This is a genomic window from Streptomyces sp. NPDC058086, assembly GCF_042885015.1.
Lineage (GTDB): Bacteria > Actinomycetota > Actinomycetes > Streptomycetales > Streptomycetaceae > Streptomyces.
Map to the genome: position 1 here is coordinate 1 of NZ_JBHVST010000022.1, position 109,524 is coordinate 109,524.

General features: G+C 71.3%; 107 protein-coding genes, 6 pseudogenes and 2 riboswitches. Of the genes and pseudogenes, 44 read left to right on the forward strand and 69 right to left on the reverse strand.

Annotation, left to right across the window (positions count from 1 at the left end; all coding sequences use genetic code 11):
- Positions 1-339: 339 nt before the first annotated feature.
- From ACFVWD_RS19095 to ACFVWD_RS19105, 3 genes are all read left to right on the forward strand, one after another.
- Complete coding sequence (locus ACFVWD_RS19095; RefSeq protein ID WP_389597462.1) at positions 340-966, forward strand: YigZ family protein; 627 nt, start codon at positions 340-342, stop codon at positions 964-966.
- Positions 967-1,035: 69 nt separating this feature from the next.
- On the forward strand, positions 1,036-2,199 hold the full coding sequence (locus tag ACFVWD_RS19100) for an exonuclease SbcCD subunit D (RefSeq protein WP_389597463.1): 1,164 nt from the start codon (positions 1,036-1,038) through the stop codon (positions 2,197-2,199).
- 67 nt (positions 2,200-2,266) lie between these two features.
- Positions 2,267-5,269, forward strand: coding sequence for an AAA family ATPase (locus tag ACFVWD_RS19105; protein ID WP_389597465.1), 3,003 nt, complete (start codon positions 2,267-2,269; stop codon positions 5,267-5,269).
- Positions 5,270-5,289: 20 nt separating this feature from the next.
- On the opposite strand, the gene ACFVWD_RS19110 is transcribed toward ACFVWD_RS19105, so the two are convergent.
- Complete coding sequence (locus tag ACFVWD_RS19110) at positions 5,290-5,736, reverse strand: Lrp/AsnC family transcriptional regulator (RefSeq protein ID WP_389597467.1); 447 nt, start codon at positions 5,734-5,736, stop codon at positions 5,290-5,292.
- A gap of 162 nt (positions 5,737-5,898) precedes the next feature.
- Here ACFVWD_RS19110 and ACFVWD_RS19115 point away from each other — a divergent pair, with 162 nt between their 5' ends.
- Positions 5,899-6,414 carry a rhodanese-like domain-containing protein gene (locus tag ACFVWD_RS19115; protein ID WP_389597469.1) on the forward strand — a complete coding sequence of 172 codons (516 nt, stop codon included), beginning with the start codon at positions 5,899-5,901 and terminating at the stop codon, positions 6,412-6,414.
- Positions 6,415-6,420: 6 nt separating this feature from the next.
- Here ACFVWD_RS19115 and ACFVWD_RS19120 read toward each other — a convergent pair whose 3' ends face one another.
- A complete protein-coding gene (locus tag ACFVWD_RS19120; protein ID WP_389597470.1) occupies positions 6,421-7,290 on the reverse strand; it encodes a LysR substrate-binding domain-containing protein in 870 nt (289 codons plus the stop codon).
- A gap of 148 nt (positions 7,291-7,438) precedes the next feature.
- On the opposite strand from ACFVWD_RS19120, the gene ACFVWD_RS19125 reads away from it, so the two are divergent.
- Positions 7,439-8,344, forward strand: coding sequence for an MBL fold metallo-hydrolase (locus ACFVWD_RS19125; protein ID WP_389597472.1), 906 nt, complete (start codon positions 7,439-7,441; stop codon positions 8,342-8,344).
- 138 nt (positions 8,345-8,482) lie between these two features.
- On the opposite strand, the gene ACFVWD_RS19130 is transcribed toward ACFVWD_RS19125, so the two are convergent.
- Positions 8,483-10,174, reverse strand: a complete 1,692-nt coding sequence (locus ACFVWD_RS19130) for a DUF885 domain-containing protein (protein ID WP_389597473.1) — start codon at positions 10,172-10,174, stop codon at positions 8,483-8,485.
- Positions 10,175-10,237: 63 nt separating this feature from the next.
- Positions 10,238-10,768: an Lrp/AsnC family transcriptional regulator gene (locus tag ACFVWD_RS19135; RefSeq protein WP_389597475.1), complete on the reverse strand. Its 531-nt coding sequence runs from the start codon at positions 10,766-10,768 to the stop codon at positions 10,238-10,240.
- Positions 10,769-10,828: 60 nt separating this feature from the next.
- On the opposite strand from ACFVWD_RS19135, the gene ACFVWD_RS19140 reads away from it, so the two are divergent.
- On the forward strand, positions 10,829-12,061 hold the full coding sequence (locus ACFVWD_RS19140; protein WP_389597477.1) for a trans-sulfuration enzyme family protein: 1,233 nt from the start codon (positions 10,829-10,831) through the stop codon (positions 12,059-12,061).
- Between the two features lie 48 nt (positions 12,062-12,109).
- On the opposite strand, the gene ACFVWD_RS19145 is transcribed toward ACFVWD_RS19140, so the two are convergent.
- The 3 genes from ACFVWD_RS19145 to ACFVWD_RS19155 all read right to left on the reverse strand — a co-directional run bounded on the left by ACFVWD_RS19145 (position 12,110) and on the right by ACFVWD_RS19155 (position 16,952).
- The gene (locus ACFVWD_RS19145) at positions 12,110-13,534 is read right to left on the reverse strand and encodes a GNAT family N-acetyltransferase (protein WP_389597478.1); all 1,425 of its coding nucleotides are present in this window, start codon (positions 13,532-13,534) and stop codon (positions 12,110-12,112) included.
- A 224-nt stretch (positions 13,535-13,758) separates the two neighbouring features.
- Positions 13,759-15,357: an alkaline phosphatase D family protein gene (locus tag ACFVWD_RS19150; protein ID WP_389597480.1), complete on the reverse strand. Its 1,599-nt coding sequence runs from the start codon at positions 15,355-15,357 to the stop codon at positions 13,759-13,761.
- 194 nt (positions 15,358-15,551) lie between these two features.
- Positions 15,552-16,952 (reverse strand): PLP-dependent aminotransferase family protein, encoded by a 1,401-nt coding sequence (locus ACFVWD_RS19155; protein WP_389597482.1) that lies wholly within the window; start codon positions 16,950-16,952, stop codon positions 15,552-15,554.
- A gap of 67 nt (positions 16,953-17,019) precedes the next feature.
- Between ACFVWD_RS19155 and ACFVWD_RS19160 the strand changes: the two are divergent.
- Positions 17,020-17,817, forward strand: a pseudogene (locus ACFVWD_RS19160) (DMT family transporter); the annotation flags it as partial.
- Between the two features lie 93 nt (positions 17,818-17,910).
- Here ACFVWD_RS19160 and ACFVWD_RS19165 read toward each other — a convergent pair.
- Positions 17,911-18,741 carry an alpha/beta fold hydrolase gene (locus ACFVWD_RS19165; RefSeq protein WP_389597484.1) on the reverse strand — a complete coding sequence of 277 codons (831 nt, stop codon included), beginning with the start codon at positions 18,739-18,741 and terminating at the stop codon, positions 17,911-17,913.
- Between the two features lie 230 nt (positions 18,742-18,971).
- Between ACFVWD_RS19165 and ACFVWD_RS19170 the strand changes: the two genes are divergently transcribed.
- Together ACFVWD_RS19170 and ACFVWD_RS19175 are read left to right on the forward strand one after the other, a co-directional pair.
- Positions 18,972-19,856 carry an RNA polymerase sigma-70 factor gene (locus ACFVWD_RS19170; protein ID WP_389597486.1) on the forward strand — a complete coding sequence of 295 codons (885 nt, stop codon included), beginning with the start codon at positions 18,972-18,974 and terminating at the stop codon, positions 19,854-19,856.
- A 255-nt stretch (positions 19,857-20,111) separates the two neighbouring features.
- Positions 20,112-20,873, forward strand: coding sequence for a GntR family transcriptional regulator (locus tag ACFVWD_RS19175; protein ID WP_389597488.1), 762 nt, complete (start codon positions 20,112-20,114; stop codon positions 20,871-20,873).
- A 133-nt stretch (positions 20,874-21,006) separates the two neighbouring features.
- On the opposite strand, the gene ACFVWD_RS19180 is transcribed toward ACFVWD_RS19175, so the two are convergent.
- The 3 genes from ACFVWD_RS19180 to ACFVWD_RS19190 form a co-directional block, all read right to left on the reverse strand.
- Positions 21,007-22,164, reverse strand: coding sequence for an ROK family transcriptional regulator (locus tag ACFVWD_RS19180; protein ID WP_101407882.1), 1,158 nt, complete (start codon positions 22,162-22,164; stop codon positions 21,007-21,009).
- Between the two features lie 122 nt (positions 22,165-22,286).
- Positions 22,287-22,949 carry a response regulator transcription factor gene (locus ACFVWD_RS19185; RefSeq protein WP_168506757.1) on the reverse strand — a complete coding sequence of 221 codons (663 nt, stop codon included), beginning with the start codon at positions 22,947-22,949 and terminating at the stop codon, positions 22,287-22,289.
- 14 nt (positions 22,950-22,963) lie between these two features.
- Positions 22,964-24,133, reverse strand: a complete 1,170-nt coding sequence (locus tag ACFVWD_RS19190) for a sensor histidine kinase (RefSeq protein ID WP_389597489.1) — start codon at positions 24,131-24,133, stop codon at positions 22,964-22,966.
- A gap of 107 nt (positions 24,134-24,240) precedes the next feature.
- Here ACFVWD_RS19190 and ACFVWD_RS19195 point away from each other — a divergent pair, with 107 nt between their 5' ends.
- From ACFVWD_RS19195 to ACFVWD_RS19205, 3 genes are read left to right on the forward strand one after another with little or no spacing between them, the layout of a single operon-like run.
- Entirely contained in the window at positions 24,241-25,182 is a 942-nt protein-coding gene (locus ACFVWD_RS19195; protein ID WP_389597491.1) for an ABC transporter ATP-binding protein, read from the forward strand.
- A complete protein-coding gene (locus ACFVWD_RS19200) occupies positions 25,179-25,904 on the forward strand; it encodes an ABC transporter permease subunit (protein WP_389597493.1) in 726 nt (241 codons plus the stop codon). The genes ACFVWD_RS19195 and ACFVWD_RS19200 overlap by 4 nt, the downstream gene beginning before the upstream one ends.
- A 41-nt stretch (positions 25,905-25,945) precedes the next feature.
- On the forward strand, positions 25,946-26,389 hold the full coding sequence (locus tag ACFVWD_RS19205) for a hypothetical protein (RefSeq protein ID WP_389597495.1): 444 nt from the start codon (positions 25,946-25,948) through the stop codon (positions 26,387-26,389).
- A gap of 9 nt (positions 26,390-26,398) precedes the next feature.
- Here ACFVWD_RS19205 and mug read toward each other — a convergent pair whose 3' ends face one another.
- The 9 genes and pseudogenes from mug to ACFVWD_RS19250 all read right to left on the reverse strand — a co-directional run bounded on the left by mug (position 26,399) and on the right by ACFVWD_RS19250 (position 34,011).
- Positions 26,399-26,947, reverse strand: coding sequence for a G/U mismatch-specific DNA glycosylase (gene mug / locus ACFVWD_RS19210; protein ID WP_168500896.1), 549 nt, complete (start codon positions 26,945-26,947; stop codon positions 26,399-26,401).
- Positions 26,944-28,386: an adenylosuccinate lyase gene (purB, locus tag ACFVWD_RS19215; protein ID WP_101407875.1), complete on the reverse strand. Its 1,443-nt coding sequence runs from the start codon at positions 28,384-28,386 to the stop codon at positions 26,944-26,946. Before purB ends, mug begins: the two co-directional genes overlap by 4 nt.
- A gap of 140 nt (positions 28,387-28,526) precedes the next feature.
- The gene (locus tag ACFVWD_RS19220; RefSeq protein ID WP_389597496.1) at positions 28,527-29,765 is read right to left on the reverse strand and encodes a cytochrome P450; all 1,239 of its coding nucleotides are present in this window, start codon (positions 29,763-29,765) and stop codon (positions 28,527-28,529) included.
- A 24-nt stretch (positions 29,766-29,789) separates the two neighbouring features.
- Positions 29,790-31,184 (reverse strand): NAD(P)/FAD-dependent oxidoreductase, encoded by a 1,395-nt coding sequence (locus ACFVWD_RS19225; RefSeq protein ID WP_389597498.1) that lies wholly within the window; start codon positions 31,182-31,184, stop codon positions 29,790-29,792.
- Positions 31,181-31,414, reverse strand: coding sequence for a ferredoxin (locus tag ACFVWD_RS19230; RefSeq protein ID WP_389597500.1), 234 nt, complete (start codon positions 31,412-31,414; stop codon positions 31,181-31,183). Before ACFVWD_RS19230 ends, ACFVWD_RS19225 begins: the two co-directional genes overlap by 4 nt.
- 64 nt (positions 31,415-31,478) lie before the next feature.
- The gene (locus ACFVWD_RS19235) at positions 31,479-32,093 is read right to left on the reverse strand and encodes a hypothetical protein (protein WP_389597501.1); all 615 of its coding nucleotides are present in this window, start codon (positions 32,091-32,093) and stop codon (positions 31,479-31,481) included.
- Between the two features lie 135 nt (positions 32,094-32,228).
- On the reverse strand, positions 32,229-32,567 hold the full coding sequence (locus ACFVWD_RS19240; protein ID WP_054229004.1) for a DUF4326 domain-containing protein: 339 nt from the start codon (positions 32,565-32,567) through the stop codon (positions 32,229-32,231).
- Between the two features lie 327 nt (positions 32,568-32,894).
- A pseudogene (locus ACFVWD_RS19245) lies at positions 32,895-33,238 on the reverse strand (hypothetical protein); the annotation flags it as partial.
- 83 nt (positions 33,239-33,321) lie between these two features.
- Positions 33,322-34,011 carry a hypothetical protein gene (locus ACFVWD_RS19250; RefSeq protein ID WP_389597503.1) on the reverse strand — a complete coding sequence of 230 codons (690 nt, stop codon included), beginning with the start codon at positions 34,009-34,011 and terminating at the stop codon, positions 33,322-33,324.
- 165 nt (positions 34,012-34,176) lie between these two features.
- Between ACFVWD_RS19250 and ACFVWD_RS19255 the strand changes: the two are divergent.
- Positions 34,177-34,482, forward strand: a pseudogene (locus ACFVWD_RS19255) (IS630 family transposase); the annotation flags it as partial.
- Here the strand turns inward: ACFVWD_RS19255 and ACFVWD_RS19260 are convergent.
- The gene (locus ACFVWD_RS19260) at positions 34,479-34,616 is read right to left on the reverse strand and encodes a hypothetical protein (protein ID WP_389597505.1); all 138 of its coding nucleotides are present in this window, start codon (positions 34,614-34,616) and stop codon (positions 34,479-34,481) included. The pseudogene ACFVWD_RS19255 and the gene ACFVWD_RS19260 overlap by 4 nt on opposite strands.
- 90 nt (positions 34,617-34,706) lie before the next feature.
- Between ACFVWD_RS19260 and ACFVWD_RS19265 the strand changes: the two genes are divergently transcribed.
- A complete protein-coding gene (locus ACFVWD_RS19265) occupies positions 34,707-35,315 on the forward strand; it encodes a hypothetical protein (RefSeq protein WP_389597507.1) in 609 nt (202 codons plus the stop codon).
- Positions 35,316-35,338: 23 nt separating this feature from the next.
- Complete coding sequence (locus ACFVWD_RS19270; protein WP_389597508.1) at positions 35,339-36,007, forward strand: hypothetical protein; 669 nt, start codon at positions 35,339-35,341, stop codon at positions 36,005-36,007.
- Here ACFVWD_RS19270 and ACFVWD_RS19275 read toward each other — a convergent pair whose 3' ends face one another.
- The 7 genes from ACFVWD_RS19275 to ACFVWD_RS19305 all read right to left on the reverse strand — a co-directional run bounded on the left by ACFVWD_RS19275 (position 36,008) and on the right by ACFVWD_RS19305 (position 44,367).
- The gene (locus ACFVWD_RS19275; RefSeq protein WP_389597510.1) at positions 36,008-36,847 is read right to left on the reverse strand and encodes an SGNH/GDSL hydrolase family protein; all 840 of its coding nucleotides are present in this window, start codon (positions 36,845-36,847) and stop codon (positions 36,008-36,010) included.
- An 82-nt stretch (positions 36,848-36,929) separates the two neighbouring features.
- Positions 36,930-37,943 carry a hemolysin family protein gene (locus tag ACFVWD_RS19280; RefSeq protein WP_389597512.1) on the reverse strand — a complete coding sequence of 338 codons (1,014 nt, stop codon included), beginning with the start codon at positions 37,941-37,943 and terminating at the stop codon, positions 36,930-36,932.
- Positions 37,940-39,283, reverse strand: coding sequence for a hemolysin family protein (locus ACFVWD_RS19285; RefSeq protein ID WP_389597514.1), 1,344 nt, complete (start codon positions 39,281-39,283; stop codon positions 37,940-37,942). Before ACFVWD_RS19285 ends, ACFVWD_RS19280 begins: the two co-directional genes overlap by 4 nt.
- A gap of 160 nt (positions 39,284-39,443) precedes the next feature.
- Entirely contained in the window at positions 39,444-39,869 is a 426-nt protein-coding gene (locus tag ACFVWD_RS19290; RefSeq protein ID WP_389597515.1) for a GNAT family N-acetyltransferase, read from the reverse strand.
- A 57-nt stretch (positions 39,870-39,926) separates the two neighbouring features.
- The gene (locus ACFVWD_RS19295) at positions 39,927-40,835 is read right to left on the reverse strand and encodes an LLM class F420-dependent oxidoreductase (RefSeq protein WP_389597516.1); all 909 of its coding nucleotides are present in this window, start codon (positions 40,833-40,835) and stop codon (positions 39,927-39,929) included.
- A gap of 66 nt (positions 40,836-40,901) precedes the next feature.
- On the reverse strand, positions 40,902-43,466 hold the full coding sequence (locus tag ACFVWD_RS19300) for an FtsX-like permease family protein (RefSeq protein WP_389597517.1): 2,565 nt from the start codon (positions 43,464-43,466) through the stop codon (positions 40,902-40,904).
- 10 nt (positions 43,467-43,476) lie between these two features.
- Positions 43,477-44,367 (reverse strand): ABC transporter ATP-binding protein, encoded by an 891-nt coding sequence (locus ACFVWD_RS19305; RefSeq protein ID WP_389597518.1) that lies wholly within the window; start codon positions 44,365-44,367, stop codon positions 43,477-43,479.
- A gap of 146 nt (positions 44,368-44,513) precedes the next feature.
- On the opposite strand from ACFVWD_RS19305, the gene ACFVWD_RS19310 reads away from it, so the two are divergent.
- Both ACFVWD_RS19310 and ACFVWD_RS19315 read left to right on the forward strand, forming a co-directional pair.
- Entirely contained in the window at positions 44,514-44,777 is a 264-nt protein-coding gene (locus ACFVWD_RS19310) for a toxin-antitoxin system HicB family antitoxin (protein WP_101407860.1), read from the forward strand.
- 4 nt (positions 44,778-44,781) lie between these two features.
- Positions 44,782-45,156 (forward strand): hypothetical protein, encoded by a 375-nt coding sequence (locus tag ACFVWD_RS19315; RefSeq protein ID WP_054228993.1) that lies wholly within the window; start codon positions 44,782-44,784, stop codon positions 45,154-45,156.
- On the opposite strand, the gene ACFVWD_RS19320 is transcribed toward ACFVWD_RS19315, so the two are convergent.
- The 5 genes from ACFVWD_RS19320 to bioB all read right to left on the reverse strand — a co-directional run bounded on the left by ACFVWD_RS19320 (position 45,157) and on the right by bioB (position 49,994).
- Positions 45,157-45,843 carry a class I SAM-dependent methyltransferase gene (locus tag ACFVWD_RS19320; RefSeq protein WP_168489810.1) on the reverse strand — a complete coding sequence of 229 codons (687 nt, stop codon included), beginning with the start codon at positions 45,841-45,843 and terminating at the stop codon, positions 45,157-45,159.
- A 107-nt stretch (positions 45,844-45,950) separates the two neighbouring features.
- Complete coding sequence (locus ACFVWD_RS19325) at positions 45,951-46,637, reverse strand: esterase/lipase family protein (RefSeq protein ID WP_389597519.1); 687 nt, start codon at positions 46,635-46,637, stop codon at positions 45,951-45,953.
- A gap of 133 nt (positions 46,638-46,770) precedes the next feature.
- Complete coding sequence (gene bioD, locus ACFVWD_RS19330; RefSeq protein WP_389597520.1) at positions 46,771-47,496, reverse strand: dethiobiotin synthase; 726 nt, start codon at positions 47,494-47,496, stop codon at positions 46,771-46,773.
- 1 nt (position 47,497) lies between these two features.
- Positions 47,498-48,796 carry an adenosylmethionine--8-amino-7-oxononanoate transaminase gene (locus ACFVWD_RS19335; RefSeq protein ID WP_389597521.1) on the reverse strand — a complete coding sequence of 433 codons (1,299 nt, stop codon included), beginning with the start codon at positions 48,794-48,796 and terminating at the stop codon, positions 47,498-47,500.
- Complete coding sequence (bioB, locus tag ACFVWD_RS19340; protein ID WP_389597522.1) at positions 48,789-49,994, reverse strand: biotin synthase BioB; 1,206 nt, start codon at positions 49,992-49,994, stop codon at positions 48,789-48,791. Before bioB ends, ACFVWD_RS19335 begins: the two co-directional genes overlap by 8 nt.
- A 186-nt stretch (positions 49,995-50,180) precedes the next feature.
- Here bioB and ACFVWD_RS19345 point away from each other — a divergent pair, with 186 nt between their 5' ends.
- Positions 50,181-51,341, forward strand: a complete 1,161-nt coding sequence (locus tag ACFVWD_RS19345; RefSeq protein WP_389597524.1) for an 8-amino-7-oxononanoate synthase — start codon at positions 50,181-50,183, stop codon at positions 51,339-51,341.
- Here ACFVWD_RS19345 and ACFVWD_RS19350 read toward each other — a convergent pair.
- Both ACFVWD_RS19350 and ACFVWD_RS19355 read right to left on the reverse strand, forming a co-directional pair.
- Positions 51,298-51,522 carry a DUF397 domain-containing protein gene (locus tag ACFVWD_RS19350; protein WP_389597526.1) on the reverse strand — a complete coding sequence of 75 codons (225 nt, stop codon included), beginning with the start codon at positions 51,520-51,522 and terminating at the stop codon, positions 51,298-51,300. The genes ACFVWD_RS19345 and ACFVWD_RS19350 overlap by 44 nt on opposite strands.
- Positions 51,523-51,534: 12 nt before the next feature.
- Positions 51,535-52,392: a helix-turn-helix domain-containing protein gene (locus ACFVWD_RS19355; RefSeq protein ID WP_389597527.1), complete on the reverse strand. Its 858-nt coding sequence runs from the start codon at positions 52,390-52,392 to the stop codon at positions 51,535-51,537.
- Between the two features lie 212 nt (positions 52,393-52,604).
- On the opposite strand from ACFVWD_RS19355, the gene ACFVWD_RS19360 reads away from it, so the two are divergent.
- Entirely contained in the window at positions 52,605-53,063 is a 459-nt protein-coding gene (locus tag ACFVWD_RS19360) for an ATP-binding protein (RefSeq protein WP_054228985.1), read from the forward strand.
- A 350-nt stretch (positions 53,064-53,413) separates the two neighbouring features.
- Here the strand turns inward: ACFVWD_RS19360 and ACFVWD_RS19365 are convergent, their stop codons facing one another.
- From ACFVWD_RS19365 to ACFVWD_RS19380, 4 genes are all read right to left on the reverse strand, one after another.
- Complete coding sequence (locus ACFVWD_RS19365; protein ID WP_389597528.1) at positions 53,414-53,935, reverse strand: DUF6328 family protein; 522 nt, start codon at positions 53,933-53,935, stop codon at positions 53,414-53,416.
- Between the two features lie 88 nt (positions 53,936-54,023).
- Entirely contained in the window at positions 54,024-54,497 is a 474-nt protein-coding gene (locus ACFVWD_RS19370; protein WP_054228982.1) for a C40 family peptidase, read from the reverse strand.
- A gap of 3 nt (positions 54,498-54,500) precedes the next feature.
- Positions 54,501-54,686: riboswitch (cyclic di-AMP (ydaO/yuaA leader) on the reverse strand.
- A 346-nt stretch (positions 54,687-55,032) separates the two neighbouring features.
- Complete coding sequence (locus tag ACFVWD_RS19375; protein ID WP_101407848.1) at positions 55,033-55,338, reverse strand: hypothetical protein; 306 nt, start codon at positions 55,336-55,338, stop codon at positions 55,033-55,035.
- A 7-nt stretch (positions 55,339-55,345) separates the two neighbouring features.
- A complete protein-coding gene (locus ACFVWD_RS19380) occupies positions 55,346-56,002 on the reverse strand; it encodes an ATP-dependent Clp protease proteolytic subunit (RefSeq protein WP_389597530.1) in 657 nt (218 codons plus the stop codon).
- 202 nt (positions 56,003-56,204) lie between these two features.
- On the opposite strand from ACFVWD_RS19380, the gene ACFVWD_RS19385 reads away from it, so the two are divergent.
- The 8 genes from ACFVWD_RS19385 to ACFVWD_RS19420 all read left to right on the forward strand — a co-directional run bounded on the left by ACFVWD_RS19385 (position 56,205) and on the right by ACFVWD_RS19420 (position 63,077).
- Positions 56,205-56,483, forward strand: a complete 279-nt coding sequence (locus tag ACFVWD_RS19385; RefSeq protein WP_389597532.1) for a type II toxin-antitoxin system Phd/YefM family antitoxin — start codon at positions 56,205-56,207, stop codon at positions 56,481-56,483.
- 258 nt (positions 56,484-56,741) lie between these two features.
- Positions 56,742-57,044: an urease subunit gamma gene (locus ACFVWD_RS19390; RefSeq protein WP_168506700.1), complete on the forward strand. Its 303-nt coding sequence runs from the start codon at positions 56,742-56,744 to the stop codon at positions 57,042-57,044.
- A 16-nt stretch (positions 57,045-57,060) separates the two neighbouring features.
- Positions 57,061-57,372, forward strand: coding sequence for an urease subunit beta (locus ACFVWD_RS19395; RefSeq protein WP_389597533.1), 312 nt, complete (start codon positions 57,061-57,063; stop codon positions 57,370-57,372).
- A complete protein-coding gene (locus ACFVWD_RS19400) occupies positions 57,365-59,086 on the forward strand; it encodes an urease subunit alpha (RefSeq protein WP_389597535.1) in 1,722 nt (573 codons plus the stop codon). Before ACFVWD_RS19395 ends, ACFVWD_RS19400 begins: the two co-directional genes overlap by 8 nt.
- Positions 59,086-59,760, forward strand: a complete 675-nt coding sequence (locus tag ACFVWD_RS19405; protein WP_385371070.1) for an urease accessory protein UreF — start codon at positions 59,086-59,088, stop codon at positions 59,758-59,760. The genes ACFVWD_RS19400 and ACFVWD_RS19405 overlap by 1 nt, the downstream gene beginning before the upstream one ends.
- 135 nt (positions 59,761-59,895) lie before the next feature.
- Entirely contained in the window at positions 59,896-60,579 is a 684-nt protein-coding gene (gene ureG / locus ACFVWD_RS19410) for an urease accessory protein UreG (protein WP_389597536.1), read from the forward strand.
- Positions 60,576-61,337 (forward strand): urease accessory protein UreD, encoded by a 762-nt coding sequence (locus ACFVWD_RS19415; RefSeq protein WP_389597537.1) that lies wholly within the window; start codon positions 60,576-60,578, stop codon positions 61,335-61,337. The genes ureG and ACFVWD_RS19415 overlap by 4 nt, the downstream gene beginning before the upstream one ends.
- A 141-nt stretch (positions 61,338-61,478) precedes the next feature.
- The gene (locus ACFVWD_RS19420; RefSeq protein WP_389597539.1) at positions 61,479-63,077 is read left to right on the forward strand and encodes an alpha/beta hydrolase; all 1,599 of its coding nucleotides are present in this window, start codon (positions 61,479-61,481) and stop codon (positions 63,075-63,077) included.
- A 62-nt stretch (positions 63,078-63,139) separates the two neighbouring features.
- On the opposite strand, the gene ACFVWD_RS19425 is transcribed toward ACFVWD_RS19420, so the two are convergent.
- Entirely contained in the window at positions 63,140-63,865 is a 726-nt protein-coding gene (locus ACFVWD_RS19425) for a lysophospholipid acyltransferase family protein (protein ID WP_389597541.1), read from the reverse strand.
- Between the two features lie 112 nt (positions 63,866-63,977).
- Positions 63,978-64,496 (reverse strand): CGNR zinc finger domain-containing protein, encoded by a 519-nt coding sequence (locus ACFVWD_RS19430; RefSeq protein ID WP_389597543.1) that lies wholly within the window; start codon positions 64,494-64,496, stop codon positions 63,978-63,980.
- A gap of 26 nt (positions 64,497-64,522) precedes the next feature.
- Between ACFVWD_RS19430 and ACFVWD_RS19435 the strand changes: the two genes are divergently transcribed.
- Positions 64,523-65,038: a GNAT family N-acetyltransferase gene (locus ACFVWD_RS19435; protein WP_389597545.1), complete on the forward strand. Its 516-nt coding sequence runs from the start codon at positions 64,523-64,525 to the stop codon at positions 65,036-65,038.
- 171 nt (positions 65,039-65,209) lie between these two features.
- Here ACFVWD_RS19435 and metE read toward each other — a convergent pair whose 3' ends face one another.
- The 3 genes and pseudogenes from metE to ACFVWD_RS19450 all read right to left on the reverse strand — a co-directional run.
- Positions 65,210-67,528 carry a 5-methyltetrahydropteroyltriglutamate--homocysteine S-methyltransferase gene (gene metE / locus ACFVWD_RS19440; RefSeq protein WP_389597547.1) on the reverse strand — a complete coding sequence of 773 codons (2,319 nt, stop codon included), beginning with the start codon at positions 67,526-67,528 and terminating at the stop codon, positions 65,210-65,212.
- 163 nt (positions 67,529-67,691) lie between these two features.
- A riboswitch (cobalamin riboswitch) is annotated at positions 67,692-67,915 on the reverse strand.
- Positions 67,916-68,015: 100 nt separating this feature from the next.
- Positions 68,016-68,241 (reverse strand): annotated as a pseudogene (locus tag ACFVWD_RS19445) (3-hydroxyacyl-CoA dehydrogenase NAD-binding domain-containing protein); the annotation flags it as partial.
- A 229-nt stretch (positions 68,242-68,470) separates the two neighbouring features.
- A pseudogene (locus ACFVWD_RS19450) lies at positions 68,471-69,170 on the reverse strand (isocitrate lyase); the annotation flags it as partial.
- Between the two features lies 1 nt (position 69,171).
- Here ACFVWD_RS19450 and ACFVWD_RS19455 point away from each other — a divergent pair.
- Together ACFVWD_RS19455 and ACFVWD_RS19460 are read left to right on the forward strand one after the other, a co-directional pair.
- Positions 69,172-69,309: pseudogene (locus tag ACFVWD_RS19455) on the forward strand (RidA family protein); the annotation flags it as partial.
- A gap of 135 nt (positions 69,310-69,444) precedes the next feature.
- Positions 69,445-69,807 (forward strand): hypothetical protein, encoded by a 363-nt coding sequence (locus ACFVWD_RS19460; protein ID WP_389597548.1) that lies wholly within the window; start codon positions 69,445-69,447, stop codon positions 69,805-69,807.
- A gap of 146 nt (positions 69,808-69,953) precedes the next feature.
- On the opposite strand, the gene rocD is transcribed toward ACFVWD_RS19460, so the two are convergent.
- From rocD to ACFVWD_RS19475, 3 genes are all read right to left on the reverse strand, one after another.
- The gene (rocD, locus tag ACFVWD_RS19465; RefSeq protein ID WP_389597549.1) at positions 69,954-71,204 is read right to left on the reverse strand and encodes an ornithine--oxo-acid transaminase; all 1,251 of its coding nucleotides are present in this window, start codon (positions 71,202-71,204) and stop codon (positions 69,954-69,956) included.
- On the reverse strand, positions 71,201-72,022 hold the full coding sequence (gene ddaH, locus ACFVWD_RS19470; protein ID WP_389597551.1) for a dimethylargininase: 822 nt from the start codon (positions 72,020-72,022) through the stop codon (positions 71,201-71,203). Before ddaH ends, rocD begins: the two co-directional genes overlap by 4 nt.
- Positions 72,023-72,145: 123 nt before the next feature.
- Positions 72,146-72,658, reverse strand: a complete 513-nt coding sequence (locus ACFVWD_RS19475; protein ID WP_266580697.1) for an Lrp/AsnC family transcriptional regulator — start codon at positions 72,656-72,658, stop codon at positions 72,146-72,148.
- Between the two features lie 119 nt (positions 72,659-72,777).
- Between ACFVWD_RS19475 and ACFVWD_RS19480 the strand changes: the two genes are divergently transcribed.
- The 4 genes from ACFVWD_RS19480 to ACFVWD_RS19495 all read left to right on the forward strand — a co-directional run bounded on the left by ACFVWD_RS19480 (position 72,778) and on the right by ACFVWD_RS19495 (position 76,984).
- Complete coding sequence (locus ACFVWD_RS19480) at positions 72,778-73,533, forward strand: LytR/AlgR family response regulator transcription factor (RefSeq protein ID WP_389597553.1); 756 nt, start codon at positions 72,778-72,780, stop codon at positions 73,531-73,533.
- 13 nt (positions 73,534-73,546) lie between these two features.
- On the forward strand, positions 73,547-73,906 hold the full coding sequence (locus ACFVWD_RS19485; RefSeq protein WP_389597555.1) for a hypothetical protein: 360 nt from the start codon (positions 73,547-73,549) through the stop codon (positions 73,904-73,906).
- Between the two features lie 66 nt (positions 73,907-73,972).
- Complete coding sequence (locus ACFVWD_RS19490; protein WP_389597557.1) at positions 73,973-75,718, forward strand: cation acetate symporter; 1,746 nt, start codon at positions 73,973-73,975, stop codon at positions 75,716-75,718.
- A 60-nt stretch (positions 75,719-75,778) separates the two neighbouring features.
- On the forward strand, positions 75,779-76,984 hold the full coding sequence (locus tag ACFVWD_RS19495) for a sensor histidine kinase (protein ID WP_168506672.1): 1,206 nt from the start codon (positions 75,779-75,781) through the stop codon (positions 76,982-76,984).
- 16 nt (positions 76,985-77,000) lie between these two features.
- Here ACFVWD_RS19495 and ACFVWD_RS19500 read toward each other — a convergent pair whose 3' ends face one another.
- The 7 genes from ACFVWD_RS19500 to ACFVWD_RS19530 all read right to left on the reverse strand — a co-directional run bounded on the left by ACFVWD_RS19500 (position 77,001) and on the right by ACFVWD_RS19530 (position 85,554).
- The gene (locus ACFVWD_RS19500) at positions 77,001-77,159 is read right to left on the reverse strand and encodes a hypothetical protein (protein WP_167552139.1); all 159 of its coding nucleotides are present in this window, start codon (positions 77,157-77,159) and stop codon (positions 77,001-77,003) included.
- A gap of 95 nt (positions 77,160-77,254) precedes the next feature.
- Entirely contained in the window at positions 77,255-79,480 is a 2,226-nt protein-coding gene (locus ACFVWD_RS19505) for a protein kinase (RefSeq protein ID WP_389597559.1), read from the reverse strand.
- 36 nt (positions 79,481-79,516) lie between these two features.
- The gene (locus ACFVWD_RS19510; protein WP_389597625.1) at positions 79,517-81,019 is read right to left on the reverse strand and encodes a DUF6777 domain-containing protein; all 1,503 of its coding nucleotides are present in this window, start codon (positions 81,017-81,019) and stop codon (positions 79,517-79,519) included.
- Positions 81,020-81,222: 203 nt separating this feature from the next.
- The gene (locus tag ACFVWD_RS19515) at positions 81,223-82,176 is read right to left on the reverse strand and encodes a cytochrome c oxidase assembly protein (protein WP_389597561.1); all 954 of its coding nucleotides are present in this window, start codon (positions 82,174-82,176) and stop codon (positions 81,223-81,225) included.
- A 103-nt stretch (positions 82,177-82,279) separates the two neighbouring features.
- Entirely contained in the window at positions 82,280-83,305 is a 1,026-nt protein-coding gene (locus tag ACFVWD_RS19520) for a 6-phosphofructokinase (protein WP_389597563.1), read from the reverse strand.
- Positions 83,306-83,564: 259 nt separating this feature from the next.
- Complete coding sequence (locus tag ACFVWD_RS19525; protein WP_054228955.1) at positions 83,565-84,293, reverse strand: type 1 glutamine amidotransferase; 729 nt, start codon at positions 84,291-84,293, stop codon at positions 83,565-83,567.
- Positions 84,294-84,315: 22 nt separating this feature from the next.
- Positions 84,316-85,554, reverse strand: a complete 1,239-nt coding sequence (locus tag ACFVWD_RS19530) for a MurT ligase domain-containing protein (protein WP_054228954.1) — start codon at positions 85,552-85,554, stop codon at positions 84,316-84,318.
- Positions 85,555-85,708: 154 nt separating this feature from the next.
- On the opposite strand from ACFVWD_RS19530, the gene def reads away from it, so the two are divergent.
- Complete coding sequence (def, locus tag ACFVWD_RS19535) at positions 85,709-86,248, forward strand: peptide deformylase (protein WP_389597564.1); 540 nt, start codon at positions 85,709-85,711, stop codon at positions 86,246-86,248.
- 56 nt (positions 86,249-86,304) lie between these two features.
- Here def and ACFVWD_RS19540 read toward each other — a convergent pair whose 3' ends face one another.
- Positions 86,305-86,949 carry a TetR family transcriptional regulator gene (locus ACFVWD_RS19540; RefSeq protein ID WP_054228952.1) on the reverse strand — a complete coding sequence of 215 codons (645 nt, stop codon included), beginning with the start codon at positions 86,947-86,949 and terminating at the stop codon, positions 86,305-86,307.
- A 169-nt stretch (positions 86,950-87,118) separates the two neighbouring features.
- Here ACFVWD_RS19540 and ACFVWD_RS19545 point away from each other — a divergent pair, with 169 nt between their 5' ends.
- Positions 87,119-88,348: an acyl-CoA dehydrogenase family protein gene (locus tag ACFVWD_RS19545; protein ID WP_389597567.1), complete on the forward strand. Its 1,230-nt coding sequence runs from the start codon at positions 87,119-87,121 to the stop codon at positions 88,346-88,348.
- A 46-nt stretch (positions 88,349-88,394) separates the two neighbouring features.
- Here the strand turns inward: ACFVWD_RS19545 and ACFVWD_RS19550 are convergent, their stop codons facing one another.
- The 3 genes from ACFVWD_RS19550 to ACFVWD_RS19560 are packed head-to-tail and all read right to left on the reverse strand — an operon-like array spanning position 88,395 to position 91,271.
- Complete coding sequence (locus ACFVWD_RS19550) at positions 88,395-88,916, reverse strand: cupin domain-containing protein (RefSeq protein WP_389597569.1); 522 nt, start codon at positions 88,914-88,916, stop codon at positions 88,395-88,397.
- A gap of 7 nt (positions 88,917-88,923) precedes the next feature.
- Positions 88,924-90,138 carry a cytochrome P450 gene (locus ACFVWD_RS19555; protein ID WP_389597571.1) on the reverse strand — a complete coding sequence of 405 codons (1,215 nt, stop codon included), beginning with the start codon at positions 90,136-90,138 and terminating at the stop codon, positions 88,924-88,926.
- A gap of 5 nt (positions 90,139-90,143) precedes the next feature.
- Positions 90,144-91,271 carry a type III polyketide synthase gene (locus tag ACFVWD_RS19560; protein ID WP_389597573.1) on the reverse strand — a complete coding sequence of 376 codons (1,128 nt, stop codon included), beginning with the start codon at positions 91,269-91,271 and terminating at the stop codon, positions 90,144-90,146.
- A gap of 149 nt (positions 91,272-91,420) precedes the next feature.
- Between ACFVWD_RS19560 and ACFVWD_RS19565 the strand changes: the two genes are divergently transcribed.
- Positions 91,421-91,822, forward strand: coding sequence for a hypothetical protein (locus ACFVWD_RS19565; RefSeq protein WP_389597575.1), 402 nt, complete (start codon positions 91,421-91,423; stop codon positions 91,820-91,822).
- A gap of 282 nt (positions 91,823-92,104) precedes the next feature.
- Here the strand turns inward: ACFVWD_RS19565 and ACFVWD_RS19570 are convergent, their stop codons facing one another.
- From ACFVWD_RS19570 to ACFVWD_RS19590, 5 genes are read right to left on the reverse strand one after another with little or no spacing between them, the layout of a single operon-like run.
- Complete coding sequence (locus ACFVWD_RS19570; protein ID WP_168489781.1) at positions 92,105-92,344, reverse strand: DUF6213 family protein; 240 nt, start codon at positions 92,342-92,344, stop codon at positions 92,105-92,107.
- A gap of 24 nt (positions 92,345-92,368) precedes the next feature.
- Positions 92,369-93,763: an NADP-dependent succinic semialdehyde dehydrogenase gene (locus ACFVWD_RS19575; RefSeq protein WP_389597577.1), complete on the reverse strand. Its 1,395-nt coding sequence runs from the start codon at positions 93,761-93,763 to the stop codon at positions 92,369-92,371.
- Positions 93,764-93,816: 53 nt separating this feature from the next.
- Positions 93,817-94,284, reverse strand: coding sequence for an NUDIX domain-containing protein (locus ACFVWD_RS19580; RefSeq protein WP_389597578.1), 468 nt, complete (start codon positions 94,282-94,284; stop codon positions 93,817-93,819).
- Positions 94,281-95,819 (reverse strand): ATP-dependent DNA ligase, encoded by a 1,539-nt coding sequence (locus tag ACFVWD_RS19585; RefSeq protein ID WP_389597580.1) that lies wholly within the window; start codon positions 95,817-95,819, stop codon positions 94,281-94,283. The genes ACFVWD_RS19580 and ACFVWD_RS19585 overlap by 4 nt, the downstream gene beginning before the upstream one ends.
- 44 nt (positions 95,820-95,863) lie before the next feature.
- Positions 95,864-96,814 carry an NAD(P)/FAD-dependent oxidoreductase gene (locus tag ACFVWD_RS19590; RefSeq protein ID WP_389597626.1) on the reverse strand — a complete coding sequence of 317 codons (951 nt, stop codon included), beginning with the start codon at positions 96,812-96,814 and terminating at the stop codon, positions 95,864-95,866.
- A gap of 87 nt (positions 96,815-96,901) precedes the next feature.
- On the opposite strand from ACFVWD_RS19590, the gene ACFVWD_RS19595 reads away from it, so the two are divergent.
- The 6 genes from ACFVWD_RS19595 to ACFVWD_RS19620 all read left to right on the forward strand — a co-directional run bounded on the left by ACFVWD_RS19595 (position 96,902) and on the right by ACFVWD_RS19620 (position 102,274).
- Positions 96,902-97,510, forward strand: coding sequence for a helix-turn-helix domain-containing protein (locus ACFVWD_RS19595; RefSeq protein ID WP_389597581.1), 609 nt, complete (start codon positions 96,902-96,904; stop codon positions 97,508-97,510).
- 94 nt (positions 97,511-97,604) lie between these two features.
- On the forward strand, positions 97,605-98,582 hold the full coding sequence (locus ACFVWD_RS19600; protein WP_389597583.1) for an NADPH:quinone oxidoreductase family protein: 978 nt from the start codon (positions 97,605-97,607) through the stop codon (positions 98,580-98,582).
- Positions 98,579-99,760, forward strand: coding sequence for an acyl-CoA dehydrogenase family protein (locus ACFVWD_RS19605; protein ID WP_389597585.1), 1,182 nt, complete (start codon positions 98,579-98,581; stop codon positions 99,758-99,760). The genes ACFVWD_RS19600 and ACFVWD_RS19605 overlap by 4 nt, the downstream gene beginning before the upstream one ends.
- Positions 99,757-100,869, forward strand: a complete 1,113-nt coding sequence (locus tag ACFVWD_RS19610; protein WP_389597587.1) for an acyl-CoA dehydrogenase family protein — start codon at positions 99,757-99,759, stop codon at positions 100,867-100,869. Before ACFVWD_RS19605 ends, ACFVWD_RS19610 begins: the two co-directional genes overlap by 4 nt.
- Positions 100,870-101,045: 176 nt before the next feature.
- Positions 101,046-101,903 (forward strand): phosphatidylinositol-specific phospholipase C/glycerophosphodiester phosphodiesterase family protein, encoded by an 858-nt coding sequence (locus ACFVWD_RS19615; protein ID WP_389597588.1) that lies wholly within the window; start codon positions 101,046-101,048, stop codon positions 101,901-101,903.
- A gap of 176 nt (positions 101,904-102,079) precedes the next feature.
- Positions 102,080-102,274, forward strand: a complete 195-nt coding sequence (locus ACFVWD_RS19620; RefSeq protein ID WP_389597590.1) for a hypothetical protein — start codon at positions 102,080-102,082, stop codon at positions 102,272-102,274.
- A gap of 31 nt (positions 102,275-102,305) precedes the next feature.
- On the opposite strand, the gene ACFVWD_RS19625 is transcribed toward ACFVWD_RS19620, so the two are convergent.
- The 6 genes from ACFVWD_RS19625 to ACFVWD_RS19650 all read right to left on the reverse strand — a co-directional run bounded on the left by ACFVWD_RS19625 (position 102,306) and on the right by ACFVWD_RS19650 (position 108,702).
- Positions 102,306-103,580 (reverse strand): phosphodiester glycosidase family protein, encoded by a 1,275-nt coding sequence (locus ACFVWD_RS19625; protein WP_389597591.1) that lies wholly within the window; start codon positions 103,578-103,580, stop codon positions 102,306-102,308.
- Between the two features lie 75 nt (positions 103,581-103,655).
- Positions 103,656-104,030, reverse strand: a complete 375-nt coding sequence (locus ACFVWD_RS19630) for a DUF779 domain-containing protein (RefSeq protein ID WP_389597593.1) — start codon at positions 104,028-104,030, stop codon at positions 103,656-103,658.
- Between the two features lie 178 nt (positions 104,031-104,208).
- The gene (locus ACFVWD_RS19635) at positions 104,209-105,762 is read right to left on the reverse strand and encodes a protein kinase (protein ID WP_389597595.1); all 1,554 of its coding nucleotides are present in this window, start codon (positions 105,760-105,762) and stop codon (positions 104,209-104,211) included.
- A 120-nt stretch (positions 105,763-105,882) separates the two neighbouring features.
- Positions 105,883-107,355 (reverse strand): DHA2 family efflux MFS transporter permease subunit, encoded by a 1,473-nt coding sequence (locus tag ACFVWD_RS19640; RefSeq protein ID WP_389597598.1) that lies wholly within the window; start codon positions 107,353-107,355, stop codon positions 105,883-105,885.
- 20 nt (positions 107,356-107,375) lie between these two features.
- Positions 107,376-108,185, reverse strand: a complete 810-nt coding sequence (locus ACFVWD_RS19645; RefSeq protein ID WP_389597600.1) for an alpha/beta fold hydrolase — start codon at positions 108,183-108,185, stop codon at positions 107,376-107,378.
- A gap of 58 nt (positions 108,186-108,243) precedes the next feature.
- Positions 108,244-108,702: a cupin domain-containing protein gene (locus tag ACFVWD_RS19650; RefSeq protein WP_067378616.1), complete on the reverse strand. Its 459-nt coding sequence runs from the start codon at positions 108,700-108,702 to the stop codon at positions 108,244-108,246.
- A 124-nt stretch (positions 108,703-108,826) separates the two neighbouring features.
- Between ACFVWD_RS19650 and ACFVWD_RS19655 the strand changes: the two genes are divergently transcribed.
- Positions 108,827-109,432 (forward strand): TetR/AcrR family transcriptional regulator, encoded by a 606-nt coding sequence (locus ACFVWD_RS19655; RefSeq protein WP_389597602.1) that lies wholly within the window; start codon positions 108,827-108,829, stop codon positions 109,430-109,432.
- Positions 109,433-109,524 lie beyond the last annotated feature (92 nt).

Below are 109,524 nucleotides of genomic sequence, written 5' to 3' on the forward strand. Positions count from 1 at the left end.
ATCAGTGGCGGGCCCGCGGCCGCGTTCGCGCGCGGAGCGGGGCGGAGTCGGTGGCCGTGAGATCGGTCCGCCGCAGCCGGGGGCGCCCATCGGGCGATCTCGTGGCCGCCTGGTGCGCGACCACCGAGGCCGTCCGTGCTGGAAATCGTCCGCGGCGGAAGCCGTCCGCGCTGGAAAACGGCCGCGCCGCGTGCGGTTGCGGTTCGCCGCGACCGCCGCGCGGCGAACCCCGCTTCCCCGCCGGGCCGCCGAACTCCCCGGAGCGCGCCGCACGCGCGTGTGCGCCGTGCTCCGGGTCCGCCGTGCCGGACCCGCGCGGGAAGCGCATACGCTGGCGTGATGCAGGACGAGTACCGCACAGTGGCCCGCGCGGGCGTGCACGAGACCGAGGTCAACCGCTCCCGCTTCCTGTGCGCCCTCGCCCCGGCGGCCACCGAGCAGGAGGCCCAGGCGTTCATCGCGGGCGTCCGCAAGGAGCACGCCGCCGCCACGCACAACTGCTACGCGTACGTCATCGGAGCCGACGCCGCCGTCCAGAAGGCGAGCGACGACGGCGAACCCGGCGGCACCGCGGGCGTGCCCATGCTCCAGATGCTGCTGCGCCGCGACATGCGGTACGTCGTCGCCGTCGTCACCCGCTACTACGGCGGGGTCAAGCTCGGCGCGGGCGGACTGATCAGGGCGTACGGCGGCTCGGTGGGCGAGGCACTGGACACCCTCGGCACACTCACGCGCAAACGCTTCCGGCTGGCCACGGTCACGGTCGACCACCAGCGCGCCGGCAAGATACAGAACGACCTGCGGTCCACCGGGCGCGAGGTCCGTGACGTCCGGTACGGCGAGGCCGTCACGATCGAGATCGGGCTGCCGGACACCGACGTCGAGCCCTTCCGGGCGTGGCTCGCCGACGCGACGGCAGGGACGGCCGGGTTCGAACTGGGTGGAGAGGCGTACGGGGACGCATAGGCGGGCAGCACGGACCGATACGGGAGTAGCCGCCCGTGATGTCCGACCCGCCCGTTAGTCTCGGGGATCATGAGGATTCTGCACACGTCCGACTGGCATCTCGGCCGGGCCTTCCACCGGGTGAACATGCTCGATGCCCAGTCCGGGTTCATCGGTCACCTCGTCGCGACCGTGCGTGAGCGCGACGTGGACGCGGTGGTCGTGTCGGGGGACGTGTACGACCGGGCGGTGCCGCCGCTGGCCGCAGTCGAGCTCTTCGACGACGCGCTGCACCGGCTCGCCGGCCTCGGGGTGCCCACGGTGATGATCTCCGGGAACCACGACTCGGCGCGTCGGCTCGGTGTCGGCGCCGGGCTCATCGGCCGCGCGGGCATCCATCTGCGGACCGAGCCCTCCGCGTGCGGCACGCCCGTCCTCCTCCCCGACGTCCACGGCGACGTGGCCTTCTACGGACTTCCATATCTCGAACCGGCCCTGGTCAAGGCCGAGTTCGGGGTCGAGAAGGCGGGGCACGAGGCCGTCCTCGCCGCCGCCATGGACCGGGTCCGCGCCGACCTCGCCACGCGCGCGGAGGGCACCCGTTCCGTCGTCCTCGCCCACGCCTTCGTCACCGGCGGGGCGGCCAGCGACAGCGAGCGGGACATCACCGTCGGCGGGGTGGCCGCCGTACCCGCCGGGGTCTTCGACGGCGTCGACTACACCGCACTGGGCCATCTGCACGGAAGCCAGACCATCACCGAGCGCGTGCGCTACTCCGGCTCCCCGCTGCCGTACTCCTTCTCGGAGGTCGACCACCGCAAGAGCATGTGGCTGGTGGACCTGGGGCCGGAGGGTTTCGTTGGTGCGGAGCGGGTCGACTGTCCCGTGCCCCGGAAGCTCGCCCGTGTCCGGGGGCACCTGGAAGACCTGCTCGCCGATCCGCGGCTGGCGCGCCACGAGGAGGCGTGGGTCGAGGCGACCCTCACCGACCCGGTGCGCCCCACCGAGCCCATGGCCCGGATGACCGAACGCTTCCCGCACACGCTCAGCCTCGTCTTCGAACCGGAGCGGGCCCCCGAGGACCCGGACGTCTCCTACGCCCGGCGGCTCGAGGGCCGCAGCGAGCAGGAGATCGCGGAGGACTTCGTGGCCCATGTGCGCGGCGCGGGCCCCGACGCCGACGAACAGGCCGTATTGAGGGACGCGTTCGACGCCGTCCGCGCCGACGAGGCCGTCCGGGAGGTCGCCCGGTGACCCCACGTACGCACGACACGCACGACACGCACGACCCGCACGACGCTCAGGACCCGAAGGAGGCCCGATGAGGCTGCACCGCCTGGACATCACGGCCTTCGGGCCGTTCGGCGGCACCCAGAGCGTCGACTTCGACGAGCTGTCGGCCGCCGGGCTCTTCCTGCTGCACGGGCCGACGGGCGCGGGCAAGACGTCCGTCCTCGACGCCGTCTGCTACGCGCTGTACGGGGCGGTCCCGGGCGCCCGCCAGAGCGGCCAGGGCCTGACCCTGCGCAGCGATCACGCGGCACCCGCGACGCGCACCGAGATCACCCTCGAACTCACCGCCGCCGGACGCCGGTTGGAGGTCACCCGGCAGCCGCCCTGGGCCCGCCCCAAGAAGCGCGGCACGGGCACGACCACCGAAAAGGCGCAGAGCTGGCTGCGCGAGTACGAGGCGTCGGCGGACACCTGGAAGGACCTCAGCCGCTCCCACCAGGAGATCGGCGAGGAGATCACCCAACTGCTCGGCATGAGCCGTGAGCAGTTCTGCCAGGTCGTGCTGCTGCCCCAGGGCGACTTCGCCCGCTTCCTGCGGGCCGACGCCGAGGCCCGCGGCAAGCTGCTCGGCCGGCTCTTCGACACCCACCGCTTCGCCGAGGTCGAGAAGCGGCTCGCCGAGCGGCGCCGGGCCGCGGAGGCCGAAGTGCGGGAGGGCGACGCCGCGTTGCTCGCCGACGCGCACCGCATGCAGCAGGCCGCCGGCGACATCGTCGAGGTGTCGCCGCCCGATCTCGCGCCCGGTGAGCCCGGCCTCGCCGAGGCCGTACTCACCTGGGCCGCCGTGGCCCGCAGTACGGCCCGCGAGCGGCTCACCCTCGCGCACACCGCGCGTACGGCGGCCGAGTCCGCGCAGGCCGCCGCCGACCGCGTACTCGACGACGTACGCGAAGTGGCCCGGCTGCAGCGCAGGTTCACCGAGGCGCGGGAGCGCGCCGCGCGGCTGGAGGAGCGTGCCGACGCCCATCAGGAGGCGCAGGCGAGGATGGAGCGGGGGCGCAAGGCGGAGAAGGTGGCCCCCGCGCTCGATCTGCGCGACGACGCCGAGGCCGAGCACCGCAGCGCGTCCACGGACGAGGCACGCGCGCGTCTCGCCCTGCCGGACACCTACACCGGAGCGGGTGCGCCCGGGCTCGCGGCGGCGGCGCGCAAGGCGGCCGAGGAGCTCGGCGGACTGGAGTCGGCCCGCAGGGCGGAGCGCCGGCTCGGCGAGCTCACCCAGGAGCGCGTCTCCCTTGACCGCCAGGAGCGCGAGGACGAGGACGTCCAGCAGGACGCCGAGAGCTGGCTCGCCACCTGGGAGGCGACCCGTGCGGAGCTCCAGGCGCGCATCGAGTCCGCGCAGGAGGCCACCACGCGTGCGGAGCAGCTCGCCGAGCGGCGCGATCCCGCCCAGGCGCGGCTCAGGGCGGCCCGGCAGCGCGACCAGTTCGCCCGGGACACGGACGCCGCCCACGCCAGGGCCCTCGGCGCCCGTGAACGCGCGACGGACGCCCGGGTCCACTGGCTCGATCTGAAGGAACAGCGTCTTCAGGGCATCGCCGCGGAACTCGCCGCCGGTCTCGTCGACGGCGAGCCCTGCGCCGTGTGCGGCAGCTCCGCACACCCCGCACCCGCGCGCAAGGACGCCGGACACGTCGACCGGGAGGCCGAGGAGCGGGCCCTCGCGGTGTACCAGCGCGCCGACGAACAGGCCACCGAGGACGAACGCCGGCTCGGCGTCGTACGCGAGGCGCTGGCGGCCGCCAGCGCCGAGGCGGGCGACGCACCGACCGCCCAACTCGCCGAGCAGGCCGAGGGGTTGGAGCTGCACTACGCCGAGACGCGGGCTGCGGGATCCGGGCTGCACGCCGCGCGGGAGCGGCTCGCGCAGGCCGGACTCGAGCACGAGCGGCGGGTCGCGGCCCAGCAGCAGGCCGCACTGCGCGCCGCCGCCCGGGTCTCCCACCGCGACCGGAACGACCGCGAAAGGGCCTCCCTGGAGAAGGAGTTGGCGCAGGCCCGGGGCGCCGCCGACAGCGTCGCCGCGCGCGCCGCGCAGCTGGAGCGGCAGGCCGCCCTGCTCACGGAGGCCGCGGAGGCCGTGCGCGCGGCCGAGGACACCGCGCAGCGTCTCAAGGACGCCGACGCGCGCCTGTCCGACGCGGCCTTCCGCGCCGGTTTCGACACCCCCCAGGCCGCGGCCGTCGCGCTCCTCGACGACGCGGCCCACCGGGACCTCCAACGACGCCTCGACGCCTGGCAGTTGGAGGACAGCGCGGTGCGTGCCGTGCTCGCCGAGGCCGACACGGCCGCCGCCGCCGAGCGACCGGCCGCCGACCTGGCCGTCGCCGAACGGGCCGCCGAGTCCGCCGCCCGGCGGCTGCGGGAGACCGCCTCCGCCCAGGACGAGGCCGCCCGACGCTGCACGGAACTGGACCGGCTGTCCACGCGCGCGGGCACGTCCGTGCGCCGGCTCGCGCCACTGCGTGAGGAGTTCGACCGGGTGGCACGCCTGGCCGGGCTGGCCGCGGGCACCTCGGCGGAGAACGAACGCAAGATGCGCCTGGAGTCGTACGTCCTCGCCGCCCGCCTGGAACAGGTGGCCGCCGCCGCGACCGTACGACTTCAGCGCATGTCCTCCGGGCGCTACACCCTCGTCCACTCCGACGACCGCGCGGGCCGTGGCCGCAGCGGGCTCGGACTGCACGTCGTGGACGCCTGGACCGGCCGGGAGCGCGACACGGCGACGCTCTCCGGGGGCGAGACGTTCTTCGCCTCGCTCGCGCTGGCCCTCGGCCTCGCGGACGTCGTCACGGACGAGGCCGGCGGGGTGCGGCTGGACACGCTCTTCATCGACGAGGGCTTCGGCAGCCTCGACGACCAGACCCTGGACGAGGTCCTCGACGTGCTCGACTCCCTGCGGGAGCGCGACCGCAGCGTGGGCATCGTCAGCCATGTCGCCGACCTGCGGCGCCGCATCCACGCCCAGCTTGAGGTCGTGAAGGGCAGAACGGGATCGGTCGTACGGCAGCGGGGCGTCCAGGACTGAGCCGAAGGTTCGCCGGGGGATCAGTGGCCCAGGGGGCGCCGGGGGAGCGGTGAGGAATACACGACACTCGTGGTCACCGAACCCAGGGTGCCGATCCGGCCGGAGATCTTCTCCAGGTGGCTCATCGAGCGCGCCGCGACCTTGATGACGAAGCAGTCGTCGCCCGTGACGTGGTGCGCCTCCAGGATCTCGGGCGTCGCCTCGACGAGGTCGTGGAACGGCTTGTAGTTGCCGTTCGGATAGCGCAGCCGGACGAAGGCCAGGATCGGCAGACCGAGTCTCTCCGGGTCGACGACGGCCGCGTACCCCTGGATGACGCCCGCCTCCTCCAGGCGGCGCACCCGCTCGGTGACCGCGCTCGCGGACATCGAGACGGCACGGGCCAGCTCCGCGAAGCTGGCCCTGCCCTCGCGCTGGAGGACATCGAGGATGTGCCAGTCGGTGGCGTCCGGGGAATACGCGGTCATGAGCGATGGATAGCAGGGAAAACCCCGGCCGATCAAGAGCGATGCCGTGGATCGCCACTTCAGGAAGAGGATCACCGGCCGTAGATTTCTGGCCAGGAAGTCCCCGTGGGGCCGGTGCGGCGAAGGCGCCGGTCCGGCGGGGCAGGGAGGGAAGACCAGACCATGACTGCGACCGCCGACACCACTGTCACCACTGCGACCAGCACCGCGACCAGGACGAACCCCGTACTGCGCGTCGCCCCGGCGTCCCCGGCCGCGGCCGTCGCCCACTTCGGCGCGAGCCTCGCCTTCCACGCCGATGTCTCCGATGTCGCCTCCGCGCTCGCGGCGGGCGGCGACCCCGGCTTCGTGGTCCTCGACTCCCGCTCCACCGCGTCCTGGGACCAGGGGCACGTGCCCGGTGCGATCCATCTGCCCACCGCGCTGATCCCCGAGCAGGCCGAGCAGCTCCTCGACAGGTCGGTGCCCGTCGTCACCTACTGCTGGGGACCCGGCTGCAACGGCGCGACCCGTGCCGCTCTCGCTCTCGCCGAACTCGGCTTCCAGGTCAAGGAGATGCTCGGCGGCTTCGAGTACTGGGTGCGCGAAGGCTTCGCGTACGAGACCTGGGAGGGAGGCGAGCGCCGCGCGGCGGACCCGCTGACGGCTCCGGTGGACGCGGCGGACTGTGGCTGCTGACCGCTCCTAGGAGCGCGTGAGGGCCGTCGCGAGGCTCACGAACGAGCGGATGAGCGGGGTGGCGTGGGCGCTGTTCCATGCGATGACCAGGTCGCTGGGCGGCGCATCCGCCAAGGGGATCACCGTGAGCCCCTCGGGCAGGGACTGGGAGTGGGCGAGGGGCATCAGTCCGACGGTGTCGTTCCACAGGACGGACTGGAGGCATTCGTGGGCGGTGCGGATGACGGGACCGTCACGGCGCCCGTCGGCGCCGGGCGGCCCCGTCCAGAAGGCCTGCCACACCGGGTCCGTGCCCTCCGGAAACCGGAACCAGCGGCGGTCGGCGAGTTCGTCCAGGCGCAGCCGGTCGCGGTCGGCCAGCGGGTCGTCGGCACGCAGGACCACACCGACCGGGTCCGACCGCAGCACGCGGGTGCTGATGCCGGTGTCGTCGAACGGCGCCCGCGTCAGGGCCACGTCGACGAGGCCGGCCCGCAGTCCGATGGTCGGGTCGGTCAGGTCGGCCTCGCGGATGCGGATGCGCACGGCGGGGTGTTGGTGCCGGTAGGCGACGGCCAGCCGGGTGCCGACCTGCTCGGCGCTGTCGGCGAGGGTGCCGATGGTCAGGGTGGCCGTGCCGGCCGCGCCGGCCACCCGCGCCCGGGCCTGGTCGGCCCGCGCCAGCAGGGTGCGCGCCTCGTCGTGGAGGAGGGCCCCGGCCGGGGTGAGGGTGACGCCTGTGGGTGAGCGGCGCAGCAGTTCGCAGCCGAGGTCGGTCTCCAGCTGCTTGACGGCCCGGCTCAGCGGGGGCTGGGTCATGTGCAGTCGGGCGGCGGCGCGGCCGAAGTGGAGTTCTTCGGCGACCGCCACGAAGTAGCGCAGGGTCCGCAGCTCCATCACCGCTCCATCGCTCTCCCGAGACGCTCTTGCGAACTCTCTCAACTGCGACGATACCCGTGCGGTATCGGGGCTGCGAGATCGGTGTTGGACGCCCCCGGACGTCCCGCGCTGGACTGGTGGCTCAGCGCAACACCGAGGAGTCGCAGTGTCTGAGGAAGCGGTGACGACGGATCCCGTCGTTCACGTCGACGGTGTTCAGGAGCTGGCCCGTGACCTGGTGGTCATCCCCGACCGGCGCGTGCAGCTCGTGCCCAACATCGGCGTCATCGGCGGCCACGGTGCCGTGCTCGTCGTCGACACAGGCATGGGCCCGCGCAACGCCGAAAAGGTGCTGGAGTTCGCGGCCGGCTACGCCGAGGGACGTCGGATCTACCTGACGACGACGCATTTTCACCCCGAGCACGCCTTCGGGGCGCAGGTCTTCGCCGGGGAGGCGACGTACCTGCTCAACCGGGACCAGGCCGAGGACCTGAAGGTGAAGGGGCCGGGTTACCTGGAGATGTTCAAGGGGCTCGGCAAGCCGGTCGAGCGCCGGCTCCAGGGCGTCGAACTGGCGCGGCCCGATGTCGTCTACGACCGGGCGTACGACCTGGACCTGGGCGGGCGGGTGGTGCAGCTGCGGGCCACCGGCCGGGCCCACAGCAAGGGCGACCAGGTGGTCAGGGTGCCGGACGCGGACGTCCTGTTCACGGGGGACCTCGTGGAAGCCGGGCAGTTCGCCATCTTCCCCTGGTTCCCGCCGCACGACACCGACGTGTCCGCAGCCCGCTGGATCGCGGTGATGGAGAAGCTGGCGGCGGAGGCTCCCCGGATCGTGGTGCCCGGCCACGGCGAGGTCGGCGGTGCGCGGCTGCTGGCCGACGTGCGCGACTACCTCCGTCTGCTGCGGGACGAGACATGGGCCCGCCGCGACTCCGCCGTGGACGAGCGGACGATCGTCGAGGAGATCTCGGCGCTCATGATCGAACGGCACCCGGAGTGGGTCGGCCAGGAGTGGATCGAGAAGGGCGTCGGCTGCCTGTGCTCCGAACATGCCGAGCACGCCCGGTGATCCCGGCACTCCCGTACTTGATACCCCCGTACTTGATACCCCCGTACTTGATACTCCGCGTGCTTGATACGCGGAGTACTCGATACGCGGCGGCCGGGCCCGTTTGTCGCGGTGAGCCCGGCCGCAGTCCGGTGTCCGTCAGAGCCGGGACAGTTCGTCCACCAGGTCGTCCAGGCCCAGCGAACCCTGCGACAGGGCCGCCATGTGCCAGGCCTTGGCGTCGAAGGCGGCGCCGTGCCGCTTCTTCGCGTTCTCGCGGCCCAGCAGCCAGGCCCGCTCACCGAGCTTGTAGCCGATGGCCTGTCCCGGGATGGAGAGGTAGCGGGTGAGCTCGCTCTCCACGAAGTCCGCCGGACGGCTGCTGTGCGCGCCGAAGAACTCCTGCGCCAGCTCCGGGGTCCAGTGCTCGCCCGGGTGGAAGGGGGAGTCCGCCGGAATCTCCAGTTCCAGGTGCATGCCGATGTCGACGATGACCCGGGCCGCGCGCATCATCTGCGCGTCCAGGTAGCCGAGCCGCTGCTCCGCGTCCTCCAGGAAGCCCAGCTCGTCCATCAGCCGCTCCGCGTACAGCGCCCAGCCCTCGGCGTTGGCGCTGACGAGACCGACGGTGGCCTGGTAGCGCGAGAGGTCGTCGACCACGTACACCCACTGGGCGAGCTGGAGGTGATGGCCGGGGACGCCCTCGTGGTACCAGGTCGAGACGAGGTCGTACACGGGAAAGCGGGTCTGCCCCATGGTGGGCAGCCAGGTGCGGCCGGGCCGCGAGAAGTCCGCGGACGGCGCGGTGTAGTACGGGGCCGCCGCGCCGCCGGGCGGCGCGATGCGCGACTCCACCTTCCGTACCGGCTCGGCGAGTTCGAAGTGGGTGCCGTCCAGCGCGTCGATCGCCCGGTCCATCACTCCCTGGAGCCACGTCTGGACCTCGTCGACGCCCTCGATGTGCCTGCCGTGCTCGTCGAGGTGCGCGAGCGCCACCCAGGGGGTCTTGGCGCCGGGCAGGATCTTCTCGGCCTCGGACTTCATCTCCGCGAGGAGCCGGTGGTACTCGGACCAGCCGTACGCGTACGCCTCGTCGAGATCGAGATCCGTACCGTTGAAGTAGCGTGCCCAGCGCGCGTACCGCTCGCGGCCCACCGTGTTCGGCGCGCCCTCGATCGTGGGCGCGTAGACGTCACGCATCCAGTCGCGCAGCTCCACCAGGGCCTGAGTGGCCGTCCGGGCGGCCGTGTCCAGCTCGTCCCGCAGGGCGTCGGGACCCGCGGACACGAAGTCCTCGAACCAGCCACGGCCCTGCCCGTCCGGGTCCGACCACTCGGTGAGCTGCTCGATGAAGGTCGCGGTGGGGCGCGGGCCCGCGTAGAGCTTGCGCTCCAGGCCGAGAGCGAGGGACTCGCGGTACCCCGTCAGCGCGGTCGGCACCGCGCGCAGCCGCTCGGCGATCGCGGTCCAGTCCTCGTCCGTCTCGGTCGGCGCGATGGTGAATACCTGGCGCACGGAGTGCGCGGCCGTCTGCATGTTGCCGACGGCCCGCAGGCCCTCGTCGGCGTCGTGGACGGCCAGTTCGGCGGTGAGCCGCTCGCGCAGCAGCCGGGCGCAGCGGCGCTCGATGTCGCTGTCCGCGCCCGGCTGCCGTTCCGCCTCGTCGAGCCGGGCGAGCGTCGTCCGCGCCAGCTCCGCGACGGCCTCCTGCCCCGCGGGCGAGGTGTCGGGGAGCTTGTCGGCACTCTCCTTCACACCGAGGTAGGTACCGAGGACCGGATCGAGGGCGATGAGATCGTCGACGTACGCGTCGGCGACCTCGCGGGGCAGCGGGCTCTTCGTCTCTGACATGCCGACATCCTCATACGAGGACGGGTGCCGCGTCAGCCCGGTCGACCGGGCACGGGGCCTGCATCAGCCTGATTTTGCCGAGGCCGAGGCCGGCGCCGAGGCTGAGGTCGAGGTCGAGGTCGGGGCGGGCGGGAGCAGTGGGCCGCAGTCCCACTGCTGGAAGATCAACCGGGTCTCCACCCGGGCCACCTCGCGCCGGGACGTGAACTCGTCGAGGACCAGCCGTTGCAGGTCGGCCATGTCCGCGACGGCGACCAGGACGAGGTAGTCGTCGGGCCCGGTGAGGTGGAAGACGGTCCGGGACTCCGGCAGCGCCCTGATCCGCTCCACGAACGGCCCGACCAACTCGCGGCTGTGCGGTCTGACCTGCACGGACAGCAAGGCTTCCAGGCCCCGCCCGAGCTTCGCCGGATCGAGGCGCAGCTGATGGCCGAGAATCACCCCCGCACGGCGCAGCCGCGTCACCCGGTCCAGGCAGGTCGAGGGCGCGACTCCGACCTGCGCGGCGAGATCGCGGTACGTCGTCCGTGCGTCGTTCTGGAGCAGTCGCAGCAGATGAAGATCCACCGGATCGAGTACGACAGATTCGGCCATGGCCCGAACGTAACACGGAGTGTGCGTCCGGGGCCCCGGCCGGTGTTCAGTCTGCTGTGCATGGAATCCGTGGTGCACGACGCATACGAAGCTCAGGACGACTCCTGCGACGCTCAGGGCGACTCCTACGACGGTCGGGACGACTTCTACGGCGTTCGGGACACCCGTGCCCTCGCGCCGCGTGCCCTCGCCACCGAGGCCGTGCACGCCGGGCGGGAGGACCTCGCCCGGCTGGGGCTGCACGCCGCGCCGATCGACCTGTCCACGACCTACCCCTCCTACGACAGCCGCGGCGAGGCCGCCCGCATCGACGCGTTCGCGGCCGACGGCGCCGAACCGGAGGGCCCGCCCGTCTACGGGCGTCTCGGCAACCCGACCGTCGCCCGTTTCGAGACCGCCCTCGCCCGCCTCGAAGGAACCGAGAGCGCGGTCGCCTTCGCGAGCGGCATGGCCGCGCTGAGCGCCGTACTGCTCGTGCGGAACGCGCTGGGCCTGCGCCATGTCGTCGCCGTACGGCCCCTGTACGGCTGCAGTGACCACCTGCTCACCGCCGGGCTGCTGGGCTCCGAGGTCACCTGGGTCGACCCGGCGGGCATCGCGGACGCCCTGCGCCCCGACACCGGTCTTGTCATGGTCGAGTCCCCGGCCAATCCGACGCTCGCCGAACTCGATCTGCGCGCCGTCGCGCACGCCTGCGGGTCCGTTCCGCTGCTCGCCGACAACACCTTCGCCACACCCGTGCTGCAACGCCCCGCCGGACAAGGGGCCCGCCTGGTCCTGCACAGCGCCACCAAGTACCTGGGCGGACACGGGGACGTCATGGCCGGAGTGGTGGCCTGCGACGAGGAATTCGCCCGGGGGCTGCGCCAAGTGCGGTTCGCCACCGGGGGCGTACTGCATCCGCTGGCCGGATATCTGCTGCTGCGCGGCCTGTCGACCCTGCCCGTACGGGTCCGGGCCGCGTCCGCCAACGCCGCCGAACTCGCCCGCCGGCTCGCCGCCGATCCGCGCGTCGACCGCGTCCACTATCCGCGGATCGGCGGTGCCATGATCGCCTTCGAGGTCCACGCAGACCCGCACGAGGTCATCGCCGGGGTCCGTCTGATCACCCCGGCGGTGAGCCTCGGCAGTGTCGACAGCCTGATCCAGCATCCGGCGTCCATCAGCCACCGCATCGTGGCCGCCGACGACCGCCGCGACGCGGGGGTCAGTGACCGGCTGTTGCGCCTGTCGGTGGGGCTGGAGGACGTGGAGGACCTGTGGGCCGACCTGGACCGTGCGCTGGGGCGGTGACCAGAGAGAGGCCCCGGGTAAGGTGCCCGGGGCCTTTTGGTGTCCGTCCTACTTGTTCTGCGCCTGCTTCTGCTCCTGGTCGTACGGCAGCCGGGAGGTCACCGGTGTGGCGTCCAGGCGGGCCGTGATGACGAGGGTGCCCTCCTCGATCTGGTAATCGAGGGGGAGGTCCAGCCCGCGCATGGCGGCGACCATGCCGGTGTTGGAGGCCTGTGTGACGGCGTACACGCTCTCGCAGCCCGCTTCGACGGCCATCGTCACGAGACGGCCGAGCAGTTCGGCGCCGATCCCGCGCCGCTGCCAGTCGTCCTCGACGAGCAGCGCGATCTCCGTCTCGTCGCCGTCCCACAGGAGATGGCCGAGCCCGACCACGCGCCCCGACGCCGTCTGCACGGCGAGGGTGCGTCCGAAGCGCGGGCTGAGCAGGTGGTTCAGATAACGGTCCGCGTCACCGACCGGCCCGTGGTAGCGCATGTTCAACGTGCGCGGGGAGCAGCGCTCGTGCATCGCCTTCGCCGCGTCGAGGTCGGAGACGTCGGCGCGGCGCACGGTGATCGCGGGGCCCTCCGGCAGTGTCAGCATGTCCTGGTTGAGCGGAATGCGCGGACCCAGCCGCGCGTCCAGCTCCACCAACGCCCGCGCCCGAGCGAACTCGGTCGGCGTGAACGGCAGATACGGCCGTTCCACCGTGATCACCCCACCCTCCGGTGCGCGCAACCGCATCACCGTGTCTTCCAGCACTCCTTCGACCGGCGCACCCTCTTCCGCGCGACCCGACCCGGGGGAGCGGGCGGGCAGCGAACGAATGGTGCACCGACCGAGCAACTGCCGGAGGGCGAGCGGAAGTTCCGCGGCGTCCAAAGCCGTGCGCGTGGCCAGCCCCAGGACGCGCGTCGGAGCGTCCACCAGGTCGTGGGCGTCGGCCCGCTCGATCCAGGTGCCGGTGCCGCCCGCCAGCGAGACGGCGCGGGTGATCTCGGACGCGGCCAGCTCGGCGGGCGCGCGCAGCAGGAACTCGTCGACCGTGCCCTCGGCGAGCGGGTGTGTCTGCAGGCTCAGGATGTCGACCCGCTGGTGGGCCAGCGCCACGCACAGCGCGGCCAGCGAACCCGGCTCGTCCTTCACCGTCGTCCGCATCCGCCACAGGACGGTCGCTCCCGTGACGGCCTCCGGCCCCGCCGTGGCCTGGTCGGCCTGCCCGGCCTCTCGCCCTCCGGCGAGTGTCCGGGCACCGGTATCGCCCGCGGGCGGCGCGTGACCGTGGTGGCGTGCCCACCATGTGTGGAATCCGGCCGTGGCCACCAGGACCACGGACGAGATCACGAGCAGGGCCGGACCGTCGGGGCCGTGTCCGATCAGGTTGGCGACGGCGTCGGCGACCGCGACGGCCGTGAACAGCGCGGCGAGCTCGACCACGTCGCGTCGCCAGTGGTGGACGGGGCGTCCGTGCTTCGCCCGGGTCACATCAGACATGTCTGGAGTCATGCAGCCACTGTGAAGGAGTGGTGTTGCGTGATCACGAACGGTCTGTGACTGATCGGTAAAGTGTCGTTCTATCCTTTTTGCGGTTCTTTTTGCGCTAGTTTTGCCTGTCTCGGATCACCTGGCTTACGTGCCTGGTCACGAGAGCGGGCGCGCACCGGGGGATGACTCCGGTGCGCGGCCCAGCCCTTCGAGGGTACGGGAGTTGGGCGCGGTTACTGACCCACACGCCCCGGCTGCAACACCTGTGTGAACAGCACCGTGCCGTCCAGGTCACGCAGCCGCACCGTCAGCTCCCCGCTGTCGCCGTCGATGTCGACCTCGCCGAAGAACTGGTATCCGTCCGCCGGCGAGACATTGGCGGTGGCGGGAGCCTTGACGAAGACCCGGTCGGGGCCGAAGGTGCCGTCCAGGGCGTTCGCCTGGAAGGCGCCCGCGTTGAGCGGTCCGGAGACGAACTCCCAGAACGGCTCGAAGTCCTTGAAAGCGGCCCGCGCGGGGTCGTAGTGCTGTGCCGAGGTGTGGTGGACGTCAGCCGTCAGCCACACGGTCCCGGTGATCCGCCGGTGCTTGATGAACCGCAGCAGCTCGGCGATCTGCAGCTCGCGGCCGAGCGGCGCGCCCGGGTCGCCCTGGGCGACGGCCTCGATGTTCGGCTTGCCCTCGACCGGGTCGGGCACCACCAGGCCGAGCGGCATGTCGGCGGCGATGACCTTCCACACCGCGCGCGACGCGGCCAGCTCGCGCTTGAGCCACTCCAGCTGCTCGCGGCCGAGGATGCCCTGCGGGTCGGTGGTCTGGTCGTCGGGCGAGTTGGCGTTCCGGTAGGTCCGCATGTCCAGGACGAACACGTCCAGGAGCGGTCCATGGTGGACGGTCCGGTAGATCCGTCCGTCCGGGCGTCCGCTGATGGTGGAGATCGGGAAGTACTCCGAGAACGCCCGCCGGGCACGGGCGGCCAGGTCGTCGAGTTCCGTGCCGGCCGGGTAGGGGGTGCCGGATCCGATGACCTCGCCCGGGTACCAGTTGTTGCGGACCTCGTGGTCGTCCCACTGGATGATGTTCGGAACCCGGGCGTTGAACCGGCGCAGCGCCGAGTCCAGCAGGTTGTAGCGGAAGTTGCCCCGGTAGTCGGCCAGGGTGACCGCGACGTGCGACTTCTCCTCGGTGGTGATGCTCCGGTACAGGCTGCCGTCCGGAAGCGGCGCCGTGGCGGAGATCGGGCCGTCGGCGTAGATGTTGTCGCCGCTGCACAGGAAGAAGTCCGGGTCCACCTTCGCCATGGCGTCGAAGATCCGGTAACCGCCGATGGACTCGTTGATGCCCCAGCCCTGTCCGGCCAGGTCACCGGACCAGACGAACCGGACGTCGTGGCGCCGCTTCGCGGGCGCGGTGCGGAAGGTGCCGGTCACCGGCTCGCCCGTACGCCGCGGGTCGTCGGGGTCGGCCAGCAGCACGCGGTAGTGGATCTGCTCGCCGGAGGGCAGTCCGCGCAGCCGCGTCGTACCGGTGAAGTCCGAGTCCGCGCCGAGCAGCGGACCGCGCCATCTGCGGGGGTTGCGGAACGACTCGGTCGCGGACGTCTCGACGATCATCCGGGCGGGGCGGTCCGAGCGGACCCACACCAGGCCGGAGTGCGCGCTCACGTCTCCGGCCTGGACGCCCCACCCCGCCTCGGGCCGCCCGGACAGCGCGAACGCCGGGGCCGAGCCGAGTGCGGTGGGCAGGGCCAGGGCCGCGGAAGCGGCGAGGGAGCCGCGCAGGACGCCGCGGCGACCGGGGAGCGGGAGAGGGCTGTGCGGACGGTGTGACATGAATGCGCCTCCAGGGACGGAGTCGACGGAGTCGGGCAATGTGCCCAGCCACAACTACTGGTGCGCCGCAGCGCACACGGAAACCACGAGTGAACAACTGGCCCCGCCGACAAGGGCACCGACGTCCGCCTCCGACCCCGCACGTCCCACGGATGCCCCGGCCTGCCCACTCACACGGCCGCCCCCCCCAGCGGTCAGGCGCGCACCGCCTGTGCCATCAGGCGTACGCCGTCGCGGATCCGCGCAGGGGACTGGTGGGCGTAGCCCAGCACCAGCCGTACGCCGGCACGCTCGACCGCCCGCCCGTAGTCCGCCAGCGGACGCACGGCCACCCCCGCCGCCGCGGTTCGCTCCAGGAAGTACTCCGGCGGCCCGTACCGCTCGGGCAGCGCGGCGATGACGTGCAGACCCGCCGCGATCCCGGACACCTCGGTTCCGGGAAAGTGCTCCTCCAGGGCGGATACGAGAGTGTCGCGCCGTTCCCGGTAGGCGCGCTGGCAGCGGCGCAGCTGCCGGTCGTAGTCGCCCCGTTCCACGAAGCGGGCCAGGAGCGCCTGGTCCACGACGGGGTTCCCCAGATCCATGGTGCGCTTGCGCTCGACGACCTCCTGGGCGAGCGCCGCCGGTACGAGCAGCCAGCCGAGCCGCAGCCCGGGCGCGAGCGACTTGCTGACCGACCCCGTGTAGGCGACGCGCTCGGGATCGAGCCCTTGAAGCGCCCCCACAGGAGCGCGGTCGTAGCGGAAGTCCCCGTCGTAGTCGTCCTCGACCACCAGACCGTCCACCGAGCGCGCCCAGTCGAGGAGTTCCGTGCGCCGCCGCGCCGAGTAGGCGATCCCCGAGGGGAACTGGTGGGCGGGCGTCGTCACCACCGCCCGTACGCCCGACTCCTGCAGCGGCCCGGTGGCCAGCCCTTCGCCGTCGAGCGGCAGCGGTACGGCGTCGATGCCGGCCGAGGCGTAGAGAGTGCCGTGCTCCGGGCTTCCCGGGTCCTCGACGCCGATCGCGCGCACCCCGCGCGCGTGGAGCACGAATCCGAGCAGGGTCGTCGCCTGCGCGACCCCGGAGACCACGATGACGCGCTCGGGGTCCGCGACCACGCCGCGGCGCCGTGCGAGCAGTTCGGCGAGGGCGGTGCGCAGCCGGGGCAGACCGCGCGGATCCGGGTAGCCGAGCGCGTGGTGGGGCAGTTCGGCGAGGACCCCGCGCTGGGCGGCCGCCCAGGCGGCGCGTGGGAACAGGGACAGGTCCGGCGTCCCGGGAAGGAAGTCGGCGCGGGCCCCGGCGGGGCGCGGGGCGAGGTCACGCGCGCGTGGGTGGGCCGCCCGGACGGCGCCGCCGACCCAGGTCCCCGCGCCCCGGTCGCTGCGCAGATACCCCTCCGCGGTCAACTGCTCGTACGCCTCGGTGACCAGCCCCCGCGACACCCCGAGGTCGGCGGCGAGCTCGCGGCTGGACGGCAGCCGGGTGCCCGGCGCGAGCCGCCCCGTGCGGACCGCCTCGCGCAGCGCGGCCTGCAAAGCGCGCCCACGCGCGCGTGCCGGTGCCGAAGCGGCCGGCACAAGCAGCTCCCAGGCGGACCCCGACGGTGTCATGTGGTCCCCGATGGCGTCATGAAAGTGGACCTTAAACCGGACCGCGGACCTTCGTAGCGTCACCGTCATGAACACCACCCCCCTGCGCGGGTCGCTGCTCGCCGCCCTCGCCTGCGTCCTCGTCGGAGGCTCCTTCACCGCCAACAGCGTCCTGGGCCACTACCCGTACGCGGGCGGTCAGTTCCTGCGCTACGGCCTCGCCTGCGTGCTGCTCCTGCCGCTGGTCGGGCGGGGCGGCACGGCACCGCTGCGGCGGCTGGCGGTACGCCGGTGGGGGCGCCTCGCGCTGCTCGCGGCCGTCGGCATGGTCGGCTTCAACCTCGCCGTGATCGCCGCCGAACGCACCGCGGAACCAGCCGTTCCGGGCGTCTTCGTGGGCTGTGCCCCGGTGGCCGTGGCCGTTGTCGTCCCTCTTCTCGAGGGCCGTCGGCCGCAACGGCAGGTCCTGTACGGGGCGTCGCTCGTCGCGGTGGGTGCCTTCACCGTGCAGGGCTGGGGCCGCACCGACGGCACGGGGATCGCGTACTCCGTGTGCGCGCTTGCGGGCGAGGTGGGCTTCGCGGTGCTCGCCGTACCGGTGCTGCGCCCGCTCGGGCCCCGGCTGCTGTCGGCCACCGTCTGCGGGATCGCCGCGGTCGAGTCGGCAGTGGCCGGGATCGTCACCGCGCGCCTCACCGGCGGCGCGTGGCTGCGGACGCCGGACACCACCGAGGCCGCCGCGCTGCTGTGGCAGGCGGCGGTCGTCACGGTCGTCGGCTTCGTGTGCTGGTACATGGGTATGCAGCGCATCGGCGCGGAGCGCGCCACGCTCTTCTCCGGGCTCATCCCCGTCGCGGCGGCCTGCACGGCGCCGCTGGTCGGCACCGGCGCGTACGGCACCGCGCAGGCCGCGGGCAGCGCCCTGGTCGGCGCGGGCGTCGCCCTGGGCTCCGGCGCGTGGCGCCTCACCCGGCGTCGCTCAGCGGCTGCCGTCGAGGATCACGCGGGCGACGAGCGCCGGGTCGTCGTTCATCGGGACGTGACCGCAGCCCGGCAGCCGCACCAGCCGGGCCCTGGGAATGATGTGCTTGGCCCGGATCCCCTGGCGGCGCACCAGCAGCCGGTCCCGGGTGCCCCAGGCCACGGTGACGGGCAGCCCCGGGAGGTCGTCCGTGAACTGGACGGTGGTGCCGGCCCGGAGGGTGTCGGCAAAGCCCTCGGCGTGGGCCAGCGCGAGGGTCTCGGCGACGACGGCCTCGGGTGAACGGCGGCCGGGCCGGGCGTAGATGGTGCTGGTCAGGGCGGCCCGCCCGGCCGCCGAGCGGGAGAGCCGCTCGATCACCGGGAGCGGCAGGCGCCGCGCGCCCTGCCGCATCGCGAGCAGCACACCGAAGGCGTAACGCCGTTCGACCGGCGACCAGAACCCGGCGGGCGAGATCGCGGTGACGGACCGTACGAGCTTCTCGCGGCCCAACTCCAGGGCCAGCAGGCCGCCCAGGGAGTTGCCGGCCACGTGCGGACGCTCGATCTCCAGCGCCTCGCACAGCCCGCCGAGCGTGGGCACCACCGTCCCGAGGTCGTGCGTGAGCCCGTCGGGCAGCGCCGGGGACTCGCCGAACCCGGGCAGGTCGACGGCTATCACCTCGCGCTCGGCGGCCAGGATGTGCACGACCGGGTCCCAGGCCTGCCGGTGGTGGCCGATGCCGTGCAGCAGGAGCAGCGGTTCGCCGGTGCCCACGCGCGCGTAGGACATGGTCACGGTCCGCGGACCGTGCGCGGAGGGAAGGCTGAAGGAGACCGTGGCGGACATGATGCTGCTCCTCGTCTGGTGGCACGCTGACGAACCGTCTTCGTAGACAGCTTGTCAGCAACCGCTACCGACGGGTAGCCCCCGGGGGCCATCACCTGGATCCGCTCGCCCACGCTTTCCGACTGGACGGGTGACAGCCGGCCAACCGCCCGCCGACCGCCGGTCATTGCGCTCCGGAAGGCGGCGGTGCCGCCTGGACACGGCGGGGCGTGCCGGGATGGGATGGGGCCGTGACCATCGACACCGCGACCGAGGCCTTCGAAGAGCACCGCCCCGTCCTGATGGGCGTCGCCTACCGCATGCTGGGACGGGTGGCCGACGCCGAGGACGTCGTCCAGGAAGCCTGGCTGCGCTGGTCCGGCGCCGACCGGACGGAGGTACGCGAACCCCGCGCCTACCTGGTGCGCATCGTCACCCGGCTCGCCGTCGACCGGCTGCGCCAGGTGCGGTCGCGCAACGAGGCGTACGTGGGACCGTGGCTTCCCGAGCCGTACGCCACCGACTTCGGGGACACCGCCCCCGACACCGCCGAGCGTGCCGTGCTCGCCGACTCCGTCTCGCTCGCCGTCCTCGTCGTCCTGGAGTCCCTTTCGCCCCTGGAGCGCGCGGTGTTCGTCCTCAGGGAGGCGTTCGGCTACCCGTACGCGGACATCGCCGCCGTCCTCGACCGGGGCGAGCCCGCCGTGCGCCAACTCGCCGGACGGGCGCGTAAACACGTCGAGGAACGACGGCCGCGCTACGAGGTCGATCCGGCCGAACGCCGCGACCTGACCGAGCGGTTCCTCGCGGCGGCGGGTGGAGGGGACCTGGAGGGGCTCATGTCCCTGCTGGCCCCGGACGTCCGCCTGATCGGCGACAGCGGCGGACTGTCCAAGGCGCCGCTGCGGGTCATCGAAACCGCCGACAAGGTGGGCCGCTTCCTGTACGCCGTCGCCCAGCAGGGCATCCCCGATCCCTCGTACCGCCTCCTGGAGCTCAACGGCGGCGCCGCGCTCCTCGTCCTCTCCGGCGACAAGCCCGACAGCGCCGTCCAGCTCGATGTCGTGGACGGCCGGATCCGGTGTGTCTACATCGTGCGCAACCCCGAGAAGCTGGTGTCCCTGGGCAACCAGTAGCCACTGTGGTCCCCTTGTGCCCCTCGAAAGCCCCCGTCTTCTGGACGGGGGCTTTCGACGTTGTGTCACGAACATCACCCCGCGCGAACGCCCTGTGAACGCTGTGCGGCAAGGCGCCTCCGCAATCCGTAAGGGATCGAGGATTGGTCTTGACCAAGGGTGGGGGCGGCCCTATGGTCGCAGGGATAGTGCAAGAACCTTTAATAAACAAGGGCGCTAAAACGCCGCCGGGCCACGGCGATTGCGGAGGACAGGGTGGGGACCACGCAGCTGGAAACGGTGCCGGAGCCGAAGTACTGGCATCTCAAGACGGTGCTCACCGAGGCATTGGACTCTGAGTTCTCCGTGGGCGAGATCCTGCCCAACGAACGCGACCTCGCGGCCAGGTTCGGCGTCGCCCGAGCCACGCTGCGCCAGGCGCTGGAGCAGCTGGAGCTCGAAGGGCGACTGCAGCGCCGCCGCGGGGTGGGCACGACCGTCGCGCCGCCGCGCGTGGGCGTGGCCGTCGGAACCGAGCAGCATGTGTGGCCGGGCGCGGTCGGCGACGCCTGGCAGCCCGTGGCCTGCGAGGTGGCGGTCCCGCCCGCCGCGGTGGCCGACGTCCTGGAGACGGGCCCCGACGACCAGGTGCACACGATCCGCCGCTCCCGTGTGACGCACGGCCAGCCGGTCGCCGCCGAGCTGCTCTACATCCCGGCGTCCTCGGTGCCCGGCCTCTCCGCGATCGACGCCCCGTCGGGGTCGACCCTCGCCCGTTCCGTGCTGCGCGAACTGCAGCACCTCGACCTGGAGGGCCAGGACCGCGCCGTGGAGCTCGGCTCGGCCCGCGCGGACGACGCCAAGGAGCTCGACCGTCTGCCCGGGGCGCCCGTCCTCGTCGTCACGACCCGTTACTTCGCCGAGGGGCGCACCGCCGCGGTCTCCGTGGCCACATACCGCGCCGACACCTGCCGGCTGACCTTCGGCGACTCCGGCGGCGTCGAGATCCACCACGACCCCGAGCGCCGGGCCTCCTGAGCCGCGGCCCAGGCCTGATCCGCGCGACAGGGCCCAGGCCTCAGCCGTCACGCCCCGGAACACTCCGGGGCGTGACGGCTCTTTCGTGTCCGTGAGGCCAGTGGCCGGCTTCCCGCGTCCGTGAGACCGCTGGTCAGCGGCGTGCGGTCACGGTCCCCTCCACCGCGAACAGCTGCTCCTCCACATGATCGAGGGCCAGCCGCAGGGCGCCCGTCGCGACGGCCGCCTCGCCCAGCAGGGAGAGCGCCACCTTGGGCGGGCGCAGACAGTAGCGCGCCAGTTCGCGCCGCAGCGGTTCCAGTACGCCGTCCAGACCGGCCGCCCAGCCGCCGACGACGACCAGTTCCGGGTCCAGGGCGAGGACCAGGGCCGCCACGTCGTGCACGAGGCGCTGGATGAAGCGGTCGACCGCCGCGCGGGCCCGCTGGTCACCGCCCTTGGCCAGCGCGAAGACCTCGGCGACGGCCTGCTCGTCGAGCGGGTGCAGGGGCTCGTCCGTGGTCGACAGCAGTGTCTCGGGAGTGGCTCCGCGGCCGAGCAGATGGAGCGCCCCGATCTCCCCGGCGGCGCCCCCGTATCCCCGGTGCAGCCGCCCGCCGATCAGCGAACCGGCCCCCGGACTCAGCCCGGCCAGCACGAACACCACGTCGTCCGACTCCGTCGCCGAGCCCTTCCAGTGCTCGGCGACCGCCGCCGCGTTGGCGTCGTTCTCGACGAGCACCGGGCATTTGAAGGAACGGTTCAGTCGGTCGCCCAGGCGCAGCCCCGTCCACTCCGGCAGCGCCGTGCCCAGACGTACGGTGCCGTCCGCCTCGACGATCCCCGGGCTGCCCACGCCGACCGCCCGCAGGGAGCTGCGCGCGACACCCGCGCGGCGCAGCAGATCGGCGACCGCCGTGCGCAGCCGTTCCAGCCGCTCGTCCGCCGACGCGGTCTCGTCCACGTCCTTCGACATGGCGCCCAGCACCCGGCCGTCCAGATCGGCGAGGAGCCCGGCGACGCGATGGGGACCGATCTCCAGGCCCAGCAGATGGCCCGCCTCGGCCCGGAACCGAAACCGCCGCGCGGGACGGCCCTGACGCCGTGCGGCGCCCTCCTCGGCCGCCTTCTCGACCACGAGCCCGGCCTCGATCAGCCCTTCCACGACACCCTCGACCGTGGGCCGCGACAACCCGGTCACCCGGGTGATCTCGGTCAGCGTCGCGCAGTCCGTGGCACGCAGCGCGTGCAGCACCACCGCGGAATTGATCCTTCGCAGCAGAGAGGGGTCCCCGCCGGTCAACCGCCCCAACGTCCGTCCTCCCAGCTCGTGCGCGTGTTGGCCGGATCGTACTCGGCGCGGCGCGCCCCGGCGAGAGCCGGGGACCTCCTTTGCTACCGACCGGTCGCTTCCGCCACCGGCGGACCGCCGTTTCAGCCCGGGGCCACGAACCCCGACTCGTACGCCGCGATGACCGCCTGCGTACGGTCCCGGGCCCCCAGCTTCGCCAGTACGGCGCTGACGTGCGACTTGACCGTCTCGGTCCCGACGATCAGCCGTCCGGCGATCTCCGCGTTCGACAGCCCCCGGGCCATCAGCCGCAGCACCTCCGCCTCCCGCTCGGTCAGCGCGGCCCGCTCCATGGCCGTCCGCGCCGCCGGATTCCCGCTGCCGCCCCCGTACTCGGCCGCCAACTGCCGTACGGACGCCGGGAACAGCAGCGACTCGCCCTCCGCGACGAGCCGCACGGCGTGCACGATCTCGGCGGGCCTGGCCCGCTTCAGCAGAAAGCCGTCGGCACCCGCGCGCAGCGCCTCGTAGACGTACTCGTCGTTCTCGAACGTGGTCACGACGAGGATCTTCGGAGGATCGCTCACGGTCCGCAGGACCGCGCGCGTGGCCTCGATGCCGTCCATGAGCGGCATGCGCACGTCCATGGCCACGACGTCCGGCCGCAGCTGCCGCACGAGCGGGATCACCGCGGCGCCGTCGGCCGCCTCTCCGACGACCTCGATGTCGGGCTGCGCCGCCAGGACGGCCCGCAGACCCGCGCGGACGAGCGGTTCGTCGTCGACGAGGAGAACGGTGACCGGCATCCGGCCAGCGTAGATCAGCGCAACGGCAGCTCGACCCGTACCTGCCAGTCTCCCCCGTCCGGCCCGGTCCGTGCCCGCCCGCCGAGCAGCGCCGCCCGCTCCCGTATGCCCCGCAGGCCACTGCCACGGCCCGGCCCCGCTGTCCCGGCCGTCAGCGGATTGCGGACCTCCAGGCCCAGAGTGCCGTCGTCGACCGCGATACGGACCCGCACCGGCACGCTCCCCGCGTGGCGCAGCACGTTGGTCAGGGACTCCTGGAGGATGCGATAGCCCTCGCGGGAGACCGGTCCCGGCACGGTCTCCAACGCACCCGTCACCTCGGCGTCGACCTTCGCACCCGAGCCGCGCGCCGACTCCAGGAGCCGGTCGGCCTCGCTCAGCGTGGGTCGGCCGCTCGCGGGGCGCCCGGCCTCGCGCAGCACGCCGAGCACGCGCTCCAGGTCCTCCAGGGCGGCCCGGCCGGTGTCCTCGATGGCGAGCAGCGCCCGGTCGGTGAACGCGGGGTCGCCGGCCGCCCGTGCCGCGCCCGCCTGCACCACCGCCACGGTCAGCGCGTGCCCGATCGAGTCGTGCAGCTCACGGGCGATGCGCGTGCGTTCCAGGAGCTGTTCGGTGCGTTCTTCCAGGGCGGCGAGGCGCTCGGCGGGAGAGGGGCCCAGCAGCCGGCGCGCGATGGCTGTGACCAGCTCGCCGAGGCCGACGACCGCGCCGTACAGAGCGAGCAGCGGCACGGGTACGAGCAGGGCACAGGCCCACGGCGGGGGCGACACCGGCAGCAGTGTGACGTCGACGGGGCGACCGGAGGCGGCCCCGGCCAGTTCGACGGCGGTCGCCGGCAGCCAGACGGTGACCCCCATCGCCACCGCCCCGAGGCCCATCCGTACTTCGAGCCACAGCACGGTCCGCAACCGGTCCCGCCAGGTCGCCGACGGCGCGACCGAGATCGCCGCGCCCCGGTCGCCCCGCTCCTGCGGCTCGTCCGGCGCCAGCATGTACCGCGCCTGCACGCCCTCGCCCCGCCGCACGGCCGGGACCAGCCCCAGCGGGATCAACAGCACCGCGGGCACCCACGGCCTCGACATGTCGATGAACAGCCACACGCTGACGAACAACATCGGCACCCACAGATGCAGCAGGCGTGTGTAGGTGGTCCCCAGGAGCAACGGGCGCAGAAGGCGGGCCATCGCGCCATCGTCCCAGCCGGCCCCGGCAACCGGCTTCCCCCGAGCGGGGGAGACGATCTCCACCGGCGGGGGAGTACCGACCGCGCAAAGGCCGCCAGGCTGGGGCCATGAACAGCATCGACGTCCAGAACCTGACCAAGGAGTACGGCAGTCGGCGCGCCGTGGACGACCTCACCTTCAGCGTGCTTCCCGGCCGCGTCACCGGCTTCCTCGGACCCAACGGCGCCGGAAAGTCCACCACCATGCGGCTCGTCCTGGGCCTGGACCGGCCCACGTCCGGCACCGCCACCGTCGGCGGGCGGCCCTACGCCACGTTCGACGAGCCCCTGCGCCAGGTCGGAGCACTGCTCGACGCAGGGGCCGCGCACGGATCGCGCACCGCGCGCGACCATCTGCGGGCGCTCGCCGTGAGCAACCGCATCTCCGAACGCCGGGTGGACGCCGTGCTGGAGGAGGCGGGGCTCGCGTCCGTGGCGCGGCGCAGGATGAACACGTACTCCCTGGGCATGCGACAGCGCCTGGGCATCGCGGCCGCACTCCTCGGTGACCCGCCCGTGGTGCTGCTCGACGAGCCGTCGAACGGGCTCGACCCCGAAGGGATCATCTGGATCCGAGAGGTGCTGCGCCGACTGGCCCGTGAAGGCCGCACGGTGCTCGTCTCCAGCCATCTGATGAACGAGACCGCGTCCTTCGCCGACCACCTCGTCGTCCTCGGCCGGGGCAGACTCCTCGCCGACACACCCCTGCGCGAGTTCATCCACGCGCGCGTGCGGCCCCGGGTACGGGTGCGCACCACGGACGGCGCCGCTCTCGGCGCGCTGCTCGCACGCCACGGTCACGAGGCCGTCGAGGGTGCGGACGGACGGTGGACCGTCCCGCACGCACGTGTGGAGGACATCGGGCTCCTCGCCTCGGGCGCGGGCCTGCCGATCCTCGAACTCGCGGCGGAGGAGGGCACGTTGGAGCAGGCCTACCTGGATCTGACGGCCGCCGACGCCGAGTTCACCGCCGTACCGTCGCCCACACGGCCCCAGGAGGCCCGGTCATGACCTTCGCACCCGTACTCCACGCGGAGTGGATCAAAATCCGTACGCTGCGGTCCCTCGTCGCGGGACTGCTCGCCGTGCTCCTCGCGACGGCGGCGTTCTCCGCGCTCGCCGGTCTCGACGACTCCGGGGGCCAGGACTTCGACCCGCTGTTCTCGGTGTTCTTCGGCGTGAGCTTCGGGCAGATCGCGGCGATCACGTTCGGCGCGCAGGCCGTCGCGGCCGAGTTCCGGGGCGGCGCGCTGCGGGTGTCGCTGGCCGCGGTGCCCCGGCGGGGGCGGTGGTTCGCGGCCAAGGCGGTGGCGATCGGGGTTCCCGCGCTGGCCGTCGGCCTGGTGACCGGGCTCGTGAGCCTGGTCGTGGGCAAGGCGGTCCTCGGATCCAGGGCGAGCGGGCTGACGTGGGGCGAAGGGGTACGCGGGGCCGTGGGCTGCGGCCTCTACCTGGCGCTGATGGCCCTGTTCGCCGCCGGGCTCACGGCCGTACTGCGCAGCGCGGTCGCCACGCTGGGCATCCTGGTCCCGTTCCTCCTGATCGTCTCCTTCGTGATCGGCGGAATGTCGGGCGGCGTGGCCGACTTCCTGCCGGACCGGGCGGGCCAAGTGGTGCTCCACGAGACGTGGGACGGCGCACTCGGCCCCTGGACCGGGCTCACGGTGACCGCGGCCTGGACGGCGGCGGCCCTCGCGGCGGGTGCGTGGTGCCTACGGCGCAGGGACGCCTGACGGCACGGCAATTGTCAGTGGCAGCCGCTTTACTGGACCTCATGACCAGCGCGCAGCACCTCGCCACGATCCTGCGGCTGTGCTCCGAGGACTTCCCCCGTGAGCACGGCCGTTCGGACGTCGGCGACGCGGGACCCGGCTACCACATCGCCGAGTTAGCGACGAGCGAGGAATTCTGGGAGGACGACGGCACGGCACGGGAGGAGACGGCGGAGCAGTACGAGGCCGACCGGGACGGTCTTTCGGTGCTGCTCACCCACCGCTGGGGGCCTCCGCAGGTCTTCAGCCTGTCGAGCGTGCTCGACCGGACGATGGACGGGGAGGACATACCCGAGCCCTGGGGCATCGTGAGCGGGCATGTGCCCGATGTGCACCTCTGGAAGGCGACCGGGCACGACCGCTGGGTCGCCCTCGGTGTCTCGCAGTGGGACAAGGAGTGGCCGTTGCAGCTCCTGGCCGTGATCACCGAGATCGACCCGCCGTGACCTGATCCGCTACCCCTCGGCCGCGGCCACCCGCAACCGTCCGAACTCCTCCGCCATCGTCGCCGCCGTCCAGTGCGCGTTGAGCCCACTCGGGTTGGGCAGCACCCAGACCCGGGTGTCCCCGATCGTCCGCTCCTGCGGGCCGATCACGGCCTTCCGGTCTTCGAAGGCCGCCCTGTAGGCGGTCACCCCCACCACCGCCAGCCACCCAGGCCGCAGTCGCTCCACCTTGGCGCTCAGCAGCCGTCCGCCCTCGCGGTACTCCTCCGCGGACAGCTCGTCGGCCCGGGCCGTCGCGCGCGCCACCACGTTCGTGATGCCGAGCCCGTGCGACGGCAACTCGCCCTGCTCCGACGGCTTCATCAGCCGGGGCGTGAACCCCGACAGATGCAGCACGGGCCAGAACCGGTTGCCGGGACGGGCGAAGTGATGGCCCGTGGCGGCGGTCATCAACCCTGGATTGATGCCGCAGAAAAGCACCTTGAGGCCGTCCCCGACGACATCCGGCACCAGCCGGTCGCGGGCGGCCTCAAGGTCCGCGGGAGTGAGCCGCGTCAGAGGATCGCCCCCGGCGTGTAGCCCGCGGCCTCCGGGTGCTGCTTCACGATCTCCTCGATGCGGCCGACGACGGCGGCGACCTGGTCGGCCGCGGCACCGGTGAACGACAGCTTGTCGGCCATCAGCTCGTCCAGCTGCGCGCGGTCGAGCGGAATGCGCTCGTCGGCGGCGAGCTTGTCGAGGAGCTCGTTGCGCTCGGCGCCCTGTTCGCGCATGGCGAGCGCGGAGGCGACGGCGTTCTCCTTGATCGCCTCGTGCGCGACCTCACGGCCGACGCCCGCGCGCACCGCGCCCATCAGGACCTTGGTCGTCGCGAGGAACGGCAGGTAGCGGTCCAGCTCGCGCGCGACGACGGCCGGGAAGGCGCCGAACTCGTCGAGGACGGTGAGGAAGGTCTCCAGCAGACCGTCCAGCGCGAAGAACGCGTCGGGCAGCGCGACCCGGCGGACCACCGAGCAGGACACGTCGCCCTCGTTCCACTGGTCGCCCGCCAGCTCGCCGGTCATCGAGGCGTAGCCGCGCAGGATGACCATGAGGCCGTTGACACGCTCGCAGGAGCGGGTGTTCATCTTGTGCGGCATCGCCGAGGAGCCGACCTGGCCCGGCTTGAAGCCCTCGGTCACCAGCTCGTGCCCGGCCATCAGCCGGATCGTCTTGGCCGTCGAGGACGGCGCGGCCGCCAGCTGCACCAGCGCGGTCACGACCTCGTAGTCCAGCGAGCGCGGGTAGACCTGGCCGACGGAGGTGAAGGCCTGCGCGAAGCCGAGGTGCCCGGCGATCCGCTGCTCCAGCTCGGCGAGCTTCGCCGCGTCCCCGCCCAGCAGGTCGAGCATGTCCTGCGCGGTGCCGACCGGGCCCTTGATGCCGCGCAGCGGGTAGCGGCCGAGCAGCTCATCGACGCGGCCGTACGCGACGAGCAGCTCGTCCGCCGCGGTCGCGAAGCGCTTGCCGAGAGTGGTTGCCTGGGCGGCCACGTTGTGCGAGCGGCCGGCCATGACCAGCTCGGCGTACTCGCCCGCCAGCTTGCCGAGCCGCGCCAGGACGGCCACCGTGCGGTCGCGCATCAGCTCCAGCGAGAGCCGGATCTGCAGCTGCTCGACGTTCTCGGTGAGGTCCCGGGACGTCATGCCCTTGTGCACGTGCTCATGCCCGGCGAGGTCGTTGAACTCCTCGATCCGCGCTTTCACGTCGTGCCGGGTGACCTTCTCGCGCTCGGCGATCGAGGCCAGGTCGACCTGGTCGAGGACGCGCTCGTAGTCGGCGATCGCGGCGTCCGGGACCTCGATGCCGAGGTCCTTCTGCGCCCGCAGCACGGCGAGCCAGAGCTGACGCTCCAGCTTCACCTTCTGCTCGGGGGACCAGAGCGTGGCGAGCTCGGCGGAGGCGTAGCGTCCGGCGAGGACGTTGGGGATACGGGGCTTTGCAGGCGCGGCAGTCACGTGGACGGAGTTTACCCGCCGTCCGGAGGGGCTCCGGAACGTCCGTACGCTCCGGAGCCCAGGTCAGCGGCGGTGGCCCTGGTCAGGTGTCCCTGGGTCCTGTCGTCACATTCCCGACGACGGGTATGTGACGACAGGACCTAGGGGCGGATGCCGTCGCAGGCGATCGGCAGATGGCGCGGGCCGCGCAGGACCGCGTTCTGCCGGTAGGGCGGCGGGTCCTCCAGCAGCCGGGGGTTGTCCAGTCTGCGGGCCAGTTCGCTCAGCGCGAGCTGTGCCTCCAGGCGGGCGAGCGGGGCGCCGAAGCAGCTGTGGATGCCGCTGCCGAAGCCGAGGTGCTGGATGTCCCCGCGGTCCGGGTTGAACCGGTCCGGATCCTCGAAGCGGTCGGGGTCGCGGTTCCCCGCCGCCAGCACCAGCCACAGCGAGGCGCCCTTGGGGATGGTGACCCCGCGGACCTCGATGTCGGCGATGGTGGTGCGCTGCGGGACCAGCTGCACCGGCGGCTCGAACCGCAGCAGCTCCTCGACGATGGGGACGGCGAGGTTCGGGTCCTCGCGCAGCCGCTCGAGCACGTCGGGGTTGCGCAGCAGGGTCAGCATGCCGTTGGTGATGAGGTTGACCGTCGTCTCGTGGCCGGCGATCAGCAGGAGCGCCGCGGTGCTCAGGACCTCCATCGTCGTCATGACACCGTCCGGCCCTCCCGCCGTGGACAGCTGGGACAGCATGTCGTCACCGGGCTTCTTGCGGCGTTCCTCGATGAGCCCGGCCAGATACATGCCCAGCTCGGTGCGGGCGTTGTGGGAGACCTTGGCGCGCTCGTCGGCGTCGGCGCCCGGGTCGGGGTCGAGGCTGGCGGCGATGATGTCCGCCCAGGAGTGGAAGCGCGCCTCGTCCTCGCGCGGTACCCCCAGCAGCCGGCAGATCACGGTCACGGGGAAGGGATAGGAGAACTGGTCGACCAGATCGATCCGGTCCGGGCTGTCGATGCCGTCGATGAGCCCGGAGACGATGTCCTTCAGCTCGCCGTGCATCTCGTGGACACGCCGTGGGGTGTGCGGCGGCCCGAACGGCCGGTTCGTCATGCGGCGCAGCCGGTCGTGCTCCGGCGGGTCGAGCCGCAGGAAGCTCGGCGGAAGGGCCGTCTCCTCGTCCCCCTCGGCGGCCAGCGGGTTCGCGGTCGCCGGCGTCTTCAGATTGCGGGCGTCGGAGCTGATGCGCGGATCGTGGAGCAGGCTCTGGATGTCGTAGTACCTGCTGACGACGTACGGTCCGTCCGCGTCGTGGTACACCGGCGTCTTGCGCAGCTCCGCGTACAGCGGATACGGATTGGCGCGGTGGGCGTAGTCGATGATCTGCCGCAGGATGGCTTCGGTCATGGGTGCGTCCTAGGGAACGTCGGATCAGTGCCGAGCGGGGGTGAACGTCAGCCGTCGGTCGTCCGGCGCGTATCCGCTGAGGGTGACGGTCGGGCCGTGGGTGGGCACGGAAGGGTCGGGGAAGTCCGCGGGCATGGGCTCCTGCCCCTCGGGGCGGCGGTCCACGGTGGGGAAGGCCGGTGGGAACGGCGCCGTGGTCTCGATGAGCTGCTGGTAGAACTGCAGCCACCTCGTCTGGTCGAAGGTGACGGCGCCGATGACGCGCCCCTGGTACCCGTAGACGCCGGTGAACCTGTGCTCGCTGCGGGAGCCCTGGGCGATGAGGATCTCCGTCCCCATCGACGGCACCCCGACGGACTTGATGTTCACGCCGAACTGGGAGGACCAGAAGGCGGGCACCCAGATGTGGGGGCGGCGGTCCGTACTGTCGCTCAGCATGTTGTGCGCGGCGGTCTCGGCCTGGGAGACGGCGTTGCCCCAGTGCTCCAGGGACAGGAACTGGTAGCCGAACAGCGGGTGCGGGGACCGTGCGACGTCGCCGGCCACGTAGATGTCGTCGGTGACGATGCCCCGGATGTCGAAGGCCCGGCACCCGGCGTCACAGGCGATCCCGCGGGGACCCGCGCCGAGTCCGGACCCGGCGAGCCATTCGGTGTTGCGCTGCGCGCCGAGGGAGACGATCACCACGTCGGCCTGGACGGTGTTCCCGTCGGAGAAGTGCGCGGCGCGGACGTGTCCCGCGGAGTCGCCCTCCAGGCGGGTCACCATGACACCGCAGCGCAGGTCGACGCCGTGTTTGCGATGCAGCTCGGCGGCGACGTCGCCGACGACTCCGCCGAGCGCTCCGACCAGGGGCGCGTCGGACCGCTCGGCCACGGTGACCGCGATCCCGCGTTCCCGGCAGGCGGAGGCGATCTCGGAGCCGGTGAACCCGGCGCCGATGACGAGCACGCGGCGGGGGCCCTGCGCGAGTGCGCGCTCCAGCGCGTCGGCGTCGTCGCGGGTCCGCAGCACGAACACCCCGTCGAGCTCGGCCTCGTCCTCCCGGGGCCAGGGTCTGGCCCGTACACCGGTGGCGATGAGCAGCCGGTCGTACTCCACCTCGTCGCCGTCGGCCAGCCGCACCCGCCGGGCCGCCATGTCGAGGCCGGTGGCCGGAACCCCGAGGCGCCACTGCGCGTCGACGGCGCGGTGCCGGGGAAGGCCGGTGCGGTCCGCGGTCGCCCTGCCCAGCAGGACCTGCTTGGACAACGGCGGTCGGTCGTACGGCTCGTAGGGCTCGTCCCCGATCATCGTGAGGGAACCGGCGAACCCCTCCTCACGCAAGGTCTCCGCGGCCCGAAGCCCCGCCAGCGAGGCGCCGACGACCACGATGCGGCCTTCACGCTTGAGCCGGTCCAGCGACCCGTCGGCGCTCACCGGACCGCCTCCCGCTCGGTTCCGGGATTCCCGTCCAGGGAGTTCGCCTCCACCATGATGGCCTGGACGGGGCACGCGGCCACGGCTCGCGCCATGTCCTCGCGCCGGTCCTCCTCGGCCTCGGGGTTGTAGAGCAGGGACTCGTCCCCGTGCATGGCGAAAACATCGGGAGCCAGGAATGCGCACTGCGCGTATCCCTGGCAGCGGTTGAGATCGACGACAAGCCTCACCGAGGATCAGCCTTTCCGTGGCCCGTTCTCGTCCCCCTCCTCCACAGCATGCGCGAGAGGGTGCTCAGCCGCTCGCCGGGGTGCGCAGGCCGGCACGGAGGATGTGGAGGCTGACGACCAGCGCCCAGGCCGGGAAGACCAGCTCCGACCAGGGCAGAGAGGATCCCGCGACGAGCAGGACGAGCCCCGCGAGATAGCCGAGGACGGCGAGCGGGCGGGGGAGGACGCCGAGACGGTGACCGATGGTCGAGGTCGTGAAGACGAACACGGCGGCCATGCGGAGCGCGTACGTCGTCATCAGCGTGTAGGCGAAGTCGCGGCCGAAGCCGGAGGGCTGGCTCAGCACACTGCCCGCCGCGGCGCCGGCCCCGAACATGGTGGCCACGAAGACCAGTCCGCTGCCCATGAAGACGGTGGCGATGAATCTGTCCTCGGCATCGCCGACCCGTGCGCGCACGGCGCCCATGAACCACAGGAAGAAGATCCCCGCGAACGGGATGATCTCCAAAGCCGTACGGACCGCCCACCGTTCGTTCGGCGCGACGGTCGCGTCGGCGGCGTTCCCCGCCGGGATCGAGATCCGCACCAGCACGATCGCCGCCCCCAGCAGGAGGGCGAACACCGTCCCCGCCAACCCGGCGGCGCGCGGTGTCCGCAGCCGTTCTTCCTTCGGCTTCATCGGCGCTCGCTCTCGTCCCGAAGCCCCCGTTCCCTCTCGGTCCAGCAAGCAGGCACCAGTGCGCTCACGCCACCGGGGGAGCCCGTGGGGGTGATGCCCCCGCTCGGCCGGGGCCGGTCACGGAAGTCGGCGGCGCTACGAGGCGTCGGCCAGCTCCGCCAGGATGTCGCCGTGGCACAGCTCGGGTGCGCACCAGCAGGCCAGCGTCTTGCCGCGCAGGGCGGGCACCTGGTCGAGGAGGTCGGGGCGTTCGAGGAGATACGCCCGGTACTTCTCCATGATCTCGGCGCGGGTTCCGTCGCGCTTCTTCGTGGGGGTGTCGTAGGCGAAGGGGTTGTAGAGCGGGTGCTGCGGGAGGTCCCAGTGGCCCATGGTCCAGCGGCGGCCGATGTAGACGAGGTCCGCGGGAGCGTGTTCGAGCCGGGGACCGAACTCGTGGATATGACCCTTGAGGTTGATCACGGTGGTGGGCATGGGATTCCCTTCGGCCGTCCGCCTACCCACCGTGTCTACCTCACGGACCCCTCGTACGGCAGCAGCTCCGGCCGCTTGGCCGGGCGTCCGTCACCGGACCGCAGCGTGACCAAGCCGAAGCCCCCGAAGGCAAAGGGTTGTGGAGCGGAGCGGGACGTAGAGCGGAGAAGTTGCAGCAGGTTACTGTGCGATCTGTGCGAGATGAGACCTGGGAGCCCACAGTCATAGTCGACGAAGGCCTCAGCCGCAGAGCGAAGGCGGTGGCATGCACCGCCCCGTTGTACGAGCTCGATGCAGCAGCAGCCCAGGCAGCATGACGCGGAGTCAGGCGAACGCGGGCCCCACGCGGCCGCCGAGGCCAAGCCCGACCACCAGACACGCCGCGCCGATGGCTGCACCTATGCCGATGCGGTACCCGTCGACCGGGTCACCGCCCCGCGCCAGGACGCGTCCGACACGCCGCTGAAGCGCACCACGAGCGGATCGGTGGCCAGCCCGCGGGAGACGTTGAGCACCACGCCGCACGTCACCCAGGCGAGGCTGAACACGCCGAACGCGGTCACCCCCAGCGAGCGGGCCACGTAGATGCCCACCACGAAGTTGGACATGCTGGAGGCCGCCTGGTCGGCCAGTCCCCAGGACAGCCGGCCGTCCCCGGACCGCAGCCCAATCGATCGCCCATGCTGGGCACATCACGAAGGAAAACCCCGCCAGGGATTACCTGGCGGGGTTCGACCTCAGCGATCTGTCGAGATCACTCTTCGTTCAAGGCAGCTCGCAGGTAGGCGATCAGATCACCGGTCGGCACCCCGACCCAGTCCGCCGCGGGCACCCCGGGGCGAATGACCTCATAACGCTCTTCGTCCGGCTCGTACACCAGGACCTGACGCTTCGTTCCGTCCAGCAACGGAAACGGATCCACACACAGGCGGACGGCACCGTGCGTGATCGATGGGAACATGTTCCTCAGTACCTCGTCCGCACGGAGGCGACGCAGAAGGTTCCACTGTCTCCGGTGGAAGTCGGACGACAGAAGGCCGGACCACTGCAAAGAGATAGGCTCTCCGCTTTCGATTGCTCTGGCGAATTCATCGAGCTCCAGGAACTCGAATCTCGCCTTCAACCCGTCGAGTGGCATTCCTTCCCGCCATGCAGCGACCGCCTCCACGAGCGATCCGAGGTCGTCCGTCGAGCCGATCTCCCAGGCGAACCCAGGGACTCCTTCGGCGAACCCGATAATGTCGACACGCACCCGGAACAGACGCTTCTCGGTCGCAGTATGGACCGACACGAAGCCCCTTGCCGTCTCGATACTGATGACGTCGGACTGCCAAGGCGGTAGCCCGATGTCGCATCCGTGCAGCGTCGCCGCCTCTTTCATGGCCGGTCCAAGGCCACCCGAAGCGGTCACGTCCGGGTATAGGTCCTTCTGATAGGTACCCATATTCGACTCCTCAGCAGTGACAGTGACCGATGACCGAACCCTTCACGGGGCGAAGGTCTCCCTTCAGCACCGACAGATCCGGCATAGATGTCGGGGCATCCAGCACCATGGCTCCATCTGGACCCGACGGGGAGTAGAACTTGATCGATTCCCACGGGCGTTGACCATTGGCGAGGCGCCAAGATCCGCCGGTGGGCGTGGAAGAACAACGTCGAGCTGTGCCTCACCCCGACAAACGCCTCCTGGGCCAATCCGATCGAGGCGCACTTCGGACCGCTGCGGCCGTTCACCCTGGCCAACTCGAACCACCCCAACCACACCGTTCAGACCCGCGAGCTGCACCGCCACCTGCGCTGGCGCAACGCCAATGCCCGCCACTCCGACGTCCTGGCCGCCCAGCGCCGCGAACGAGCCCGCGTCCGCAGTGAGAAGGGCCTCCGCTGGGGCGGCCGACCGTTGGCAGCGGCCTAAGGTTTTTCCGCCACGACGGTCTTCTGCTCACCGCAGGAGCAGAAGTAGACCGTCGCACGCTCGCCGGTCCAGAACATCTCCTCATGCCAGGGCCGGTGCCCGGTGCGCCAGGCATGCCACGTCGCTCGGAGCACAGGTGCTCATCGAGAGCGCGACTGTAGTACGCGACTGTAGTAACGGACCCCGCTCTCCCGCCTGGCGCCCCCGTTCGTCACACTGACGCCGTGCCTCGAATAGCCACCGCGACCTCGTCCCGGCAGGTCCGCCGCCTCACCACGATGGCGTTTTTCGGTCCGCCGGTGATCGTCGGGCTGTCGTTGCTGGCCGCCAATCCGGACTGGAGCGGGCTCGGACTGGTGCTCGGGACCATCACGCTGATCGCGACTCTCTCGCTGCTGATCACCGCCGCGCCGAACGGGTGGTTGATCGTCGGCGGGGTGATCGTGGGGATCGCCGCGCTGTCCGGGCCGGGGCCGGTGCTGCAAGCGGAGGTGATGGCGCACCAAGGGCAGCGGGTGGAGGTGCGGGTCACCTCGGTGAAGACGTACCAGGGCAAGCACGGGCCGGAGTACACCTGCCTTCTGGGGCGGGTGGACGGCAAGCCGCTCAAGCACGCCGAGCTGGGCAACGACTCCTGCGACGGGCCGATGGAAGTCGGGCAGACCGAGGACGTGCTCGTCGACCCGCACGGCTGGACGGCGCCGGAACTGGCCGAGACGGACTACAGCGGGATCGACATCGCCGCGTGGGCCCTGCCGGTGGTACTGGTGCTCTTCGAGCTGCTGGTCTGGCTGTCCCTGCGGGTCGGGCTGCGCCGGTTCGAGGGCCGCTGATGGCGCCCGGGTCCCGGAGGAACGTGGCCTGGCCCCCGCACGTGGTGCGGCGGCTCGCCCGCATAGTCGCGCTCGTCCCCCTGCTGATGGTGGGCATCGGCGTGCTCGGCACCAGCCCGGACTGGTTTCCGGCGGCGCTGATCCTCGGCGTGCTGACCGTGGCCCTCGCGATCGCGGTGCTGATGGCGACCGCGACCCAGGGGTGGGTGTTCTTCGCCGGGCTGATCACTGGACTAGCCGTCGCGCTCGGCTCCGGGCTGGTCTTCCAGGCCGCGCTGATGCAGAGCCAGGGGCGGCGCACCGAGGTGCGGATCACCTCGGTGTACACCACCAAGGGCAAGACCGGCCCGATCTACCACTGCAGGCTGAAGCGGACCGACGGCAGGCCGATGGACCACGCCAACATCGTCGGCATGGGCTGCAACGGCACGGAGGACGCGGGCACCACCGAGGACCTGCTGGTGGACCCGAGCGGCTGGCTGGCCCCGCAGCCCGCCGATGCCGACTTCAGCTCCCTCCCCGTCGGCGTCGTGGGAGTCGGCGTCGCGATCGGGTTGTGGGAGCTGACTGTCTGGCAGACTCGCCGGATCGGCCTGCGCGAGGCCGCGGCGAACCCGACGGCGCCCGGCCGGCCGAGCGGTGCCAAGCCGAGCGCCGACAACCGGAACAAGAAGAAGCGCAAGCGGCGCTAGCTAGTGCCCCACCCGTCGCCAGTCCGTCACAGGGCCGGGGTTTGTGTGGTCCGCAGGGGTGACCCAGAAGGCTTTGCCCAGCTCAGCGCTGAACTGGGCGCCTGTCCGGCCGTCCCCCGATGAGCGTCCCGTCAGCCGTCGTCCTATCCACGGCAGCAGGTGCTGCCTGGCGAAGCTGGCGTCGGCGGCGCGGCGGGCGGCCCAGCCGGGCGGCGCCGTCGGCGGCATCGGCGTACGCCACTCCTTGTCCTCGGGCTCGTACCCGAGCGTCTGCCAGACGGCCTCCGCGACCCGGCGGTGCCCCTCGGCCGTCAGGTGCAGCCGGTCCACGTCCCACATCCGGGGGTCGGCGAGCGAGGGCGCCCCGTAGAGGTCGACGACCAGTGCGCCGTGCCGGTCCGCGAGCTTGTCGACGACGGAGAAGAGCTCCTCCATACGCGGCCGGAAACGTTCGAGCACCGGACCGTTGCGGCCCGGGCTGCGCATCAGGACGAGCCGCTCGCAGGCAGGGGCGAGCCGCTCCACGGCCTCCTCCAGGAGAGCGCGGACACGTCCCATGTCGACCTTGGGGCGCAGTGTGTCGTTGAGTCCGCCGACGAGGGTGATCACGTCGGGCCGCATCGCGACCGCCACGTCCACCTGCTCCTCGACGATCTGCCCGATCAGCTTGCCGCGCACCGCGAGGTTGGCGTACCGGAAACCGGGCGTCCGCGTGGCCATCCGGCCGGCGAGGAGATCGGCCCAGCCGCGGTAGGAGCCGTCGGGCAGCCGGTCCGACATGCCCTCGGTGAAGGAGTCGCCGACCGCGACAAGGCTGGTGTAGGTGGCATTCGTCTGCATGGCGGACAAGATGCTAACCCGCACGCATACTCGCCGGTCGGTCGGGTCGCCACCGGGGACGGCCGGGACGGCCCGGCCGCGCTCACGCCGTCTGCCCGAACAGCTCCCTCAGCACGTCCTCCATCGTGACCAGCCCCGTCATCCGTCCGTCGCTGCCCATGACTCCCGCGAGGTGCGTACGACTGCGGCGCATCGCCGTGAGCACGTCGTCCAGCGGGGTGCTCTCCCGTACCCGCGCGATGGGCCGCATGTCCTCCACCCGGAACGGCACCTCGCGCGGCATCGCGTCCAGCGCGTCCTTGACGTGCAGATAGCCCACGATGCGGCGCCCCTCGTCCACGACCGGGAAGCGCGAGAAGCCGGACTCGGCGGACAGCCGCTCCAGCTCCTCCGGAGTGACGCCCACGCGCGCGTAGACGACACGTTCCAGCGGCAGCACCACGTCCCGTACGGGCCGGCGGCCGAGCTCCAGTGCGTCGTGCAGCCGCTCCAGAGCGCGGTCGTCGATGAGCCCCGCCTCGCCGGAGTCCTTGACCAGCCTGGCCAGCTCGTCGTCGGAGAAGGTGGCGACGACCTCGTCCTTCGTCTCGACCCGCAGCAGCTTCAGCAGGCCGTTCGCGAAGGCGTTCACCGTGAAGATCACCGGGCGCAGCGCCCGGGAGAGCGCCACCAGCGGCGGTCCGAGCAGCAGCGCGGTGCGCACCGGCTCCGCGAGCGCGATGTTCTTCGGCACCATTTCACCGAGCAGCATGTGCAGATAGGTCGCCAGGGCGAGCGCGATCACGAACGAGATCGCGTGGCCCGCGCTCTGCGAGACGCCCATCGCGTGGAACGCCGGTTCCAGCAGGTGCGCGATCGCGGGCTCGGCCACGATGCCGAGGACCAGCGTGCACAGGGTGATGCCCAGTTGCGCGGCCGCCAGCAGCGCGGACACGTGCTCCAGGCCCCACAGGACGCTGCGTGCCCGCCGGTCGCCCTCCTCGGCATGCGGTTCGATCTGGCTGCGGCGCACCGAGATCAGCGCGAACTCGCCGCCCACGAAGAAGGCGTTCACGACCAGCGTCGCCAGCCCGATCAGAAGTTGTACGACGGTCATCGCGGCCCCCTCTCCTCGTCGTGGCGCTGCTCCCCGTCGCGCGGCGCGTGCAGCAGCACCCGCGCGGCCCGCCGCCCGGAGGCGTCCACCACGTCGAGCCGCCACCCGGCGACCTCGACGGCGTCCCCGACGGCGGGTATGCGGCCGAGCCCGGTCGCGAGGAAGCCGGCCAGGGTCTCGTAGGGCCCCTCGGGCACCCGCAGCCCGACGCGGGCCAGCTGGTCGGTGCGGGCGGACCCGTCGGCCGAGTACAGCGCCCGCCCCTCCTCGTCCGTGCCGGCCGGGGCCAGGTCGGGCGTCTCGTGCGGATCGTGCTCGTCGCGGACCTCGCCGACGACCTCTTCGACGATGTCCTCCAGGGTGGCGACGCCCGCCGTGCCGCCGTACTCGTCGATGACGACGGCCATCGTGCGTCCGCCGGACAGCCGGTCGAGCAGCCGGTCGACGGTGAGTGACTCCGGTACGAACAGGGGTTCGCGCATGATCCGGGAGACGGGGGTGCGAGGCCGCGGCTCGGCGGGCACCGCCACCACGTCCTTGATGTGTGCCACGCCCACGACCGAGTCGAGGTTGCCGCGGTAGACGGGGAAGCGGGACAGACCCGTCGCCCGTGTCGCGTTCGCCACGTCCTCGCAGGTCGCCTGGACGTCCAGCGCGATGACCTGGACGCGCGGGGTCATCACGTTCTCCGCGGTCAGGTCGGCGAGGTTCAGGGTGCGCACGAACAGCTCGGCGGTGTCCGCCTCCAGGGCGCCCTCCTTGGCGGAGTGCCGGGCCAGGGCGACCAGTTCCTGGGGTCCGCGCGCGGAGGCCAGCTCCTCGGCCGGTTCGAGGCCGAAGACACGTACGACACGGTTGGCCGTGTTGTTGAGATGCGTGATGAACGGGCGGAACGCGGCGCTGAACCAGCGCTGCGGCGTCGCCACCCGCTTGGCCACGGCGAGCGGTGAGGAGATCGCCCAGTTCTTGGGGACCAGCTCGCCGACGACCATCAGGAAGACCGTCGACAGGGCCGTACCGATGACCAGCGCCACCGAACGGGACGCGGAGGGCGAGACACCGAGCGACTCCAGCGGACCCGCGATCAGCTTGGCGATCGACGACTCGGAGAGCATGCCGACGACCAGGTTGGTGACGGTGATGCCGAGCTGGGCGCCGGACAGCTGGAACGTCAGATTCCGTGCGGCCTTGAGGGCGCCCGACGCGCCGCGCTCGCCGCGCTCGACGGCGCGCTCCAGCTCGCTGCGCTCGACCGTGGTCAGTGAGAACTCCGCCGCGACGAAGACGCCACAGGCCAGCGAGAGCAGCACCGCCACCAGGAGGAGGAGCACCTCGGTCATCGCGTCACCTCCGTCCCATGATCGGCCAGGGGCGGGGGGATCGCGCGATGTCGGGTACGGGGAGGCTCGCCCATCGGCGGACGCTCACACCTTTCATGGGAGGACCGGGTGATCCTCCCATGGTAAAGGATCGGCAAAGTGCCCTCTTGGGTGCTGGAGGCTAGTCGGTGAGCGGCTTCGCCCAGCGGCGCCACTGCTCCTGGAGCTCGTACCCGGCGGCCCGCCACGCATGCTGCCCGGTCTCGTTCCGCCGCAGCACCATCGCGTCCGAGCGCCGCCCCCCGAGCCGTACGAACCGTTCCTCGGCGGCGGCGAGCAGCGCGGAGCCGATCCCGCGGCGGCGCCGCCCGGGATGCACCGCGAGCCGGTACAGATGGCAGCGCCAGCCGTCGAAGCCCGCGATCACCGTGCCCACCAGCTCGCCGTCGTCCTCGGCCAGGATCAGCGCCTCCGGATCGTGGGCGACCAGTCGCTCCACGCCGTCCAGGTCGTCACTGATGCTCGTGCCCTCGGCCGCCACCTTCCAGAAGGCCAGCACGGCGGCGAGGTCCTCGGGCGTCGCGGCCCGTATCCGCAAGTCGGTCATGGCGCCGATCCCATCACGCGTTCCGTGGGGCGGCACCGAATTCCACGATCCGGACGGTCACTCGCCCCGCAGCGCCTCGACGACGGGGGCGAACGCCTCCATGTTCGGCTCCAGGAGCGTCAGATACGAGAACCCGTACCGCTCCCGCTGCGCCCGCACCTGCGCCACGATCTGCTCCAGTGTTCCCACCAGCACGATCGGCAGCTCCAGGACCTCGTCCTCGGTCAGGTTCGGGATACGGGGCAGCCAGGGCCGGATCGCGGCGCCGCGGTCGTCGGTGACGGCGAGTATCTGGATCAGCAGATTGAGCTCGGCGGGCTCCTTGCGTCCCTCGGCGGCCTCCCGGTACAGGGCGACGCGTTCGTCCATCTCGGCGGCCGTGATCGGCTCCAGCGTGCCGCCCGGGCTGGTGCGCGCCCCGGTGAACGCCGCGATGTCCGCGTGCTCGGCGGTGAGCCGCAGCATCCGGTCGCCGTTGGCGCCGATCAGCAGCGGCACGCGGGGCCGCTGTACCGTTCCCGGCCGGTGCTCGTCCGAACCGAGGAGGCGCTCCAACTCCTCCACGGTGCGCTGGAGATGGTCGACCCGCTCGCGCGGCGAGCCCCAGGGGAGGCCTGCCGTGTCGTGCTCCGCCGGGATGTAGCCGGTGCCGAGCCCGAGTTCGAGGCGGCCGCCCGTCAGCGTGTCCGTGGTGGCGACCTCGCGGGCCAGCAGCGTGGGATTCCAGAAGCCCGCGTTGAGCACGAAGGTGCCGAGGCGGGGCCGCTCGGTGACCTCCGCCGCGGCCACCAGTGAGGGGAAGGGCGCGGGCATGCCCAGGTGGTCGGGGACCAGGATCACGTCGTAGCCGAGTTCCTCGGCCCGCCGGCACTTGGCGCGCCACTCGTCGAGGGGCGCGGGGTCGAGCATGTTGATGCCGAAGCGGAAGGGGCGGGAGGGGCCGGAGGGGCCTAAGGGCCGCGACATGAACTCTCCTCACTCACGGGCGACTTGCGCCCGAGGGGTGAACGCGGCGGACAGGACGCGAGTACATCATTCGTGTGCGATGGCCGCCAGGACGTTCATGCGCGAGGCACGCAGCGCCGGCAGCAGCGCCGCCACTATGCCCACGACCGCCGAACCCACGACCACGGCGACGATGGTGGTCCACGGGATGGCGAGCGACTTCATGCCCTGGAGCGCGAGGACCCGCTGCACACAGACGCCCCAGACCAGCCCGAGCGCGAGGCCGAGGACGGCGCCGAACACGGCGATCACCACCGACTCCAGCCTGATCATCCGGCGCAGTTGGCGCCGGGCGAGCCCGATGGCGCGCAGCAGTCCGATCTCACGGGTGCGTTCGACCACCGACAGGGCGAGGGTGTTGACCACGCCGAGCACCGCGATCACGATCGCGAGTCCGAGCAGCGCGTACACGAGGTAGAGCAGCACGGCGATCTGGTCGTGCACGAGCTTCTTGTAGTCGGCCTGGTCGCGGACCTGCACCTGTGGATAGGGCTTGAGCGTCTGCTCCAGCTGCGCGCGCAGCCGGTCGGGGCTCGTGCCGGGCGCCGCGTTCACGTACAAGGCCGAGTCCTGCCCGCCGGGCACGTACTTCTCGATCGTGCCGAAGCCGAAGAACAGCCCGCCCTGCATCCCGAAACCCCCGGAGCCGCCCTGGTCGGTGAGCGCCCCCACCGTCAGGTCGGTCTTCCGCCCCGCGGGGAACTCGACGGGGATCGCGCTGCCGACGCGCACGCCGTGCTCCCGCGCGAACTCCGCGTCCATCGCCAGGCGACCGGCGCCGAGCGCCGCCGCCGTGTCCCCCTGGGTGTAGGTGACGTGGGCGACGTCGTCGAGCCGCGGATCGTAGCCCGCCGCGGTCGTCTCGACCCGCTTGCCGTCCGGCAGCCGCACCGCGACCGGCGTGAACCGCTGGCGGACGACGAGCCCGGCACCCTGGGTGGCGCGCACCTTGTCCGTGATCTCCGTGGTGAACGGCACGAAGTTGCCGTTCTGGATCACGAAGTCGGAGCCCAGCGTCTTGTCGATCTGATGGTCGAAGGACTTGCTCATGGACGCGCTCGCCACGGACATCCCGCCGACCAGCGCGAGGCCCACCATGAGCGCGGCCGCCGTGGCGCCCGTGCGCCGCGGATTGCGCAGCGCGTTGCGCTGGCTCATCCGGCCGACCGGGCCGAACAGGGCGGGGAAGGCACCGCCCAGGACCCGGATCACCGGTCGCACAAGGAGCGGACCCGCGATCACCGTCGCGATGAGGGTGAGCACGACGCCGAGGCCCAGCAGGGAGGCGGACGTCGCGGTCTTCGACGCCGTGGCACAGCCGGCCAGCGCGGCGGCTCCGGCCACGCCCACGACCGAGCCCACCAGGGCGCGCGTCCGCAGCGGCCGTCCCACCCCGGCGACCTCGGCGTCCGAGAGGGCCGCCATCGGGGAGACACCGGCCGCGCGCCGGGCGGGGAGATACGCCGCCACGAAGGTGACGCCGACCCCGACGACGTACGACGTGACGGGGGTCGGCCACCCGATCACCATCTCGGTGGACTTGAGGTTCATCCCGAACGCGCTCATCAGCCGGATCAGCCCGAGGGCGAGACCGATCCCCGCGGCGAGTCCGAGCGTCGAGCCGACCAGACCGAGCAGCAGCGCCTCGGTGAGCACGGACCGCCGCACCTGCCGTCGGTCGGCGCCGAGCGCGCGCAACAGGCCCAGCTCACGGGTGCGTTGGGCGATGAGCATCGAGAAGGTGTTGACGATCAGGAAGACGCCGACCAGTACGGCGATGCCGGCGAAGCCGAGCATCACGTACTTGATGACGTCCAGGAATCCGCCGAGCTGGGCGGCGGCGTCCTTGGCCTGCTCGTCGGCGGTCTTCACCTCGTAGGTCCTGGTGCCGACCTGCGCCGCGATCCGCTGCTTGAGCGGAGCGTCGGCGACCCCGGGCGCGGCGTCCACCGCGATGCTCGTGGCGGCGTCCGGGCTGCCGAGCAGGTTCGTCTGCGCGGTGGGGGTGTCGAGGAACAGCAGCGCGGCACCGGGGTTGGTGGTGGTGAAGGTGGCGATGCCGACGATCTTCACCGGGAAGGTGCGCTGTGCCTGCACCGTCAGGCTGTCGCCGATCGCCACGTGCTTGCGCTTGGCGGTGTCCGCGTCGAGCAGCGCCTCGTCGGCGCCGTGCGGGGCGTGGCCGGAGGTCAGTTTCACCGGGCTGCGCTTGGTGACCTGCCAGTTGGTGGCGATGGTCGGCGCGCCCGAGGTGGGTCCGATCGACTTGTTCTCGCGGTCGACGATGGTGAGGTTCTCGACGCTCACGTCCACATGGGTGGCCGCCACGCCGTCGACCTTCGCGAGCCGGTCCGCGAGCGAGGCGGGCAGCGTCGGCGTGGCACCGGTCGACACCCGCGACTTGAGATCGTTCTTCGGCGACACGGTCACATCGGCCGCGGTGGAGGCGAAGAGCCGGTCGAACGTACGGGTGACCGTGTCCGAGAAGATCAGGCTGCCCGCCACGAACGCCACGGACAGCACGACGGCCAGCGCGGACAGGAGCAGCCGCCCCTTGTGGGCGAGGAAGCTCCGCAGAGTCGCCTTGAGCACGGCCGCCGCCTCAGTCCTTGTCGAAGGTGTCGAGAGTGTCGAGAGATGCGTCGAGAGGTACGCCGTCCGAGTCGGCGGCCAGGACCACGTCCACGTCCACGTCGTCGGAGGCGCCCCCGGCGGCCGGGCGCCCCCCGGAGAAGTGCCGCATGCGCTCCAGCACCGCCTCCGCCGTCGGCCGCTGCATCTCGTCCACGATCCGCCCGTCCCCGAGGAACAGCACCACGTCGGAGTGGGCGGCCGCGCCCGGATCGTGCGTGACCATGACGACGCTCTGGCCGAGGTCGTCGACCGCCTCGCGCAGGAAGCCGAGGACTTCGAGCCCCGCACGGGAGTCGAGGTTGCCGGTCGGCTCGTCCGCGAAGATCAGCTCGGGTCGGGAGGCCAGCGCCCGCGCGCAGGCGACGCGCTGCTGCTGCCCGCCGGACAGCTGCGCGGGCCGGTGCTTCAGCCGGTCCCGCAGCCCGAGCGTGTCGATGACCTGGTCCAGCCACTTCTGGTCGGGTTTCTGGCCCGCGATGTCCATCGGCAGCGTGATGTTCTCGGCCGCGTTCAGCGTGGGGATCAGATTGAAGGACTGGAACATGAACCCGATCCGGTCCCGGCGAAGCCGGGTCAGCTCACGGTCCTTGAGCCCCGTGATCTCGGTGTCGCCCAGCCACACCTGTCCGGCCGAGACGGTGTCGAGTCCCGCCAGGCAGTGCATCAGGGTCGACTTCCCGGAGCCCGAGGGGCCCATGACCGCGGTGAAGCGGCCGCGCGCGATGTCCACGTCGACCGAGTCGAGGGCGAGGACGGTGGTCTCGCCGGATCCGTACGCCTTCGTCAGGCCGCGGGCGCGAGCGGCGACCCCGTCGGCCTCCCGTCGTCCGACGACGTGCTCCGCAGCAGGTGTGGACAAGGCCGCCTCCTCCGTGATGGACGTCCTGACTCCCCGGTCCCGGCCGAGCGTAGTGTGATCCCGCCCACGGCCGGTATCCCCCCGAGGTACCGGCTCCGGCGAGTCGCCCCTTGCGGGTGCTAGCACTTCGGCGCTAGCTTCGAGGTATGGCGAAGACCCAGCTGAACGTGCGGGTGGACGAGGGCACGGCCCGGGCGGCCCGGGAGCGGGCCCTGGAGCGCGGTATGAGCGTGAACCGCTACATCGAAGAGCTCGTCAGACAGGACACCGGGGAGGTCGGTCACACCTTCGTCGACGCGGCCTCCGACTTCATGAAGCAGTACGCGAACGTCTTCGCCGAGGAGTTCGGCACGGACCGGGAAGGCGCACGGGACACGTTCCGGGACGGCTCACGCGAAGGTCGTCGTTGATCCCTTGAGCAGTCTCAGAGTCGACCTCGCCTGGCTCCTCATGATCGCCGAACAGAAGACGCCCGGAGATCCCCAGGTCACCGACTGGGGAGCCCTCGTCGCCGCCGTCAGCCGGCACGAGGCGGAGATATTCGGCATTCCCGTCTACGACAGCCCGCACGCCCGCGCCGCCGCACTGCTCCAGCTGCTGCTGCACGTCCCGGCGCTCGAACGTTCCAACGCGATGTTCGCCTCGGCCGTCGCGTACGCCTATCTCGTCGCCAGCGGCCTCAAGGTCGTCACCTCGCCCGAGCAGGTGCGCGAACTCGCCCGTCTGGTGAAGGGCGGTGACGCGACGGTGCACGAGATCGCCCAGGAGCTGCGGCAGTGGAGTCTGTGACTACTCCGTGATCGGCGGGCGCCTCGCGCTGCCCAGCACGCAGTACGACGTGGGCAGCCGCGGCCCCTTCTCGGGAATGAACAGCCGCCGGTAGGGACCCAGTTCGAACCCGGCCTCGCGCAGCGCGGCGATCGGGTCGCGGGCCAGATGGCAACCGCCGTTCAGCCGCGGCCACACCGTCCGGTCCAGTCCGCGCTGGACGGACGCCATCACACGTCCGTCGCCCTTGCCGTGCTCGAAGAACCACACCGTGCCACCGGGCCGCAGCACGCGCCGCACCTCACCGAGGGCCCGCGGCACATCGCGCACACTGCACAGCACCAGCGAGAGCACCGCCCCGTCGAACGCCTCGCTCTTGACCGGCAGTGCCTCCGCCGCGCCCGGCACCACGTCCACGGGCACCTCGGAGCGCAGCGCGGCCTCCACGGCCAACTGCCGCAGCAGCCGCTCGGGTTCGATCGCGACCACCTCGGAGACGGCGCTCGGGTAGTGCGCGAAGTTCAGCCCGTTGCCCGCGCCGATCTCGATGACCCGCCCCGAGAGACCGGTGAGCAGCCGGTCGCGTACCGCGCCGATGCCCATCCTGGTCTCGGCCGCCACGCTGATACGGGCGTAGTAGCGGGCGAACAGCGGATGGTGCACGGCGTCCCGCGACACCTTGGCGGAGCCGGCTGACCTGAAGGGCATGACGGACCTCCCGGGAGGACGGGGTCTTACCGGGATTGTCCCCCCAGAACGTCCGTCACACGCTCTACGACGCTCGGCCTGCGTCATACGCCGGCCGGACGCACACGTCAGGCGATGAAGTCGCGCACCTGTTCGTAGACGCCATGGTCGTTGTTCATGTCGGTGTGCGAGATGCAGCCGGCCTCCACATTGGTGGCGCCGCTCAGGATCGCGCTGGTGTCCGGGTTGATCAGCTCGTCGCAGTTCGACCAGTAACTGGCGTACGAGACACTGCCCGGCGTCTCGTCGCCGGAGTTCAGCGAGGTCAGGAACGAACTGCCGGTGTACATCTCGGCGCACGAGGTGTAGAGCCACGTGCACCAGCTCGCGACCGTGGTTCCGTGGTTCACCCCGGCGGTGGACACGAAGTCGTCGACGTACGAGGTCCCGCCGAGGTTCTTGAGGTAGTAGCGGGCACTGAGCGCACCCATGGAGTGGACGACCAGGTCCACCTTCGACGCGCCGGTCTGCGCGAGGACGTTCTTGACCTCGGTGGAGAGCTGCTGGGCCGTGGTCACGTTCGACTGTCCCCAGTCGTACGACCACGCGAACAGTTCGGAGCCGCTGTAGCCGTCGGCCTTGAAGTCGGCGATCCAGTCGTCCCAACTGCTCGCCGAACTGCTCAGGCCGTGCACGAAGATGACGGGGTTGTGGGTCGCGGCCTGGGCGGGGACCGCGGACAGGGAGAGCGATACGAGGAGTGCTGCGACCACGGCGGAGAAGAACGTGGCGATGCGACGCGAGCGGCGTTGCATGGTGCCTCCAGACAAGGGTGGGGTGCCTGGAGTGTCAGCGCGGATCGAGTTGGTGCGGTTGTTGGGGGAGCGGTGAGGGGGCAGTCCTCCGGCTGTGCGCCGGTGGGGGTTGAGCGCGCAGTTCCCCGCGCCCCTAGGGGGCGCCTGCTGCCTGCGTCGAGTGGAAAGTGCGCGTATTCCAGCTCCCGCCGAGCCGTGGCGCCAGCCAGCTCGGCGCGTGTGCACGGAAGGCGGTGACGTCGTAGGCACCTGCCCCCGCGGGCAGCGCACCCAGGAGCGGGGCTTCGGCCACGAGGGGCAGGTCCGCGAGGTTGCAACGCGATGCCAGGTCGGGGGAGTCGGGCCAGCTGCCGATGACGATTCCCGCCAAGTCAAGGCCACGGCGCCGCAGTTCACGAGCCGTCAGCTCGGTGGTGTTCAGGGTGCCGAGGCCCGCTGATGCCACCACCAGCACCGGCGCGTCCAGCAGGCTCGCCGCGTCCGCCAGCGTGCCGCCCTCGTCGTCGAAGCGGACGAGGAGACCGCCCGCTCCCTCGACCAGCACGAGGTCGTGCTCAGTGGCCAGTTTGGCCGCCGCCTCCGCCACCGCGACCGGGCGCACCGGGGGCAGGGAGGCCCGCCGCGCCGCCGTCGCGGGAGCCAGCGGTTCCGGATAGCGGGCGAGTTCGAGCGTCGTCACGGCGCCCGCGAGCCGGGCCACCTCGTCGGCGTCCCCGCGCTCGTCCGGGCGTACACCCGTCTGCGCCGGTTTGAGGACGGCCACGGAGCGTCCGGCCGCGACGGCCGTGGCGGCGACGGCGGCCGTCGTGACCGTCTTGCCGACCTCCGTGCCCGTCCCGGTGATCACGAGAACCGCCATGTCATCCCTCCCGCGCCGCCGCGCACACCGCGCGCGCGATCCGTGCCAAGTCCGCGTCACCCGTGACGTACGGCGGCATCGTGTAGACGAGGTCGCGGAACGGGCGCAGCCACACGCCCTCGCGCACGGCCGCCGCCGTGGCCGCCTTCATGTCGACCTCGTGGTCGAGCTGGACTACGCCGATAGCGCCCAGGACACGTACGTCCCGGACACCCGGCAGCGAGGACGCCTCCGCCAGCCCGTCCCGCAGACCCGCCTCGATCCGCTTGACCTCGGTCCGCCAGTCCTGTCCGAGCAGCAGGTCGATCGAGGCGCAGGCCACCGCGGCGGCCAGCGGATTGCCCATGAAGGTCGGGCCGTGCGCCAGGACCGGGACCTCGCCGCGTGAGATGCCCTCGGCCACCCGCGCCGTGCAGAGAGTCGCCGCCATCGTCATATAGCCGCCGGTCAGCGCCTTGCCGACGCACATCACGTCCGGCGTGACGCCGGCGTGCTCCGCGGCGAACAGAGCGCCCGTACGGCCGAAGCCGGTCGCGATCTCGTCGAGGACGAGCAGCACGTCGTGTGCGTCGCACGCCTCCCGCAGCACCCGCAGATACGCGGGGGAGTGGAACCGCATCCCGCCCGCGCCCTGTACCACCGGCTCCACGATCACCGCGGCGAGCTCGTCGGCGTGCCGCCCGATCAGCTCGCGCAGATGGTCGGCGTACGACTCCTCGTACTCGACCGGCGGGACGTCGGCGAACACCTGGCGCTGGAGCACGCCCTGCCACAGCTCGTGCATCCCGCCCTCGGGGTCGCACACCGACATCGGCTGCCAGGTGTCCCCGTGGTAGCCGCCGCGCCAGGTCAGCAGCCGCTGCTTGCCCGGGCGGCCGAGCGAGCGCCAGTGCTGGAGGCACATCTTGACGGCGACCTCGACCGACACCGAGCCGGAGTCGGCGAGGAAGACGTGCTCCAGGCCCTCGGGCGTGATGTCGACCAGGCGCTTCGCCAGCCGTACGGCGGGCTCGTGCGTGAGCCCGCCGAACATGACATGGCTCATGCGCTCCAGCTGGTCGCGCGCCGCGTCGTTGAGGACCGGGTGGTTGTAGCCGTGGATGGCCGACCACCAGGACGACATGCCGTCGACCAGTTCGCCCGAGCCGTCCGCCAGTCGCAGGCGTACCCCGCTCGCCGACTCCACGACGAGCGGCTCCTGGCGGCCGGGCATGGGGCCGTACGGATGCCAGACGTGCCGCCGGTCCAGCTCCAGCAGGTCGCGCACGGGCAGCGTGGACGGCTCGGACCGGTCAGGCATTGGGGGCGAGATCCGTTCCGGCACCTCGGCGGCGTACGGCGACGAGGTCCGTACGCGCCTCGGAGGGCTGCTCCTCCTTGGCCTGCACCTGCACGGAACCGCAGACGCCGCCGCCCTCGTGCGAGCCGCACCCGGCGTCCGCGTGCGAGCCGCACCCGGCCTCGGCGTGGGCACCACAGCCTCCGCCCGCCGTCACGCGGTGCTCCGGCAGGGTCACCTCGCCCGCGCCCTCCACCTCGAACCCGGCGTCCGCGATCATCTCCAGGTCGGACTTGCCCGCCTGGCCCTCGCTGGTGAGGTAGTCGCCGAGGAAGATCGAGTTGGCCAGGTTCAGGGCGAGCGGCTGCATCGTGCGGAGGTGGACCTCGCGGCCGCCCGCGATGCGGACCTCCACGTCCGGGCAGACGAAACGGACCATGGCCAGGATGCGCAGGCACCGCTGCGGGGTGAGGTTCCACTCCTTGGCGAGCGGGGTGCCCTCGAAGGGGATCAGGAAGTTCACCGGAACGGAGTCCGGGTCGAGCTCGCGCAGCGAGTAGACGACGTCGACGAGGTCCTCGTCCGACTCGCCCATGCCCGCGATCAGACCCGAGCAGGCCGACAGACCGGCCGCGTGCGCCTTCTGGACCGTGTCCACCCGGTCGGCATACGTGTGCGTGGTCGTGATGTCCCCGTACGTCCCCTCGGACGTGTTCAGGTTGTGGTTGTAGGCGTCCGCGCCCGCCTCGCGCAGCCGCTCGGCCTGGCCGTCGGAGAGCAGGCCGAGGCAGGCGCAGACCTCGACGTTCTCGTTCTGGTCCTTGATCGCCTTGATGGTGTCGGAGACCCGGTCCACGTCACGGTCCGTCGGACCGCGGCCGCTGGCCACCAGGCAGACCCGCTTGGCGCCCCCGGCGAGCCCGGCCGCCGCGGCCTGCGAGGCCTGGTCGGGCTTGAGCCAGGTGTACTTGAGGATGTCGGCCTTGGAGCCGAGGCGCTGCGAGCAGTACGAGCAGTCCTCGGGGCACAGACCGGACTTCAGATTGACCAGATAGTTGAGTTTCACTCGACGGCCGAACCAGTGCCGGCGGACTTTTCCGGCCGCGGCCACCACGTCGAGTACGTCGTCGTCGGACGTGGCCAGCACGGCCAGCGCCTCGTCACGGGTCGGCAGCTCGCGCCGAAGCCCCTTGTCCACCAGCGTGTTCAGCAGGTCCATGAGATCCGATCCTGACGTATGCGAGCCGCTGCGGCCAAGGAGAGTTTGCACAACAGAGACGGTTCGACGTGTGGGTATTGCCACATCATGGGCGCCGCGTCGTCCCGCTAGGGTCTGTGCACTGCCTACAAAACGACCACCTTCATGACCCCCTCACAACCACTCCCAGGGCCCGGAGGCACCAGCATGGCCGGATCGCCGTTCGCGTGGATCGACGAGCAGGCGTACCAGCGTCGCCAGGCCGGACTCGTCCGCACCCTGCGTCCCCGCGCCGCCGACTCACCCCTTCTCGATCTGGCGAGCAACGACTACCTCGGGCTGGCCCGCCACCCCGAGATCACGGAGGCCGCCGCGGTGGCCGCCCGCCGCTGGGGCGCCGGCGCGACCGGCTCGCGGCTCGTGTCCGGCACGACCGAACTTCACGGCGAACTCGAACGCGAGCTCGCCGACTTCTGCGGCTTCGAGTCCGCGCTCGTCCTGTCCTCCGGCTACGCGGCCAACCTCGCCGCCGTGACCACGCTCGCGCCGCACGGCTCGCTGGTCGTCTCGGACGCGGGCAACCACGCCTCCCTCATCGACGGCTGCCGGCTCGCCCGGGGTGACACCCAGGTCGTGGCGCACGCCGACCCCGAAGCCGTGCGCAAGGCGCTGGGCACGCACGAGGGTCCCGCCGTCGCCGTGTCCGACACGGTCTTCTCGGTGGACGGCGACGCGGCCCCGCTGGCCGAACTCGCCACCGCCTGCCGCGAGCACGGCGCGGCGCTGCTCGTCGACGACGCGCACGGGCTGGGCGTCCTGGGCGACGGCGGCCGGGGCGCCCCGCAGGCCGCGGGGCTCGCGGGTGCCCCGGACGTGGTCGTGACCGCCACGCTCTCCAAGTCGTTCGGCAGCCAGGGCGGCGCCGTCCTCGGCCCCGCCGCGGTCATCGACCACCTGGTCAACGCGGCGCGTACCTTCATCTTCGACACCGGTCTCGCGCCCGCGGCGGCGGGCGCGGCCCTCGCGGCGCTCAGGCTGCTGCGCCGTGAGCCGGAGCGCGCCGCCCGGGCCCGTGAGGTGGCGACGGCGCTGCACACCCGGCTGACCGCCGAGGGCCTGGAAGCCGTACGACCGGACGCCGCCGTGGTCTCCGTGCGCGCGCCGTCCCCCGAACAGGCCGTGCGGTGGGCCGCCGACTGCCGGGAAGCGGGACTCGCCGTCGGCTGCTTCCGCCCCCCGTCCGTGCCCGACGGCATCTCACGGCTGCGGCTGACCGCCCGCGCGGACCTCACCGACGCGCAGATCGAGCACGCCGTCGGCGTGATCAGCTCAGTCCGGCGACAAAGCCCTCCCAGCTCGCGGGAGTGAAGAGCAGGGCGGGGCCCGCCTTGTTCTTGGAATCGCGCACCGCGACCAGTCCGACCCAGGGTCCTGGGCCGGGTCGGGCCGTCTCGACGCAGTTGTTCATTCCCGTACTGCGGCTGCTGCGCAGCCATCGCACGTCGCGGAGTGAAGTACTGGAACGTACGTACCGAGGCAGTGCAGTCATGGGGGTGCCTCCTTACGCGCCGTCACGTATCCCGGCGATGTAGTCCAACGAGTCCTCGGGCGAAAGGGCGTGGAACTGAAGGGCGTTGAAGGCCTCGGTGTAGGCCTGAAGGTCTTCTTTCCGTTCGAGATAGAGGCTACTCGTCAAGTGGTCGAGAACAACCACATCCAGATCAGTTGTGTTCGGAAATGAGAAGATAACGAAAGGCCCGGTGACGCCGATATGGGCCCCCGCGGCGAACGGCAGGACCTGAAGCCGCACTTGAGGCAGGGTGGCCGCCTCCCGCAGACGCTCCAGTTGCCGAGCCATCACCTCCGGGCCGCCGACCTCGCGTTTTAACACGGCCTCGTCCAGGACCGCGGTCAGTTCCAGCGGCGGGTTCGAACGCAGGACGTCCTGCCGGGCGAGGCGTACCTCGACGAGCGCGTCGAGCTTGTCGTCCTCCAGGCCGCCGACGGCGACCCGGGTCACCTCCCGCGCGTACTCGGGTGTTTGGAGCAGTCCGGGTACCACCGAGGTCTCCAGCGTGCGCATGCCGCTGGCCTGGGACTCCAGACTGATGAAGTCGCGGTACGCGGGCGGCAGGACCCCGCGGTAGGCGTGCCACCAGTGGTGGCGCCCATTGCCCTCGGAGCCCGCGAGGCCGACCAGGAGCTCCCGTAACTCGGACTCCGTGACGGCGTAGGCGTCCAACAGGCGCTCCACGTCGGCCGGTTTCACCCCACTGATACCGGTCTCGATCCGGCTCACCTTCGACTGGTGCCAGCCGACCAGACGGGCCGCCTCACCACTGGTGAGGCCCACACCGGCGCGCAGCGCGCGCAGTTCGGCACCGAGCTTGCGGCGGCGCACCGCGGGACCGTGCTGCATGGCCGTACTCCTTACTCCTTCCGGGCCGCCCAAATACGCTCCGCCGTCGCAGAGTTCACCGCATCGAGCGACAGATATATGCATATCTCGGTGGATCGCACCCGTGACCGGCCCAGTGATGGCAGTCTGGCGCGAAGCACCAGTCCGGGACCGTACTCGAACCATCCGCTCCGTGTCGGACTCCGGTCCCGTGGGAAAGGGACGACGTCGCCATGGCAGATCACCAGGAAGCATCCGTCACTCTGCCGAGCGATCCCGCCTCGGTCTCCGCGGCCCGGAATTTCGTCGCCGATGTGCTGGCCGAATGGGGCCTGCCGTGCGACGCGGAAGTCGCGGACACCGTACGCCTGATCGTGTCAGAACTAGCCACCAACGCCGTCCAACACACCTTCGGGCAGTCGCCCACCTTCACCGTGGACGTCCGGCTCGACCGAGACGAACACTTGCGGATCGGCGTCACCGACAGCCATCCACGCTTTCCGAAACGTCTGCCTGCCGCCGTCCAGCAGGACAACGGGCGCGGCATGGTGATCATCCGCTGGCTGACCGCCGAATGCGGCGGCAGACTCGTCGTCCGGCCCACCCGCGAGGGCGGCAAGACGGTCGCCATCGAGCTGCCCTGGACGGTGCCGGCCCAGCCGGTGACGGCCGGCGGCCCACAAGAGCCCTGAGGAGCGGCTCAGTTGTCGTGTCTGCGCTGCCCGGCGTGTCCGAAGGCGCCGCCGTCCTGGCCACCGTCTCCGGTGCGACCGCGCTGTCCGGCCGGTTCGGTCGGCGGCAGCCGGGACGAACCGCCCGCGAGGGCGCTGCGGCTGCTCGGCGGCGCCCAAGTGTTCTGGCTCGGCGTACGACGCTGCGGATCGCTGGGCTGGGCCCAGGAGGCCAGGAGTGAGACCGAGCCGGTGGCGTCCGCCCGCTGCGGCAGGGTCCGTCAGCAACGCGCTCGACCCGAAGGCGCCGATCACCTTCCTCAGCCTGGCGGCGCGGTTCGTGCCCGCGGGCAGTCAGGCGATGAGCGCGCTCACGGTTCTCGGTCCGCTGCTGCTTTCGGAGCCCTTGCGGCGCTGACGACCGTACGTTGCACCACGCGGGGCAGGACGCCCCACAGCGCCACACAGACGAGCAGGGTGCCCGCGCCCGAGGCGATCCCGGCGGCGCGTCCCAGTGCCACGTCCACGACGAGCAGCACCGATCCCGTCAGCGCCAGCATGAGAACGCCCGTCCCGATCGTGGCCAGGACCGAGGAGACCCGCACGATGGTCGGCTTCGCGCCCTGCCGGAACAGCGACCTGTGCAGCGCGGCCGGCGCCGTGAAGAGCGCGGCGGCCACCACGGCCAGCAGGAGCGTGGTGACGTATGTGGCGCGCTGCACCGTGTCGAGGGACGGGAAGCGCGGGGTGAACGCCAGTGTCAGCAGGAACGCGAAGAGGATCTGCACACCGGTCTGCGTGACGCGCAGCTCTTGGAGCAGCTCGCCGAAGTTGCGATCGGCACGCTCGAGGGGCGTCTCGTTCCGTTCCTCGGGGGGAGGTCGTTCAGCCATGGTGAACGAGTAACCGGTCCGTCCGCCTTTCACGCCTGGGGGGTGGAACCCCGAGGGGGCGCCGGCCGGCGGCACCCCCTCGGGCAGGTCAGCTGACCCGGCCGTACCAGACGCTCTTCGTCCAGATCTTCTGCAGCTTCACGACCTCCCCTGTCTTCGGGGAGTGCCAGATCTTTCCCTTTCCGGCGTAGATGCCGACGTGGTACACGTTCCGGCCCGAGTGGAAGAACACCAGGTCTCCGGCCTTGCGGTGGGACGCGGAGATGTGGTGCGTCTTGTTGTACTGCGCCGCGGCCGTACGAGGCAGCGTCTTGCCCGCCTTCTTGTACGAGTAGAGCGTGAGCCCGGAGCAGTCGAAGCGGCGTGGCCCGGCGGCACCGTACTGGTACGGGGAGCCCTTCTTGGAAGCCGCGACCTGAAGTGCCTTCGTCGCCAAGGTGGCCGCTTCGGCGTCGGATGCGACGCCGGGAACCACAAGGCTGCCGCCCACGGCGGCGAGAGTGAGCGCCGAGGCCGTACCGGCCCGGGTCCACAGCGACGGGACACGATTGAGCGCAGTCATGCGCAACCCTTCGTCAGCCGCCTGTGAAGGATGACCTGTCGGATTCGGGCTGGCGAAGTAGCCCGGCCGCTTGCGCGGCTTCACCCCAAGGACCGCCCGGATCTCTCCGGCGACCCGTCTTGCTGGGTCCTCCACTCCTGCCGATGCACTTCTGTCGACCGGTCATCCGGGCAGCGGCAGGACTCGGCGTCCGCCCGGACCGCCCCGCCGGTGTGGCGGGGGCTTGTCGTCGGAAGGGATCTTCACGCATGGCGGTCGGAAAATCCGAGCGGAATCGGCGATTTGTGGGGTTACTCACCACTCACCCGTTCGGGTGGACGACCCCCTGTTCGGGCGATGTTGGGGACAGCGACGACGCGCTCACCAGCACCGGAGCATTTCATTCCGCCTCCGGACTAAGCGCGTTGTGCAACTTTTTCGGTTCCCCAAAGAGGCGTGTGATTACTCCATCAGGGGGTACTCCATCTGGTCCGTTTGAACCCCGGGCCGGACGCCTCGTCGACTCGGCACGCACGGCGGCCCGGGTGCGGAGGTGTCAATTGTCGGCGTCGGGCGGCAGCGTGACGCGGGCCGCCCGTCGCTCGCCGTCGAGGACGCGCAGGGCCTGTGCCAGCGTCGGCGCGTGCACCTCGCTCTCGCCGCGCTGGTGCATCAGCGCGAGGGCGTCCCGCAGCTCGCCGGCCTTGGCGACCAGCGCCTGGGCGGCGCGCAGCCCGCGGTAGGTGTCTCCGGGCCTGGCCGGGTTGATGCGGCCGAGCAGGTCGACCACGTCGAGGTAACGGTCGATCAACTCGGCCTCGGCTCGCGTCAGCGCGGGCAGCGGGGGCAGTTCGGGCACCATCGGCGGATCACCTCGCGTCGGGTGTGGCGTTCCTCGCACCGGGCGCGGTGCGCGAGGCCTTGCGGCTGGGGATGATCCCGTCCACCAGTCCGTACGCCAACGCGGCCTGTGCGTCCAGGATCTTGTCCCGCTCGATGTCGGCGGCGACCTGTTCAGGACTCTGCCCCGTGTGCCGTACGAGCATGTCCTCCAGCAGCCTCCGAGTGCGCATCAACTCCTCGGCCTGGAGGGCCAGATCGCTCGCCTGTCCCTGTATCGGCTCGGCAAGCGACGGCTGGTGGATCAGCACCCGGGCCCCCGGCAGCGCGAACCGCTTGCCCGGCGCGCCGCCGGCCAGCAGCACGGCGGCGGCCGACGCGGCCTGCCCCAGGCAGGTGGTCTCCACGTCGCAGCTGACGAACTGCATCGTGTCGTAGATCGCCGTCATCGCGCTGAACGAGCCGCCGGGAGAGTTGATGTACAGCGCGATGTCCTGGTCCGGCGCCAGGTATTCGAGGTGCATGAACTGCGCCATCACGTCGTTCGCCGAGGTGTCGTCGATCGGCGTCCCCAGGAACACGATCCGCTCGTCGAGCAGCTTCGAGTACGGATCCAGGGTCCGGTGCCCCATGCCCGTCCGCTCGGTGAACTCGGGCAGGACATGACGGGCGGACGGTTCATTCATGGCACGCGCCTCCTCTGAGGGGTTCTGTAAAAAATGTACAGGACGTACAGAGTTCGGGAAGGCTGCTCGGCTGACAGCGAAAATCCCTGTGCGCCGCCGTTGGAGACGGCCGCTCGATCGTGCGAACGGAACGCTTTCGGTGGAGCTGGACGAGATCGTCCGCTCTGCGGGGGTGCCGGGGGCCCGGTCTAAGCTGGTGGGCATGGCCTACGAGATTCCGGTGACGCAAGCCAGGGCTGAGCTCGCCGATCTGATCAACCGGGTGGTGTACGGAGGCGAGCGCGTCGTCGTGACACGGCACGGCAAGCCCCTCGTCGCCCTGGTCTCCGCCGCCGACCTGGAGCGGCTCGAGGAACTCCCGGAGTCCGCCGAGGAACAGGTGGTCAGCTCCCTCTCCAGCGTCCGCGAGGCCGCGTCCGCCCCGCGTGAGCGCCAGCGCTTCGGCATCGCGGCCGAGCACCGGGGGCACGGCGCCTCGTAGGGCCCCGGCGACGGCGACGGCCGCGCCGCAGGGCAGGCGGTCATCGCGCCGTATACGGTCGCAGGCACGGCCTCGTCCCGGGCGGCGGCTCCGACGACGGCCCAGGAGCGTCCACGTCGGTCATGAGTGGATCACAGCCGGGTTAACGTCCTTGAAACGACGGCCAACTAGCGTGCCCATCCACGCCACCAGGGGTTTTGGTGGCTGCGGCCACCGGACCCCGCACGGTCCGGAGCGAGGACTGTGAGGTGGGACGCCGTGCAACTGACCCCGCACGAGCAAGAGAGGCTGCTGATCCATGTGGCCGCCGACGTGGCCGAGAAGCGACGGGCCCGCGGGCTCAAACTGAACCACCCCGAGGCGGTCGCCCTCATCACGTCGCACATCCTCGAAGGCGCGCGCGACGGCCGCACGGTCGCCGAGCTGATGTCCTCCGGGCGCAAGATCCTCACCCGGGACGACGTCATGGACGGCATCCCCGAGATGATCCACGACGTCCAGGTCGAGGCGACCTTCCCGGACGGCACCAAGCTCGTCACCGTCCACGACCCGATCGTCTGACGGGGGAGCGAGAGCCGTGATTCCCGGAGAGATCCTGTTCGCCGACGGAACCGTCGCCTTCAACGAGGGCCGCGAGGTCACCCGGCTGACCGTCCTCAACGCCGCCGACCGGCCCATTCAGGTCGGCTCCCACTACCACTTCGCCGAGGCCAACCCCGGTCTGGACTTCGACCGCGCCGCCGCGCGCGGCAAGCGGCTCAATGTCGCAGCCGGCACCGCCGTGCGCTTCGAGCCCGGGATCCCCGTCGACGTCGAACTCGTTCCGCTCACCGGCGCCCGTGTCGTGCCCGGCCTGCGCGGGGAGACCGGAGGTGCCCTCGATGCCTGAGCTCTCTCGCGCCGCGTATGCCGACCTGTTCGGCCCCACCACCGGCGACCGCATCCGGCTCGCCGACACCGACCTGCTGATCGAGATCGAAGAGGATCGTTCCGGCGGCCCCGGGCTCGCCGGTGACGAGGCCGTCTTCGGCGGTGGCAAGGTCATCCGCGAATCCATGGGCCAGGCGCGCGCTACGCGCGCAGACGGCACTCCGGACACGGTCATCACGGGTGTCGTGATCGTCGACCACTGGGGGATCGTCAAGGCCGACGTCGGCATCCGCGACGGCCGGATCACCGGCATCGGCAAGGCCGGCAACCCGGACACCATGGACGGGGTCCACCCCGACCTCGTCATCGGCCCCGAGACCGAGATCATCGCGGGCAACGGACGGATCGTCACCGCGGGCGCCATCGACGCGCACGTCCACCTGATCTGTCCGCAGATCGCCGACGAGGCGCTCGCCTCCGGCATCACGACGCTGGTCGGCGGCGGCACCGGTCCCGCCGAGGGCTCGAAGGCGACGACGGTCACTCCCGGCCCCTGGCACCTCGCCCGGATGCTGGAGGCGATGGAGCAGTACCCGCTCAACTTCGGTCTGCTCGGCAAGGGCAACACCGTCTCGCGCGACGCGATGCTGTCGCAGATCCGGGGCGGGGCGCTCGGTCTCAAGCTGCACGAGGACTGGGGCTCCACGCCCGCCGTCATCGACGCCGCGCTGACCGTCGCCGACCGCACCGGCATCCAGGTCGCCATCCACACGGACACCCTGAACGAGGCCGGGTTCGTCGGCGACACGCTCGCCGCGATCGCCGGCCGCGGCATCCACGCCTACCACACCGAGGGCGCGGGCGGCGGGCACGCGCCGGACATCATGACCGTGGTCTCCGAGCCGCACATACTGCCCAGCTCCACCAACCCGACCCGGCCGTACACCGTCAACACCGCCGAGGAACACCTCGACATGCTGATGGTCTGCCACCACCTCAACGCGGCCGTCCCGGAGGACCTGGCCTTCGCCGAGTCCCGCATCCGGCCCTCCACCATCGGGGCCGAGGACATCCTGCACGACCTGGGCGCCATCTCGATCATCTCCTCCGACGCCCAGGCGATGGGCCGGGTCGGCGAGGTCATCATGCGGACCTGGCAGACGGCCCATGTGATGAAGCGGCGGCGCGGCGCCCTCCCCGGTGACGGGCGCGCGGACAACCACCGCGTACGTCGCTATGTCGCCAAGTACACGATCAACCCGGCGCTCGCGCAGGGCCTCGCCCGCGAGATCGGCTCCGTCGAGACCGGCAAGCTCGCCGACCTCGTGCTGTGGGAGCCCGCGTTCTTCGGGGTCAAGCCGCAGCTTGTCATCAAGGGCGGGCAGATCGCGTACGCGCAGATGGGCGACGCCAACGCGTCCATCCCGACACCGCAGCCGATCCTGCCCCGGCCGATGTTCGGGGCGATCGGACGGGCACCGGCCTCGAACTCGTTCAACTTCGTGGCCCCGCTCGCCATCGAGGACGGGCTGCCGGAGCGGCTCTCGCTGGGGAAGCGGTTCGTGGCGATCGAGTCGACGCGTGGGGTGACCAAGTCCGACATGCGGGAGAACGACGCCCGGCCGCGGGTGCGGGTCGATCCCGACAGCTTCGCCGTGCACATCGACGGGGAACTGGTCGAGGCCACACCGGCCTCCGAACTGCCCATGGCCCAGCGTTACTTCCTCTTCTGATGTCCCGCGCGGCACTACTCGTCCTGGCCGACGGCCGCTTCCCCGCCGGCGGGCACGCCCACTCCGGCGGGGCCGAAGCGGCCGTCAAGGCCGGGCGGATCAGCGGGGCGGAGAGCCTGGAGGACTTCTGCCGGGGACGACTGCACACGGCGGGGCTGGTGTCGGCCGCCCTGGCCGCGGCGGCCGCCCTCGGGGTCGATCCGGCGCTGCTGGACTCGGCCGCGGACGCGCGTACGCCGTCGCCGGCCCTGCGGGTCGCCGCGCGGCGGCTCGGGCGGCAGTTGATGCGGGCAGCTCGGGCGACCTGGCCGTCCGGGGAACTCGACGCGCTGGCGCGGGCCTTTCCCAAGGGAGCGCATCAGCCGGTCGTACTGGGGCTGGCGGCGCGGGCCGCCGGGCTCGGGCCCGAGGACGCCGCGTACTGCTCCGCGTACGAGAGCGTCAGCGGTCCGGCGACCGCGACCGTGCGGTTGCTGAGCCTTGATCCGTTCGATGCCACCGGGGTGCTGGCCCGGCTCGCGCCGGAGCTGGACGTCGTGGCGCGTGCGGCGGCCGACGCGGCGCGGAACGTGGCCGACGGTGGGGTCGACGCGTTGCCCGCGGTGTCCGCTCCGCTCTTGGAGATCAGTGCGCAGGCGCATGCCGCTTGGGCTGTACGGCTCTTCGCGTCGTAGGCGGATCGCCCCCCGTTCCCGTTCCCTGGGGGCTCCGCCCCCAGACCCCGTATCGGCCTGAACGGCCTCGTCCTCAAACGCCGGACGGGCTGGATGGTGCCGGCCCGGGCTGAAGAATAGTTTGGAGTCGCCATCATGCATCTCGACCACGATCACTCCCACGGCGGGGCCTTGGCCGTCAGTGCCGACGCTCGTCGGCCCGACGGCTCGCGGCGCGCTCTGCGCATCGGGCTCGGTGGGCCCGTCGGGTCCGGGAAGACGGCGACCGTCGCCGCGCTCTGCCGGGCGCTGCGGGACGAACTGTCGCTCGCGGTCGTCACGAACGACATCTACACGCGGGAGGACGCCGAGTTCCTGCTGCGGGAGGCCGTGCTGCCACCGGAGCGGATCACCGCCGTGGAGACGGGGGCGTGCCCGCACACCGCGATCCGGGACGACATCTCCGCGAACCTCGAAGCGGTGGAGGACCTGGAGGACGAGGTGGGGCCGCTGAACCTCATCCTCGTCGAGTCCGGGGGTGACAACCTCACCGCGACGTTCTCCAAGGGACTGGTGGACGCGCAGGTCTTCGTCATCGACGTGGCGGGCGGGGACGACATTCCGCGCAAGGGCGGGCCCGGTGTCACCACCGCCGACCTGCTCGTCGTCAACAAGACCGACCTCGCGCCGTACGTGGGGTCCGACCTGGGACGCATGGCCGCCGACGCCAAGGCGCAGCGGGCCGAGCTGCCCGTCGTCTTCCAGTCGCTGCGGACCGAGGCCGGGGTGACGGCCGTCGCGGACTGGGTGCGGGAACGGCTGGCCGCGTGGACGGCATGACCACAGCGGGAGTGCGGGCCACCGCACGGATCGGGGCACGGGCCGACGGGCGCGGCGGTACCGCGCTGCCCGTGCTGGAGGGAGAGGGGCCGCTCGCGCTGCGGCGCACCCGGGCGAGCGGGGACGAGGCACGCGTCATGCTCGTCGGGGCGATGAGCGGGCCGCTCGGCGGTGACCGCTTCGCCGTGGAGGCGGAGGTGGGGGAGGGGGCTCGGCTGCACGTCGGATCGGCCGCCGCGACCATCGCCCTGCCGGGACAGACCAAGTGCGAGGCCCGTTACGATGTGCGGCTCGACGTGTCCGGCGGGGGTGAACTGCGCTGGCTGCCCGAGCAGTTGATCTCCGCCCAGGAGAGTGATCTGTATGTGTCCTCGCGCGTCGAGCTCCGGTCGGGCGCTCGGCTCGTCTTCCGGGAGGAGCAGGTGCTCGGGCGCGTCGGCGAGCAACCCGGACGGCTCACCAGTCGTCTTGTCGTGCGGCTCGACGGACGGCCGCTGCTGGACCAGGAGCTGTCGTACGGCCCCGGCGCACCCGGCGGCTGGGACGGTCCCGCGGTACTCGGGGGACATCGGGCTCTGGGTCAGCTCGTCGTCGTACGGCCGGAGTTCGAGCGCGAGCCGCCGCAGGCACGGCTGTTGGGGGAGTACGCGGCCCTCATGCCGCTCGCCGGGCCCGCGGCTCTGGTGAGCGCCCTGGCGCCGGACGCGCTGCGGCTGCGGCGGGTACTGGACGAGGCCTTGCGCGCACTCGACCGATAAGTCGATAAGTACGCACCGCTCAACGGGACTTGGTGCTCCGGTTATCGGAATGGTAAAGAAGGCCGGTCACCCCTGTTCTCAGGGACCTCACAGCCGAAAGGATCCCCGTACCAATCGCAACGATGTACGGGGAGGTCCCACTTGAGGGCTAAGAGACCGACGAGACGCCTGACCGCGTTCGCTTCGGCCGGAGCACTCGTCACGGCGACCCTGATTGCCGGAGCCGTCGCGGCGCCGTCGGCCACCGCCGACTCGCGTCACGGTCAGGACCGTGAGGCCCGCGGCGCGGCGATCGCCGCCGCCCGAGCCTCGAAGGCCGGGATCAACTGGCAGGACTGCCCTGCGGACTGGGGCTTCGAGAAGCCGATCCAGTGCGGCTGGGTGTCCGTCCCGCTCGACTACGCCCACCCGTACGGCAAGCAGATCAAGCTCGCCGTCGACCGCATCGGGAACACCGGGACCAAGGCGGAGCGCCAGGGCGCGCTCGTCTACAACCCGGGTGGCCCCGGTGGTTCGGGCATGCGCTTCCCGCGCCGTGTCACCACCAAGAACCCCCTGTGGGTGAACACCTCGAAGGCGTACGACTTCGTGGGCTTCGACCCGCGCGGTGTCGGCCACTCGGCCCCGATCTCCTGCATTGACCCTCAGGAGTTCGTGAAGGCGCCCAAGGCCGACCCGGTGCCGGACTCCGAGGCAGACAAGCGCGTCCAGCGCAAGCTCGCCGCCGCGTACGCGGACGGCTGCGCCAAGCGCAGCGGCAAGGCGATGCTGGCGCAGATGACCACGCCCAACACCGCCCGCGACCTGGATGTCATCCGGGCCGGACTCGGTGAGAAGAAGCTCAACTACCTGGGCGTCTCCTATGGCACGTACCTCGGCGCCGTCTACGGCACCCTGTTCCCGGGCCACGTCCGCCGCATGGTCGTCGACAGCGTCGTCAACCCGGCGAAGGAGAACATCTGGTACCAGGCCAACCTGGAGCAGGACATCGCCTTCGAGGGCCGCTGGAAGGACTGGGAGGACTGGGTCGCCAAGAACGACGCCGCCTTCCACCTCGGCGACACCCGCGACAAGGTCCAGGACCAGTGGCTGAAGCTGCGGGCCACCGCGAAGAAGAGCCCGCTCGGTGGCGTCGTCGGCCCCGCCGAACTGATCTCCTTCTTCCAGAGCGCCCCGTACTACGACTCGTCGTGGGTGCCGGTCGCGACGGCGTTCAGCAAGTACGTCGCCGGTGACACCCAGGCGCTCGTCGACGCCGCCGCCCCCGACATGTCCGACACCGCGGGCAACATCACCTCGGAGAACGGCAACGCCGTCTACACGGCCGTCGAGTGCGCCGACGCCAAGTGGCCCACCAGCTGGTCGAAGTGGGACAAGGACAACACGGAGCTCCACAAGAGCTACCCGTTCATGACGTGGGCCAACGCGTGGATGAACCTGCCCTGCGCGACCTGGCCGGTCAAGCAGCAGACCCCGGTGAACGTCAAGACCGGCAAGGGTCTGCCCGCCGTCCTGATCGTGCAGTCCACGCGTGACGCCGCCACCCCGTTCCCCGGCGCCGTCGAACTGCACAAGCGCTTCAAGGGCTCCCGCCTGATCATCGAGAACGGTGCGGGCTCGCACGGTGTGACCGGCCTGGTCAACCCGTGCATCAACACCCGGGTGGACTCCTACTTGCTCACCGGCAAGACGGACGCGGCCGATGTGACGTGCACCCCGCACGCCACGCCGACCCCGTAACACCCCACGCACAGAAGGGGCGGCCGGATCTCCGGCCGCCCCTTCTGCCTGCCGTGCGTCCCTCAACTCAGCGGCATCCGCGGGAACTTGCGGGCCTCTGCCGCGACCTCGGCCGCCTCCTCCGCCTTGACGACGGCCGCGTACCGGTCGACGTACTCCTGCTCGGAGAGGGTGAGGATGGCGTACATGATCTCGTCGGTGACGGCGCGCAGGATGGCCTTCTCGTTCTCCATCCCGGCGTAGCGGGAGAAGTCGAGGGGCTTCCCGAAGCGGATCACCACGGGGTGGAGGCTCGGGATCTTCTGACCCGGTGGCTGTGCCTCGAAGGTGCCGATCATGGCGCAGGGGATGACCGGAACCCCGGCCTTGAGCGCCATCACCGCGACGCCGACCTTGCCCTTGTAGAGGCGGCCGTCGTGCGAACGCGTCCCCTCCGGGTAGATGCCGAGCAGCTCGTCCCTGCGCAGCACGCCGAGTCCCTCGCGGATCGCGGCCTGGCCCGCGTCCTTGCCGGAGCGGTCCACCGGGATCTGCCCGGCGCTGCGGAAGAAGGCGGCCGTCAGCCGCCCCTTGATACCGGGCCCCGTGAAGTACTCGGCCTTCGCCAGGAAGGTGATCCGCCGCTTCAGGATCGCGGGCATCAGGAAGTGGTCCGAGAACGAGAGATGGTTGCCGGCCACGATGGCGGCGCCCGACGCCGGTATGTGCTCAAGGCCCTCGATCCGGGGCCGGAACACCAGCCTCAACAGTGGACCCAGAAGCACATACTTGAGCACGTAGTAGAACACGGTATCTCTCCAACTCCACCGGGACGGCTCTGGGGCCGGGTTCTTCCATACTTGGTCATCTCTGAGGATGCTCTACTGGCCACGCGGGGGATAGGGGCCCTCGTGACGCACGTCAGACGCCGCGTGCCCGGTGGCGGCGTACCGCGTCGCGGTTGGCGCAGCGTGGGGAGCAGTACCGCTGGCGTCCGGTGCGGGAGGTGTCGGCGAAGATCGTGGTGCACTCGCTCACGGCGCAGCGTCCGAGGCGGTGCATGCCCCGTCCGGTCAGGTGTAGTGCGGTACCCACGGCGATGAGTGAGAACAGTACGGAGCCGAGTGCCTGCCGGTCGTCGCGGAAGTGCAGGTGCCAGCCGCTGCCGGCGTGGTCGGTCATCCGCGGGTGGGCGGCGGCCGCCCCCAGCATCCGGTTGAGCAGCTCGGCGCGTTCGTGTTCGTCGGTGGCATCGACGACCTTCTCCCACGCCGCCAGCGCGTCCTGGGTGCGGTCGAGGTCTTGGAGGGTGACCGGGTTCTCCAGCACCAGCCCGGCGGCGCGGCAGCGGTCCGCGAGCTCCTCGGCGCCGGCCGGGCGCCGGTTGGCCAGATCGGCGGCCAGGTTCACGGCATCCTCGCCGTAAGGGTTGAGGTGCATAAGGCTATTACATCAGTCTGGTCGGCATGGGACAACGCGAAGGAAACGGGTCGGCCGTGCGGCAGGCGGTGGAGTACGACCTGGTGGAGCTCGTACGTCTGCGGGCCCTGCTGTTCGAGAACCTCGGCGGTCACTTCTTCGACCCCGCGGCGGCGGACGACGACTGGCTGGACGCCCTGGCCGTGGTGCTGAAGGAACAGCTGACCGCGGATGCCGTGCGGATCCTCGTGGTGGACGGTGACGGCGACGGCGACGGCGACGGCGACCGTGGCCTGGCCGCCTGTGGGATCGCCACGATCGAGCAGCGGTTGCCCGGCCCGCACCTGCGCAACGGCCGGATCGGGCACGTGATCGGCGTGATCACCGACCCGTCGTACCGGCGCCGCGGGCACAGCCGCTCGATCATGCGGGGCCTGCTCGACTGGTTCGGGGAACGTGAGGTCGCCCGAGTGGACCTGTACGCCTCTACCGAGGGCGAACCGCTGTACCGCGAACTCGGCTTCACCAACCACCCCGACCCCGCGCTGTACTGGCGGCCGTGAGCCACCGGCCTCCATGGGGGCGCGGGGCTTGTGGTGTGGTGGGTCACCGGCGGGGCGGGGGAGCGGGGGGGGGGGAGACCCGGCCCCCCCGGACGGCGGAGGGCGCGGACAGCGCCCGGGGGGGCGGGCCGGGAGAGCGCTGGGCGTGCTCTCCCGGCCCGCCGTACGGGCTCAGGACGCGGACAGCTCCGTGCGGACCGTCCGGGCCGCGGTGACCAGGTTCTCCAGCGAGGCGCGGGTCTCGGGCCAGGCGCGGGTCTTCAGGCCGCAGTCGGGGTTGACCCACAGCCGCTCGGCGGGGATGGCCTCAAGCCCCTTGCGCAGCAGCGCCGCCGCCTCGTCCGCGCCGGGTACACGCGGGGAGTGGATGTCGTACACGCCGGGTCCGGCCTCGCGCGGGTAGCCGTGTTCGGCGAGTTCGCGGGCGACCTGCATGTGGGAGCGGGCGGCCTCGAGGCTGATGACGTCGGCGTCGAGATCGTCGATGGCCTGGACGATGTCGCCGAACTCGGCGTAGCACATGTGGGTGTGGATCTGGGTGTCCGGGCGTACGCCCGCGGTGGTGAGGCGGAACGCCTCGGTGGCCCACGCCAGATACTCCGGACGGTCGCCGGCGCGCAGTGGCAGGGTCTCGCGCAGCGCGGGTTCGTCCACCTGGATGACCGAAGTCCCGGCCGCCTCAAGGTCGTTCACCTCGTCGCGCAGGGCGAGGGCGACCTGTCGGGCGGTGTCGGCGAGGGGCTGGTCGTCGCGGACGAAGGACCAGGCGAGCATGGTGACAGGGCCGGTGAGCATGCCCTTGACCGGCTTGGTGGTGAGGGACTGGGCGTACGTCGTCCAGCGCACGGTCATCGGTTCCGGGCGGGAGATGTCGCCGGCCAGGATCGGCGGGCGTACGCAACGGGTGCCGTAGGACTGGACCCAGCCGTGCTGTGTGGCGAGGCAGCCGGTGAGCTGTTCGGCGAAGTACTGGACCATGTCGTTGCGTTCGGCCTCGCCGTGCACGAGGACGTCGAGGCCGGTCTTCTCCTGGAAGGAGATCACTTCGCCGATCTCGGCCCTGATGCGCTCCTCGTACCCGGCGGCGTCGATCCGTCCCGCGCGCAAGTCGGCCCGCGCGGTGCGCAGTTCGGTGGTCTGGGGGAAGGAGCCGATGGTGGTGGTCGGCAGCAGGGGCAGACGCAGGTGGGTGCGCTGGGCGGCGGCCCGTTCGGGGTAGGGCTGGGAGCGGTGGGCGTCGGCGTCCGTGACGGCGGCGGTGCGGACGCGTACCGCCGGGTCGTGGGTGAGCGCCGAGCCGGCGCGGGAGGCCAGGTCGGCGCGGTTGGCGGCGAGTTCGGCCGCGATGGTGTCGGTGCCGCCCCCGAGGCCCTTGGCGAGGGTGACGATCTCGGCGGTCTTCTGGCGGGCGAAGGCGAGCCAGCGCAGGATCTGCGGCTCGATGTCGCGTTCGGCGGTGGCGTCGAGCGGGACGTGCAGCAGCGAGCAGGAGGCGGCCACGTCGACCCGGTCGGCGAGTCCGAGCAGGGTGCCGAGGGTGGTGAGGGACTTCTCCAGGTCGTTGACCCAGATGTTGCGCCCGTTGACGACACCGGCGATCAGACGCTTGCCGGGCAGTCCGCCCACGGCGGCGAGCGCGTCCAGGTTGGCGGCGGCGGCCTCGGTGAAGTCGAGTGCCAGGCCCTCCACCGGAGCCTTGGCGAGCACGGGCAGCGCGTCACCGAGCCGGTCGAAGTACGAGGCGGCCAACAGCTTCGGGCGCTCGGTGAGCCCTCCCAGGTCGCGGTAGGCGCGCGCGGCGGCGTTCAGCTCGGCGGGCGTACGGTCCTGGACCAGGGCCGGTTCGTCGAGTTGCACCCACTCGGCGCCGGCCGTGCGCAGGTCGGCGAGGACTTCGGCGTACACGGGCAGCAGTCGGTCGAGGAGCGTCAGCGGGTCGAAGTCCGCGGCGACGCCCGGCGCGGGCTTGGCGAGCAGCAGGTAGGTGACGGGGCCGACGAGAACGGGGCGGGCGGTGAGGCCGAGGGCGAGGGCTTGGCCCAACTCGGCGACCTGCTTGGCGGAGTCGGCCGTGAAGACGGTGTTCGGACCCAACTCGGGCACCAGGTAGTGGTAGTTGGTGTCGAACCACTTCGTCATCTCTAGCGGCGCCGCGTCCTGGGTGCCGCGCGCCATCGCGAAGTAGCCGTCCAACGCGTTGGCCTCGACGGCGGCGCGATGGCGTTCGGGGATCGCGCCGACCATGACGCTGGTGTCCAGGACGTGGTCGTAGTACGAGAAGTCGCCGGTGGGTACCTCGTGGATGCCGGCCTCGGCCAGCTGCCGCCAGTTGGTGCGGCACAGTTCGGTGGCGGTGGCCCGGAGGGCATCGGCGTCGACGCGGCCCTTCCAGTAGCCCTCGATCGCCTTCTTCAGCTCCCGGTTCTGGCCCTGGCGGGGGTAGCCGTACACGGTGGCCCGTGCTGCCGCGGCTGCGGACTTCGCTGTCACGGAAATCTCCTTCGCGAGATATCTCCCTGGGATCCCGGGACGGGAGGAGGGCGCGAAGGGGTGACGAACCGGACGGAAACAACCTGACGCGGCACTGCGCGGTCGTCCGTCCGATATGTACGCCGACCCGCCCACGAGGTCACCGGGATGTCCGCGCACGAGGGGTCGCGCGCGGGCAATGGGCAGGTCTTCGGACTCGCGGGCACGTCCTCCGTACGGAGGACACCTAGTGACCGTCGCTTCCCAGGTCCTGTTCACCGGACCCAGTGCGTATGACGGCGGTCGTTCCCACTCACCGCTGCGGGGCAGTCCCGGATTCCCACCGGGTTCCCTCTTGCGACGCATCCCGCCTGGCGGACGGGGCGAACCAGTTGCACAGACCAGCCTATGGGGCACTCACCCGGCGCGGCGGATCAGGTCCGGCATCCGGACGGTGAGCCGGGACACGCGGTCCGGGTCCCTCGGCCCGGGCGCCAGGATGCTCACGCACGGGGTTGAAGAAGTGCCAGGCCGAGGACGTGGTCGGCGCGGTGGGTCGCCATGCCGAGGCGCATGACGGGCAGGGAGGAGGTGTTGCTCGCCAGGACCGCGTCCGGAGCCTCGACGATCTTGTCCGGTGCGGTGAAGATCTCGGTCTTCGCCTCGGCTTTCTCCACGACGGCCTCGACGACGAGCTGCCGGTCGGCCAGGTCTTCGAGGCTGCCGGAGAAGGTCGACGTCCGGCGAAGGCGCCGGCGAGTCGGCCGACGAAGTCCAGGGCGGCGGGGGTGAGGATCTCGTCGTGGCGGTCGTCCGGTGCCGCGAGGACGCGGACGTGGCGGGTCGGTGCGCTGGTGGACATCAGGTTCTCCTGGTCGGGGGAGCGGAGCGGGAGCCGGGCGGGGACGGTCGCCCGGCTCCCGCTCGGTCAGGGGCCGGTACGCACGGGCGACCGCGGTCGGTCTAGTGGAACTGCTCCTCATCCGTGGACCCGGCCAGTGCGGTGGTGGAGGAGGCCGGGTTGACGGCGGTGGAGACGAGGTCGAAGTAGCCGGTACCGACCTCGCGTTGGTGCCTGACGGCGGTGAAGCCGTGCTTCTGCGCGGCGAACTCCCGCTCCTGGAGATCGACATAGGCGGTCATTTCCGTGATCGGCGTAGCGACGCGACAGGTCGAACATGCCGTGGTTGAGGGAGTGGAACCCGGCCAGCGTGATGAACTGGAAGCGATAGCCCATCGCCCCCAACTCCCGCTGGAACTTGGCGATCTGGTCGTCGTCCAGAGCGGCCTTCCAGTTGAAGGACGGCGAGCAGTTGTAGGCGAGCATCCGGCCCGGATACCGGGCGTGGACGGCCTCGGCGAACTCGCGGGCCTGTGCCAGGTCGGGAGTGCCGGTCTCGACCCAGATCAGGTCGGCGTACGGGGCGTAGGCGAGGCCGCGGGCGATGACCGGCGCCATCCCGCCCCGCACGCGGTAGAAGCCCTCCGGCATGCGCTCGCCGGTGACGAACTCGGCGTCGCGCTCATCCACATCGCTGGTGAGCAGAGTGGCGGCCAGCGCGTCGGTGCGCGCGATGACGAGTGTCGGCACGTCGGCGATGTCGGCCGCGAGCCGGACCGCGTTGAGGGTGCGGATGTGCTGCGAGGTGGGCACGAGGACCTTGCTGTTCCTGGAGGGAGTCGCCCGGGCCTCCGCAGAGCTGGGGATCACCCCGATGGCGCCGGGCACGCTGATCGGCGTGGCGGCACTGGACGTCCCGGACCATCTGGTGGAGGTCGAAGCCACCGCGGTCATCGACTGATCAGCCCCTGAACAGCGCCGTATGCTCCATATGGATGGCGGAATCGAGGTTCTGCGGCTGCCGGCCGGCCGGATCCAGGCTCACCCGGTCCATAGCCGCACAAGGTCCGGGGCCGACCGGTCCAGGAGCGAAACCATGGAGAGGTTGCCCGTCATGACCGAGCCCGAGCTGTCTGCGTTGCGGGAACGCGCCGAGCGCGGCGATGCCTCCGCGACCGACGAGCTGATCGAACTCGCCACCGAACTCGGCGATCTGAACGAACTGCGCCGCCTCGCGGATGCGGGCAACCCCACCGCGACCGACGAGCTCATCCAACTCGCCGCAGAACAAGGCGACCTCGAAGAACTGCGCAGCCTCTCGGACCGCGGCAACGCCACGGCCACCGACCAGCTGATCGAACTCGCCACCGAGCAGGACAACATGGACGAGCTGCGACGCCTCGCCGACCGGGGCAACACGACAGCGGCCGAGCAACTCGCGGAGCTCACCGCCGAGTGATCGCCTGACTGCGCTCCTCAACGGGTCGATGGCAGAGCGGCGCGGGCGCCTGCCCGGTGTTCGGGGGCAGGCGCCCGTCGGCGGTGCGGCCGGGCGATGGGAGCGCGGCGTGCCCACCAAGGCGCCGGCAGCTGCCGGCGCCCGTGTCAGACCCCCTGTGTCAGCACCTTCTCCAAGGCGCCCAGGGCGGACTGGAGTTCCTCGCCGGTGATGGTCAGCGGCGGGGCCAGTCGGATCGTCGATCCGTGGGTGTCCTTGACCAGAACTCCCTCGCGCATCAGGCCCTCGCTGATCTCGCGCCCGGTGCCGATGGCCGGGTCGATGTCGACGCCCGCCCACAGCCCGCGGGAGCGGAAGCCCTCCACGCCCCGGCCCACGAGCGCCGTCAGACCGCCCCGCAGGACCACGCCCAACTCGGCCGCCCTGCTCTGGTATTCACCGGTCTCCAGGAGTCCGACGACCGCGGAGCCGACCGCCGCGGCCAGCGGATTGCCGCCGAAGGTCGAGCCGTGCTCACCGGGCCGCAGCACCCCGAGCACGTCCCGGCGGCCGACCACCGCCGACACCGGCACGATGCCGCCGCCGAGTGCCTTGCCCAGGAGGAGCAGGTCGGGGACGACCTCCTCGTGTTCCACGGCGAGCGTGGTGCCGGTGCGGCCCAGGCCGGACTGGATCTCGTCCGCGATGAACAGACACCCGGCGCGCCGGGTCAGCTCCCGGACACCGGTCAGGTAACCGTCGTCCGGGATGACGACGCCCGCCTCGCCCTGGATGGGCTCGATCAGCACGGCCGCGGTCGTCTCGTCGACGGCCGCTTCCAGCGCGGCGAGGTCGTTGTACGGGACGACGCGGAAGCCCGGGGTGAAGGGCCCGAAGCCGGCGCGGGCCGTCTCGTCCGTCGAGAAGCTCACGATCGTCGTCGTACGGCCGTGGAAGTTGTCCGCGGCCACCACGATCGTCGCCCGGTCCGGTGCGACGCCCTTCACCTCGTACGCCCACTTTCGGGCCACCTTGATGGCGCTCTCCACCGCCTCCGCGCCCGTGTTCATCGGCAGGACCATGTCCTGGCCGGTCAACTCGGCCAGCGACTCGGCGAACTGGGCCAGCCGGTCGTTGTGGAAGGCGCGCGAGGTGAGCGTCAGCCGGTCCAGCTGACGGTGGGCCGCGTCGATCAGCACCGGGTTGCGGTGACCGAAGTTGAGGGCCGAGTAGCCCGCCAGCATGTCGAGGTAGCGGCGCCCCTCGACGTCCTCGACCCAGGTGCCCTCGGCGTGGGCGACGACCACGGGAAGCGGGTGGTAGTTGTGCGCGAGGACGGGCTCCTCGGCGCGGATCAGGTCGGCGGAGGAGCGCGGACCGGCGGCGGAGGACGCGAGGGTACGGGCGGGAGCGGTCATGAGCGGATCTCCTGGGTGCAGCACTTGATGCCACCGCCGGCCTTGTGGAACTCGGAGAGGTCGACGGGGACGGGGACGTAGTCGTGGCGGGCGAGCCGGTCGGCGAGGGCCTCGGCGCGCGGCGCGATGAAGACGTGACGGCCGTCGGAGACGGAGTTCAGGCCGAAGGTGTACGCGTCCTCACGGGTCGCGAGCACCGCGTCCGGGAAGAGCCGGGCCAGAACCTCGCGACTGCCGGGCGAGAACGCCTCCGGGTAGTACGCGATGTTCGCCTCGGGCCCGTCGTCCAGGACGAAGAGCGCCGTGTCCAGATGGTAGAAGCGCGGGTCCACCAGTTGGAGGCTGACCACCGGGACGCCGAAGAACTCCTGCACCTCGCGGTGCGCCTCGGGGGTCGTCCGGAATCCGGTGCCGGCCAGTACGTACCGGCCCACCGGGACGAGGTCGCCCTCGCCCTCACAGACGGATTCGGGACGGTAGACGTCGAAACCGGCCGCCTTGAACCAGGTCTCGTACGCGGTGGACTCGGGGCGGCGCTGCGGCGCGTGGAAGTACGAGCCGAAGACCCGGCCAGCCAGGACGAGCGCGGAGTTCGCCGCGAACACCATGTCCGGGAGATCCGCCACGGGCTCCACGGTGTCCACGGTGTGGCCGTGGGCCCGGTAGGCGCTGATCAGCGCCGCCCACTGGGCACGGGCCAGATCGACGTCCACTTGGGCGTCGGGATGCATCCAGGGATTGATCGCGTACTGCACGGCGAAGTGTCTGGGTTCACAGACGAGAAAGCGCCGAGGGCGCGGCACACGGCTGTCAGGCACAGAGAGGTTCCTCCGCTTCCTGCGGTGTCGACGGGGGGTGCCTCCAAGGTAGGAAACGGGGGATACGGCCGACAAGCGACAAGAGCTGCGTGTGTGCGCAGCATCGCTGCGTAATCACTCAGGTCAACGCAGGTTTGATGCGTCCTGCGCATCCTGTGGAGCCGCGTGGGTGGCGCCCGCCTCCGGGGCCTCCGGCAACAGATGCGACAGCACCATGTAGCTGATCGTCTTCCGGATGAAGGGCTCGGTGCGAATCCGCTCCAGCACCTCCTCGAAGTGGTCCACGTCCGTGGCGCGCACATGGAGCAGCGCGTCCGCGCCGCCCGTCACGGTCATGGCCGCGGTGATCTCCGGATGGTTGCGGACCACCTCCGCGAGCCGTCGGGGCGGCGCCGCGCCCTCGCAGTACACCTCGACGTACGCCTCCGTGCGCCAGCCGAGCGCCGTCGGCTTCACCGTGGCCGTGAACCCGGTGATCACACCGGTCTCGCGGAGCCGGTCGACACGGCGCTTGACCGCGGTGGCCGACAGTCCGATCGCCGTGCCGATCTCGGCGAAGCTCGTCCGGGCGTTGGCCATCAGGGCCGTGATGATCTTGCGGTCGAGTTCGTCGAACATCGCGGGCTTGCTGTTCATGGCGGCACTGTATCCAGCGACAACGTCCACGCAACCAGCGATAACGTCCGCATGTCCGGCGACGACGGCCACGTCCCGCACATGTCCAGGCATGCCGATCGCTCCTACACTCCACTCTCATGCTGCGCGCGCTCGCCGTCGACGACGAACAACCGTCCCTGGAGGAACTCCTCTACCTCCTGAACACCGATCCCCGGATCTCCAGCGCAGAGGGCGCGAGCGACGCGACCGAGGCGCTGCGCCGGATCAACCGGGCCCTGGAATCCGGACCCGACGGGCCCGAAGCCATCGATGTCGTCTTCCTCGACATCCATATGCCCGGACTCGACGGACTCGACCTCGCCCGGCTGCTCACTGGCTTCGCCTCGCCGCCGCTCGTCGTGTTCGTCACCGCCCACGAGGGCTTCGCCGTCCAGGCCTTCGACCTCAAGGCCGTCGACTACGTCCTCAAGCCGGTACGGCGGGAGCGGCTGGCCGAAGCCGTCCGGCGGGCCGCCCAACTCCAGGACGCCGCACCGCGGATACCCGTCCACGAGCCCGACCCGGACCACATATCCGTCGAACTCGGCGGCGTCACCCGCTTCGTGGCCGTCGAGGACATCACCCACGTCGAAGCGCACGGCGACTACGCACGCCTGCACACCGCCCAGGGCAGCCATCTCGTCCGCATCCCGCTCTCCACCCTGGAGGAACGCTGGCGTTCACGCGGCTTCGTCCGCATCCACCGGCGCCATCTCGTCGCCCTGCGCCACATCGGCGAACTCCGCCTGGACGCGGGCACCGTGAGCGTCCTCGTCGACTCCGTCGAACTCCAGGTCAGCCGTCGGCACGCCCGCGAACTGCGCGATCTGCTGATGCGCCGGACCACGAGCTGAGAGGGGAAACGGCGTGCCGCAGGAGCCGACCGAACGCCGGGTGGTCGTCACGGGAGTGCCCCGGCGCACCCGCCGCACCTCCGGCTACTACCGGCCCAGGACCGAGATCGACGAACAGACCACGCTCGGCCACACTTACGTCCGCTCCCTGATGCGCAGTCAACTCCGCGCGGCGCTGGTGGTGTTCGCCGTGCTCGTCCTGCTGGTCGGGCCGCTTCCCCTGGTCTTCGCCGCGATGCCGGACGGCGCGAGCCTGGAGTGGGCCGTGCTCGGCTTCTGCGTCTACCCGCCCCTGGTCCTGCTCGCCCGCTGGTACGTGCGGCGCGCGGAGCGCAACGAGAAGGACTTCGTGCGCCTGGTCGAAGACCGCTGAGCCGAGAACGAGGACCGCTGAGTAATGGACGATGACTGTTGAGCCGTGAATGAGGACCGCTGAGCCGTGAATCAGAACTACGCCGTCCCCGCCGTCGCCCTCGTCGTCGTGGCGACCGTCCTGGTCGGCGCGTTCGGCCTGCGCATCTCCCGGACCACCTCCGACTTCTACGTCGCCTCACGCACCGTGGGCCCCCGGCTCAACGCGGCCGCGATCAGCGGCGAGTACCTCTCCGCCGCCTCCTTCCTCGGCATCGCGGGCCTCGTCCTCGTCCAGGGCCCCGACATGCTCTGGTACCCCGTCGGCTACACGGCCGGCTATCTCGTACTGCTCCTGTTCGTCGCGGCCCCGCTGCGCCGCTCCGGCGCGTACACCCTGCCCGACTTCGCGGAGGCACGCCTCGGCTCACCGGCCGTGCGACGCCTCGCCGGTGCCTTCGTGGTCGGGGTCGGCTGGCTGTACCTGCTGCCCCAACTACAGGGCGCCGGGCTGACGTTGGCCGTCCTGACCGACGCGCCCGACTGGTTCGGCGGGGTGCTCGTCGCGGTCGTCGTGGTCGCCACCGTCGCCGCCGGAGGCATGCGCAGCATCACCTTCGTGCAGGCCTTCCAGTACTGGCTCAAACTCACCGCCCTGCTGGTCCCCGCACTCTTCCTGGTCCTCGCCTGGCAGGCCGACGGCGCCCCGCGCCAGGCCTTCTCCGAACCCGCGACCTTCCGCGAGCAGCGCGTCGTCCGCGTCGACGACAGCCTCGACCTGAAGCTCTCGGACCCACTGGGCGTCACGGCCACCGGCACGGTCGACGGCCACCGCCACGACGGCGAGCGGCTCCGACTCCCCGCGGGCGTCCACCACATCGAGCGCGGCACCCGGCTGACCTTCGCCAAGGGCGACCTCGTCCCGGCCGCCGACCGGGGCAGCAACGGCGGCATGTCGACCTCGCTGGCGGCGGGCCGCGAGGAACGCCCGCTGTACGCCACGTACGGACTGATCCTCGCCACCTTCCTCGGCACGATGGGACTGCCGCACGTCGTCGTCCGCTTCTACACCAGCCCGCACGGCGTCGCAGCGCGCCGCACCACGGTCGCCGTCCTCGGCCTGATCGGCGCGTTCTACCTGCTGCCGCCCGTCTACGGGGCGCTCGGCCGCCTGTACGCCCCCGAACTGAGCCTCACCGGGAACGCCGACGCCGCCGTCCTGCTGCTGCCCGACCGCGTGATCGGCGGGCTCGGCGCGGATCTCCTGGGAGCGCTGGTGGCGGGCGGGGCCTTCGCGGCGTTCCTGTCGACCGCGTCCGGACTGACCATGGCGGTGGCCGGGGTGCTCACCCAGGACGTGCTGCCCTCGCGCGGTGTACGCCACTTCCGGCTGGGCACCGTACTCGCCATGGTGGTGCCGCTCGTGGCGAGCGTGATCGTCGGCGGACTGCCGGTCGCCGACGCCGTCGGACTCGCCTTCGCCGTGTCCGCGTCCTCCTTCTGCCCGCTGCTCGTCCTCGGTATCTGGTGGCGGCGGCTGACCCCGCCGGGCGCGGCCGCCGGAATGCTCGTCGGCGGCGGCGCGGCCTTCGTCGCCGTCGCGGCGACCATGGCGGGCTACCCGGGCTCGGGCGCGCTGCACGCACTGCTCGCCTGGCCCGCGCTCTGGTCGGTGCCGCTCGGGTTCCTCACCATGATCCTGGTGTCGCTGGCCACGGCCGGACGGGTGCCCGCCGGGACGGCGGCGATCCTGGCCCGGTTCCACCTGCCGGAAGAACTGGCCGGAGGAGACAGGCGCGCGGACGCCGACGCACGCGGGGCGGTGACGGCGTGAGCGGATCGTCGAGCGGGGCGGTGACGGCGTGAGCGGATCGTCGAGCGGGGCGGTGACGGCGTGAGCGGATTCCTGGCGGGTCTGTGCGTCGCCGTGCTCCCGCTGCTCGCCGCCGGGTTCTGGCTCGGCAGGCGCACCGCGCGGCCCGAGAACCTCGGCGGCCTCGGCACCCCCGTCGAACACGCCACCTTCGAGACCCTGCACACCGCCTCGCTGGCCGCGCCCCCACTGCGCGCGGGTCTCACCGGGGAGACCGCCCGCAAGTCCGCCCGCCGACTGCGCACCCTGCTCGGCACGGACGCCCTGTGCCTCACCGACCAGGACACCGTCCTCGCCTGGGACGGCCTGGGGGAGCACCACCGCACCGAGATCATGGAACGGCTCGGCGGCCCCCTGGAGACCGGCCGCGGCGAGGCCTTCCGGCTGAGGTGCGACGAGCCCGACTGCTCCCTGCGCTGGGCCGTCGTCGCACCGCTCACCGTCGACGACCGCGTCCACGGAGCGCTCGTCGCCTGCGCGCCCCGCGAGTCCGCCGTCCTCGTCCGGGCCGCGGGCGAGGTCGCCCGCTGGGTCTCCGTGCAACTGGAACTCGCCGACCTCGACCAGTCCCGCACCCGTCTGATCGAGGCCGAGATCAAGGCCCTGCGCGCCCAGATATCCCCGCACTTCATCTTCAACTCGCTCGCGGTGATCGCCTCGTTCGTCCGCACCGACCCCGAGCGCGCCCGCGAACTGCTCCTGGAATTCGCCGACTTCACCCGCTACTCGTTCCGCAGGCACGGCGACTTCACCACCCTCGCCGACGAACTGCACGCCATCGACCACTACTTGGCACTGGTCAGAGCCCGCTTCGGCGACCGTCTCTCGGTCACCCTGCAGATCGCCCCCGAGGTACTGCCGGTCGCGCTGCCCTTCCTGTGCCTCCAACCGCTCGTGGAGAACGCCGTCAAACACGGACTGGAGGGCAAGACCGACAAGAGCCACATCAGCATCACCGCCCAGGACGCGGGCGCCGAGGCGCTGGTCGTGATCGAGGACAACGGCACCGGAATGGACCCCGACCGGCTGCGGCGCATCCTCGCCGGGGAGGTGAGCCCCTCCGGCGGCATCGGACTGTCCAACGTCGACGACCGGCTCCGCCAGGTGTACGGGGACGAGTACGGCCTCGTCATCGAGACCGCCGTGGGAGCGGGCATGAAGATCACCGCCCGGCTGCCGAAGTACCAGCCGGGGGTGCACTCGGCGGGACCGCTGCCCAGGGAGTGACAGTGACCCGCGCGCGTCAGGCGCCCCGCGAGGCCACCATCCCGATCGTGAGCAGACCGAGCACCACCCAGCCGAACCACAGCCAGCCGTTGCTGCCGAGCGCCACCGTGTAGGCCGTCACCATGACGAGTCCGCCGACGGTGAGCACCCCCATCGCCTTCGTCGAACCGGGCATCGCACTACACCCTTCTCCCGGCGGGGTCCGCGACGCGGGCCGTGGCCTGCGCCCATTTTCACCCGAAGGGACGAGGTTCGCCAGGGCCGGGTGGGCTACTCGCCTCCGTGCATGAGGGCCTTGTCCAGACGCTCGATGCTGCAGACCACCAGGTAGTACCCCTTCCTCCACAGTCCTGTGCTGCGCAGGCCATGACTCACATAGGTGTCGGCGGGATAGCCGAGTTGCTGCGGCGGGGCGTCGGCCATGCACCGCGCGTTCGCCTGCTCATCGGCCTCCTTCTTGGGCGTCAGGGTGGCGAGGTGCGTGATCCGCAAGACCTGGCCCACATGGTCCTTGTCGCAGGAGACGAGCTCGTAGTGGGTGTATTCGCTCGCGTCCCCGCGGGCATGGCCGAGGCAGTCGCCCTGCTGCATCTGGGTCGCGTCCTCGAACACCATCCCGTACGGGCGGAGGCCACCGAGCCTGCCGTACACCGGACCGTGCTTCCCGACCAGCAGGCATGCGACGTTCCCGCCGGTGGCGTCGAAGCCCTCGCGGGTGGGCACCACGGCCAGGCTCTGGACGTGCCAGGCGAGTTTGTCGGCGGTCGCCTTCGTCCGCTCCGCGCACTGATCCGCTCCGTCGCTGCCGGCCTCCTCGAAGGAGCGGGCCTTGTACAGCTCCATCACCTGCCCGTCGGGGCGCAGCGCTCCGCAGCTCGGATCGAGTTGCAGACGCGGGGTACCCGAGGACGGTGCGGGGGACGGGTCGCTCAGTACGCAGTCGCCTTTCTTGAGGGGTGCGGACAGCCCGACCTGGGCGCCGTACGGGGCTACGGGCGCCTGCGTCCTGCCGTACCGGGCCATGCCCCAGAGCACTCCCGCCGTCAGCGACAGCGCGAGAAGCAGCGCCGCGCCCACCTGGAGAAGCAGCGTCCGCTTGCGGCGCCGCCCACCGGGATCCGGGGCGGGTGCGGCGGGTCCCATATAACCGGGCGGACCGAAAGCGGCGCCGGGCTGCGGGGGCTGCGGGGTCGGCGGACCGAAACCCTGGCCCGGGCGAGGGGCGTACGCGGCCGGGGCACCGGCACGGCTGCCGGCTGCCTGCGCCATGGGTGCGTACGCCGCGTGGTGCGCAGGGGCGGTAAAGGCCTGGGCAGTGGGGACGTACGAACCCGGCGCCGCGAAACCCTGGTCCCGGTCCTGTCCCACCGAGCTCTGCTCCCGGCCGGGGGCGGCCGGCCCCGGATCCCGGGCGGGCGGGGCCAGGCCCTGGCCCCGGGCGGGGGACGGGCTCTGGCCCCGGGCGGGGGACGGGCTCTGGTCGTGTGCGGGCGGCGCGTAGTCGTGGTCCCGGGACAGGCCGCCGGGGGTCCGTCCCGGTGGCGCCGGACCCCCGGGACCGTCGGACGTGACGAGTCCCGCCCACGCCGGCTGCGAGCCGGTGTCGACCTGGGTCGGCGGATGGGGCTCGGGCAGGATGATCCGGGCCAGGGCGGCCGCCGTCCGCTCCGCGGAGATGCGCAGGGCGGGGTCCTTGACCAGCAGCGCGTCGATGATCGGCCCCAGCGCGCCGGCTCGCCGGGACGGCGGCGCCTCCTCCGCGACCACCGCGGCGAGCGCTCCGAGGTGGCTGTCGCGGTCGAAGGGGCCGTGGCCCTCCACACCGAAGTACAGGGTGCAGCCCAGCGAGAACAGGTCGGACGCCGCGGTCGGCTGCCCGCCCTGCGCCCGCTCCGGTGCCAGATAGCCGGCCGTGCCGACCAGGACGGAGGTACGGGTCCAGCGGGTCTCGGGGGAGTCCGGCTGGACCGAGACGCCGTAGTCGGTGAGGAGGATGCGCGCGCCGGGGGTGCCCGCGCGGTCCGGGGCGAGCAGGATGTTGGCCGGTTTGACATCCCGGTGCATGATGCCGCGCTCGTGCCCGGCGGTCAGCGCGTCCAGCACCGCGAGGCCGACGCGGGCGCACTCGTCGGGGGCCAGCGGGCCGCGCCGGGCGAGCCAGGCCCGCAGGTCCTCCGCGCCCGCCACGTACTCCATCACGATCCACGGCAGGCCGTCGTGCTCCAGGACGTCGTGGACCGTCACCACGTGCGGATGGCCACGCAGCACCGCCGCGTGCCGGGCCTCGGCGCGGGCACGCGCGATCCGCGACTCGTGCTCCTCACTCCCTTCCCGGACATCGCGGAACCTGATCTCCTTGAGCGCCACGTCACAGTCGAGCCGCTGGTCGTGGGCGAGCCAGACATGGCCCATCCCGCCGGAGCCGACCTGCTTCAGAAGCACATACCGGCCGTTGATGATCCGGCCCACTCCCGACTGCGCTGATCCTGCTGTCATCCGGTTGCCCCCGGGTTCTGCGTTGCCGTACGCGGGTCAGACCGCGCTCTCGGTGGGCGCACCGGGCGCGGAGTCGCTCGTACCCGGGTCGACCGGGGCGGGCGGTGTGCTCGACACGGGCTTACTCGTCGGCGGCGCGCTGCTGACGGTGGGTTTGGTCGAGGTCGGTTCGTGCGAGGTCGGTTCGGTCGTCGGCACGGTCGGGGCGGTGGCCGAGGGGGTGGTCGGGGCACTGCTCGTCGGTGCGCCGGTCGGAGAGGCGTGCGACGGGGTCGACGTCGTGCCGCCGCCCGTGCCGCCGCTCGTGTCTGTTGGGGTGTCTGTGGGCGTGGCGGGTTTCGTGGGGGTGGAGGTGGCGGTGTCCGTAGGGCCACCCGACCCGGTGCCGCTGTCGGACGGCGAGGCGCTGCCGGACGACGCGCCGCCGGACGAGGGGCCGCCGGACGAGGGGCCGGACGATCCCCCGGACGGTGTCGGCGGGGTCGTCCCGGGATCCGAGCCCGTTCCGTTCGTGCCGTTCGTGCCGTTCGTGCCGCCCGTGCTCGTGCCGGAATCCGATGGCGTGTCCGGGCCACCGCCGCTCTCGGACGGGCTGTCGGACCGCGCCGACAGGACGACCGACGTGCCCCAGGCGACCTGGCTGCCCTCGGTCGGCCGGGACGCCGTCACCTGGGCGTCGTCGGCCGGCAGGGTGTCACCGGCGTACGACATTCCCAGCCCCGTGTCGGTCAGCCGCCGGGTCGCTTCGGCGAAGGTCATGCCGGTGACAGGTGGCACGGCGTGCTTCTGCCCGGTGTTGAAGGACTTGTCCTGGCTGCCGTCGCTGCCCACTGGGCGGGCGATCCCCCGGTCGGGGTTGTGCACGTCGACGAGCTGGAGCTTGTGGATCTCCTGCGCCCCGGGCGGCGGCTCGACCACCACGACGTGGTCCTGCCGGTAGTCGGCCCACTTCTTGTTGCCGTCCTCGAACCGCACGTCGGTCTTCGAGGCCTTTCCCTCGAAGGGGAGCAGCGGATTGCCGCAGGAGCACTTCACCGCGGGCAGTCCCTGTTGGTCGACCAGAATAGCGATTCCGGCCTGCAGCAGCGCGGCGTACGAAACCGCCTTGCCGTTCTTGTAGTCGTGATTCGTCACGAGAGTGTCGTGACGCAGTACGACGGGTGTGAGTTGATCGATATAACTCGGGATCTGATCGGTGCTTATATGCAGGACCCGCGCCCATTCCTGGGCCTTCGCCGAGTTCTTGGGGTCGGTGAGGAATTTCTTCAACTTCGCCACGGCGCAGGTGCCGGGTTTCGTGCTGCCGCCCCACACGCCGGTGCCCGGGCCGGTGCCGGTGCCTGGGGCGGTACTGGGTGCGGGCGCCGGTGAGCCGCTTCCGGCGCTGCCGTCCGGGGCCCCGCCGTACAGTCCGGGGCTGTTACTGGCCTGCACACCACCGCTGGGCCGGGCCTCGGGCAACTGGATGTCCGTGCCGAGCTGTCGGTCCTCCTTGAAGAAGGGGGAGACCGAGGAAACCCCCGCCGCCACGGCCCGCACGACGAACAACTGATCGGATTTGCTGCACCCGCTGACTATCAGTACCGAAACCAGCAGTAGAGCGAGCCTTCGGGCGGCGGAAATCCCCGCCCTTTGCATGGATGTACGAATTGACATGACCGCTCCCCCTGCGGTTTCCCCCGATGTCCCCCCATGCTACTGAACCGAAAAGCCTTTCACGCAAGGTGAATTGCAAAGTTAATTCAGCGGCCGCGTGCGTTGAGTGAGGCCAGATAGGCGTTGTACGCCTCGAGTTCCTTGTCGCCGTCGCGGTCGGCGGCCCGGTCGGTGCGGCGGGCCTGCCGCTTCTCGGAGGCGTACCACTGGAAGAGCAGCGCGATCAGCACGAGGACGGAGGGGATCTCGCTGAACGCCCAGGCGATACCGCCCGCGGCGCTCTGGTCGGCGAGCGCGTCGATGCCGAGCGAGGCGGGCGGGTTCTTGTACGTGTTGACCATCGGCGCGGACGCCATCATCAGCGCGATGCCGAAGAACGCGTGGAACGGCATGCCCGCGAACAGCTCCAGCATCCGCATCAGATAGCCCGGCCGGTGCGGTCCGGGGTCGACGCCCATGATCGGCCAGAAGAAGACCAGGCCGACGGCGAGGAAGTGGCACATCATCGCGATGTGTCCAGTCTTGGAGCCCATCAGGAAGTCGAAGATGGGGGAGAAGTACAGCGCGTACAGGCTCGCGATGAACAGGGGGATCGTGAACGCCGGATGCGTGATGATCCTCATGTAGCGGCTGTGCAGGAACATCAGCAGCAGCTCACGCGGACCCTTGTTGCCTCGCGTGGCGGCCACCGGCAGTGCGCGCAGCGCCAGCGTGATCGGCGCCCCGAGCAGGATCAGGATCGGCGAGAGCATGCTGATCACCATGTGCTGCACCATGTGCACGCTAAACATGACCATGCCGTAGTCGTTCAGCTTGGTGCACATCACGAGCATCACGGTCAGCACGCCGAGTACGAAGGCGATGGTCCGCCCGACCGACCACTTGTCACCGCGCCGCGCGAGCCGCACGACCCCCCAGCCGTACAGGCCGAGTCCCACCAGGCAGGCGACGAGGAAGAACGGGTCCGCGGACCACACGAGCCCCCGCCCCAGCGTGAACGGCGGCAGATCCATGGTCATGCCGTGCCCGCTGTGATCCATCCGCCGGCTCCTGATTCGTACGTTGTGCGCTGTCTGTCCGAACCAGAGTAGAACTGACCCCGGCCACAACTGTGACCGGGGTCAGTGCAGCGCGAACGAACCCTCAGAGCACGCACTCCGCCTCGGCGTACCGCTCGTCGGGAACCGTCTTCAGGCTCTCCACCGCCTCCGCGAGCGAGACCATGACGATGTCGGTCCCCCGCAGCGCGGTCATCTTGCCGAAGTCGCCGCGATGCGCGGCCTCCACCGCATGCCATCCGAACCGCGTCGCCAGCACCCGGTCGTACGCCGTCGGCGTACCGCCCCGCTGGACGTGCCCGAGGATCACCGGCCGGGCCTCCTTGCCGAGGCGCTCCTCCAGCTCCAGGGAGAGCTGCCGGGCGATACCGGCGAAGCGCTCGTGCCCGTAGACGTCCTTGCCGCCCTCGTCGAACTCCATGGTGCCCGGGCGAGGCTTCGCCCCCTCCGCGGCGACCACGATCGCGAACCGCTTGCCCGCCTCGAAGCGCTCGCCGACCCGCGCGGCCAACTCCTCGATGTCGAAGGGGCGTTCGGGGACGACGATGGCGTGCGCGCCCGCGGCCATGCCGGAGTGCAGGGCGATCCAGCCGGTGTGGCGGCCCATGACCTCCACGATCAGTACCCGCTGGTGGGACTCGGCGGTGGTCTTCAGCCGGTCCAGAGCCTCGGTCGCGACGCCGACGGCCGTGTCGAAGCCGAAGGTCACGTCCGTGACGGCGATGTCGTTGTCGATGGTCTTCGGCACGCCGACGATCGGCAGGCCGCCGTCCGAGAGCAGCCGGGCCGCCTTCAGCGTGCCCTCGCCGCCGATCGGGATGATCGCGTCGAGGCCGAGCTCCTCGACATGGCCCTTGGCCCGTTCCACGCCGTCACGCAGCTGCGCGGGCTGGACCCGGGAGGAACCGAGGATCGTGCCGCCGCGAGCCAGGATGCCGCTCACCGCGTCGAGGTCGAGCTTCAGGTAGTCGCACTCCAGAAGCCCCTTCCAGCCGTCCCGGAAGCCGATGACCTCGTCGCCGTGGTCCACGACGGCGCGGTGCACGACGGACCGGATGACGGCGTTCAGGCCGGGGCAGTCGCCGCCGGACGTGAGGACACCAATGCGCATAGCCCGAAATACCTTCTCAACGTGGGCCGGGGACCGGACCACGCTGTCCGGCTGGAATCCCGGTCACCCTACCGGCGGGACGGGGTGGTGCCGTAGCGGGCGTCCGCCTGGTGGACGCGGCCGCACAAGTGAGCGGGCACCCGGTCAGGCGCGCCCGACCTGGGTACACCGTGCCGGATACGCCTAGAGCGCGCTTGAGGTATCCCTCAAGCGCGCCCTGTGGACATCCCGTACCGTTTGTCCGTTGTTGGCCGACCGTTCAGGCGGGCTGCTGCGCCGCGGAGATGCGCTCGCCCCGGAGCGCCTCGTACCAGCGGTCGTCGATCGGCGGCAGCGCGTTCACGTCGAGCGCCAGCTTCAGCAGCAGGTCCGCGATCTGCGGGTTGCGGGCGAGCACGGGCCCGTGCATGTACGTGCCGAACACCGTGTCGTTGTACGCGCCCTCGGTGCCGTCACCGGTGCCGTTGCCCTTGCCGAGCCGCACCTGCGCGAACGGACGCGCGGTGGGGCCGAGGTGGGTGACGCCCTGGTGGTTCTCGAAGCCGGTCAGCTGCGGCAGGCCGAGGCGCGGGTCGATGTCTCCGAGTACGTCGCCGACGCACCGCTCGCCCTCGCCGCGCACCGAGACCACGTCGAGCAGGCCGAGGCCCGGCTCGCGCTGCCCGAGGTCGTTGATGAACTCGTGGCCGAGGATCTGGTAGCCGGCGCAGACCGAGAAGACGATCGCGCCGTTGCCCACCGCGCGGTGCAGACCGCCGTCGCGGCGCAGGCGCTCCGCCGCGAGCCGCTGCGGCCGGTCCTCGCCGCCGCCGATCAGATAGATGTCGCCGGAGGTCGGGATCGGCTGGTCGCTGCGGACGTCGAGACGGGCGACGTCGAGACCGCGCTGGCGGGCCCGGCGCTCCACGACGAGGGCGTTGCCCTGGTCGCCGTAGGTGCTCAGCAGGTCCGGGTAGATCCACACCAGGCGCAGGCTGTTGTCACTCATTCTCTTGGTCCTCCGTGGCTGCTCAGTTGCCGACACGACGCCTCAAATCCTGGAATGCGGTGTAGTTCGCGATGACCTCGATGCGACCGGGCGGGGCGAGCTGCACCGCCTGGTCGAGGTTCTCGCAGACCTGGAAGGACTGGTTGGCGACCTCGAGACGCACGGCGAGGTCGAGCTTGCGGTCGCCGAGCACGAAGATCGGGTGCCCGGTCAGACGGGTGTAGTCGACGTCCCACAGCCAGGAGGTGTCGGTACCGTCGGCGCCCCGCGCGTTCACGGACAGGATGACCGGGGTCGGCGGCGGATCGATCAGGGAGAACGTCTCGAGCCAGCCCGCGGGGTTCTTGGCGAGCAGCAGTCGCAGGTCGCGCTGCATGAACTGCACCACGTCATAGCGTCCGGCGACCGCCTGCACCTGGTACATGCGCTCCAGGGCGACCTGCGGGGGTACCCCGAAGACCGCGGCGACGGCGGCCGACGAGGCGGCGTTCGCCTTGTTGGCCCGGCCGGGCAGCTGGAGGTGGATCGGCCACGCGGAGCCGTGCGGGTCGAGGACGTGGTCCCCGGACAGCGCCCAGGTCGGCGTCGGACGGCGGAAGCCGCAGTCGCCGCAGAACCAGTCGTCGCCGGGGCGCTGCATCACACCGCCGCACGACGGGCAGGACCAGGCGTCGTCCTTCCACATCTGACCGGCCGCCACCCACATGACGTTCGGCGAGGAGGAAGCGGCCCACACGACGAGCGGGTCGTCGGCGTTGGCGACCACGACGGCCTTGGAACCGGCCAGGCCCTCGCGCCAGTGCTCGGCCATCATCCGGGTCTCGGCGGCCCGGTCGAGCTGGTCGCGGGAGAGGTTGAGCAGGGCGATGCACTTCGGGTCGGTGTCGCGGGCGACACCCGCGAGGTACTTCTCGTCGACCTCGATGACCGCGAACTTCGCGTCCGAACCCCCGGCGAGAGCCGAGGTGATACCGGCCGGCATGTTGGCGCCCAGCGCGTTGGACACGACCGGGCCAGCGGCGCGCAGCGCCTCCGCGATCAGCCGGGTGGTCGTGGTCTTGCCGTTGGTCGCCGACACCAGGATCACGTCCAGGTGGGTGGCGAGCCTCGCCAGCAGATCGGGGTCGAGCTTGAGTGCCACCCGGCCGCCGATCACCGATCCGCTGCCGCGTCCGGCGGCCCGCGAGACGGCCGCCGCCGCCTTGCCCGCCGTCACGGCCAGCTTGGCCCGCGGCGTCAGCGGGTCCGAGTTGCCTGACATCGTTTCTCGATCCTCCTTGCGTACGCGCCGCGCCTGAGCCCCCGGCACCGTGTGGGCCTCAGCCTATCGAGATCCACTCACGTGCCCGAATCGCGGCACCTCCACGGTGCCCGCGCGACATTCGCGCGCCCATGAGGACCGTACCCTTGCCGCCATGCGACACGGCTCCATCCCCGGCACCCGAGGGCGCGTCCGGCCGGTGACTCTGCTCGGCGACCCCGTTCTGCACACACCGTGTGAAGACGTCACGGACTTCGGTCCCGAACTCGCCCGACTCGTCGAGGACATGTTCGCGACGATGTACGCCGCCCAGGGCGTCGGCTTCGCCGCGAACCAGGTCGGCGTCGCCTCGCGGGTCTTCGTGTACGACTGCCCGGACGACGAGGACGTCCGCCATCTGGGACATGTGGTGAACCCCCGTCTCGTCGAGGCGGACGGAGTGGTCCTGCGCGGGCCGGAGGGCTGTCTCTCCCTGCCCGGCCTGGAAGCGGGGACGGAGCGGTACGACCACGCCGTGATCGAGGGTTTCACGGTGGACGGGGAGCCGGTGTCGGTGCATGGCACCGGTTGGTTCGCCCGGTGCCTCCAGCACGAGTACGACCACCTGGAGGGTGGTCTGTACGTGGACCGGCTGAGCGGTTGGCGCCGGCGCCGGGTGATGAGGCAGGCGGCGCGGGCGTCTTGGCGGCGCTGAGCTCTGTCGTCCGGCTGCGGGTTGTTCGTGGCTGAACCCGCAGCCGACAGCCGACCTCAGAACCCAGGACCCCCGACACGATCGCCGGCCGCGGCCAGCCGGCCCCACAACAGGTCGGCCAGACTCCGTACCAACTCGGCCCGGGAGCAGGGCTGCTCACCGAGCCACCAGTCCCCGGCGGCATGCATCATGCCGACGATCCCGTGCCCCCACACCCGCGCCAGCTGCTGACTGCCCGGTCCGAGATCCACCCGTTCCTCGATGACCTCGGCCAACTCCTCGCCCATGCGGCGCAGCAGCGGCGCGGAGTGCTTGCCCAGGTCGAAGCCCTGGTCGGCGGACGAGGCGCCCTCCGTGGGGTGCATCAGGAAGCGGTAGACCTGAGGGTGCGCCTCGATGGCCGCGAGATACGTGTCGAGCGTGGCCTCCACCCGCTCCCGGCGCTCCGCGGGCGCGTCCAGCGCGGCGCGCAGCGCTCCGAGGAGGGCGTCGGTGTGCCGCTTGGCCAGGGCCGCGTAGAGTCCGCCCTTGTCGCCGAAGTGGCGGTACAGGATCGGCTTGGTGATGCCCGCCTCGGCGGCGATGGCGTTCATCGAGGCGCCGGGGCCGTCGCGGAGCACCACTCTGTCGGCGGCTTCCAGCAGCTCGCGCCGGCGGCGGTCGGCGGACCTCTGCTGATCGGTCCGCTGCGTGGTGTCCATGATCTCTCCCCACCCGTGGTGATTCGGTGACGCCTGCGCAAAGTAACACTCATCGGCCCATGCGTATCGAACGGGCTGCCGAGGTGAACGTGGGAGTTGACTTTTACTACTGATCAGTAACAGACTCCAGTTACCGCAAGTAACACTTTAGTGCAGTGCTGGAGGGGACATGGCCGAGTTCACCATGGAGCTCAACGACGAACAGAGGGAGGTCCGCGACTGGCTCCACGGGTTCGCCGCCGATGTGATCCGCCCCGCGGCCGCCGAGTGGGACGAGCGCGAGGAGACTCCCTGGCCGGTCATCCAGGAGGCCGCGAAGGTCGGCATCTACTCCCTGGACTTCTACGCCCAGCAGTACTTCGACCCGACCGGTCTCGGCATACCCATGGCCATGGAGGAGCTGTTCTGGGGCGACGCGGGCATCGCCCTGTCGATCGTCGGCACCGGCCTCGCCGCCGTGGGCGTCCTCGCCAACGGCACCGAGGAGCAGATCGGCACCTGGATCCCGCAGATGTACGGCGACGCGGCCGATGTCAAGGTCGCGGCCTTCTGCTCCTCCGAGCCCGACGCCGGCTCCGACGTCGCCTCGATGCGCACGCGTGCCGTCTACGACGAGGCCAAGGACGAGTGGGTGCTCAACGGCACCAAGACCTGGGCGACCAACGGTGGCATCGCCAATGTCCATGTCGTCGTCGCGGTCGTCGACCCGGACCTCGGCTCCAAGGGCCACGCCTCCTTCATCGTGCCGCCGAACACGCCGGGCCTCTCCCAGGGGCAGAAGTTCAAGAAGCACGGCATCCGCGCCTCGCACACCGCCGAGGTCGTCCTCGACAACGTTCGCATCCCCGGCTCCTGCCTGCTCGGCGGCAAGGCGAAGCTGGACGAGCGTCTGGCCCGCGCCCGGGAGCGCGCGAAGGCGGGTGGCGGTGAGCGGGTGAAGAACGCCGCGATGGCCACGTTCGAGGCGTCGCGTCCGGCCGTCGGGGCCATGGCGGTGGGCACGGCCCGCGCGGCGTACGAGGTCGCACTCGACTATGCGACGACGCGTGAGCAGTTCGGACGTCCGATCATCGACAATCAGGGTGTCGCGTTCCAGCTCGCCGACATGCGTACGTCGATCGACGCGGCGCGTCTGCTGGTGTGGCGGGCCTCGTGGATGGCGATCAACGGGAAGCCGTTCACCGCGGCCGAGGGATCGATGTCCAAGTTGTTCGCCAGTGAGACGGCGAAGAAGGTCACCGGGCAGGCGATCCAGATCCTGGGTGGAAATGGCTACACCCGTGAGTATCCGGTGGAGCGGATGCACCGGGACGCGGCCATTTACACCATTTTTGAGGGTACGAGTGAGATTCAGCGGCTCGTGATCGCGCGGACGCTGTCGGGAATGCCGATTCGCTAAGAGGTGTTCGGCACAGCCCCGCGCCCCTGAAGACGGGGCGCCACCCTCACCGGAGTTTCAGCGGAGTGAGTTGCTCGATGTCGTACCTCGCCCTCAGTTCCTCGATCGCCGCGTGGTCGGGTGGACCACCCGAACCCAGGATCTCGAGCAGCTCCTCGAAGTAGCGCTCGTGGTCCGGGGGCGGGGCGGCCTGGAAGAACATCTTCGCCCGGGTCTCGGTGGGGTTGGAGAAGGCGTGGGGGCAGCCCGGGGGCACGACGATGACCGTGCCCGGGGTCGCTCGTACCACCCGGCTGCCCGAACTCGACTCCCACTTCTGCCAGTTGTCGGGGGTCCGGATCCGGGGCTCGAAGGCGAGCACGTCCAGCTCGCCTTCGAGCACGTAGAACAGCTCCTCGCTGCGCGTGTGCACATGGGCGCCCACGTCGAATCCGGGCGGTACCAGCACCTCGAAGGTGGACGCGGTGCGCGAGTGCGAGCCGGTCACCTTGAACGTCACGTGCTGAGCCGGGGTTTGTACGATCCGGCCGTGACCGGGTGGTACCAGGAGTCCTTCGGTCATGGTCATCGGTCGCTCACCACGTCACGGGCAGGGCCTCGGGGCCACGGATCAACGCGCCTTTCCTGAACGGGACCTGACTCGGGGGGACGGCGAGCCGCAGCCCCGGCATCCGTTCCAGAAGCGCGTCGACCAGGAGTTCCGACTCCAGCCTGGCCAGCATCCCGCCCGGGCAGTAGTGCGGGCCGAAGCCGAACGCCACGTGCGGATTGGGGCTGCGCTCGAAGTCGATGTGCTCCGGGTCCGGGAAGACCTCCGGGTCGCGGTTGGCGGCCAGGTACGAGACGTAGACCGGGTCGCCGGCCCGGATCAGTACGCCCCTGATCTCGACGTCCTGCCTCGCGATCCGCGACAGGCCGACCGTGTTGCGGTGCGGGATGTAGCGCAACAGCTCGTCGATGGCCTGGGGGCGGATCTCCGGGTCGGAGCGCAGCCGGTCGGCCAGCGCCGGGCGGGTCATGAGCAGGTAGAACATCTGCCCGCTGTTGTTCGTGACCGCCTCGCCGCCGATCTGGAGGAGGACGGCGAGTCCGACGGCCTCCTCCAGATCGATCTCGTCCCGGCCCACGGCGGCGCCCAGCAGCGAGGTGACGTCCTCGTCCCTGCTGCCGCTCCGGGCGCCGATGAGCTTCCTGAAGTAGGCGCCCATCTCTTCCTTGGCCTTCTCGCTGACCTCGGCGCCGTGCGAGGAGGACAGGATCAGCTGCGTCCAGGAGTGAATGCCCTGCCGGTCGTCGGCCGGGACGCCCATCAGCTCGCAGATGACCGCGATGGGGAAGGGGCTGAGGACCGCCTCGGTGAGATCGGTGGGCGGTCCGACCCGCAGCAGCTCGTCGACCATCTCGTCGAGCGTGCGCCGGGCCCTGACACGGACCCGCTCCACCCCGCGCGCCGTGAAGGCGGCGGCCACCGAGCGGCGCAGCCGGGTGTGGTCGGGCGGGTCCAGGAAGCCCACCGCGCCCCGGGCCGGGATGAAGTGCGGGGCGAGCCGGGTGACCGGCTGGTCCAGGACCGCCTCGCGGCCGAACCGTGGGTCGTTGGCGACCATGCGCACATCGTCGTGGCGGGTCACCAGCCAGGCCCAGCCCTCGCCGTTGGGCAGCTGGATCCGGGTGACCGGTCCCTCGCGCATCAGCTCGGTCAGGACCGGGTCGAAGTCCACGCCCTTCAGGTCGAGGGCGGGCCAGTGCCGGACAGGCGGCAGTGGCCCGGTGATCGTCTTCTCGGTCATTCGGTTCACACCGTCTCGTCGTTGGCGTTGCGCCAGCGGCCCAGGGCCATTTCCGCGGTGATGCCGGGACCGAAGCCCGCGAGCAGTCCGCGTGCGGAGTGCTCGGCGCCGCCCTCGTCGAACAGCCGGCGCAGTGCGTCCAGGACGACGGCGCTGGCGATGTTCCCGTACTCGGTGAGGGTGGCCCGGCTGAACCGGAAGGCCTCCGGCGCGACCTCGAGGTACTTGCTGAGGTCGTCGAGGATCCTGGGGCCGCCCGCGTGGATGATGTAGAAGTCCAGGTCGGAGGCGTCCCAGTCGTGCTGTCGCGCGAGGGCGTGGAGGGCGGGGGCGAGCGGTTCCATCGTCCCGGGAACCCGCTTGTCCAGTAGGAAGTGGAAGCCCGTGGCGCGGACGTCGTACATGATCCAGTCCTCGGTCTTGGGGACCAGATAGGAGCCGTTGCGCTCCAGGTGGATGCCGGTGCCGCCGTTGCCGCGGACGACGGCGGCGGCGATGCCGTCGCCGAACAGGCCGTTGCAGAGCAGTGAGCCGACGCTGAGGTCGGTCGGCTGGTAGCAGAGCGAACAGAACTCGCAGGCCACGATGAGCGCGTTGGCGTCGGGGTACGCCGTGCAGAAGTCGTGGGCCCGGTTGATCGCGGCGCCGCCGGCCGCGCAGCCCAGCTGGGCTATGGGTATCTGCCGGGTGTCGCTGCTGAAGTCCATCGAGTTGATCAGCCAGGCCGTGAGCGAGGGCATCATGAACCCGGTGCACGAGACGTAGATGATCATGTCGATGTCGGTGGTGAGCAGCTCGGCGTCGTCCAGTGCCCGTTGTATGACGGCGGGGACGCGGGCCTTGGCCTCGCTCTCGTAGACCTTGTTGCGTTCCTCGAAGCCCGGGTGTTTCAGCGTCTCCTCGATGGGCTGCACGATGTGCCGGGTTTGGACACCGGTGTTCTCGATCAGTCGGAGTGCCAACGGCAGCTGAGGGTGGTCCTCATGACGGGAGCGGGCCAGCTCCAGCGTCTCCTCCATGGTGATCACGTATTCCGGCACGGAGACCGAAGGTCTGCACAAAGTCGCCATGACACGCGCCTTCTTTCGCCTTCCGGGGAACTCTCGTGCCCCGGCGGAAGGGTGGTCACCCACGGGGGTGGTTCACCCACCGGGGTGGTCCACCCACGATCACCCGGAAGCGTGGGGATCTCTCGTCGGGTTACTCCATTCCGGGGATATCTGGGAGGGCGTGGGAGCACGCGGGAAGAGGCCCCGGGACGGCCGAACCGAAGGAGTACGCCATGGTGCGCACGGCCAGGGAACTGCTGGAGGACGCCACGGCGAAGCTCGCCCCGGACCCCCACGCCAACCGGCTGTTGCCCCTCATCGCGCGGGGCGCGGCCCAGCGTTCCACGCTCGCCGCCCTCGCCCTCGAACAGCGCCATGTGATGGACGCGGACCGCCGTGCGTTCCTGCATCTGGCCGAGAGTCCGGACGTCGAGCCGCAGAGTGCCGCCTTCTTCGCCCTCCTCGCGGAGGGTGAGGTTTTGGCCCAGGATCGGCTGGGTGCGTTCGCTGACGCCCGCGGGGTGGACGAGGCGCGGGCGTCGGCCTGCGAGCCGCTCGCGGACTGTCGAACGGTTGTCCGGCGCCCAATCCTTCAGTGTGGAGGGGAGGGGCATCCTGCCCGGGTGGCCTGGTGAGGGGCGGTGTCGCTGCTGACGTCGGCTTGTCCGGCAGCGGAGTTGCCGGACCTACCGCCGGAGGGGCGGGAAGTGGCGCCTGTGGAGGCCCCTGTGAGACCAGCTCCCGCAAGGGGGAGGGCGAGGGCCTGTGAAGCAGGAACCCGTGGTGGTGCCGCGCGGCGGTGCGGACCAAAATGGCCTGCGTTCGCATAGGCGAAGGCATCAAGAGGCGAAGTTCTGGCAGGCACTCTCGGAACTCGACCACCGACTAGGGCCGGCCCAACTCACTTGGGACCGGCCCTAGTCGGTAGACGCGCCGCTGCTGTGCGCGATGCAGGCCACGTCGATGCGGTCGGCGAGTTTGGCGAGTTCGATGGTCAGCGTCGCCACCGTGTCCTCGTCGAGTCCGTCCTGGCCGGCCTCCACCAGGTGCAGCCACCGGCCGCCCACCGTGCGCAGCAGTTTGCTGACGTCGGCGGCCGCCACCTGCAACGTGCCGCGGTCGTCGACGATCAGAGGCAGGGTCACTTCGCGGTTCACAGGGGGATCGTAGCTGCGGAACCCTTACGCTCCGTGCCATACCGTGGTGATGTTGCAGAACTCGCGGATTCCGTGCCCCGACAGCTCACGTCCGTAGCCGGACCGCTTGACCCCGCCGAACGGGAAGGCCGGGTGGGAGGCGGTCATGCCGTTGAAGAACACGCCGCCCGCCTCCAGGTCGCGTACGAACCGGTCCACCTCGGCCTCGTCGTTCGTCCAGACGTTCGAACTCAGCCCGAACGGCGTGTCGTTCGCGAGCGCCACCGCCTCGTCCAGATCGGCGGCGCGGTAGAGCGTGGCGACCGGCCCGAAGGTCTCCTCCTGGTGGACGCGCATCTCGGGGGTGATGTCGGTGAGGACGGTCGGCGCGTAGTACCAGCCGCGCTCCGTGAAGCCTTCGGGGCGCTCGCCGCCGCACAGCACGGTCGCGCCGCTCTCCACCGCGTCGTCGACGAGTTCCTCCAGGTCACCGCGGCCCTGTTCGGTGGAGAGCGGGCCGATGTCGGTGTCCTCGTCCAGCGGATCGCCGACCTTCAGCGCCTTCATGCCGGCCGCGAAGCGTTCGGCGAAGGCGTCGAACACGTCCGTGTGCACGATGAACCGCTTGGCGGCGATGCACGACTGCCCGTTGTTCTGCACCCGGGCCGTCACCGCGGTTTTCGCCGCCCGCTCCACGTCGGCGGACGGCATGACGACGAACGGGTCGCTGCCGCCCAGCTCCAGCACCGTCTTCTTGACCTCGTCCCCGGCGACCGAGGCCACCGCGCGCCCCGCCGGTTCACTCCCGGTCAGCGTCGCCGCCTTGACCCGGGGGTCGCGCAGGACGTCCTCCACGGCGCCCGAGCCGATCAGCAGCGTCTGGAAGCAGCCCTCGGGGAAGCCCGCCCGGCGGAACAGGTCCTCCAGGTAGAGGGCGGTCTGCGGCACGTTCGAGGCATGCTTGAGCAGACCGACGTTGCCCGCCATCAGGGCGGGCGCGGCGAACCGGACCACCTGCCAGAGCGGGAAGTTCCACGGCATGACGGCCAGCACCGGGCCCAGCGGTCGGTAGCGCACCAGGACGCGGGAGGCGCCGGAGTCCTTGACGTCGGAGTCGGCGGGCTCCTCGTCGGCGAGCAGCTCCTCGGCGTGGTCGGCGTACCAGTGCATCGACTTCGCACATTTGGCGGCCTCCGCGCGGGCCTGCTTGACGGGCTTGCCCATCTCCGTGGTCATCACCCGGCCGATGTCGTCCCGTTCCTCGTCGAGGAGGTCGGCGGCCTTGTGCAGCAGCCGTGCCCGCTCGGCGAAGGACGTGGTGCGATATGCGCGGAACGTGGTCTCGGCCCTGGCGAGCCTGCGCTCGATCTCCTCGGCGCCGAGCGCGTCGTACGTCTTGAGCGTCTCGCCGTTCGCCGGGTTCACCGTCGCGATGGGCATGGCCGACCTCCTGAAGCGGGCTGTTCTTCGAGCGGGCAGTTCTCCATAAGTCTCTATAAGTCCGAGTGCTCCGCCAGCCGGTCGAGAAACGCCGCCTGCGCCGCCACGATCAGCTCCCCGGCCCGGTCAAGGCCGAACCATTCCACCCGGTCCAGCTCGGGAAACTCCTGCCGCCGTCCCGACTTCGGCGGCCACTCCATCTCGAAGGTGCCCGGGACCACGGTCGCCGGGTCGAGGTCCGCCTCGATCGCCCAGGCCGTGACGACCTTGCCGTTCTTCTGCTCGACCTCGCCGAGCGGGACGGCCTCGCCGTCGGGCGGCGGCAGCCCCAGTTCCTCCTGGAACTCCCGGCGCGCCGCGTCCCAGGCGGTCTCGTCGGGCTCGTACTCGCCCTTGGGCACGGTCCATGCCCCGGCGTCCCGCCGCGCGAAGAACGGGCCGCCCATATGGCCGAGCAGCACCTGAGGGCCGTCGTCGGCGCGCCGGTACAGCAGCAATCCCGCACTGCGCTTCCCCTTCACGGGGCCACCTCCGGGTGTGCGGCGAGCAGGGTCTCGACCGTGTCGGCCTGCGCGGGCGTCTTGTCCTGGCGGTAGCGCACCACGCGGGCGAAGCGGAGGGTGACCCCGGCCGGGTAGCGAGTGGACTTCTGCAGACCGTCGTAGGCGATCTCCACGACGAGTTCGGGCCGTACGGTGACCACGTGGCCGCTGTCCTCGACGGCCAGCTCCTGGAGGCGCTCGGTCTGCCAGGCCAGTATCGCGTCCGTCATGCCCTTGAAGGTCTTGCCGAGCATCGCGAAGGAGCCGTCCGCGGCGCGGGCCCCGAGGTGCAGGTTGGAGAGCTTGCCGGTGCGCCGCCCGTGGCCCCACTCGGCCGCCAGAACCACCAGGTCGAGGGTGTGCACGGGTTTGACCTTCAGCCACGACGCCCCGCGCCGGCCCGCGCTGTAGGGGGCGTCCAGGGCCTTCACCACGACACCTTCGTGACCGCGCTCCAGCGTCTCGGCGAGGAATCTCTCCGTCGAGGCGATGTCCGCGGGGCCGTGGGCGAGGGCGCGCCGCACCCGCATCGGCTCGGGTACCAGCCGCGCCAGCTCCGCGTGCCGTTCGGTGAACGGCAGATCCAGCAGATCCCGCCCGTCGACCGACAGCGCGTCGAAGAAGACCGGGGAGACCGGCACGCTCTGCGCGGCCGTGGCCACATCCACCCGCGAGCCCACCCGCCCGGCCGTCTCCTGGAAGGAGCGCGGCCGCCCGACCTCGTCCAGTGCGATCACCTCGCCGTCCAGGATGAACCGGGTGCCCTGCAACTCCATCGCGGCGGAGGTGAGTTCGGGCAGCCGGTCGGTGATGTCGTCGAGGGTGCGGGTGTAGATCCGTACGTCGTCGCCGTCGCGGTGCAGCTGTACGCGGATGCCGTCGAGCTTCTCCTCGACGGCACACGCGCCCAGCTTCTCCACGGCCTCGGACACGGACGTGGCGCTGTGGGCGAGCATGGGCAGTACCGGGCGGCCCACCGTGAGCCGGAAGTCGTCCAGGGCCCCGGGGCCGTCCGTCAGCAGCGCCCGCGCCACCGTCTGCAGCGATCCGGCGAGCATCACCGCCCGCCGTACGTCCGCGGCGGGCGCGCCGGTCGCCTCGGCGAGCCCCTCGACCGCGACCGCGTCCAGCGCGCCCTGCCGCACCTCGCCGGTGAGCAGCCCGAACAGGAACCGCTGCTCGTCCTCGGTGGCCGCCGCCCGCAGCGCGTCCATCAGCCGTCTGCGCTCCGCCTGCGAGCCGGTGCCCGTGACCGCGCCGACCTCCGTCAGCCGGGCGTCCACGTCCCGCACCGTGAGCGAGGGCTCGGGTGCGGGCGGCACGGGGCCGCTCAGTAGCTTCCAGCCGATGCCGAGGCGCCCCTGCGGGAGACGGCCTGCCAGATACGGGATCACGATGGGCACGTCGTCCGCGTCGGCGTCCCGGAACAGCTCGGCGAGCAGGGCGGTCTTCCGGGACCGCGCCGAGGTGGCGGCGACCTCCCGGGACACACGGGCGAGCCGGGCGAGCAGCATGGAGCCATGGTGCTACGGAGGGACGCCGTCCACACCCGGGCGGTTCAGCTCCGGGGCCGGGACCTGTCCTGGGCGGCGTCGAGGTCGGCGAAGAGCAGCTCGCCGTTGAGCGTGGCCGCCGCCCGGTAGCCCGCGCCCGCGGCGTTCACGACCTGCTCGGCGAAGCCCACCGCGTTGCCCGCCGCCCAGACGCCGGGCACGGTCGTCAGGCCCGTCTCGTCGACCACCGGGTACGTGCCGAACGGGGTCTCGTGCAGCTCGGCGCCCAGCCGCTCGAACAGGTCGTTGCGGGGGACCGCGCGCGGCGCCACGAAGAGCGTCGTGCGGTCGTGGACGCTGCCGTCCGCGAGCCGGATCCCCGTGAGCCGGTCGTCCTCGACGACTAGCCCCGCGACCTCACCGGGCACCACGGCGACCCCGGCCGCGGCGAGCCGCCTCGTGTCGTCGGCCGTCAGCTCCTCCTCGGCGACCGTGTGCAGGAACAGGGTGACGTCCTTCGACCACTGGGAGACCATCAGCGCCTGGTGGACGCTCATCGGCGTGGCGGCCAGCACCCCGAAGGACCTGTCGCGGACCTCCCAGCCGTGGCAGTACGGGCAATGCAGCACGTCCCGCCCGAAGCGCTCGGCGACCCCCGTGACCGCGGGGAGCTCGTCCGCCAGCCCGGTGGCGAGGATCAGCCGCCGCGCGTGCACGGTCCGTCCGGCCGCGAGCGTCACGAGGAACTCGCCGCTGCCTTGCCGGGACACGTCCACCGCCCGGTCCCGGACCAGCTCGACGCCGTACCGAGCGATCTCCTCGCGCCCCGCGGCGAGGAACTCCGCGGGCGGCATGCCGTCCCGGGTCAGATAGCCCTGCAGATGCGCGGCGGGCGCGTTGCGGGGCTCGCCCGCGTCGACGACGAGCGTGCGGCGCCGGGCCCGGCCGAGGACCAGTGCGGCGGACAGGCCGGCCGCGCCGCCTCCGACGACGACGGCCTCGTACCTCTCGGTCATGTCGGTCATGGTGACCACCTCCACCGGAGACGGTCGCCCCACCGGTGCCGCATTGACAAATGGCTTTGCCGAATCTGCAATATGGGCATGAGTAAGGGCATGAGCAAGGGCATGGATGACGATTCCCAGACGGACGAGGTGCTGGCCGAGGTCGGGCCGAGGCTGCGGCGCATCCGCAAGGAGCGGGGCGCGACACTCGCCGGTCTGTCCGAGGCGACCGGCATCTCCGTGAGCACGCTGTCGCGGCTGGAGTCGGGGCTGCGCAAGCCCAGCCTGGAGCTTCTGCTGCCGATCGCCCGGGCCCACGAGGTGCCGCTGGACGAGCTGGTCGGCGCGCCCCAGGTGCGCGACCCGCGCGTACGCGCCCAGCCGATCGTGCGCGGCGGCCGCACCCACTGGCCGCTCACCCGGCAGCCCGGCGGACTCCAGGCGTACAAGGTGCTCGAACCGCAGCGCAAGCTCGAACCGGAACCCCGGACCCACGAGGGCTATGAGTGGCTGTATGTGATGTCGGGGCGGCTGAGGCTCGTGCTGGCCGACCACGACGTGGTGCTCGGTCCGGGGGAGGCCGCCGAGTTCGACACGCGGGTGCCGCACTGGTTCGGGTCGACGGGAGAGGGGCCCGTGGAGTTCCTGAGCCTGTTCGGGCCGCAGGGGGAGCGGATGCACGTGAGGGCGCGTCCGACCCGCTCGTGAGGGCGTGACGCACATGACTGTTCCCTGATCGGCAAGCGACCGCTTAGTATGCGGTCGAGCCCGGTCAGACAGAGCAGTCCCGTGGAGGCCCCGCATGCAGGCATGGCAAGTACACCAGCTCGGCGAACCGAGCCAGGTGATGCAGCTCCAGGACGTGGAGCGACCAGTCCCCGGTGAGGGGCAGGTCCTGCTCAAGGTGCGCGCGGCGAACATCAACTTCCCGGACGTGCTGATGTGCCGCGGGCACTACCAGGTCAGGCCGCCACTGCCGTTCACGCCCGGTGTGGAGATCTGCGGCGAGACCGAGGACGGGCGCCGCGTGCTGGCCAACCCCGCGCTGCCGCACGGCGGTTTCGCCGAGTACGCCGTCGCGGACGCCGCCGCCCTGCTGCCCGCGCCCGACACCCTGGACGACGCCGAGGCGGCCGCCCTGCACATCGGCTACCAGACGGGGTGGTTCGGTCTGCACCGCCGGGCCCGTCTCGAAGCCGGCGAGACGCTGCTCGTCCACGCCGCCGCCGGAGGGGTCGGCAGCGCGGCCGTGCAGCTGGGGAAGGCGGCGGGCGCCACCGTCATCGGCGTGGTCGGCGGGGCCGACAAGGTGGCCGTGGCGCGCGAGCTGGGCTGCGACGTCGTCATCGACCGACGTACCCAGGACGTCATCGCAGCCGTGAAGGAAGCCACCGGCGGCCGGGGCGCCGACGTGATCTACGACCCCGTCGGCGGTGAGGCGTTCACCCAGTCCACCAAGGTCGTCGCCTTCGAGGGCCGGATCGTCGTCGTGGGCTTCGCCAGCGGCTCGATCCCCAGCCCGGCGCTCAACCACGCCCTGGTGAAGAACTACGCGATCCTCGGCCTGCACTGGGGCCTGTACGGCACCAAGAACCCCAAGCTGATCCAGCACTGCCACGAGCAGCTCACCGAGCTGGCCGCGCGCGGTGCCATCAAGCCGCTGGTCAGCGAGCGCGTGCCGCTGGGCGGCGGTGCGGCCGCCGTGCAGCGGGTCGGCGACGGTGTCACCACCGGCCGGGTCGTCGTGGTGCCCTCTCTCGAGAACGGAGCAGCCGCATGACCGACGCAGCCGAACTGCGCACCCGTACGAAGGAGTTGCTGGCGGCGCACCCGCCCGCGACCACGGACCGGCTCGACTTCCTCAAGGCCCGTTTCGACGCGGGACTCGCCTGGGTGCACTACCCCGAGGGCCTCGGCGGGCTCGGCGCCCCGCGCACCCTCCAGGCCGTCGTGGACGCCGAATTGGAGGCCGCCGACGCCCCCGACAACGACCCGCGGCGCATCGGCATCGGCCTCGGCATGGCCGCGCCGACCATCCTCGGCTTCGGCACGCAGGAGCAGAAGCGCGACTTCCTCAGGCCGTTGTGGGTCGGCGAGGAGGTCTGGTGCCAGCTCTTCAGCGAGCCCGGCGCCGGGTCCGACCTGGCCGCGCTCGGTACCCGTGCCGTCCGGGAGGGCGACAACTGGGTGGTCAACGGGCAGAAGGTGTGGACCTCCAGCGCCCACCTCGCCCGCTGGGCCATCCTCATCGCCCGCACCGACCCGGACGTGCCCAAGCACCGCGGCATCACGTACTTCATCTGCGACATGACCGACCCGGGTGTCGAGGTGCGGCCGCTGCGCCAGATCACCGGCGAGGCCGAGTTCAACGAGGTCTTCCTCACCGACGTCCGCATTCCCGACGCGCACCGACTGGGTGAGGTCGGTGACGGCTGGCGGGTCGCGCAGACCACGCTCATGAACGAGCGCGTCTCCATCGGCGGTATGCGCATCCCGCGCGAGGGCGGCATGATCGGCCCGGTCTCCAAGACCTGGCGCGAGCGTCCCGAACTGCGCACCCACGATCTGCACCAGCGGCTGCTGAAGCTGTGGGTGGAGGCCGAGGTCGCCCGGCTCTCCGGCGAACGGCTGCGCCAGCAGCTCGTCGCGGGCCAGCCCGGCCACGAGGGCTCCGGGATGAAGCTCGGATTCGCCCGCCTCAACCAGGAGATCAGCGGCCTGGAGGTCGAACTCCTCGGCGAGGAAGGCCTGCTGTACGAGGACTGGACGATGCGCCGGCCGGAACTGGTCGACTTCACCGGCCGCGACGCCGGCTATCGCTATCTGCGCTCCAAGGGCAACAGCATCGAGGGCGGGACCAGCGAGGTCCTGCTGAACATCGTCGCCGAACGCGTGCTGGGCCTGCCGTCCGAGCCGCGCACCGACAAGGACGTCGCGTGGAAGGACCTCGCCCGATGATGATGACGACAACACAGAGCACCCAGCCCGATCTGCTGTACTCGGAGGAGGAAGAGGCGCTGCGCGCCGTCGTCCGCGGCCTCCTCTCCGACCACTGCGACGCGGCGGGCGTCATCGCCCGCACCGAGTCGGACACCCCGCACGACCCCGAGCTGTGGAAGGCGCTCTCGGACGGGATGGGCCTGGCGGGCCTGCTCGTGCCCGAGTCGCTGGGCGGCCAGGGCGCCACCCACCGCGAAGTCGCCGTGGTGCTGGAGGAGCTGGGGCGTGCGGTCGCGCCGGTGCCGTATCTGACCAGTGCCGTCGTCGCCACCGAGGCGCTGCTGGCCTGCGAGGGCGAGGAGGCCGCCGGGCTGCTTTCGGCGCTGGCGTCGGGCCGGACGATCGGCGCGCTCGCCGTCGCGCTGTCCGTGCCCCCCGGCGGCGCCCACAAGACCGTACGGAACGAGGACGGCTTCCTGTACGGGGAGCTGACGGGGATCGCGGACGCGGCGGTGGCCGACGTGCTGCTGGTTCCGGCGGACGACGGCGGGCTGTACGCGGTGGACGGGGACGCCGTGACGGTCACCCCGCAGGTGTCCCTCGACCTCACCCGGCCGCTCGCCACGGTCGCCTTCGACGGGGTGCGGGCACGTCCCCTCGGCGCCGCCGAACCCGCCGTACGACGGGCCCTGCGCAGCGGCGCCGGACTGCTCGCCTCCGAACAACTCGGCCTCGCCGACTGGTGCTTGACCGAGACGGTCCGCTACCTCAAGGAACGCAAGCAGTTCAACCGGCCCGTCGGCGGATTCCAGGCGCTCAAGCACCGGCTCGCGCAGCTGTGGCTGGAGGTCGTCAACACACGCGCCGCCGCCCGCGCCGCCGCCGACGCGCTCGCGACCGGCAGCGCGGACACCGACGTGTCGGTCGCCGTCGCCCAGGCGTACGCGGCGCCCGTCGCCGTCCACACCGCCGAGGAGGCCCTCCAACTGCACGGGGGCATCGGGATGACCTGGGAGCACCCGGTTCACCTGTATCTGAAGCGGGCCAAGGCGGACTCGATCGCGTACGGCACGGCGGGAGCCCACCGCGCGGCGTTGGCCGAACTGGTGGACCTGCAAGCCCCCTGACGTACATCTGCCGAGAGGCCCGCCCCACCAGGGGCGGGCCTCTCGGCATGCGCACCGCGAGTGAAGTGAACGGACAGCGGCAGTCCGGCCAACTCCCTTCACGACAGGGTTTGTTGGGCAGCCGAGGACTGCATACTCGCTGAGGTCCGTAGCGCACCCTTCAAGGGAGGCAGAGCATGGCCCTCACCACCCGTCGCAGAGCCCTCACCACCCTCGGCGCCGCCCTGGCGGGCTCGGTCGCCCTGCCCGCCTCGCGAGCACTGGCGGGGGAGGAGAAGCACCACACGCGCCCCCTGTGGCGTGCCCACGCGCACAACGACTACGAGCACCCGCGACCCCTGTTCGACGCCCTCGACCACCGCTTCGGCAGCGTCGAGGCCGACATCTACCTCGTCGGCGACCAACTCCTCGTCGCCCACGACCCGGTCGACCTCGACCCGGCCCGCACCCTCGAATCCCTTTACCTCGCCCCGCTCGCCGCCCGCGTGAAGGCCAACCACGGCTCGGTCTACCGGGGATACCGGGGCCCCCTGCAACTCCTCATCGACATCAAGACCGAGGGCTCGTCGACGTACCTCGAACTCGACCGCCATCTGAGCCGCTACCCGCACCTGTTCACCACCTACGCGCACGGCCGGGTGCGTCCGGGGCCGATCACCGCGGTGATCTCCGGCGACCGCGCCGCCCGTACGCCCATGGAGGCGCAGAGCGTGCGGCGCGCCTTCTACGACGGCCGGCTGACCGACCTCGGCAGCGCGGCCCCCGCCTCCTTCATCCCGCTGATCTCGGACAACTGGACGCTCAACTTCACCTGGCTGGGCGACGGCCCGTTCCCCGACGCCGAGCGTGCGAAGCTGCGCGGCATCATCGCGGCGGCGCACCGGCGGCACCAGAAGGTGCGGTTCTGGGCCACGCCCGACCTGGCGGGCCCGGCACGCGAGGCGCTGTGGGGCGAACTGCTGGCCGCCGGCGTCGACTACTTCAACACCGACGACCTCGCCGGGCTCGAAGCCTTCCTCGACGCGCACGAGTAGGCGCGTGCGCGTAAGACGCACGCGAATGGACGCGCACGGGCAGCCGTACGCGCTGCTGTGCGATCGGGCGTAGACATCACACGTTCGGAGGACACGTCAGCCGCCCGGACGAACCCTCCGCTACGCGACACTTGCCGCCGAAAGCCGCGGTGTCGACGTGGCGGAGGAGGTTGACGATGGCCATTTCCATCTCTGTGGTGGTACTGCTCCTGATCCTCGCGGTGGTCTTCCTGCGCAACGGCGCGCTGAAACCCACGCACGCGGTGGTCTGCGTACTGCTCGGCTTCTATCTGTCGACCACCAGCATGGCGCCGACCATTCAGAACGGGCTCACCGCGACGGCGGACATCGTGAGCAGCCTGCGCCCCTGACGTGCGGGTCCAGGTGCGTGTCAGCCGTGCGTCAGCTGTGTGAGAACACGCCGATGCCGTTGGGGACCGGGCGTTCGGCGCCGCCGGAGGGGTGGTTGAGGACGCTCACCGTGCCCGCTCCCGGCATCCGCGCGACCATGGTCGTGGAGCCGCCCCCATCCAGACTGAAGGCGTCGACGGAGCCCAACGTCCGCATGGTGTGCGCCACTTCCGCGATGGTCAGTCCGCGCCGGTAGTCGGGCGCGCCGTCGAGGGCGAGCAGAAGCAGGCGCCGCCCCTTGTTCGCGATGCCCACGGCGGTCCGCACGGCCGAGGTGGTGTTGTTCAGACCGGGCAGCGGCTGCCCGTGAGTGACGACCGGATAGCCGCCGATCGCGAAGCGGTACCGGATCCGGCTGCCGGCCGCGACGAGCCAGTGCCGAATGCGGACCGCCTGCCCCTTCGCCAGCTCGCGCAACTGCCGCGCGCCCGCCTCGCGCCCCACCAGCACGGTGGTGCCGGACGCGATGCGACCGCTGCCGGGTGTGGTGGCCGCCGACACGACCCGGCCGCGGCGGACCGTCACCTCGTAGGTGTCCGCGCTGCAGGGCGCGGCGCGGTCGATGTCGGTGCCGCAGATGGCCCGCTTCCGGGAGACACCGCCCCAGGCCGAGGTGAACGCGCCGATGGAACCCTGCGGCAGCGCGTACTGGTTGAGTCCTTCGAGCGCCCACCGTCCCCGGGAGCTGCGCACGGAACCGTCGAGGGCCAGGCTGTCCAGCCGGGCCCGGCCGTCGAGGCCCACGCCGAGCACGTCCTTCGTGGTCGTGCCGGGCGGCAGGGCGGGGCCGAAGCGCTGGCCGTCCGGGACCGCCGCCTTCAGGGTGCGGCTGTTCGCGATCGCCGGACCCACGGTCGCGCCCGTGGCCTCGACCCCCGGATGCTGGGTCTCGGAGATGTCGAAGAAGTCACCGTTGACGCCGGCGACGGCGCCCTGCGCCTCGGCCAGCCGGGAGACGGCCGCCCGGGAGGCCACGGCCGCGGAGTGGAGGAGATCGACCCGCACATGACGGTTGCTCAGATCGACGCTCAGTACGTGTGCGCGTGCCACGCCCTGGGCGGCCGGGACGTCGAACTCCTTGTACGTGATGCCCGGGGCGACGGCCTTGCCGGTGAGGGCCTTCGCGTCCGCGACCGTGCCGTGCCAGGTGTGGTTGCCTTGCACGCCGCTGGCCGGTGCCGCCCCCGCCAGGGCCGCACCGGCCAGCGCGCTCCATGCCGTGAGTACCGTCAGTGCTGTTCTGAGTCGTCCGTCGCGAGGTGTCACGGTGCCCCCTGAGGTCTCATCAACTGTCGTGTGGCTCAGGGGGATTGCAGCAGACCGCGACGACCTCCGCAGGGTCTAGGCGTCTACGACGCGGGAACGGATGAGAAAACGCACTCCTTCGGGTGCTTCCAGGGAGAATCCGCTGCCGCGGCCCGCCACGACGTCGACGATCAGCCGCGTGTGGCTCCACAGCTCGTACTGGCTCTTCGACATCCAGAACGTCACCGGCTCGTCCAGCCCCTCGACGTCCAGCTCGGCGAGCAGCACGTCGGAGCCGCCGGTGCGGAACTCGCCCTCCGGGTAGCACATGGGCGCACTGCCGTCGCAGCAGCCGCCGGACTGGTGGAACATCAACGGTCCGTGGACCGCCCGCAGCCGCCGCACCAACTCGGCGGCCGAGGGCGTCAGCTCCACGCGCGGGGCGGCTTCCGTCGTCTCCTGGTGGTCCATGGCGTGTCCCTGCCTTGATGTGCGGATACGGATGCCACCGCTCCGCGCGAGGGTCGGTCGGTCCGGCCCAGTCAACTCCCGGCTTGGTTGCAGACAGGTTGCATGACGTCGGGGGGAGGAGGACCAGGTGCCACGGAGAGGGAAGAGCCACGTGCGCTCGGTGCGCGGCGGCCGCCCGTCAAGGTTGGTGTGTGACGCTCACTGCTACGGTCAGCGTGCCCCTGTTGTCCTCGGAGCAGGACCCGGCGGCGTCGTTGATCCCCAGTTGCAGGGGGCCGTTTTGAGCTGCCCGGAAAGCCAGTTTTCGCCCGACGGTGTGGACGGGGGCGTCCTGACTGTCGGAGAGGCGTGCCAGCAGGGTGCCGAACGGCGCCGCGGGCTTGATCTTGCAGCTCTTCGCCCCGTCCAGTGACTGGTCCGTGAGCGCGTCGTAGCCGGTCGGCCCGGTCACGGGTTTGTTCCGGTAGTCGACCGTCCATTCTCCGGAAACGAACCGCACGGTGACCCGGTCTCCCTGCTGGACGGTCAGTCTGGTCACCGACTGCCAGCCGGTCGTCGACCGGACGACCTGAGTGGTGGTCGTCGTCTTCGGGTCCTCCTTGAACGGCAGCACCCCGGTGAGGAACAGACCGCCGCTGACGCCGGCCACCAGCACCGCCGTACCGGCCAGTGCCCACCACAGCCGCTTCGGGCCCCTCGGGCGGGACGACTGCGGGGGCGGTGGTTTGAGTGACGTGGTGTGCAAGGCCGTCGGTACGGGCTCCCCGGCCGGGACGAGTCGCCCCTGGCCGCTGGTCACGGTGTCCGCGTCGGTCAATGCGGCTGAAGGCCGCAACACGCGCACGGTCGGTGACGGCAGTGGTCCGGCGTCCGCCTCCCCCGCCGCGACGCGCCACAGCGCGGTACGCGCAGTGGCCGCCGAAGGGCGCTCGTCGGGGGACTTGCGCAGCAGTGCCTCGACGGCCGGGCGCAGCGGGCCGAGCCGCTCCGAGAGGACGGGTTCCTCGTACGCCACCGCGTGCAGCGTCGCGGGCCGTGCCGGCCTGTGGAACGGGGACTGCCCGCCGCAGACCGTGGCGAGCGTCGCGCCCAGGGACCACAGGTCGGAGGCCGGGCCGACCGGCGATCCCATCACCCGCTCGGGAGCCATGTACTCGAGGGAGCCGATCAGTTCGCCGGTGGTCGTCAGGGACTCGCCGTCGTCCAGGGCCGCGATACCGAAGTCGGTGAGGACCGCGTTGCCGTCGCGGCGCAGCAGGACGTTGGCGGGCTTGACGTCACGGTGCAGGGTGCCGGCCGCGTGCACGGCCTCCAGCGCGTCGAGCAGTTGCACGCCCAGGGAGGCGGCGTGCTGCGGCGTGAGCGGTCCGCTCTCGGCGATCCCATGGGCCAGTGAGGGCCCCTCGACGAGTTCCATGACGATCCACAGCCGGTCCTCGGACTCGACCAGGTCGTGGACACCCACCACATGGGGATGCGACACCCGGGCGACCGCGCGCGCCTCACGGACCGCGCGACGCACCCGTATGCGCTGCTCCTCGTCGCCGTGGATGAGGATGTGCAGTTCCTTGGCCGCGACCGGGCGGTCCAGCAACTGGTCGTGGGCGCGCCAGACCGTGCCCATCCCGCCTCTGCCGAGAATGCCGTGAAGCAGATACCGACCGGCGATCAGCCGCCCTGAGCCGTGTTCCGAACGCGTCGCCGCCTGGTGATCGCCATCTCCGGATATCACGCGCTCTCTCACGTTTCCTTCCCGGTGGACTGGGCGCCCGCCGGCCGTCGTTCGATCAGTCGTCGTTCGTTCGTTCCGTCGTCGTTCGTTCGGGGCCGAGCATAGCGGAGCGCATCATGGTCACATGTCGTCAACTCGCCTGCGGTGAAGGGCCTTTGACGACCGATGTTCTTCGGGGTGGGCGTCCTGGAGATTGCGCGGTACTCGGACGCGTGCGGACGGATCGATTCCTTCGGCCGTGCGGGCCGCCCAGGGGCCGGTGGTCAGGATGCCCAGGGCGAGGATGGCCAGACCGCAGCCGGCGATGATCCACCAGGCGGCCGGGCGTGCCCCGGCGGCGATCGCTGCGCCGGTCACCGCGATGCCGAGCGCGGCGCCGACCTGGCGGCTGGTCGCGGCGATCGCGGCGGCCACCCCGGCCTGGGCGCGTGGCAGGCCCGAGACCGCTGTGTGGGTGATGGGCGCGTTGACGAAGCCGAAGCCCAGTCCGAACAGTGCGTACGCCGCGTAGAGCAGGATGTCCGAGCGCTCGGCGGATCGGGTGGCGGGGACGGCCAGCAGGCCGCCGGTGGTGATGCCGGCCCCGGCGAGCAGCAGTGGGATACGCGGGCCGCGGCTGCCCACGATCCGCCCGGCCAGTGGCGGGCACACGAAGGACAGCACCGCCATCGGCAGCAGGTGCACCCCGGTACTCAGGGCGCTGAGCCCCAACACCTGTTGCAGGTAAAGAGTGTTGGCGAAGAGGAAGCCGCCGAGCGCGGTGAAGGCGCACACCGCCATCACCGTCGCCCCGCTGAAGGGCGCGCTGTGGAAGAGGCGCGGGTCGACCAGCGGTTCGTCGCGCCTCCTCTCGTAGGGGATGAAGGCGGCCAGCGCGCCGGCCGCGGTGATCAGGCAGTTCACGATGGCGGGGGAGGTCCAGCCCCGGCCCGGTGCCTCGATGATGGCGTACGTCAGTGTGCCGAGCGCGGTGATCACCAGCAGTTGCCCCACCGGGTCCAGCCTGCGGGGCCGTGGCGCGCGTGACTCCGGGACGAACAGGGCGGTGAGCAGGAGCGCGGCCAGCCCGATCGGCACGTTCAGCCAGAACACCGACCGCCACCCGGCCGTCTGCACCAGTACGCCGCCGAGGATCGGGCCGGCCGCCATGCTGATGCCCACCACCCCGCCCCAGACGCCGATGGCCCTTGCCCGCTCCCGCGGTTGTGGGAAGGCGCCCGCGAGGATGGCCATGGCGACCGGGGTGAGCATGCAGCCGCCCACCGCCTGTGCCATGCGGAAGACGATCAGCCAGTCCAGCGACGGTGCCAGGCTGCACAGCGCCGATCCGCCGGTGAACAACACGAGCCCGAGGAGGAAGACACGTCGTCTCCCGACGCGGTCGGCCGTGGAGCCGGCCAGGATGAGCAGCGAGGCCAGCACGATGGTGTACGCGTCGAGGGTCCACTGCAGGCCCGACACGGAGCTGTGCAGGTCTTCCTGTATCGAGGGCAGGGCGACGTTGAGGATCGTGGTGTCGAGGCTGACCAGCAGCACGCTCAGGCAGCAGACGGCCAGGACCAACGAGGGTCTGCTGCGGTCGGGTTGAGACACGTCGGCCGCCCTTTCCGGGGTCAGTGCCGCGGCCGGTCGGTGGTGTGGGCCTCGGCGAAGTCCCAGAGCACCGGGAGGAATTCCTCGGGCGTCTCGGTCTGGGGCATGTGGCCGGTGCCTTCCAGCAGACGGAACTCCGCTTCGGGGATGGCCTGCGCGTACGCGCGTCCGTAGTCGGCGTCCACGACCTGGTCGCTTGCGCCCCATGCGACCAGGGTCGGGTGGGTGACCTTGGCGAGGCGGCCGGGCAGGGTGGAGTCGGTCATGGCGTGCGGGCCCGAATAGATCTGCAGGGTGGCACGGTTGGCGGCCATGACCGCGCGCTGCGCCTCGGTCAGTGCGCTGGGGTCGAAGCGGAACTTCGAGGGATCGTGGAAGGAGAGTCGGGACAGCTCGACGGGCGTCAGGGAGAAGGTGTCGGCTATCGGATGGCCGGGGACGGGGATGCCGACGGCATTGACGAGGGTGACGCTGCTGATGCGAGGGCTGCCGAGGGTCGCGAGTTCGGCGGCGATCCAGCCGCCGATCGAGTTGCCGACAACGGCGACGTCCCGCAGGTCGAGAGCGTCGAGCAGTTGGGCGTAGACCTGGGCCAGGGTCGTGACGTCGGTCAGCCACTCGGGGCGGGCAGTGCCGTCGAAGCCGGGGTGGACGGGCGTGAACACCCTGGCCGGACGCTGCTCGGCCAGCAGGCCGGCGAACGGGGTGACGGTCTGCGGGCCGCCGCCTCCGTGCAGCAGCAGGAAGGGGCGCCCCTCCTGCCCGAAGAGGTCGACGGTGATGTCGAGGGTGCCTTGGTCGAGCGTGAGGGTGTGGGTGCTGCGGGTCATTCGGTGCTCCTCAAGTGGGCCGCGTCGAGAGGGAAGTCGAGAGGCAAGGGGGTTGCCGTCACGCGAAATCGGTCGCGGGGACGGTGGCGTAGCGGCTCATCACCGCGACGGTCGACTCCGGGGTCAGCTCCTGGCCGCCCGCGATCATGTTCCGCAGGTCGCGGAAGTACTGCACGTACAGGTCGGGCGTGAAGGTGTTGAGCATCACCGCGGGCGTGTCACCGAGGTTGGCGAAGGTGTGGGGGGCGCCGGGCGGGATCATGGCGAGCGTGCCGGCCGGGGCCACATGGGTCGTCTCACCGATGGTGAAGTGCACGGTGCCGGAGACGACGTAGAAGCCCTCGTCGTGCTGGGCGTGGCGGTGCTGCGGCGGGCCCTGGGTGTGCGGGGCGATGGTGATCTCTCCGATTCCGAGGCGGTGCCCGGTGGTGCTCCCGTCCTCGAGGATGCGCATCTGTGTGGGGCCCAGTTGGATCGTCTCGCCGTCGTCCGGGCCGACCACGGAAACCGTGCTCATTGCTTCTCCTTCGTGAGAGCCGACTCTCACGAGAGTAGAGAAGCCGAGTGGCATAATGCAAGTCGACTCTCACGACGAGTGATGACTGCTAAAATGCGGGTGAGTCAACAGGAGGAGTCCCACCATGACGGCGCAGGCGGGCACCGGCCGCACCAACCAGAAGCAGCGCACGCGGACGGCGATTGTTGCGGCCGCCCGGGATCTCACCGGCACGGGCGCCGAGGTGACCATGCCCGCGATCGCCCGCGCGGCCCTGGTCTCCGAGGCCACCGCCTATCGGTACTTCCCCGACCTGCCGTCGCTGATCAGTGAGGCCCTGGCCGGCGTCTGGCCGCCCCCCGCCGAGGCGCTCGCGCCGGTCGCGGACTCCGCCGACCCCGTCGAACGCGTCGCCTTCGCCTGCGAGTTCCTCCTTCGCGGCATCCTCGCCCGGCAGGGCTCGGTACGCGCGATGATCGCCGCCACCATCACCCGGCCCGAGACGGTGACCACGCGACCGGGCATTCGTTTCGGACTCATCGACCATGCGCTCCTCCCCTTGGAGGACACGCTCGGCGCGACGGACCCGGACGCGTTCACCCAGCTCAAGCGGGGCCTCGCGGTGGTCGTGAGCGCCGAGTCGCTCTTCACCCTCACCGATCTGTGCGGGCTCGACCCCGACGAGGCCGTCATCAGCGCCGTACGGACCGCGACCACCTTGACCGAGGCCGCGGTGCGCGCGATCGCGTAGTGCCCGGGTCGGGGTTCCCGACGAGGCTGCCGACGCTGGAGTCCCCTGGTGGGCGAGGTATGCGGATGAGGGCGGGCTGACCGCTGCGGGAC

What these genes read in the sequence shown, in the direction of transcription:
- ACFVWD_RS19095 (WP_389597462.1), top strand. Translation starts at nt 340, where the DNA reads ATGCAGGACGAGTACCGCACAGTGGCCCGCGCGGGCGTGCACGAGACC.
- ACFVWD_RS19100 (WP_389597463.1), top strand. Translation starts at nt 1,036, where the DNA reads ATGAGGATTCTGCACACGTCCGACTGGCATCTCGGCCGGGCCTTCCAC.
- ACFVWD_RS19105 (WP_389597465.1), top strand. Translation starts at nt 2,267, where the DNA reads ATGAGGCTGCACCGCCTGGACATCACGGCCTTCGGGCCGTTCGGCGGC.
- ACFVWD_RS19110 (WP_389597467.1), bottom strand. Translation starts at nt 5,736, where the DNA reads ATGACCGCGTATTCCCCGGACGCCACCGACTGGCACATCCTCGATGTC.
- ACFVWD_RS19115 (WP_389597469.1), top strand. Translation starts at nt 5,899, where the DNA reads ATGACTGCGACCGCCGACACCACTGTCACCACTGCGACCAGCACCGCG.
- ACFVWD_RS19120 (WP_389597470.1), bottom strand. Translation starts at nt 7,290, where the DNA reads ATGGAGCTGCGGACCCTGCGCTACTTCGTGGCGGTCGCCGAAGAACTC.
- ACFVWD_RS19130 (WP_389597473.1), bottom strand. Translation starts at nt 10,174, where the DNA reads ATGTCAGAGACGAAGAGCCCGCTGCCCCGCGAGGTCGCCGACGCGTAC.
- ACFVWD_RS19135 (WP_389597475.1), bottom strand. Translation starts at nt 10,768, where the DNA reads ATGGCCGAATCTGTCGTACTCGATCCGGTGGATCTTCATCTGCTGCGA.
- ACFVWD_RS19140 (WP_389597477.1), top strand. Translation starts at nt 10,829, where the DNA reads ATGGAATCCGTGGTGCACGACGCATACGAAGCTCAGGACGACTCCTGC.
- ACFVWD_RS19145 (WP_389597478.1), bottom strand. Translation starts at nt 13,534, where the DNA reads ATGTCTGATGTGACCCGGGCGAAGCACGGACGCCCCGTCCACCACTGG.
- ACFVWD_RS19150 (WP_389597480.1), bottom strand. Translation starts at nt 15,357, where the DNA reads ATGTCACACCGTCCGCACAGCCCTCTCCCGCTCCCCGGTCGCCGCGGC.
- ACFVWD_RS19155 (WP_389597482.1), bottom strand. Translation starts at nt 16,952, where the DNA reads ATGACACCGTCGGGGTCCGCCTGGGAGCTGCTTGTGCCGGCCGCTTCG.
- ACFVWD_RS19165 (WP_389597484.1), bottom strand. Translation starts at nt 18,741, where the DNA reads ATGTCCGCCACGGTCTCCTTCAGCCTTCCCTCCGCGCACGGTCCGCGG.
- ACFVWD_RS19185 (WP_168506757.1), bottom strand. Translation starts at nt 22,949, where the DNA reads ATGCCGGTCACCGTTCTCCTCGTCGACGACGAACCGCTCGTCCGCGCG.
- ACFVWD_RS19190 (WP_389597489.1), bottom strand. Translation starts at nt 24,133, where the DNA reads ATGGCCCGCCTTCTGCGCCCGTTGCTCCTGGGGACCACCTACACACGC.
- ACFVWD_RS19195 (WP_389597491.1), top strand. Translation starts at nt 24,241, where the DNA reads ATGAACAGCATCGACGTCCAGAACCTGACCAAGGAGTACGGCAGTCGG.
- ACFVWD_RS19200 (WP_389597493.1), top strand. Translation starts at nt 25,179, where the DNA reads ATGACCTTCGCACCCGTACTCCACGCGGAGTGGATCAAAATCCGTACG.
- ACFVWD_RS19205 (WP_389597495.1), top strand. Translation starts at nt 25,946, where the DNA reads ATGACCAGCGCGCAGCACCTCGCCACGATCCTGCGGCTGTGCTCCGAG.
- ACFVWD_RS19220 (WP_389597496.1), bottom strand. Translation starts at nt 29,765, where the DNA reads ATGACCGAAGCCATCCTGCGGCAGATCATCGACTACGCCCACCGCGCC.
- ACFVWD_RS19235 (WP_389597501.1), bottom strand. Translation starts at nt 32,093, where the DNA reads ATGAAGCCGAAGGAAGAACGGCTGCGGACACCGCGCGCCGCCGGGTTG.
- ACFVWD_RS19240 (WP_054229004.1), bottom strand. Translation starts at nt 32,567, where the DNA reads ATGCCCACCACCGTGATCAACCTCAAGGGTCATATCCACGAGTTCGGT.
- ACFVWD_RS19250 (WP_389597503.1), bottom strand. Translation starts at nt 34,011, where the DNA reads ATGGGTACCTATCAGAAGGACCTATACCCGGACGTGACCGCTTCGGGT.
- ACFVWD_RS19275 (WP_389597510.1), bottom strand. Translation starts at nt 36,847, where the DNA reads ATGCAGACGAATGCCACCTACACCAGCCTTGTCGCGGTCGGCGACTCC.
- ACFVWD_RS19280 (WP_389597512.1), bottom strand. Translation starts at nt 37,943, where the DNA reads ATGACCGTCGTACAACTTCTGATCGGGCTGGCGACGCTGGTCGTGAAC.
- ACFVWD_RS19285 (WP_389597514.1), bottom strand. Translation starts at nt 39,283, where the DNA reads ATGACCGAGGTGCTCCTCCTCCTGGTGGCGGTGCTGCTCTCGCTGGCC.
- ACFVWD_RS19290 (WP_389597515.1), bottom strand. Translation starts at nt 39,869, where the DNA reads ATGACCGACTTGCGGATACGGGCCGCGACGCCCGAGGACCTCGCCGCC.
- ACFVWD_RS19295 (WP_389597516.1), bottom strand. Translation starts at nt 40,835, where the DNA reads ATGTCGCGGCCCTTAGGCCCCTCCGGCCCCTCCCGCCCCTTCCGCTTC.
- ACFVWD_RS19310 (WP_101407860.1), top strand. Translation starts at nt 44,514, where the DNA reads ATGGCGAAGACCCAGCTGAACGTGCGGGTGGACGAGGGCACGGCCCGG.
- ACFVWD_RS19320 (WP_168489810.1), bottom strand. Translation starts at nt 45,843, where the DNA reads ATGCCCTTCAGGTCAGCCGGCTCCGCCAAGGTGTCGCGGGACGCCGTG.
- ACFVWD_RS19325 (WP_389597519.1), bottom strand. Translation starts at nt 46,637, where the DNA reads ATGCAACGCCGCTCGCGTCGCATCGCCACGTTCTTCTCCGCCGTGGTC.
- bioD (WP_389597520.1), bottom strand. Translation starts at nt 47,496, where the DNA reads ATGGCGGTTCTCGTGATCACCGGGACGGGCACGGAGGTCGGCAAGACG.
- ACFVWD_RS19335 (WP_389597521.1), bottom strand. Translation starts at nt 48,796, where the DNA reads ATGCCTGACCGGTCCGAGCCGTCCACGCTGCCCGTGCGCGACCTGCTG.
- bioB (WP_389597522.1), bottom strand. Translation starts at nt 49,994, where the DNA reads ATGGACCTGCTGAACACGCTGGTGGACAAGGGGCTTCGGCGCGAGCTG.
- ACFVWD_RS19345 (WP_389597524.1), top strand. Translation starts at nt 50,181, where the DNA reads ATGGCCGGATCGCCGTTCGCGTGGATCGACGAGCAGGCGTACCAGCGT.
- ACFVWD_RS19350 (WP_389597526.1), bottom strand. Translation starts at nt 51,522, where the DNA reads ATGACTGCACTGCCTCGGTACGTACGTTCCAGTACTTCACTCCGCGAC.
- ACFVWD_RS19355 (WP_389597527.1), bottom strand. Translation starts at nt 52,392, where the DNA reads ATGCAGCACGGTCCCGCGGTGCGCCGCCGCAAGCTCGGTGCCGAACTG.
- ACFVWD_RS19360 (WP_054228985.1), top strand. Translation starts at nt 52,605, where the DNA reads ATGGCAGATCACCAGGAAGCATCCGTCACTCTGCCGAGCGATCCCGCC.
- ACFVWD_RS19365 (WP_389597528.1), bottom strand. Translation starts at nt 53,935, where the DNA reads ATGGCTGAACGACCTCCCCCCGAGGAACGGAACGAGACGCCCCTCGAG.
- ACFVWD_RS19370 (WP_054228982.1), bottom strand. Translation starts at nt 54,497, where the DNA reads ATGACTGCGCTCAATCGTGTCCCGTCGCTGTGGACCCGGGCCGGTACG.
- ACFVWD_RS19375 (WP_101407848.1), bottom strand. Translation starts at nt 55,338, where the DNA reads ATGGTGCCCGAACTGCCCCCGCTGCCCGCGCTGACGCGAGCCGAGGCC.
- ACFVWD_RS19380 (WP_389597530.1), bottom strand. Translation starts at nt 56,002, where the DNA reads ATGAATGAACCGTCCGCCCGTCATGTCCTGCCCGAGTTCACCGAGCGG.
- ACFVWD_RS19385 (WP_389597532.1), top strand. Translation starts at nt 56,205, where the DNA reads ATGGCCTACGAGATTCCGGTGACGCAAGCCAGGGCTGAGCTCGCCGAT.
- ACFVWD_RS19400 (WP_389597535.1), top strand. Translation starts at nt 57,365, where the DNA reads ATGCCTGAGCTCTCTCGCGCCGCGTATGCCGACCTGTTCGGCCCCACC.
- ACFVWD_RS19405 (WP_385371070.1), top strand. Translation starts at nt 59,086, where the DNA reads ATGTCCCGCGCGGCACTACTCGTCCTGGCCGACGGCCGCTTCCCCGCC.
- ureG (WP_389597536.1), top strand. Translation starts at nt 59,896, where the DNA reads ATGCATCTCGACCACGATCACTCCCACGGCGGGGCCTTGGCCGTCAGT.
- ACFVWD_RS19415 (WP_389597537.1), top strand. Translation starts at nt 60,576, where the DNA reads ATGACCACAGCGGGAGTGCGGGCCACCGCACGGATCGGGGCACGGGCC.
- ACFVWD_RS19430 (WP_389597543.1), bottom strand. Translation starts at nt 64,496, where the DNA reads ATGCACCTCAACCCTTACGGCGAGGATGCCGTGAACCTGGCCGCCGAT.
- ACFVWD_RS19435 (WP_389597545.1), top strand. Translation starts at nt 64,523, where the DNA reads ATGGGACAACGCGAAGGAAACGGGTCGGCCGTGCGGCAGGCGGTGGAG.
- ACFVWD_RS19460 (WP_389597548.1), top strand. Translation starts at nt 69,445, where the DNA reads ATGGAGAGGTTGCCCGTCATGACCGAGCCCGAGCTGTCTGCGTTGCGG.
- rocD (WP_389597549.1), bottom strand. Translation starts at nt 71,204, where the DNA reads ATGACCGCTCCCGCCCGTACCCTCGCGTCCTCCGCCGCCGGTCCGCGC.
- ACFVWD_RS19475 (WP_266580697.1), bottom strand. Translation starts at nt 72,658, where the DNA reads ATGAACAGCAAGCCCGCGATGTTCGACGAACTCGACCGCAAGATCATC.
- ACFVWD_RS19480 (WP_389597553.1), top strand. Translation starts at nt 72,778, where the DNA reads ATGCTGCGCGCGCTCGCCGTCGACGACGAACAACCGTCCCTGGAGGAA.
- ACFVWD_RS19500 (WP_167552139.1), bottom strand. Translation starts at nt 77,159, where the DNA reads ATGCCCGGTTCGACGAAGGCGATGGGGGTGCTCACCGTCGGCGGACTC.
- ACFVWD_RS19505 (WP_389597559.1), bottom strand. Translation starts at nt 79,480, where the DNA reads ATGACAGCAGGATCAGCGCAGTCGGGAGTGGGCCGGATCATCAACGGC.
- ACFVWD_RS19515 (WP_389597561.1), bottom strand. Translation starts at nt 82,176, where the DNA reads ATGGATCACAGCGGGCACGGCATGACCATGGATCTGCCGCCGTTCACG.
- ACFVWD_RS19520 (WP_389597563.1), bottom strand. Translation starts at nt 83,305, where the DNA reads ATGCGCATTGGTGTCCTCACGTCCGGCGGCGACTGCCCCGGCCTGAAC.
- ACFVWD_RS19525 (WP_054228955.1), bottom strand. Translation starts at nt 84,293, where the DNA reads ATGAGTGACAACAGCCTGCGCCTGGTGTGGATCTACCCGGACCTGCTG.
- ACFVWD_RS19530 (WP_054228954.1), bottom strand. Translation starts at nt 85,554, where the DNA reads ATGTCAGGCAACTCGGACCCGCTGACGCCGCGGGCCAAGCTGGCCGTG.
- def (WP_389597564.1), top strand. Translation starts at nt 85,709, where the DNA reads ATGCGACACGGCTCCATCCCCGGCACCCGAGGGCGCGTCCGGCCGGTG.
- ACFVWD_RS19540 (WP_054228952.1), bottom strand. Translation starts at nt 86,949, where the DNA reads ATGGACACCACGCAGCGGACCGATCAGCAGAGGTCCGCCGACCGCCGC.
- ACFVWD_RS19545 (WP_389597567.1), top strand. Translation starts at nt 87,119, where the DNA reads ATGGCCGAGTTCACCATGGAGCTCAACGACGAACAGAGGGAGGTCCGC.
- ACFVWD_RS19550 (WP_389597569.1), bottom strand. Translation starts at nt 88,916, where the DNA reads ATGACCATGACCGAAGGACTCCTGGTACCACCCGGTCACGGCCGGATC.
- ACFVWD_RS19555 (WP_389597571.1), bottom strand. Translation starts at nt 90,138, where the DNA reads ATGACCGAGAAGACGATCACCGGGCCACTGCCGCCTGTCCGGCACTGG.
- ACFVWD_RS19565 (WP_389597575.1), top strand. Translation starts at nt 91,421, where the DNA reads ATGGTGCGCACGGCCAGGGAACTGCTGGAGGACGCCACGGCGAAGCTC.
- ACFVWD_RS19575 (WP_389597577.1), bottom strand. Translation starts at nt 93,763, where the DNA reads ATGCCCATCGCGACGGTGAACCCGGCGAACGGCGAGACGCTCAAGACG.
- ACFVWD_RS19585 (WP_389597580.1), bottom strand. Translation starts at nt 95,819, where the DNA reads ATGCTGCTCGCCCGGCTCGCCCGTGTGTCCCGGGAGGTCGCCGCCACC.
- ACFVWD_RS19590 (WP_389597626.1), bottom strand. Translation starts at nt 96,814, where the DNA reads ATGACCGAGAGGTACGAGGCCGTCGTCGTCGGAGGCGGCGCGGCCGGC.
- ACFVWD_RS19595 (WP_389597581.1), top strand. Translation starts at nt 96,902, where the DNA reads ATGAGTAAGGGCATGAGCAAGGGCATGGATGACGATTCCCAGACGGAC.
- ACFVWD_RS19600 (WP_389597583.1), top strand. Translation starts at nt 97,605, where the DNA reads ATGCAGGCATGGCAAGTACACCAGCTCGGCGAACCGAGCCAGGTGATG.
- ACFVWD_RS19605 (WP_389597585.1), top strand. Translation starts at nt 98,579, where the DNA reads ATGACCGACGCAGCCGAACTGCGCACCCGTACGAAGGAGTTGCTGGCG.
- ACFVWD_RS19610 (WP_389597587.1), top strand. Translation starts at nt 99,757, where the DNA reads ATGATGATGACGACAACACAGAGCACCCAGCCCGATCTGCTGTACTCG.
- ACFVWD_RS19615 (WP_389597588.1), top strand. Translation starts at nt 101,046, where the DNA reads ATGGCCCTCACCACCCGTCGCAGAGCCCTCACCACCCTCGGCGCCGCC.
- ACFVWD_RS19620 (WP_389597590.1), top strand. Translation starts at nt 102,080, where the DNA reads ATGGCCATTTCCATCTCTGTGGTGGTACTGCTCCTGATCCTCGCGGTG.
- ACFVWD_RS19630 (WP_389597593.1), bottom strand. Translation starts at nt 104,030, where the DNA reads ATGGACCACCAGGAGACGACGGAAGCCGCCCCGCGCGTGGAGCTGACG.
- ACFVWD_RS19645 (WP_389597600.1), bottom strand. Translation starts at nt 108,185, where the DNA reads ATGACCCGCAGCACCCACACCCTCACGCTCGACCAAGGCACCCTCGAC.
- ACFVWD_RS19650 (WP_067378616.1), bottom strand. Translation starts at nt 108,702, where the DNA reads ATGAGCACGGTTTCCGTGGTCGGCCCGGACGACGGCGAGACGATCCAA.
- ACFVWD_RS19655 (WP_389597602.1), top strand. Translation starts at nt 108,827, where the DNA reads ATGACGGCGCAGGCGGGCACCGGCCGCACCAACCAGAAGCAGCGCACG.